Origin of the sequence: Bacillus sp. FSL R5-0712 (genome assembly GCF_038593285.1) — a bacterium.
Taxonomy (GTDB): Bacteria; Bacillota; Bacilli; order Bacillales; family Bacillaceae; genus Bacillus; species Bacillus safensis.
The window spans coordinates 3,562,661-3,678,003 of record NZ_CP151981.1; the positions used below are offsets into that span (position 1 = coordinate 3,562,661).

The 115,343-nt window shown below is 42.4% G+C and carries 118 protein-coding genes, 1 pseudogene and 3 riboswitches (1 of these 122 cut by a window edge); of the genes and pseudogenes, 26 read left to right on the forward strand and 93 right to left on the reverse strand.

Features of this window, described 5'->3' with window-relative positions; all coding sequences use genetic code 11:
* From qoxB to NSU11_RS18430, 6 genes are all read right to left on the reverse strand, one after another.
* Nucleotides 1-1,101 carry the 5' portion of a cytochrome aa3 quinol oxidase subunit I gene (qoxB, locus tag NSU11_RS18405; RefSeq protein ID WP_048237752.1) on the reverse strand. 858 nt of this gene lie to the left of the window's left edge, so 1,101 of the gene's 1,959 nt are visible here — the first part of the coding sequence; its start codon is at nucleotides 1,099-1,101; its stop codon lies beyond the left edge, outside the window.
* Nucleotides 1,102-1,128: 27 nt separating this feature from the next.
* Nucleotides 1,129-2,085: a cytochrome aa3 quinol oxidase subunit II gene (qoxA, locus tag NSU11_RS18410; protein WP_252058346.1), complete on the reverse strand. Its 957-nt coding sequence runs from the start codon at nucleotides 2,083-2,085 to the stop codon at nucleotides 1,129-1,131.
* Nucleotides 2,086-2,601: 516 nt separating this feature from the next.
* Nucleotides 2,602-3,684 carry an aminopeptidase P family protein gene (locus NSU11_RS18415; RefSeq protein WP_342493712.1) on the reverse strand — a complete coding sequence of 361 codons (1,083 nt, stop codon included), beginning with the start codon at nucleotides 3,682-3,684 and terminating at the stop codon, nucleotides 2,602-2,604.
* 12 nt (nucleotides 3,685-3,696) lie between these two features.
* A complete protein-coding gene (gene galT / locus NSU11_RS18420) occupies nucleotides 3,697-5,208 on the reverse strand; it encodes a UDP-glucose--hexose-1-phosphate uridylyltransferase (RefSeq protein ID WP_342493713.1) in 1,512 nt (503 codons plus the stop codon).
* A gap of 35 nt (nucleotides 5,209-5,243) precedes the next feature.
* Complete coding sequence (gene galE, locus NSU11_RS18425) at nucleotides 5,244-6,236, reverse strand: UDP-glucose 4-epimerase GalE (RefSeq protein ID WP_149126157.1); 993 nt, start codon at nucleotides 6,234-6,236, stop codon at nucleotides 5,244-5,246.
* Nucleotides 6,236-7,423, reverse strand: a complete 1,188-nt coding sequence (locus NSU11_RS18430) for a galactokinase (protein WP_149126156.1) — start codon at nucleotides 7,421-7,423, stop codon at nucleotides 6,236-6,238. The genes galE and NSU11_RS18430 overlap by 1 nt, the downstream gene beginning before the upstream one ends.
* 175 nt (nucleotides 7,424-7,598) lie before the next feature.
* Between NSU11_RS18430 and NSU11_RS18435 the strand changes: the two genes are divergently transcribed.
* Nucleotides 7,599-8,444, forward strand: a complete 846-nt coding sequence (locus NSU11_RS18435; protein ID WP_024423841.1) for an AraC family transcriptional regulator — start codon at nucleotides 7,599-7,601, stop codon at nucleotides 8,442-8,444.
* A gap of 34 nt (nucleotides 8,445-8,478) precedes the next feature.
* On the opposite strand, the gene NSU11_RS18440 is transcribed toward NSU11_RS18435, so the two are convergent.
* Both NSU11_RS18440 and NSU11_RS18445 read right to left on the reverse strand, forming a co-directional pair.
* Nucleotides 8,479-8,736, reverse strand: a complete 258-nt coding sequence (locus NSU11_RS18440; RefSeq protein ID WP_135031470.1) for a hypothetical protein — start codon at nucleotides 8,734-8,736, stop codon at nucleotides 8,479-8,481.
* A gap of 27 nt (nucleotides 8,737-8,763) precedes the next feature.
* On the reverse strand, nucleotides 8,764-9,147 hold the full coding sequence (locus tag NSU11_RS18445; RefSeq protein WP_024423843.1) for a GtrA family protein: 384 nt from the start codon (nucleotides 9,145-9,147) through the stop codon (nucleotides 8,764-8,766).
* A gap of 456 nt (nucleotides 9,148-9,603) precedes the next feature.
* Here NSU11_RS18445 and NSU11_RS18450 point away from each other — a divergent pair, with 456 nt between their 5' ends.
* From NSU11_RS18450 to NSU11_RS18470, 5 genes are all read left to right on the forward strand, one after another.
* Nucleotides 9,604-9,744, forward strand: a complete 141-nt coding sequence (locus tag NSU11_RS18450; RefSeq protein WP_008345506.1) for an anti-repressor SinI family protein — start codon at nucleotides 9,604-9,606, stop codon at nucleotides 9,742-9,744.
* 301 nt (nucleotides 9,745-10,045) lie between these two features.
* Nucleotides 10,046-10,735 carry a class I SAM-dependent methyltransferase gene (locus NSU11_RS18455; protein WP_342493714.1) on the forward strand — a complete coding sequence of 230 codons (690 nt, stop codon included), beginning with the start codon at nucleotides 10,046-10,048 and terminating at the stop codon, nucleotides 10,733-10,735.
* A complete protein-coding gene (locus NSU11_RS18460; protein WP_024423844.1) occupies nucleotides 10,728-11,396 on the forward strand; it encodes a glycosyltransferase family protein in 669 nt (222 codons plus the stop codon). The genes NSU11_RS18455 and NSU11_RS18460 overlap by 8 nt, the downstream gene beginning before the upstream one ends.
* 107 nt (nucleotides 11,397-11,503) lie before the next feature.
* The gene (locus NSU11_RS18465; RefSeq protein WP_024423845.1) at nucleotides 11,504-11,818 is read left to right on the forward strand and encodes a DUF485 domain-containing protein; all 315 of its coding nucleotides are present in this window, start codon (nucleotides 11,504-11,506) and stop codon (nucleotides 11,816-11,818) included.
* Nucleotides 11,815-13,356 (forward strand): cation acetate symporter, encoded by a 1,542-nt coding sequence (locus tag NSU11_RS18470; protein WP_342493715.1) that lies wholly within the window; start codon nucleotides 11,815-11,817, stop codon nucleotides 13,354-13,356. Before NSU11_RS18465 ends, NSU11_RS18470 begins: the two co-directional genes overlap by 4 nt.
* 27 nt (nucleotides 13,357-13,383) lie before the next feature.
* On the opposite strand, the gene NSU11_RS18475 is transcribed toward NSU11_RS18470, so the two are convergent.
* The 4 genes from NSU11_RS18475 to NSU11_RS18490 form a co-directional block, all read right to left on the reverse strand.
* Nucleotides 13,384-13,758 carry a nuclear transport factor 2 family protein gene (locus NSU11_RS18475; RefSeq protein ID WP_024423847.1) on the reverse strand — a complete coding sequence of 125 codons (375 nt, stop codon included), beginning with the start codon at nucleotides 13,756-13,758 and terminating at the stop codon, nucleotides 13,384-13,386.
* A gap of 134 nt (nucleotides 13,759-13,892) precedes the next feature.
* Nucleotides 13,893-14,561 (reverse strand): thiamine phosphate synthase, encoded by a 669-nt coding sequence (thiE, locus tag NSU11_RS18480; protein ID WP_024423848.1) that lies wholly within the window; start codon nucleotides 14,559-14,561, stop codon nucleotides 13,893-13,895.
* Complete coding sequence (thiM, locus tag NSU11_RS18485) at nucleotides 14,548-15,372, reverse strand: hydroxyethylthiazole kinase (RefSeq protein WP_342493716.1); 825 nt, start codon at nucleotides 15,370-15,372, stop codon at nucleotides 14,548-14,550. The genes thiE and thiM overlap by 14 nt, the downstream gene beginning before the upstream one ends.
* A gap of 17 nt (nucleotides 15,373-15,389) precedes the next feature.
* Complete coding sequence (locus NSU11_RS18490; protein WP_024423850.1) at nucleotides 15,390-16,277, reverse strand: LysR family transcriptional regulator; 888 nt, start codon at nucleotides 16,275-16,277, stop codon at nucleotides 15,390-15,392.
* A 165-nt stretch (nucleotides 16,278-16,442) separates the two neighbouring features.
* On the opposite strand from NSU11_RS18490, the gene NSU11_RS18495 reads away from it, so the two are divergent.
* Together NSU11_RS18495 and NSU11_RS18500 are read left to right on the forward strand one after the other, a co-directional pair.
* Nucleotides 16,443-16,826, forward strand: a complete 384-nt coding sequence (locus tag NSU11_RS18495) for a CidA/LrgA family holin-like protein (protein WP_024423851.1) — start codon at nucleotides 16,443-16,445, stop codon at nucleotides 16,824-16,826.
* Nucleotides 16,820-17,500 (forward strand): CidB/LrgB family autolysis modulator, encoded by a 681-nt coding sequence (locus NSU11_RS18500; protein ID WP_024423852.1) that lies wholly within the window; start codon nucleotides 16,820-16,822, stop codon nucleotides 17,498-17,500. Before NSU11_RS18495 ends, NSU11_RS18500 begins: the two co-directional genes overlap by 7 nt.
* Before the next feature lie 33 nt (nucleotides 17,501-17,533).
* Here NSU11_RS18500 and NSU11_RS18505 read toward each other — a convergent pair whose 3' ends face one another.
* Entirely contained in the window at nucleotides 17,534-18,715 is a 1,182-nt protein-coding gene (locus tag NSU11_RS18505) for a class I SAM-dependent rRNA methyltransferase (protein WP_171464781.1), read from the reverse strand.
* Between the two features lie 118 nt (nucleotides 18,716-18,833).
* Here NSU11_RS18505 and NSU11_RS18510 point away from each other — a divergent pair, with 118 nt between their 5' ends.
* Nucleotides 18,834-19,217: a VOC family protein gene (locus NSU11_RS18510; RefSeq protein WP_024423854.1), complete on the forward strand. Its 384-nt coding sequence runs from the start codon at nucleotides 18,834-18,836 to the stop codon at nucleotides 19,215-19,217.
* An 87-nt stretch (nucleotides 19,218-19,304) separates the two neighbouring features.
* Here NSU11_RS18510 and NSU11_RS18515 read toward each other — a convergent pair whose 3' ends face one another.
* The 3 genes from NSU11_RS18515 to NSU11_RS18525 all read right to left on the reverse strand — a co-directional run bounded on the left by NSU11_RS18515 (nucleotide 19,305) and on the right by NSU11_RS18525 (nucleotide 21,509).
* Nucleotides 19,305-20,033 carry an amino acid ABC transporter ATP-binding protein gene (locus tag NSU11_RS18515; RefSeq protein ID WP_024423855.1) on the reverse strand — a complete coding sequence of 243 codons (729 nt, stop codon included), beginning with the start codon at nucleotides 20,031-20,033 and terminating at the stop codon, nucleotides 19,305-19,307.
* On the reverse strand, nucleotides 20,030-20,674 hold the full coding sequence (locus NSU11_RS18520; protein WP_024423856.1) for an amino acid ABC transporter permease: 645 nt from the start codon (nucleotides 20,672-20,674) through the stop codon (nucleotides 20,030-20,032). The genes NSU11_RS18515 and NSU11_RS18520 overlap by 4 nt, the downstream gene beginning before the upstream one ends.
* Before the next feature lie 70 nt (nucleotides 20,675-20,744).
* Entirely contained in the window at nucleotides 20,745-21,509 is a 765-nt protein-coding gene (locus tag NSU11_RS18525) for a transporter substrate-binding domain-containing protein (RefSeq protein ID WP_025093811.1), read from the reverse strand.
* 519 nt (nucleotides 21,510-22,028) lie between these two features.
* On the opposite strand from NSU11_RS18525, the gene NSU11_RS18530 reads away from it, so the two are divergent.
* Together NSU11_RS18530 and NSU11_RS18535 are read left to right on the forward strand one after the other, a co-directional pair.
* Nucleotides 22,029-23,114 carry a Rap family tetratricopeptide repeat protein gene (locus tag NSU11_RS18530; RefSeq protein ID WP_025093810.1) on the forward strand — a complete coding sequence of 362 codons (1,086 nt, stop codon included), beginning with the start codon at nucleotides 22,029-22,031 and terminating at the stop codon, nucleotides 23,112-23,114.
* 16 nt (nucleotides 23,115-23,130) lie between these two features.
* Nucleotides 23,131-23,274, forward strand: a complete 144-nt coding sequence (locus NSU11_RS18535; protein WP_196797920.1) for a hypothetical protein — start codon at nucleotides 23,131-23,133, stop codon at nucleotides 23,272-23,274.
* Between the two features lie 45 nt (nucleotides 23,275-23,319).
* On the opposite strand, the gene NSU11_RS18540 is transcribed toward NSU11_RS18535, so the two are convergent.
* The 5 genes from NSU11_RS18540 to NSU11_RS18560 all read right to left on the reverse strand — a co-directional run bounded on the left by NSU11_RS18540 (nucleotide 23,320) and on the right by NSU11_RS18560 (nucleotide 29,546).
* On the reverse strand, nucleotides 23,320-23,952 hold the full coding sequence (locus NSU11_RS18540; protein ID WP_025093809.1) for a GTP pyrophosphokinase family protein: 633 nt from the start codon (nucleotides 23,950-23,952) through the stop codon (nucleotides 23,320-23,322).
* Between the two features lie 94 nt (nucleotides 23,953-24,046).
* Nucleotides 24,047-25,060: an ABC transporter permease gene (locus NSU11_RS18545; protein ID WP_073207876.1), complete on the reverse strand. Its 1,014-nt coding sequence runs from the start codon at nucleotides 25,058-25,060 to the stop codon at nucleotides 24,047-24,049.
* Complete coding sequence (locus NSU11_RS18550; RefSeq protein WP_073207879.1) at nucleotides 25,057-26,553, reverse strand: sugar ABC transporter ATP-binding protein; 1,497 nt, start codon at nucleotides 26,551-26,553, stop codon at nucleotides 25,057-25,059. The genes NSU11_RS18545 and NSU11_RS18550 overlap by 4 nt, the downstream gene beginning before the upstream one ends.
* A 69-nt stretch (nucleotides 26,554-26,622) precedes the next feature.
* Nucleotides 26,623-27,741, reverse strand: a complete 1,119-nt coding sequence (locus NSU11_RS18555; RefSeq protein WP_044331103.1) for a sugar ABC transporter substrate-binding protein — start codon at nucleotides 27,739-27,741, stop codon at nucleotides 26,623-26,625.
* A 170-nt stretch (nucleotides 27,742-27,911) separates the two neighbouring features.
* Nucleotides 27,912-28,021: riboswitch (SAM riboswitch) on the reverse strand.
* Between the two features lie 97 nt (nucleotides 28,022-28,118).
* The gene (locus tag NSU11_RS18560) at nucleotides 28,119-29,546 is read right to left on the reverse strand and encodes a right-handed parallel beta-helix repeat-containing protein (RefSeq protein ID WP_212047977.1); all 1,428 of its coding nucleotides are present in this window, start codon (nucleotides 29,544-29,546) and stop codon (nucleotides 28,119-28,121) included.
* 367 nt (nucleotides 29,547-29,913) lie between these two features.
* On the opposite strand from NSU11_RS18560, the gene NSU11_RS18565 reads away from it, so the two are divergent.
* On the forward strand, nucleotides 29,914-31,005 hold the full coding sequence (locus tag NSU11_RS18565; protein WP_024426445.1) for a branched-chain amino acid aminotransferase: 1,092 nt from the start codon (nucleotides 29,914-29,916) through the stop codon (nucleotides 31,003-31,005).
* 316 nt (nucleotides 31,006-31,321) lie between these two features.
* Here the strand turns inward: NSU11_RS18565 and NSU11_RS18570 are convergent, their stop codons facing one another.
* The 13 genes from NSU11_RS18570 to sigY form a co-directional block, all read right to left on the reverse strand.
* On the reverse strand, nucleotides 31,322-31,720 hold the full coding sequence (locus NSU11_RS18570) for a hypothetical protein (protein WP_024423865.1): 399 nt from the start codon (nucleotides 31,718-31,720) through the stop codon (nucleotides 31,322-31,324).
* 118 nt (nucleotides 31,721-31,838) lie between these two features.
* Nucleotides 31,839-33,167, reverse strand: a complete 1,329-nt coding sequence (locus NSU11_RS18575; RefSeq protein ID WP_234107446.1) for a 6-phospho-beta-glucosidase — start codon at nucleotides 33,165-33,167, stop codon at nucleotides 31,839-31,841.
* A complete protein-coding gene (locus NSU11_RS18580; RefSeq protein ID WP_025093804.1) occupies nucleotides 33,164-33,490 on the reverse strand; it encodes a PTS lactose/cellobiose transporter subunit IIA in 327 nt (108 codons plus the stop codon). The genes NSU11_RS18575 and NSU11_RS18580 overlap by 4 nt, the downstream gene beginning before the upstream one ends.
* Nucleotides 33,491-33,516: 26 nt before the next feature.
* A complete protein-coding gene (gene celB, locus NSU11_RS18585; protein WP_024423868.1) occupies nucleotides 33,517-34,866 on the reverse strand; it encodes a PTS cellobiose transporter subunit IIC in 1,350 nt (449 codons plus the stop codon).
* 14 nt (nucleotides 34,867-34,880) lie between these two features.
* Nucleotides 34,881-35,186, reverse strand: coding sequence for a PTS sugar transporter subunit IIB (locus NSU11_RS18590; protein ID WP_024423869.1), 306 nt, complete (start codon nucleotides 35,184-35,186; stop codon nucleotides 34,881-34,883).
* A 122-nt stretch (nucleotides 35,187-35,308) separates the two neighbouring features.
* Nucleotides 35,309-37,252 (reverse strand): BglG family transcription antiterminator, encoded by a 1,944-nt coding sequence (locus NSU11_RS18595; protein WP_135031494.1) that lies wholly within the window; start codon nucleotides 37,250-37,252, stop codon nucleotides 35,309-35,311.
* A gap of 237 nt (nucleotides 37,253-37,489) precedes the next feature.
* Complete coding sequence (locus tag NSU11_RS18600; protein ID WP_341082582.1) at nucleotides 37,490-38,104, reverse strand: class F sortase; 615 nt, start codon at nucleotides 38,102-38,104, stop codon at nucleotides 37,490-37,492.
* A gap of 59 nt (nucleotides 38,105-38,163) precedes the next feature.
* On the reverse strand, nucleotides 38,164-39,555 hold the full coding sequence (locus NSU11_RS18605) for a copper amine oxidase (protein WP_342493717.1): 1,392 nt from the start codon (nucleotides 39,553-39,555) through the stop codon (nucleotides 38,164-38,166).
* A 124-nt stretch (nucleotides 39,556-39,679) separates the two neighbouring features.
* Complete coding sequence (locus NSU11_RS18610) at nucleotides 39,680-39,793, reverse strand: hypothetical protein (protein WP_223251037.1); 114 nt, start codon at nucleotides 39,791-39,793, stop codon at nucleotides 39,680-39,682.
* A gap of 82 nt (nucleotides 39,794-39,875) precedes the next feature.
* The gene (gene gdhA / locus NSU11_RS18615; protein ID WP_024423873.1) at nucleotides 39,876-41,246 is read right to left on the reverse strand and encodes an NADP-specific glutamate dehydrogenase; all 1,371 of its coding nucleotides are present in this window, start codon (nucleotides 41,244-41,246) and stop codon (nucleotides 39,876-39,878) included.
* A gap of 311 nt (nucleotides 41,247-41,557) precedes the next feature.
* Complete coding sequence (locus NSU11_RS18620; RefSeq protein WP_024423874.1) at nucleotides 41,558-41,770, reverse strand: hypothetical protein; 213 nt, start codon at nucleotides 41,768-41,770, stop codon at nucleotides 41,558-41,560.
* Nucleotides 41,767-42,078 (reverse strand): YxlC family protein, encoded by a 312-nt coding sequence (locus NSU11_RS18625; RefSeq protein ID WP_198456649.1) that lies wholly within the window; start codon nucleotides 42,076-42,078, stop codon nucleotides 41,767-41,769. Before NSU11_RS18625 ends, NSU11_RS18620 begins: the two co-directional genes overlap by 4 nt.
* Nucleotides 42,075-42,608, reverse strand: a complete 534-nt coding sequence (gene sigY / locus NSU11_RS18630; RefSeq protein WP_024427501.1) for an RNA polymerase sigma factor SigY — start codon at nucleotides 42,606-42,608, stop codon at nucleotides 42,075-42,077. The genes NSU11_RS18625 and sigY overlap by 4 nt, the downstream gene beginning before the upstream one ends.
* Before the next feature lie 463 nt (nucleotides 42,609-43,071).
* On the opposite strand from sigY, the gene NSU11_RS18635 reads away from it, so the two are divergent.
* A complete protein-coding gene (locus NSU11_RS18635) occupies nucleotides 43,072-44,109 on the forward strand; it encodes a pectate lyase (RefSeq protein ID WP_064498828.1) in 1,038 nt (345 codons plus the stop codon).
* A 53-nt stretch (nucleotides 44,110-44,162) separates the two neighbouring features.
* Here NSU11_RS18635 and cydC read toward each other — a convergent pair whose 3' ends face one another.
* From cydC to NSU11_RS18710, 15 genes are all read right to left on the reverse strand, one after another.
* On the reverse strand, nucleotides 44,163-45,896 hold the full coding sequence (cydC, locus tag NSU11_RS18640; protein WP_342493718.1) for a thiol reductant ABC exporter subunit CydC: 1,734 nt from the start codon (nucleotides 45,894-45,896) through the stop codon (nucleotides 44,163-44,165).
* Entirely contained in the window at nucleotides 45,886-47,610 is a 1,725-nt protein-coding gene (cydD, locus tag NSU11_RS18645) for a thiol reductant ABC exporter subunit CydD (protein WP_342493719.1), read from the reverse strand. Before cydD ends, cydC begins: the two co-directional genes overlap by 11 nt.
* Nucleotides 47,610-48,626, reverse strand: a complete 1,017-nt coding sequence (cydB, locus tag NSU11_RS18650; protein WP_342493720.1) for a cytochrome d ubiquinol oxidase subunit II — start codon at nucleotides 48,624-48,626, stop codon at nucleotides 47,610-47,612. The genes cydD and cydB overlap by 1 nt, the downstream gene beginning before the upstream one ends.
* A complete protein-coding gene (locus NSU11_RS18655) occupies nucleotides 48,613-50,028 on the reverse strand; it encodes a cytochrome ubiquinol oxidase subunit I (RefSeq protein WP_039182485.1) in 1,416 nt (471 codons plus the stop codon). Before NSU11_RS18655 ends, cydB begins: the two co-directional genes overlap by 14 nt.
* Nucleotides 50,029-50,350: 322 nt before the next feature.
* Nucleotides 50,351-51,466: a heme oxygenase gene (gene isdG / locus NSU11_RS18660; protein WP_269433634.1), complete on the reverse strand. Its 1,116-nt coding sequence runs from the start codon at nucleotides 51,464-51,466 to the stop codon at nucleotides 50,351-50,353.
* A 7-nt stretch (nucleotides 51,467-51,473) separates the two neighbouring features.
* Nucleotides 51,474-52,487, reverse strand: a complete 1,014-nt coding sequence (locus NSU11_RS18665; protein ID WP_047202949.1) for an iron ABC transporter permease — start codon at nucleotides 52,485-52,487, stop codon at nucleotides 51,474-51,476.
* Complete coding sequence (locus NSU11_RS18670; RefSeq protein WP_342493721.1) at nucleotides 52,484-53,422, reverse strand: ABC transporter substrate-binding protein; 939 nt, start codon at nucleotides 53,420-53,422, stop codon at nucleotides 52,484-52,486. Before NSU11_RS18670 ends, NSU11_RS18665 begins: the two co-directional genes overlap by 4 nt.
* 18 nt (nucleotides 53,423-53,440) lie before the next feature.
* On the reverse strand, nucleotides 53,441-54,190 hold the full coding sequence (gene srtB, locus NSU11_RS18675) for a class B sortase (RefSeq protein ID WP_039182494.1): 750 nt from the start codon (nucleotides 54,188-54,190) through the stop codon (nucleotides 53,441-53,443).
* A 26-nt stretch (nucleotides 54,191-54,216) separates the two neighbouring features.
* Entirely contained in the window at nucleotides 54,217-54,987 is a 771-nt protein-coding gene (locus NSU11_RS18680; RefSeq protein WP_064498835.1) for an ABC transporter ATP-binding protein, read from the reverse strand.
* Entirely contained in the window at nucleotides 54,974-55,960 is a 987-nt protein-coding gene (locus NSU11_RS18685; protein ID WP_039182499.1) for an iron ABC transporter permease, read from the reverse strand. The genes NSU11_RS18680 and NSU11_RS18685 overlap by 14 nt, the downstream gene beginning before the upstream one ends.
* A gap of 34 nt (nucleotides 55,961-55,994) precedes the next feature.
* Nucleotides 55,995-56,888 (reverse strand): heme ABC transporter substrate-binding protein IsdE, encoded by an 894-nt coding sequence (gene isdE / locus NSU11_RS18690; RefSeq protein ID WP_342493722.1) that lies wholly within the window; start codon nucleotides 56,886-56,888, stop codon nucleotides 55,995-55,997.
* 76 nt (nucleotides 56,889-56,964) lie between these two features.
* A complete protein-coding gene (locus NSU11_RS18695; protein WP_342493723.1) occupies nucleotides 56,965-58,731 on the reverse strand; it encodes an NEAT domain-containing protein in 1,767 nt (588 codons plus the stop codon).
* A 19-nt stretch (nucleotides 58,732-58,750) separates the two neighbouring features.
* Nucleotides 58,751-59,404 (reverse strand): heme uptake protein IsdC, encoded by a 654-nt coding sequence (isdC, locus tag NSU11_RS18700; RefSeq protein WP_206534220.1) that lies wholly within the window; start codon nucleotides 59,402-59,404, stop codon nucleotides 58,751-58,753.
* Between the two features lie 20 nt (nucleotides 59,405-59,424).
* Complete coding sequence (locus NSU11_RS18705) at nucleotides 59,425-59,883, reverse strand: NEAT domain-containing protein (protein ID WP_025093789.1); 459 nt, start codon at nucleotides 59,881-59,883, stop codon at nucleotides 59,425-59,427.
* 369 nt (nucleotides 59,884-60,252) lie between these two features.
* On the reverse strand, nucleotides 60,253-60,585 hold the full coding sequence (locus NSU11_RS18710) for a helix-turn-helix domain-containing protein (RefSeq protein ID WP_025093788.1): 333 nt from the start codon (nucleotides 60,583-60,585) through the stop codon (nucleotides 60,253-60,255).
* Between the two features lie 177 nt (nucleotides 60,586-60,762).
* Between NSU11_RS18710 and NSU11_RS18715 the strand changes: the two genes are divergently transcribed.
* The 3 genes from NSU11_RS18715 to ribD are packed head-to-tail and all read left to right on the forward strand — an operon-like array spanning nucleotide 60,763 to nucleotide 63,473.
* The gene (locus NSU11_RS18715) at nucleotides 60,763-61,617 is read left to right on the forward strand and encodes a VOC family protein (RefSeq protein WP_044334348.1); all 855 of its coding nucleotides are present in this window, start codon (nucleotides 60,763-60,765) and stop codon (nucleotides 61,615-61,617) included.
* Nucleotides 61,618-61,633: 16 nt separating this feature from the next.
* The gene (locus NSU11_RS18720; RefSeq protein ID WP_024427515.1) at nucleotides 61,634-62,395 is read left to right on the forward strand and encodes a GTP cyclohydrolase II; all 762 of its coding nucleotides are present in this window, start codon (nucleotides 61,634-61,636) and stop codon (nucleotides 62,393-62,395) included.
* A complete protein-coding gene (gene ribD / locus NSU11_RS18725; protein WP_171464793.1) occupies nucleotides 62,382-63,473 on the forward strand; it encodes a bifunctional diaminohydroxyphosphoribosylaminopyrimidine deaminase/5-amino-6-(5-phosphoribosylamino)uracil reductase RibD in 1,092 nt (363 codons plus the stop codon). The genes NSU11_RS18720 and ribD overlap by 14 nt, the downstream gene beginning before the upstream one ends.
* Before the next feature lie 44 nt (nucleotides 63,474-63,517).
* Here the strand turns inward: ribD and NSU11_RS18730 are convergent, their stop codons facing one another.
* From NSU11_RS18730 to NSU11_RS18760, 7 genes are all read right to left on the reverse strand, one after another.
* Nucleotides 63,518-63,886 (reverse strand): VOC family protein, encoded by a 369-nt coding sequence (locus NSU11_RS18730; protein ID WP_024423896.1) that lies wholly within the window; start codon nucleotides 63,884-63,886, stop codon nucleotides 63,518-63,520.
* A gap of 312 nt (nucleotides 63,887-64,198) precedes the next feature.
* Nucleotides 64,199-65,047 carry a polysaccharide deacetylase family protein gene (locus tag NSU11_RS18735; RefSeq protein ID WP_171464794.1) on the reverse strand — a complete coding sequence of 283 codons (849 nt, stop codon included), beginning with the start codon at nucleotides 65,045-65,047 and terminating at the stop codon, nucleotides 64,199-64,201.
* 65 nt (nucleotides 65,048-65,112) lie between these two features.
* The gene (locus tag NSU11_RS18740; protein WP_024423898.1) at nucleotides 65,113-65,442 is read right to left on the reverse strand and encodes a PTS lactose/cellobiose transporter subunit IIA; all 330 of its coding nucleotides are present in this window, start codon (nucleotides 65,440-65,442) and stop codon (nucleotides 65,113-65,115) included.
* 19 nt (nucleotides 65,443-65,461) lie between these two features.
* Nucleotides 65,462-65,785, reverse strand: a complete 324-nt coding sequence (locus NSU11_RS18745) for a PTS sugar transporter subunit IIB (protein WP_024427519.1) — start codon at nucleotides 65,783-65,785, stop codon at nucleotides 65,462-65,464.
* 12 nt (nucleotides 65,786-65,797) lie between these two features.
* The gene (locus tag NSU11_RS18750; RefSeq protein WP_171464795.1) at nucleotides 65,798-67,231 is read right to left on the reverse strand and encodes a glycoside hydrolase family 1 protein; all 1,434 of its coding nucleotides are present in this window, start codon (nucleotides 67,229-67,231) and stop codon (nucleotides 65,798-65,800) included.
* 31 nt (nucleotides 67,232-67,262) lie between these two features.
* Nucleotides 67,263-68,573, reverse strand: a complete 1,311-nt coding sequence (locus NSU11_RS18755; RefSeq protein WP_024423901.1) for a PTS transporter subunit EIIC — start codon at nucleotides 68,571-68,573, stop codon at nucleotides 67,263-67,265.
* An 89-nt stretch (nucleotides 68,574-68,662) separates the two neighbouring features.
* Nucleotides 68,663-70,621, reverse strand: coding sequence for a BglG family transcription antiterminator (locus tag NSU11_RS18760; RefSeq protein WP_171464796.1), 1,959 nt, complete (start codon nucleotides 70,619-70,621; stop codon nucleotides 68,663-68,665).
* Nucleotides 70,622-70,758: 137 nt separating this feature from the next.
* Here NSU11_RS18760 and NSU11_RS18765 point away from each other — a divergent pair, with 137 nt between their 5' ends.
* Nucleotides 70,759-70,962 (forward strand): hypothetical protein, encoded by a 204-nt coding sequence (locus NSU11_RS18765; RefSeq protein ID WP_024427523.1) that lies wholly within the window; start codon nucleotides 70,759-70,761, stop codon nucleotides 70,960-70,962.
* Nucleotides 70,963-71,010: 48 nt separating this feature from the next.
* On the opposite strand, the gene NSU11_RS18770 is transcribed toward NSU11_RS18765, so the two are convergent.
* The 6 genes from NSU11_RS18770 to NSU11_RS18795 form a co-directional block, all read right to left on the reverse strand.
* Nucleotides 71,011-71,436: a DUF5082 family protein gene (locus tag NSU11_RS18770; RefSeq protein WP_024423904.1), complete on the reverse strand. Its 426-nt coding sequence runs from the start codon at nucleotides 71,434-71,436 to the stop codon at nucleotides 71,011-71,013.
* Nucleotides 71,437-71,723: 287 nt separating this feature from the next.
* Nucleotides 71,724-71,987 (reverse strand): YwqI/YxiC family protein, encoded by a 264-nt coding sequence (locus tag NSU11_RS18775; RefSeq protein WP_024423905.1) that lies wholly within the window; start codon nucleotides 71,985-71,987, stop codon nucleotides 71,724-71,726.
* A gap of 37 nt (nucleotides 71,988-72,024) precedes the next feature.
* Nucleotides 72,025-72,450: a DUF5082 family protein gene (locus NSU11_RS18780; RefSeq protein WP_024423906.1), complete on the reverse strand. Its 426-nt coding sequence runs from the start codon at nucleotides 72,448-72,450 to the stop codon at nucleotides 72,025-72,027.
* 295 nt (nucleotides 72,451-72,745) lie between these two features.
* Nucleotides 72,746-74,152 carry a Na+/H+ antiporter NhaC gene (gene nhaC, locus NSU11_RS18785; protein WP_034281362.1) on the reverse strand — a complete coding sequence of 469 codons (1,407 nt, stop codon included), beginning with the start codon at nucleotides 74,150-74,152 and terminating at the stop codon, nucleotides 72,746-72,748.
* 143 nt (nucleotides 74,153-74,295) lie between these two features.
* A complete protein-coding gene (gene aspA, locus NSU11_RS18790) occupies nucleotides 74,296-75,717 on the reverse strand; it encodes an aspartate ammonia-lyase (RefSeq protein ID WP_034624136.1) in 1,422 nt (473 codons plus the stop codon).
* Nucleotides 75,718-75,745: 28 nt separating this feature from the next.
* Nucleotides 75,746-76,735, reverse strand: a complete 990-nt coding sequence (locus NSU11_RS18795; protein ID WP_024427527.1) for an asparaginase — start codon at nucleotides 76,733-76,735, stop codon at nucleotides 75,746-75,748.
* 205 nt (nucleotides 76,736-76,940) lie between these two features.
* Between NSU11_RS18795 and NSU11_RS18800 the strand changes: the two genes are divergently transcribed.
* Nucleotides 76,941-77,288 (forward strand): helix-turn-helix transcriptional regulator, encoded by a 348-nt coding sequence (locus NSU11_RS18800; RefSeq protein ID WP_024427528.1) that lies wholly within the window; start codon nucleotides 76,941-76,943, stop codon nucleotides 77,286-77,288.
* A 54-nt stretch (nucleotides 77,289-77,342) separates the two neighbouring features.
* Here NSU11_RS18800 and NSU11_RS18805 read toward each other — a convergent pair whose 3' ends face one another.
* The 5 genes from NSU11_RS18805 to NSU11_RS18825 all read right to left on the reverse strand — a co-directional run bounded on the left by NSU11_RS18805 (nucleotide 77,343) and on the right by NSU11_RS18825 (nucleotide 80,751).
* Nucleotides 77,343-77,807 (reverse strand): helix-turn-helix transcriptional regulator, encoded by a 465-nt coding sequence (locus NSU11_RS18805; RefSeq protein WP_025093780.1) that lies wholly within the window; start codon nucleotides 77,805-77,807, stop codon nucleotides 77,343-77,345.
* A 99-nt stretch (nucleotides 77,808-77,906) separates the two neighbouring features.
* Nucleotides 77,907-78,434 (reverse strand): YfjD family protein, encoded by a 528-nt coding sequence (locus tag NSU11_RS18810; protein ID WP_061110270.1) that lies wholly within the window; start codon nucleotides 78,432-78,434, stop codon nucleotides 77,907-77,909.
* Nucleotides 78,435-78,455: 21 nt separating this feature from the next.
* A complete protein-coding gene (locus NSU11_RS18815) occupies nucleotides 78,456-79,214 on the reverse strand; it encodes a hypothetical protein (RefSeq protein WP_171464797.1) in 759 nt (252 codons plus the stop codon).
* 12 nt (nucleotides 79,215-79,226) lie between these two features.
* Nucleotides 79,227-80,423, reverse strand: coding sequence for a DUF6861 domain-containing protein (locus tag NSU11_RS18820; protein WP_171464798.1), 1,197 nt, complete (start codon nucleotides 80,421-80,423; stop codon nucleotides 79,227-79,229).
* A gap of 4 nt (nucleotides 80,424-80,427) precedes the next feature.
* A complete protein-coding gene (locus NSU11_RS18825; RefSeq protein ID WP_024427532.1) occupies nucleotides 80,428-80,751 on the reverse strand; it encodes a WXG100 family type VII secretion target in 324 nt (107 codons plus the stop codon).
* 226 nt (nucleotides 80,752-80,977) lie between these two features.
* Here NSU11_RS18825 and pepT point away from each other — a divergent pair, with 226 nt between their 5' ends.
* Nucleotides 80,978-82,210, forward strand: coding sequence for a peptidase T (gene pepT, locus NSU11_RS18830; protein ID WP_171464799.1), 1,233 nt, complete (start codon nucleotides 80,978-80,980; stop codon nucleotides 82,208-82,210).
* Between the two features lie 289 nt (nucleotides 82,211-82,499).
* Nucleotides 82,500-82,679: a hypothetical protein gene (locus NSU11_RS18835; RefSeq protein ID WP_008345664.1), complete on the forward strand. Its 180-nt coding sequence runs from the start codon at nucleotides 82,500-82,502 to the stop codon at nucleotides 82,677-82,679.
* A gap of 84 nt (nucleotides 82,680-82,763) precedes the next feature.
* On the opposite strand, the gene NSU11_RS18840 is transcribed toward NSU11_RS18835, so the two are convergent.
* On the reverse strand, nucleotides 82,764-83,441 hold the full coding sequence (locus tag NSU11_RS18840; RefSeq protein WP_025093777.1) for a DUF3298 and DUF4163 domain-containing protein: 678 nt from the start codon (nucleotides 83,439-83,441) through the stop codon (nucleotides 82,764-82,766).
* 161 nt (nucleotides 83,442-83,602) lie between these two features.
* On the opposite strand from NSU11_RS18840, the gene NSU11_RS18845 reads away from it, so the two are divergent.
* The 5 genes from NSU11_RS18845 (at nucleotide 83,603) to NSU11_RS18865 (ending at nucleotide 89,759) form a co-directional block, all read left to right on the forward strand.
* On the forward strand, nucleotides 83,603-84,460 hold the full coding sequence (locus tag NSU11_RS18845; RefSeq protein WP_171464800.1) for a MurR/RpiR family transcriptional regulator: 858 nt from the start codon (nucleotides 83,603-83,605) through the stop codon (nucleotides 84,458-84,460).
* A gap of 198 nt (nucleotides 84,461-84,658) precedes the next feature.
* A complete protein-coding gene (gene garR / locus NSU11_RS18850) occupies nucleotides 84,659-85,552 on the forward strand; it encodes a 2-hydroxy-3-oxopropionate reductase (RefSeq protein WP_034624128.1) in 894 nt (297 codons plus the stop codon).
* 7 nt (nucleotides 85,553-85,559) lie between these two features.
* Nucleotides 85,560-86,981, forward strand: coding sequence for a four-carbon acid sugar kinase family protein (locus NSU11_RS18855; RefSeq protein ID WP_285710718.1), 1,422 nt, complete (start codon nucleotides 85,560-85,562; stop codon nucleotides 86,979-86,981).
* Between the two features lie 50 nt (nucleotides 86,982-87,031).
* Nucleotides 87,032-88,351 carry a gluconate:H+ symporter gene (locus tag NSU11_RS18860; protein WP_024423918.1) on the forward strand — a complete coding sequence of 440 codons (1,320 nt, stop codon included), beginning with the start codon at nucleotides 87,032-87,034 and terminating at the stop codon, nucleotides 88,349-88,351.
* 82 nt (nucleotides 88,352-88,433) lie between these two features.
* Nucleotides 88,434-88,546: riboswitch (SAM riboswitch) on the forward strand.
* 88 nt (nucleotides 88,547-88,634) lie between these two features.
* On the forward strand, nucleotides 88,635-89,759 hold the full coding sequence (locus NSU11_RS18865) for a 5-methyltetrahydropteroyltriglutamate--homocysteine S-methyltransferase (RefSeq protein WP_034281370.1): 1,125 nt from the start codon (nucleotides 88,635-88,637) through the stop codon (nucleotides 89,757-89,759).
* Nucleotides 89,760-89,815: 56 nt separating this feature from the next.
* Here NSU11_RS18865 and NSU11_RS18870 read toward each other — a convergent pair whose 3' ends face one another.
* The 11 genes from NSU11_RS18870 to NSU11_RS18920 form a co-directional block, all read right to left on the reverse strand.
* Nucleotides 89,816-91,234 (reverse strand): glycoside hydrolase family 1 protein, encoded by a 1,419-nt coding sequence (locus NSU11_RS18870; RefSeq protein ID WP_034281371.1) that lies wholly within the window; start codon nucleotides 91,232-91,234, stop codon nucleotides 89,816-89,818.
* Complete coding sequence (locus NSU11_RS18875) at nucleotides 91,206-93,113, reverse strand: beta-glucoside-specific PTS transporter subunit IIABC (protein ID WP_044334936.1); 1,908 nt, start codon at nucleotides 93,111-93,113, stop codon at nucleotides 91,206-91,208. Before NSU11_RS18875 ends, NSU11_RS18870 begins: the two co-directional genes overlap by 29 nt.
* A gap of 327 nt (nucleotides 93,114-93,440) precedes the next feature.
* On the reverse strand, nucleotides 93,441-94,274 hold the full coding sequence (locus tag NSU11_RS18880) for a PRD domain-containing protein (RefSeq protein ID WP_024423922.1): 834 nt from the start codon (nucleotides 94,272-94,274) through the stop codon (nucleotides 93,441-93,443).
* 235 nt (nucleotides 94,275-94,509) lie between these two features.
* Nucleotides 94,510-95,325 (reverse strand): YwqG family protein, encoded by an 816-nt coding sequence (locus NSU11_RS18885; protein WP_151039952.1) that lies wholly within the window; start codon nucleotides 95,323-95,325, stop codon nucleotides 94,510-94,512.
* 169 nt (nucleotides 95,326-95,494) lie between these two features.
* Nucleotides 95,495-96,334 carry a methyl-accepting chemotaxis protein gene (locus NSU11_RS18890; protein WP_044334940.1) on the reverse strand — a complete coding sequence of 280 codons (840 nt, stop codon included), beginning with the start codon at nucleotides 96,332-96,334 and terminating at the stop codon, nucleotides 95,495-95,497.
* Nucleotides 96,335-96,484: 150 nt separating this feature from the next.
* Entirely contained in the window at nucleotides 96,485-97,219 is a 735-nt protein-coding gene (locus NSU11_RS18895; protein WP_044334942.1) for an energy-coupling factor transporter transmembrane component T, read from the reverse strand.
* Nucleotides 97,209-98,807, reverse strand: a complete 1,599-nt coding sequence (locus NSU11_RS18900; RefSeq protein ID WP_044334945.1) for an ABC transporter ATP-binding protein — start codon at nucleotides 98,805-98,807, stop codon at nucleotides 97,209-97,211. Before NSU11_RS18900 ends, NSU11_RS18895 begins: the two co-directional genes overlap by 11 nt.
* The gene (locus tag NSU11_RS18905; RefSeq protein ID WP_024423927.1) at nucleotides 98,782-99,381 is read right to left on the reverse strand and encodes an ECF transporter S component; all 600 of its coding nucleotides are present in this window, start codon (nucleotides 99,379-99,381) and stop codon (nucleotides 98,782-98,784) included. Before NSU11_RS18905 ends, NSU11_RS18900 begins: the two co-directional genes overlap by 26 nt.
* Entirely contained in the window at nucleotides 99,378-100,064 is a 687-nt protein-coding gene (gene tenA / locus NSU11_RS18910) for a thiaminase II (protein WP_025093767.1), read from the reverse strand. The genes NSU11_RS18905 and tenA overlap by 4 nt, the downstream gene beginning before the upstream one ends.
* Nucleotides 100,065-100,151: 87 nt before the next feature.
* Nucleotides 100,152-100,255, reverse strand: a riboswitch (TPP riboswitch).
* Nucleotides 100,256-100,311: 56 nt separating this feature from the next.
* Nucleotides 100,312-101,439, reverse strand: a complete 1,128-nt coding sequence (locus tag NSU11_RS18915) for a hypothetical protein (protein ID WP_044334947.1) — start codon at nucleotides 101,437-101,439, stop codon at nucleotides 100,312-100,314.
* A 140-nt stretch (nucleotides 101,440-101,579) separates the two neighbouring features.
* On the reverse strand, nucleotides 101,580-102,236 hold the full coding sequence (locus NSU11_RS18920) for a type 1 glutamine amidotransferase domain-containing protein (protein WP_024427546.1): 657 nt from the start codon (nucleotides 102,234-102,236) through the stop codon (nucleotides 101,580-101,582).
* A 254-nt stretch (nucleotides 102,237-102,490) separates the two neighbouring features.
* Here NSU11_RS18920 and NSU11_RS18925 point away from each other — a divergent pair, with 254 nt between their 5' ends.
* Nucleotides 102,491-102,655 (forward strand): hypothetical protein, encoded by a 165-nt coding sequence (locus NSU11_RS18925; protein WP_003214630.1) that lies wholly within the window; start codon nucleotides 102,491-102,493, stop codon nucleotides 102,653-102,655.
* Between the two features lie 34 nt (nucleotides 102,656-102,689).
* Here the strand turns inward: NSU11_RS18925 and NSU11_RS18930 are convergent, their stop codons facing one another.
* The 14 genes and pseudogenes from NSU11_RS18930 to NSU11_RS18995 form a co-directional block, all read right to left on the reverse strand.
* Entirely contained in the window at nucleotides 102,690-103,061 is a 372-nt protein-coding gene (locus tag NSU11_RS18930; protein ID WP_024423930.1) for a DUF1304 domain-containing protein, read from the reverse strand.
* A gap of 5 nt (nucleotides 103,062-103,066) precedes the next feature.
* Nucleotides 103,067-103,321: an ORF6C domain-containing protein gene (locus tag NSU11_RS18935; protein WP_024423931.1), complete on the reverse strand. Its 255-nt coding sequence runs from the start codon at nucleotides 103,319-103,321 to the stop codon at nucleotides 103,067-103,069.
* A 206-nt stretch (nucleotides 103,322-103,527) separates the two neighbouring features.
* Entirely contained in the window at nucleotides 103,528-105,909 is a 2,382-nt protein-coding gene (locus tag NSU11_RS18940) for an immune inhibitor A domain-containing protein (RefSeq protein WP_024423932.1), read from the reverse strand.
* A 189-nt stretch (nucleotides 105,910-106,098) separates the two neighbouring features.
* Nucleotides 106,099-106,392 carry a putative quinol monooxygenase gene (locus tag NSU11_RS18945; RefSeq protein WP_024423933.1) on the reverse strand — a complete coding sequence of 98 codons (294 nt, stop codon included), beginning with the start codon at nucleotides 106,390-106,392 and terminating at the stop codon, nucleotides 106,099-106,101.
* 25 nt (nucleotides 106,393-106,417) lie between these two features.
* Nucleotides 106,418-107,056 (reverse strand): nitroreductase family protein, encoded by a 639-nt coding sequence (locus NSU11_RS18950; RefSeq protein ID WP_024427550.1) that lies wholly within the window; start codon nucleotides 107,054-107,056, stop codon nucleotides 106,418-106,420.
* A gap of 13 nt (nucleotides 107,057-107,069) precedes the next feature.
* A pseudogene (locus NSU11_RS18955) lies at nucleotides 107,070-107,554 on the reverse strand (MarR family transcriptional regulator).
* A gap of 151 nt (nucleotides 107,555-107,705) precedes the next feature.
* Entirely contained in the window at nucleotides 107,706-109,007 is a 1,302-nt protein-coding gene (locus NSU11_RS18960) for a pyrimidine-nucleoside phosphorylase (RefSeq protein WP_024423936.1), read from the reverse strand.
* A gap of 25 nt (nucleotides 109,008-109,032) precedes the next feature.
* The gene (locus NSU11_RS18965) at nucleotides 109,033-110,214 is read right to left on the reverse strand and encodes a NupC/NupG family nucleoside CNT transporter (RefSeq protein WP_024423937.1); all 1,182 of its coding nucleotides are present in this window, start codon (nucleotides 110,212-110,214) and stop codon (nucleotides 109,033-109,035) included.
* A 166-nt stretch (nucleotides 110,215-110,380) separates the two neighbouring features.
* A complete protein-coding gene (deoC, locus tag NSU11_RS18970; RefSeq protein ID WP_024423938.1) occupies nucleotides 110,381-111,052 on the reverse strand; it encodes a deoxyribose-phosphate aldolase in 672 nt (223 codons plus the stop codon).
* 84 nt (nucleotides 111,053-111,136) lie between these two features.
* A complete protein-coding gene (locus tag NSU11_RS18975; protein WP_024423939.1) occupies nucleotides 111,137-112,081 on the reverse strand; it encodes a sugar-binding transcriptional regulator in 945 nt (314 codons plus the stop codon).
* Between the two features lie 60 nt (nucleotides 112,082-112,141).
* Nucleotides 112,142-113,017, reverse strand: a complete 876-nt coding sequence (locus NSU11_RS18980) for an aldose 1-epimerase family protein (protein ID WP_172881074.1) — start codon at nucleotides 113,015-113,017, stop codon at nucleotides 112,142-112,144.
* A 117-nt stretch (nucleotides 113,018-113,134) separates the two neighbouring features.
* Nucleotides 113,135-113,596, reverse strand: coding sequence for a hypothetical protein (locus tag NSU11_RS18985; RefSeq protein WP_024423941.1), 462 nt, complete (start codon nucleotides 113,594-113,596; stop codon nucleotides 113,135-113,137).
* A 25-nt stretch (nucleotides 113,597-113,621) separates the two neighbouring features.
* Nucleotides 113,622-114,413, reverse strand: coding sequence for an SAR2788 family putative toxin (locus NSU11_RS18990; RefSeq protein WP_024423942.1), 792 nt, complete (start codon nucleotides 114,411-114,413; stop codon nucleotides 113,622-113,624).
* 56 nt (nucleotides 114,414-114,469) lie between these two features.
* Nucleotides 114,470-115,333 carry a S8 family peptidase gene (locus NSU11_RS18995; RefSeq protein WP_024423943.1) on the reverse strand — a complete coding sequence of 288 codons (864 nt, stop codon included), beginning with the start codon at nucleotides 115,331-115,333 and terminating at the stop codon, nucleotides 114,470-114,472.
* Nucleotides 115,334-115,343 lie beyond the last annotated feature (10 nt).

Genomic DNA, 115,343 nt, shown 5'->3' on the forward strand with positions numbered 1-115,343 from the left:
ATACATCGTAAAGAGCCAGTTAAAGATTTTCACACCTGTTGGTACAGAAATCGCCATTGTTGTGATCGAGAAGAATGAGTTAACCGCTGCACTGTTCCCCATTGTAAAGAAGTGGTGAACCCACACAAGGAAACTAAGAACAGAGATTGCCACAATTGATACAACCATCGCTTTGTAACCAAACAACTGCTTTCTTGAGAACGTCGCAAAGATTTCTGAGAAAATACCGAAAGCCGGCAGGATAACAATATATACCTCAGGATGTCCCCAAATCCAGAAAAGGTTCGCCCAAAGCATCGGCATACCGCCTGCTTCGAGTGTAAAGAATGCAGAACCGAATAAACGATCAAATGTCATAAGTGCTAAAGCAACTGTTAGTACAGGGAATGCAAAAACGATGATGACAGACGTAATCAATGTTGTCCATGTAAACATTGGCATACGCATAAGTGTCATACCTTTTGTACGCATTTTTAAGATGGTCACCATGAAGTTAATACCTGTCATAAGTGTACCAATACCTGCAATTTGGAGCCCGAGCAAGTAGTAGTTCTGTCCAGGTCCTGGTGAGAAATCATTTCCGGCGAGCGGCATGTAACTCGTCCAGCCTGCACTTGGTGATCCTCCAATAACGAAGGAAATGTTGAACAGCATTGCTCCGACCATGAATGTCCAGAAGCTAAGGTTGTTCAAATAAGGGAATGCAACGTCACGTGCACCAATTTGAAGAGGAACAACGACGTTGATTAAACCAATTAAAAATGGCATCGCCATGAATAGAATCATGATCGTACCATGCGTTGTAAAGATTTCATTATAGTGGTTTGAATCTAAAAATGTATTATTAGGAAGCGCCAGCTGCGCGCGCATCATCAGTCCGTCTACCCCACCGCGGAAGAACATAATCACAGCAGCAAGGATATACATGATTCCAAGCTTTTTATGATCAACTGATGTCAGCCATTCTTTCCAAAGCCATTTCCACTTTTTAAAGTAGGTTAAAACAAACACAATGGCAATGGAAGTGAGAGCGATAGAAATTTGCGCACCAAGAATTAATGGGTCTCCAGTTACAAAAAACTCATCCCATTTTAAATGCATAACGGCCTCCTCCTTTCCTTAGTCAGTTTATTCTTTTTCTAGTTTACTTTTATAGTTCTTCACATTCTCGAAAGGATCTGTCTTGGAATGCGGAGAAACTGATTGATAACCTAAACGTTTGCGTGCTTGGAGTGCATATTCAGAATCCTCTCCATGCTTCGCAAAGGATAAATGTGTTGATGAGAATGTCTGCACATCTGCAGCATCAGGAAGCATCAAGTAGTCATACGTTTTCTTCGTTAACTTTGGTGCTTCTTTCTTCGTTTTGTTTACCCATTTATCATAGTCAGACTGCGTCATCGCATTGACTTTGAATTTTTGCTGAGCAAAGCCCGGGCCTGTGAAGTTGGCGTTTCTTCCTTGGTATGTGCCTACTTCATCAGCTTGAAGATATTGTTCCATTTCCATTCCAGCCATCGCGTACTTCTCCCCGCCTAGCTGAGGAATCCATAGTGATGCCATTGTATCAGCAGAAGTGATTTTAAATAAAACCGGCTGATCTTTTGGAATGTTTAAGTAGTTCACTGTCTCAATATTTTCCTCTGGATAACTGAAGATCCATTTCCAATCGACAGCTGTCGCATAAACGACAAGTGGATCTTTATGGCTTGTTGCTTGAGGTGCCTCTTCCAAAGAGTAAATTGTTTTTACAGTTGGAATCGAAAGGGCAGCAACGATTAATATTGGGATCACTGTCCAGATAACTTCTAGAAGCGTATTCCCGTGAATTTCTGGATTATAAGAGGCGTTTCCAACGTCCTTGCGCTCACGGTATTTAACCAAAATGATGGTAAAGAGAACAAATACCGCACCAACGATAAAGAGCATAAATCCGATAGATAAAAGGATTAAGTCTTTTTGCTGTGCTGCGACTGGCCCTTTAGGGTCTAAAACAGCGATATTGCTGCAACCTCCTAATACAAACACGCTCACGAGCATCGCTAATAAAAGCATAGGTTTAATGACTCTGAACAAGAAGATCACCATCCTTCCTTAAATAATGTATAAATTGCTGAATAATTGTGAAAAGCCATCTGCCTTCGAAAACTTTTCTTCCCTTTGTAATGCTATCAAAATCTGTTAGAGTTAGCTTCCCTTTTTTCAAAAGTTCATTTATTTTTCAACAGATTTCTTTTAAAATGTCATAAATTCGACATAAATTTATATTATTGCACACACAATAAATTTCTAGGATTTTGAAAAGTTGAGAGTTGAAGGCAAAGGACAAACAATCAAGAACTTTGTCAAATTTAGGTTTACCACAATAAAAAAGTTTGGTCAAATTTCAATTTAACTTACTGAAATTTTATCTAGGTAAACAATTTCAAAATAGGTATCCCCACATTTAACAAAAACCTTACTTATTTTAACGCAAGTTGATAAGAAAAGAAAGTACCGATCCTCTGACTATGCGCTGTAAGAATTGGTAATCATGATGAATTTGTGGAATCTCACTAATGACTTCCAGCAAAAAACCGGCTCAGCGCCGGCATTTTGCAGTTATTCATCTCTTACCAAAATATCAGGGCGTCTATAGATGTCCCCTTCATGTTCAATGTCAATGTATGTCCACTTGCCTGTATAGGTTAAAAAGCGGTTCCCCTCTTTCTCTACGACCATCGTATCCTCTGACTTCAATCCAGGCAATGAAGGATTCCAAGTAAACACTTGGTGCAGCTGAATTTCTTCCTTCGATGAAGGAACTGCAATGATTTCTCTAGATACAAAGCCCGTTTTTCCCCCTTGATGAAGCTTTTTCCAGCTATCAGGGAAGCCCTCTTTTTCATACTGAGCAATACCTGCTTTCAATACATCTCCCAATGTCTTACCAGGGCGCGTGGCGGCATTCATGACGGTGTCAATTCGTGCAAGCCGCTCTTTGTTCTCTTCAAGCTCCTTTGGAAGCTGACCGAAGTAAACAGACCTTGTGACATTCGCCACGAGTCCATGCCGTTCAGCACATAGGACAACAAGTGCATGCTTTTGAAGTGCTTTGTCTGTTGGAATTGGATGACGGTATTGATGAATTCGGTCATCTGTTGCCACAAGCAGTACCTCTATCGTCATTCCCTGCGCGATCGCTTTTTGAGCCGCAAGCGAAGCGATTTCGTGCTCCGTCTGTCCTGGAACGATTTCTTTACAGACACTTTCTACAATGACCGCTGTTTCATGACAAAGCATTTCATATTGGCGGAGCTGTGATGTGGAAAGAATGGATCGGACTTGCGACAAATCCGGCTCGACCCATTCAAATCCACCCATTTGAATGTCTGACCCGATTCGTTTGTCTTTTGTGAGTGTTTGAATGTGTGCCGTATCATCCTCAAACCAATCCATCGTCACCACTTGAAATGGGTGATCGATATACGCCATCTCTTCTTCAATGATCCGCTTTTCTTCCATTTGATTCACAATGAGGACGATGTCGTCTTTTAACACAAGCAGCTTGCACACGCCCTCTGGTGTATTTAACACAATGTGATTTCTTCTTCCTCCTGTCAGCCAGGAGAAGTTATTACGCTTTTGAATCAAGACACCGTCGAGCTGTTTTTCTTCCATTAATGTTCTTACTTGTTCAATCATCTAATCACCTGCCTATATGAGTGTATGAATGAAACGTTTAAAAGCTGTTTTCCCTTGCTCGGTTCTTTTAAACACGCCCGCCTGTGAGAGAATACGAGAAAAAATCATGCCGACTTCTTTTTGTAAAATGGCTTCTGTGTTGTCCTCTGTAAAGGTGTTCTCTTCAAGCAGACGCTTTGCCCATGTTTCGTGTTTCGTGATAGCAGGGCGGGCTTTGATTTCTTCAAGGGGTTTTTTGGATAGCAGTGCTTCTTTTAATTGGCTTAATTCCTCTGCTAATCTACCAGGAAGAACTGCAAGACCCATCACTTCAATTAATCCGATATTCTCTTTTTTAATATGATGGACTTCTTCATGCGGGTGGAAAATTCCATCCGGGTGCCGCTCGTTTGTACGATTATTACGCAGCACTAGATCTAATTCATAGTCATCTCCATGGCGGCGTGCAATTGGTGTAATGGTATTATGCGGCGTCTCTCCTGTATGAGCCAGCAGCTCCACTTCTTCATCTGAATACATTTTCCACTCGCTTAAGATAAAGTCTGCGGCGTCTGCAAGCGTCTGCCGGTCGCTGCTTCGAAGCCGGATGACAGACATCGGCCATTTCACAATGCCAGCCCTCACATTCGGAAAGGCATTCAGAGAAAAGACCTCTTCCACCTCCGCTTTCGCCATCGGAAATTCATGCGCACCGCCCTGAAAATGGTCATGACTTAATATACTGCCCCCGACAATCGGAAGGTCGGCGTTCGATCCGATGAAATAGTGCGGATATATATATATGAAAGAAAGCAGTCGTTCAAACGTCTTTTTGGTGATGCTCATCGGCTCATGTTCGCCTTTGAACACAATGCAGTGCTCGTTGTAATACACATAAGGTGAAAATTGTAGAAACCAAGATTCATCAGTGAGTGTCACAGGAATAATCCGGTGATTCTGTCTCGCTGGATGGTTGATCCGCCCCCCAAACCCAACGTTTTCTTTACAAAGGAGACAAAGAGGATATTGCTTTTGACTAAGCTTTTTGGCTTCAGCGATTGCTTTTGGGTCCTTTTCCGGCTTTGATAGATTAATTGTGATCTCCAGCACGCCATCATCTGTTGGTGTAAACCACTGCACATTTTTGGCGATTCTGCCTGTATGAATATAGTGTGCGTGCTGCTGCATTTCATAGAACCAGCTTGTAGCCGCCTCTGGCCCTTCATGCTGGCGTTTCTCTTCAAACTTTGCGTAGATGACACTTGGAGGCGCCACCAAGCATCCCATGATTTTCGCATCCAGTAAATCGCGATACGTATCCGTCCCCTCAGGGATAAGGCCAGTCTCAGCTGCCCAATCAAGCATCGGCATTAAGATGTCTTCAAGCTCCGCCTCCCCTGAGACTGTTCTTGGCTCAGCTTCATCCAGCCCAAGCACCTCAAGCAGCCGATTTCTCGTATAATCGATATCTAGTCGTGTGATCAGCTCATGATTGATCCCGTATTGAATCAGCTGTTCCAGTTTTTCAAAAATATCAACCGCCATTCTCTCTGTCCCCTCTCTTACCTGCCTGTTATGCGTTATTTACTCTGGTAGCCGTCTGGATGCTTCTGAAACCAATCCCACGCACTTTGAATGATGGTGTGAAGGTCAGCATATTGAGGTGTCCACCCTAATTCTTGCAGCGCTTTTTCAGAAGAAGCTATCAGCTTTGCTGGATCCCCCGCACGTCTGTCAGCCACCTGTGCTGGGATCGCATGCCCCGTGACGTTTCTAACAGCATCTACTACCTGCTTCACGGAGAAACCAGTGCCATTCCCTAAGTTATATGTTGCACTTTCTTTTCCAGCGCGCAGACGATCAACAGCTAAGATGTGCGCGTCTACTAAATCCATGACATGAATGTAATCCCTAATACACGTGCCATCCTCTGTCTCATAATCATCACCGTAAATCATGATCTGATCTCGTTTTCCTAAAGCCACTTGCAGAATAATCGGAATGAGATGTGTCTCAGGCTGATGATCCTCTCCGACAAGGCCTTCTATATGAGCGCCAGCTACATTAAAGTAGCGAAGCACAACGTATTTCATTCCATATGCCTGCTCAGACCACTTCAGCATTTTTTCAATGGCTAGTTTCGTTTCTCCATAAGGATTGGTTGGATTCGTCTCATCCGTTTCAACGATCGGCACTCGCTTTGGTTCACCATATGTGGCAGCGGTTGATGAGAAAACGATGTGTTTCACATCAAATTCATTCATCACCTGAAGTAAGGCTGTCGCTCCTCCAACGTTGTTGTCATAGTACTTTAGCGGGTCTGTTACACTCTCGCCGACAAGTGAATCTGCGGCAAAGTGCATCACCGCTTCTATTTGATGTGTTTTGAAAACCTGTCTTAAAAAATCTTGATCTCGTAAATCTCCCTCTTCTAAAACAGCTCCCTCCAAAACAGCTTCTTTGTGGCCTGTCTGCAAATTATCCACTACCACCACTTGTTCGCCTTTCGCTAAAAGAGCAGCTACCGCATGGCTGCCAATGTACCCTGCTCCCCCGCACACTAAAATTGTCATTACACTTCCTCCTTCGTGAGTTCTCTTGCGCCGCCTCCAATTCCAGCTGTGTAAAAAGAGGCTTGAATGCCTGTCTTCTCTTGATAAATCGCACCCGTTTCTTTTATAAATGATGCCAGCTGCTTTTCTTTCACAATACTGATCGTGCAGCCGCCAAAACCTGCACCCGTCATACGAGAGCCAATCGTTCCAGGATGGAGCCAAGCGGCTTCTGCAAGTGTATCTAGTTCAAATCCAGTCACTTCATAATCATTCTTTAAAGAGAGATGAGAAGACTTCATAAGCGCACCTATTTCATCCATTTTATCATCTTTCAGAAATTTGACCGCTTTTATGGTCCGCTCGTTTTCTGTCACTACGTGTCTTGCACGTTTGCGGCATGTTTCATCCTGAATCAAATGGGCATGTTCGGCAAATTCATCTGCCGTGAGCTCACATAAGTGGGCAAGATCGATTTCTTTTCGTAAATCGTTTAAAGCTGATTGACACTCTGACCGGCGTTCATTGTATTTGGAGTCTGCCAGTGTCCGCTTTTTGTTTGTATTGGCAATGACAAGCGCCAGCCCCTCTTGCCGAAACGGACTGTATTCAAAATCAAGGGTATCGCAATTAAGCAAAATGGCGTGATCTTCTTTTCCAAGAGCAATTGAAAACTGATCCATGATGCCGCAATTGACGCCAATAAAGTCATTTTCTGCACGCTGCGAAAGGAGGGCAAGACGGGCACTTGAAACGCCGAATGAATGCCATTCATTGATAAAGACAGCGGTGACAAGTTCGATGGAGGCAGAGGAAGACAGCCCTGCGCCATTGGGAATATTGCCGCCGTATACAATGTCAAAGCCTTCTTCTATCTTCATCCCTGCTTCGATAAACTGATGGAACACACCCTTCGGATAATTTGCCCAGCCGTCCGACTCCAAGTAAGCGATTTCAAAAAGGTCGAATTCTTTCACACCATCGCCATCAAAGTTCAAGGAATACATTCTCACGCGGCCATCTGACCGCTTTGCACATGCTGCATATGTACCGAGAGTGAGCGCACAAGGGAATACATGACCTCCATTGTAATCTGTATGTTCACCAATCAAGTTCACTCTTCCCGGGGCAAAAAAATAGCGAAGTTCTTCTTCTCTATCCCCAAATTGCTGGTGAAATGCCGTGCGTAACATATCGATCATATCCATTCCCCTTTTCTCTTCTGATACTCTTATTTTAGTTGCCTGAACTGCGTATGTTCAATGGTAAAAAAATCGTTAAAAAATACCCTTTTTTTGCTGTGAATGGTACGATGTGATATGAGGTGTACCATGATTCAAAATAGAAAAAGGTTGTTTTTTGCTGTGAAGGAGGTTTTCCAATTTGAAGAAGGAAGCATTTGCATTTCGTTTTCACCATTCTGATGTTACATTGCCGGCACAAATATGGTCTGTTGGCTGGGAGGTTCAATCATCTTCGTTATACAGCTGGAATGGCGTGGAGCGGAAGGATCAGGGCAAGTGCATCTTTCAGCTCACACTGTCTGGACACGGCATGATTGAAATCGGACAGAAGCGGTTCAAAGTCTTGCCGGGGCAGGCCTTTCTTGTGAAAAGTCCAAGTGCCTATCAATATTATTTTCCAGAGGACAGTGAGCATTGGGAATTTCTCTATTTGACGCTTTATGGGGAAGCCTGTGATCTTTGCTTTGACCAATTTATAGATCAAGGAAAGCAGGTCATGCGTTTTCATCCTCATTCCAAACCGATCCGCCTGCTGAAGAAAATTTATGATGAAGCCAGTGAAAGACGGATTACCAATCCATTTGAGGGGTCTAGCCTTGCTTATCAATTTGTCATGGAACTGTATTCATATTTGCCAAAGCTTGAGGGACAAATGGAGAAATGGCCTGAGCCCATCGTCCAAGCGGCCTTGTTTGCCAGCCATCATTTTCACGAGGAAATTGGCCCAGACGATATGGCAGCTGCGGCACGTTTATCCAAAAGTCATTTTACGAGAGAATTCAAAAAGGCCACTGGCTTCACACCTATTCACTACTTAACCAATATCCGGTTAGAAAAGGCGGAAACATTACTAAAAACAACGAAATACTCGATTGAAGAAATCGCCATACAGTGCGGCTACCGAAATGCGAATTACTTGAATAAAGTCTTTCGAAAGAAAATCGGCATGTCTCCAAAGCAACTGCGGGAAACAAGCGATGCATAATAAAAAGCAGCCGCTGCATCATTGGCTGCTTCTTTTACGCTTTTGACAGGTCAACATGAATTCTCCCTTGTCTTAAAACAATGGTCATTTGCGTATCAGGGGTCATTAAATTTTCTAAAATGTCCGCTGCCGTTTGAAGCGCAATGTCCATTCGGTTGATCTTTTCCTTTTCTTGTTCCGAAAACGCTTCTGGATGTGCGGTCATTTCTTTGACTAGCCTCAGCACTTGTTCATGCTGCTTTTCTGTTTGTTGATATATGGCATCATATAAGTCGTCTGGCCTGCTGCTCATTTCACATCACCTATCTTTTTTTATGTGTTAAATCGCATCTTCTTTTGTTTTCTTGAAGACGAACCACTTACTGGCGACATAATTGACCACCACAATCACAAAGTTGACGAGAATTTTTGCGACGGTTTCATTGAGCGCCATTTGGCTCACAAATAAAATCATCAGCCCCAGATCTACACCTAGAGACATGAGACGGACACTAAAAAATGAAGAAAGCTCACGCATGAGGCTTTTTATGTCACGAGCCTTTTGCTTGAAGACATACTTCTTATTGGTGATATAAGCAAAGAGAACAGCAAATACCCATGAAACAACCGTAGCTGTTTTGTAATCCATGGAAAACATCTCAACGAATAAATAGAAGCTGACGATATTGACAATGGTTGTACACACACCCATCACAAGATACATGACAACTTCTTGATACTTTTGAAAAAGGCTATACATGTCTTTCTTCATTCCTTCTTGGTGGTTTCTGTTTCTTTTAGAATACCATCTTGAGAAGAACTTCCCAAACGAACAATATGTATGTCCTGCAAAGATGAAATTTGTTCTACTCGATGGCAAATGTCAACGCAATTGGTTTATATGAGTCAAATGTTTTAGGTCTTTATCATTATTTTAATTTATAATCTTTCAACTGACTTTACAATTGTTTATTATTAGAAGTAAGATTTCAATATTTATGGGTTTTTTAGTCATTTTTTTAGGGACGTGGTAGGTGATAGATTTTACAAAATAGGTTAAATGTCATCATTTTTCGACAAAAATTTATTTTGCGCTGTTTTCAACCACACGTACAGTTACTAGACGGTTTGTTCAAGTCATTGGTTGCAGTGAATATGTCTTATTGAACTGGAGGATATTATGGATACGCAAGTGAAAAGAAGAGTTGACGAAGAGTGGGTTTATTTGATTCAGGAAGCGAAAAAAATTGGACTAGGCATCGAAGAAATACAAGCTTTTTTAACATCCAACGGTGATCAGAAGATGATAAACAAACCGTAAATCAACGCCGTTATCCTTTGTCTTTCAGACTGCTTTGGCTATAAGTTCTGACCTGTCAATTGACCTTTTGAAAATCCTTTCATGACGATACGCTACAATAATTGAACACCTCTCCATACCAATCCCTTCACTCAATGGGGTTCTGTCTTTCTATATTAGGAGGACAGTCCATTTCCTGTTCTTTATATGATCCCTTTTTAGCCGCCATTCATGAAAATTGTCCTTCTCTCGTTATAAAACCAAGCTGCTCACCCATATATTAAGCATGAAAACAACGAGAAAGCAGAAAGGTGGGTAGAGCGTGAGTTCAGATTCCCTTTCGTATTATCACCAAAAAAAGGATCAGTATTATCATGGGGTAAACCCGGTCATCGTCAGCCGTATTCGCGCGGAATGGACGTCTTTATTGGATATCGGATGCGGCACAGGCAAGCTTGGAAAAGTCCTGAAACAAAAGGGCCGGACCATTTATGGCATTGAGTCATTTGAAGATGCAGCAAAAGAGGCGGTACAAGAGCTGGATCATGTTCTCTGCGGAAACATTGAACAGATGGCTCTCCCTTATCAACATGAACAATTTGACTGCATTATTTTCGGAGACGTCCTCGAGCATTTATTGGACCCTTGGGCCGTTTTAAAAAAGGTGAAACCCTTCCTTAAAAAAGAGGGTGCCATCCTGTCATCTATTCCAAATATCGGCCACATTTCAACGGTTTTAGAATTACTAGCCGGCAGATTTACTTATACAGATGCAGGGTTAATGGATCAAACACATTTACGTTTCTTCACCCTTCATGAAATACATGCACTCTTTCATTCAGCGGGTTTTCGCATTCGCGAATTCGAGGCCATTCGCGTAAAGCATCCTTCCTATGCAAGCGTGTTGAATGATCTACATGAATTACTCATGAAACACGGCATTCGTTCTGATTTTCACGAGTCTGCTACAGCCTATCAATATGTGGTCGAGGCGGTTCCATTTCATGAGTAATCCGACGATTCTGTTTGTTTTATGTGTGAATGATGAATCGATGTTTCAAGCTTGCTTCCGGCAGCTCGCTTCACTTCCGGCTCCCCATGGATACCATGTGGAGGTCTTACCAATTAGACATGCATCAAGTATGACCTCTGCATACAATGAAGCCATCACTCATCCAGCTCAGTTTAAAATTTATCTTCATCAGGATACCTTGATTGTCAAACAGCATATGCTGCTTGAACTCATCCCGCTTTTTTTACAAAATCCATCACTTGGCATGGTTGGCGTGATTGGAGCAGAAAACGTGCCTGACAATGGAATTTGGTGGGAGAGTTCTGATTGCAGGGGAAAAGTCATTGAATATCGTCACGACACCTATCAGCTGCTTTCGTTTGAAAGAGACCGTCAGCAGCCCGAAGCGCAAGATTATATCAAAGCTGCGGCCATTGATGGTCTATTCATGGCAACACAATATGATGTGAGGTGGCGTGAGGACCTCTTTGACGGCTTTCATTTTTATGATGTCTCGCAGTCCTTTGAATTCACTCAGAAGGGCTATGAAGTTGGGATTGCAAAACAAGAAGAGCCTTGGTGTATTCATAAATGCGGAGATCATTTTGACGCAGAAACATATGAAAAAGCGAGACAAACATTTCTTGCAAATTATCGATAGAAAGCACCCTTTTCGGGTGCCTTTTTTATGATATACTGTCATAAACAGCCAGATCGTCTCATATGCATTGGAGTACCTTGTCCCTAATTCGTACAAAGGAGGAAACAATGGCAGACAAAAAAGTTCATTATAAGAAGGTTGCCGCTTCAGAGGATTTTCGAAAACTTCTTGAGGAAAAACGCAGATTTATCGTACCGATGACGATTTTCTTTTTTCTCTTTTACTTTTCACTTCCAGTTGCTACATCCTACTTCACCTTTTTGAACACGCCGGCAATTGGCGCGATCTCATGGGCTTGGTTATTCGCCCTCACACAATTTGTCATGACCTGGGTTTTATGTGGACTTTATGCGAAAAAAGCAGCTAAGTTCGACAATTATGTAAGCGCTTTAAAAACTGAATCAAGAGGTGATGACGAATGAGCATGACCGCTTTTATTTTGTTCGTAGCGATCGTAGGGCTCACATTGGTCATCACATATTTTGCTGCGAAAAAAACAAGCAATGCGAGTGATTTTTACACAGCAGGCGGGGGTCTGACTGGGTTTCAAAACGGCCTTGCCATTGCTGGAGACTATATGTCTGCTGCATCATTTTTAGGGATTGCTGGAATGATCGCGTTAAACGGATTTGACGGCTTTTTCTATAGCATTGGTTTTCTAGTAGCGTATCTTGTTGTTCTTTACGTTGTGGCTGAACCGCTTCGAAATCTGGGAAAATATACGATGGCCGATATGATCGCTGCACGTTTTAAACGCCCTGCCATCCGAGGGGTTGCCGCCTTTAATACCATTACAGTTTCCACTTTTTATATGATTGCACAGCTCGTTGGAGCAGGTGCATTAATCAAGCTGCTTCTTGGCATTGATTACTGGATCGCGGTGCTAATCGTAGGTGTCCTGATGACCATTTATGTCGTGTTTGGCGGCATGATTGCGACCAGCTGGGTACAGATCACAAAGGCTGTGCTTCTCATGCTTGGGACTTTAATTATTTCTCTGCTTGTGTTTGCAAAATTTGATTTTAGTCTGCTGAAGATGTTTGAACAGATGAAAACTGCAACCCCGCTCGGCGAATCGTTTCTTCACCCGGGAAATAAATATGATGTGCCTTTAGAAACCCTGTCTCTTAACCTCGCCTTAGTGCTTGGGACAGCAGGTTTGCCACATATTTTGATCCGTTTTTATACAGTAAAGGATGCGATTTCTGCGCGAAAATCGGTTCTTTCTGCTACTTGGATCATCGGGATCTTTTATTTAATGACGGTTTTCCTTGGCTTTGGCGCTGCTGCCTTTGTTGGAACAGAAGCGATCACGGCAGCAGATGCAGCAGGGAATATGGCCGCACCTCTTCTGGCACAAGCCCTTGGAGGAGATTTATTATTTGCCTTTGTTTCCGCTATCGCCTTTGCAACCATATTGGCAGTGGTGACTGGGCTTGTTTTATCCGCCGCATCTGCTTTTGCCCATGACTTTTATACTCAGATTATCCGCAAAGGAAAAGCGAGTGAGCGGGAGCAAGTGAAGGCGGCGCGCTTTGCTTCAATCGGCGTGGCGATCCTCTCTATCATTCTTGCATTATTTGCCCAGTCCTTAAACGTCGCTTTTCTTGTGTCTCTTGCCTTCGCAGTGGCGGCAAGTGCGAACTTACCTTTGATTATCTTCACTGTTTTTTGGAAACGATTTAACTCTACGGGTGCCATCGCAGGAAGCTTAACAGGCCTTCTGAGCGCACTGATCATTGTCTCGCTCAGCCCAAGCGTCTGGGACCCGTCAGGAGCAGCCATCTTCACAGGAGAGCCGCTCATCCCGCTGTCGAACCCTGGGATTATCTCGATTCCACTCGGATTCCTTGCCGCCTACTTAGGCACGATATTCTCTTCTGAAAAAGCAGATGAAGACACCTTTACAGAAATTCAAGTAAAGGCACATACAGGCATGCATATGGATACTGATTCATAAGGAAAAGCCGGCTGCTCAGCCGGCTTTTTAGTAGCGCTGGAATAACTCTGGGTTTTTCGGAACGTTTTCTAAATAAACGATCTTCCCTTGGTCGTCCAGCTCTGCGATATCAATTCCTTCTGCTGTATAGACACGGCCATCCGAAAGCTTTCCGCAAACGGCCCAGTTTGTTTCATACTTTCCGTCTTCTCTTTTCATCCACCCATCCCACATATGCTTAATGTCTTCATGCACGTGGAAAAATGTGTTCAAAAACTGTGTGAACGCTTGAATTCCAGGCTTTTGGGCGCCATTTAAGACAATCATGACATCGTCAGAAAACAATGCCAGCAATTCATCCAGCTGCTTCTTCCCTTTTCCTGCTTCATCATATCGGCGAAAATACGTATCGAGCACTTCCATGTTCATTCTCCTTTATTTACCTGTCATTTCGAAAATAATAAAACTAATGTGATTGTACACAATTGTTTCTCTCCTGTCTATTTTTCCAGACATAAGAAAAGACATGAATTGATCCAATCCATGTCTCCTTCAGGTTAAAGGGATGCTTTTTCTGTTTCAACAATTGATTTCAGCTCTTCTGCTGCTTTTTTTGGATCGGCGCTCTGGCTAATAGCACTAATGATGCTTATACCGTCTGCCCCAGCTTGTATCACTGGTGCAGCGTTATTGTATGTGATCCCTCCGATACCTACAATCGGAATTTGAAGGGCATGACGGCGGACTTCAGTGATCAAAGACACACCCTGGACACTGCGTGTATCCTTTTTCGTTTCCGTTGGATAGACTGGGCCCATCCCGACATAATCTGCTCCGTCCTTCATGGCTTGTTTCACTTCATTTAGGTTATGCGTCGACACGCCTAATATTTTATTCCCGATCCTTTCTCTGACGTCTTTTGCGTTTGTGTCTTCCTGTCCAACATGAACGCCATCTGCATCAAGATCAATCGCTAGCTGTACATCATCATTCACAATAAAAGGAACATTTGCTTCGTGGCAAAGCGCTTGAATTTGACGAGCCAATTGTTTCTTCTCTTTACCTTGCAAGGCTTTTTCACCCTTTTCACGAAATTGAAACATGGTGATTCCGCCTTGAATGGCCTCTTTCACAACATCAAGCGGCTGCCTCGTTGTATTCGTTGTGCCCATAATAAAATAAACCGATAATTGCTGTTTGATTAGCTGTTGATCAGCCTTTGTCATGTGAAACTCCCCCTAATTTCCCTAGTGTCAGCACATCTTCGCCGGTTGTGTGTGATAATGCATTTAACAATTCCATTTGAAAAGTTCCCGGTCCTTTATCCTTTGCGCTCAGAGCTGCCCTTTCAGCGGCGACACCATAAAACAGCAATGCAGCGGCCGACGCATGAAGCGGCTGTTCACCTACTGCACAAAATGCCCCAATGACAGACGTCAGCAAACAGCCGGTTCCCGTCACCTTGGTGAGCCATTCATGTCCATTATGAATGGACAGGACCTCATCTCCATCTGACACCACATCGACTTTCCCTGTGATTACCACTATTGTCTGAAGTGCAATGGACGCTTGTTTGGCTAATGCCGATACATCTCCATTCGCCGCTTTCGCATCAACACCTTTTGACTCCCAGCCATCCACTCCAAGTAAATGAGCCACTTCAGCAGCATTTCCTCTGACAACGGTCATTTTCACTTTCTCTATCAGCTGTTTAGCGGCATTCGCTCGAAACGTTGTCGCACCGACGCCGACAGGATCTAACAAAACAGGTACACCTTTTTCATTGGCGGCTTGTCCAGCGAGTATCATAGCTTCCACCGTCTCTCTAGTCAGTGTGCCAATATTAAGCACAAGTGCATCCGCTAATTGCGCCATTTCAGCCACTTCTTCTTTGGCGTTTGCCATGACTGGCGAAGCACCTAAAGCAAGCAGTCCATTCGCTGTAAAATTCGTCACGACTTGATTGGTGATATTATGAACGAGTGGATTTTTTTCTCGAACCTTCTCCAATAAATGAGACGCGCAGCTTGTTTTCATCCGTATCGTCCTCCCTTTTACTCTGCATCCCACACATAGGATTTCGTATGCTTTAACCATTCTCTTGCCGCAAACGACAAATAGCGGTCTTTACGCCAAATGACACCTAAATGCCACGGGATCGACGGGTTTAGAGAAATGACCTTTACCTTTTCAGGATCAAGATCACGGCAGATTCGTTCTGGCAGAAGTCCAATCCCTAAGTTTTCAGCTACCATTTCACTAATGAAATCCCACTGAGACGTTTCATAAATGACATTTGGCCGGAATCCCGCATTCATACATTCATTCAAAATCCGGCTGTGCAGAACAAAATCTTCTCTAAAGAAAATAAAAGACTCTTCCCTTAAATCAGCTAAATGTACCTCCTCACGACCAGCCATCGGATGAGATGGATGCGTCACGAGCTTCATGTTCTCTTTAATAATGGTGTACGTATGAAAAATTTTATCATTTGCAGGCAGAACAATGACACCAATATCAAGCGACCCATCCTCGACCCCTTCCTCTACTTTAATGGAGCCGTGCTCAACCAATTGAAATGTGACATCTGGATATTGCTGGCGGAATTCCCCCATGACATTCGGGAAGAAACTTGACCCAATCATCGGCGGCAGTCCGATTCGAATATGCCCTTTTTTCACATTCATTAAATCATTTAATTCGTTCGTTAAATTCTGAAATGACTGTGCGATTTCACTCGCCTGTGTATACATGGTTTGGCCAGCATCTGTCATTTCAACCTGCCGGCCATTACGGTAAAATAACTGCACCCCCAGCTCATCCTCCAGGTTTTTGACCATCTTGGAAATGGTCGGCTGCGATACGTAAAGGGACTGCGATGCTTTCGTGAAGCTCTTGAACCTTGCCACTTCTAAGAAATATGTTAAATGTCTGATGTCCACCTGATTCATCCTCCCTATAGACAAAAGGAATAATTACTATTCGATATATGTATTTTACCTATAACTGAACGTGCTGTACACTTTAAAGTAAGCTCATCACTTGGAACGTTGTCATGTTTTTGTGAAACACTGAACAATTTATATAGAAAAAGGAGTGAACAGAAAGTGAAATTGCTCAAAACGCCGCTGATTGCTGCCCTTCAGATTATGGCCTTGTTTATTTTTGCGAAATTCATGAATGTGCTGGCGGCCTTTTTGCATTTAAGAATTCCGGGCACGATCTTAGGCATTCTTGTCATTTTCTTATTACTTCATTTTAAGATCATTCAATTAAAATGGATAGAACTTGGCGCCGTATGGCTGCTCGGAGAACTGCTGCTTTTCTTTATTCCATCAGCAGTTGGTGTCATTGATTATGGAAAACTGCTTTCTCAATCTGGCACAAGTATTGTCCTTGTCGTCTTAATTAGTACGTTTGTGGTCATGCTCTCAACTGGTATCATGACGCAAATGATTGCGAAACGAAAGGAGCGGAAAAAACTATGTTAGTTGGCGGACTATTTCTGATTTTAACAGTTCTTTTATATCTCGGATCAAAAGCGGTGTACAAACGGCATCCGAAGGTCTATGTCTCCCCCTTACTTGTGACTCCGCTTGTCCTTGTCGTCTTGCTGTTAATCGTCAACATTCCTTACGATGCTTATAATCAAGGCGGGAAATGGCTCACAAATATGCTGCAGCCTGCGACTGTTGCTTTTGCCATTCCTTTATATAAGTATTTTCATATCCTGAAGAAGCATGCAGTAGAAATTATTTTGAATGTGGCTTGCGGCTCTGTTATTGCGATCTTATCAACGGCATTTATCGCCAAGTTGTTTCATCTGGACACAGGCCTTATTGAGAGCCTTGTCCCAAGATCGGTTACAACACCTGTAGCAATGAGTGTGTCAGAAATGATCGGCGGCATGCCGTCCGTTACGGCCGTGTTTGTCATTTTAACCGCACTGTTTGGGTCGATTATCGGTCCAATGGTGATCCGTTATTTCCGCATCGATAATGACATTGCCATGGGCGTCCTGCTTGGAACAGGTGCACACGGTGCAGGAACATCGAAGGCCTTTGAAATGAGCTCCGTCTCAGGGACGATCTCAAGTGTATCGATGATTATTTCAGCCATTATTACATTATGTGCAGCACCTATCCTTATGTCGTTTGCCTTATAAAAAAAGCCATTCCTTATCGGAAATGGCTTTTTCTTATGCTTGTATGAAGACAACCTTTAAATAGTTTCCTTCGGGATAATTCTTCGTTGTACGGAAATCCTCAGGAAGTGTATATTCTTCAAGTATCCGATAGGTTTGCCCTGATTCTTTAAAAGCCTGAGCAATAAACCCTTTAAATTTCTTCATGCCAAATGCACTGCTATTCGTTGATGCCACAATGACGCCGTTCTCAGCTGTAATTTGGATGGCTTCTTTTAATAGCTTCTTATAATCCTTCACCGCACTGAATGTGTGCTTTTTCGTTCGTGCAAAGGAAGGCGGGTCTAAGATGACGAGATCATAGGTCCAGCCTTTTTTCGCTGCAAACGGAAAATATTTAAAGACATCCATGACTTTGATATCCTGCCCGTCCACATCAATACCATTGACTTCAAACTGCTCAGATGTTTTTTTCAAGCTGCGGTTTGCAACATCCACACTTGTCGTACGGCTCGCTCCGCCAAGCGCAGCTGCTACTGAGAAAGCGCCTGTGTAAGAAAACGTATTGAGCACAGTCTTTCCTTTTGCATAACGGTCTCGGATCGCTTTTCTCACATGACGCTGATCAAGGAAAATACCCGTCATCGCGCCATCATTTAAGTAAACCGCCACGTTCATGCCGTTTTCTTTCACGATGAGAGGAAATTCACCTTTCTCTCCCTTCACAAAATCATCATCTTCTATGTACTGTCCAGATGTATCAAATCGTTTCTTTTCATAAATGCCTTTATAGTCTGGATATACGTGCTCAAGTGCAGCCAATACATCTTCCTTTAATGTATAGACTCCTTCGCTATACCATTGGATGAGATAGAATCCGTCATAATGATCAATTGTGACGCCGCCAATTCCATCACCTTCTCCGTTGAAGACGCGGAAAGCAGTCGTCTGTGCATCACGAAATAAATGCGTTCTGCTTTTCGCTGCCTGCTCAAGCCTAGAGACAAAGAAAGCTTGATCTATTTTTTCGTTCGCATCAAAGGTTAGTACCCAGCCGATTCCTTTATTTTGTACACCATAATACCCTTTTCCTAAAAAAGCGCCCCGCTCATCTACCCATTCAATGAGCTCGCCTTCCCGTACACCGTTCACATGCGATACTGCATCTTTGGAAATGAGCGGATATCCTTTTTTCACTTGTTCCGCAAATGTTTGTTTTAATGAGATTTTTTTCATTTGTGTCATCCTTATCCTAAATTGACTCTCTCTATCCTACCATATGAATGTATACGTTACTTCTATTATGATAAGATGAGGAGAAAAATATCAACATGACATAGAGGAGGCACTTCGTTTGACGACATTACGCTTAGATCATACAGGTATTATGGTTTCAAATATTGATCAGTCGATTGATTTTTATGAAAAAGTGGTGGGCATGAAATTAAAGGACCGCATCACTCATACAAATGGAGTGATTGAGCTTGCCTTTCTCGGTTTTAAAGATGAAACCGAAACGGAAATTGAACTCATCCAAGGCTACAGCAGTGACCTGCCATCTGAAGGGAAGGTCCATCATCTCGCTTTCACAACAGACAATATTCATGCTGAATTCAATCGTATTCAAAAGCTGCAAATTGAATTAATTGATGAAGAAATCACGACATTACCAAATGGATATTGCTACTTCTTTTTCAGAGGTCCAGACCAAGAATGGATCGAATTCTTCCAGCGCTAATATTTCCTAGGAAATGGGGCAGCTAAATCTATCTTCCACTTATTCATAAAGAAAAGAGTAAGAGCATATACATGCCCTTACTCTTTTTTATAACACCTTACTAAGAAATGATTTTGTACGCTCATGCTGCGGGTTCCCAAAGAGAGCTTCCGGTTTGTCTTCCTCGACAATATATCCGCCATCCATAAAGATGACACGATCTCCTACTTCTCTTGCAAAGCCCATTTCATGTGTGACCACAATCATTGTCATGCCTTCGACAGCTAATTGTTTCATTACAGCTAATACATCCCCCACAACCTCAGGATCAAGAGCCGATGTTGGCTCATCGAATAATAGTACTTTCGGGTCCATTGCCAAGGCTCTTGCAATGGCGACACGCTGTTTTTGTCCACCAGATAATTGATTAGGAAAGCTTTGAGCTTTGTCTTTTAAGCCGACTTTTTCAAGCAAGTCTAACGCTTTTTCGACTGCTGCCTTCTTCTCGATGCCTTTTACCTTGATCGGTGCAATCGTGATATTTTCTAAAACGGTTTTATGAGGGAATAAATTAAAATGCTGAAACACCATGCCTACTTCTTGTCGTACTTTATTGATATTCACTTTTGGGTCTGTAATCGTGTGTCCGTGGACAACGACTTCTCCAGCCGTGATATCTTCTAATTTATTGAGGCATCTTAGAAACGTGCTTTTCCCTGATCCAGAAGGACCAATGACACACACTACTTCCTTTTCCTCGATGACTGCATTAATATCCTTTAACACTTCGTGATCGCCAAAGGATTTCTTTAAGTTTTTCACCGTAATCATACTCATTTGATATCAAATCTCCTTTCTGCGTAGCTAGCCAGTAGAGAAAGTAAATAAATGATCACGAAATAAATGACACCGACAATGAGCCAGACATTCAATGGATCAAATGTAGCCGATGCTTGAACTTGTCCTCGCTGCATAATATCGGCAATCCCGATAATAGATAAGAGAGATGTATCCTTCAAGCTGATGATGGCTTGGTTTGTAATCGCTGGAAGCATGCGGCGGAATGCCTGCGGAAGGACGATAAAGCGCATGTTTTGCCCCCCTGTAAAGCCTAAAGAGCGCGCAGCTTCTGTTTGTCCTTTATCAATAGACTGAATCCCTGCACGAATAATTTCTGAGAAATAAGCTCCTGCATTAATCGCTACTGTAATAATTCCTGCAGGCACTCGATCAAGTGAAATGAATTCAAGTGTATTTAAACCAAAATAAATGAAGAATAGCTGTACGATAAATGGTGTACCTCGAATGGCATTCACAAAAACGAGTGCGATGAAATTTAAGATTTTAAATGGTGACAGACGGAATAATGCCACAATTAAACCGATGATAAACCCTAAAATGATGGCAACAACAAAGATATATAAAGTGGTTTGCAAACCATCCATTAAATACGGAAATGCATTAATAATAGTATCCATGTTTCTCCCTCCCTAATTCACATACGGCTGACACATAAAGAAAGCGCGCTCGGAGCGCGCCTCGCTTGTGTTATGACTTCAAATATTTATCAATAATTTTGTCATATTCACCGTTTTTCTTTAGGTTCTCAAGGCCTTTATTGATCTTCTTCAATAGGTCTTGGTTTTTCCCCTTCATGACAGAGATACCATACTGGTCTCCATTCAAGCGGTCTCCAACTGTTTTCAATTTTAAATCTTGTTGTGCGATCGCATACGTAATGACAGGATAATCCTCAATTAAGGCATCTGCATTTCCGTTTGATACTTCCTGGAACATAGATGGGCTGTCATTAAATTGAACGACTTCATACCCATATTTATCAGCGTTATCAGATGCGAATTTTGCACCAGTCGTCCCGTTTTTAACAGCTAGCTTTTTCCCCTTTAAATCATTAATAGATTTGATGCTGCTGTCCTTTTTCACAACAACTGTCAGTCCAGCGTCGAAGTAAGGATCTGAAAAATCTACTTTCTTCTTACGCTCATCTGTAATACTCATTCCGCCCATTCCAACATCAAGCTGTCCTGCCTGCATCGCTGGAATGATGCCTGAGAAGTCCATAGCTTCAAGCTTCACTTTGAAACCTTGGTCTTTCGCGATTGCATTAATTAAATCAACGTCTATCCCTTCATATTTACCGCCCTTTTCAAATTCAAATGGCGGATAAGTTGTATCTATCCCAATTTTATATGTGCCTTTGTCTTCTCCCGAACCACTGCCTGATTTTGATCCACAGGCTGCCATGACAAGCACAACAATTAGTCCCATGATCAATAACATTGATTTTTTCATAAAACACGACCCCCATTGTCAGTTTTGTCTAAATATTCGCAATAACAATAATACTATACCACGCTAAAGCTATAGTGTGTGATATTTTTTATCAATACCAAAGATCTATACAATTCTAGATCAATAGTCTCTTTAAATTTTACTTTTTTGCGAATAACTCATTTTATTCTAAAAGAAGAGTCATTCACAATTATGATGTAAGATAATCTCACAAAAAACGAGGCAGCGCCTTGATAAATGATGTTTCTCCCTTGCATACGAAGGCAAACTCAAATACTAGCTTCCTCTCTTTATTGATATTGTAATATATTTTTTTCAAAACCCTCTTTTTACCTAAAAATATGTAAGCGTATACAAAAAGAGCGCCGGCTCCCTATTTCTTTCACTACTGGTTGAATTTACATCAAAAAACATGTTTTACAAACTGCACGAGAGAGCTTAAAATATAAGAAGATACTGGAATATGGGAAGTTGATTCAGAAGAACGGTTACTGATAGATGAAGAAAGGAGGATATGAATTGGCAGAAGCAGGTGTTTTGTCGTCCGTTGATGTAGCGAATATGCTCAATGATTGGTATGTCATGATGAAAAAAAGAGAGATACAAGGTGCTATCCAGTTAAAAGAAGACATTCTTCAAGCGTTTGATCGAATGGAAGAAAATCAAGACGTCTTACTTTACTATCAACTGCTAGAGTACCGTTTTAAAGATCTAATAGAAGATACAGCTTCGTTAGATCATAGTCTTTTTGTTGATGAAAATGCCATCCGTACGGATGATATGCTCAGCTATTATTTCTATTTCTTTAAAGGGATGTATGAAATGCGCAGAGGCAATCAGGATACGGCATTTCACCATTTAAAATTGGCCGAGGATAAATTAGATCTCGTGCACGATGACATTGAAAAAGCCGAATTTCATTATAAAACAGGGTGTCTTTACTATAATATTAGGTCCACGCTTCTCTCCATCCACCACTTAAAGATGGCTTCATCTATTTACGACGCAGATCCATGTTATGTGAAAAAATCAATCAGCTGTCAAATGATGCTTGCTTTGAATTATGCGGATCAGTCGAAATATGATGAAGCAGAATCGCTGTTCGAAGAAGTCATTCATTCACTAGAACAGATGGATGATCCAGATTTACTTGGACATGCCTATTGCAATGCAGCCTTTATTAAAAGTCTAAGAAATGAATACAGTGAAGCTGTGCCACTCCTAGAAAAGGCTTTAATGATAGAATCATTCGAAACTTCTTCTCCAGGCGGCTATTTACTTGCCATGTACGCCTACACAAAAGCACTATTTAAGCTGAAAAAGCCAGGTTTGTTCCACTATTATGTACAGCTTTCACTTCAAAAAGCAGAAAATTTAAAACAACGAAACATTTCACTTAAATTATCCATTTTAGAAACACTTATGATTCAGCCAGACAACATGATTGAGCAAATCAAGGCTTATTGCGATCAATTAGAATCAATGAATTTCCTTGTTGACCTTGAAGCTATTTGTCAGGATGCAGCAGCTTACTTAACAGATCTTGGGCTTCATGAAGAATCCTCTTATTTTAGAAACAAGGCGTTGTCCTTGAAAACTTGTTAAGAAAATGGAGTGATGTATGATGAAGAAATGGCTCATCACAAGTGCGATTTTAACCCTCTTGATAACAGGTGTTTCTGTTGGTACTTCCATTCAAAAAGACAGTCAATCAGCACAATCTCAAGATATTATTCAAAAGAGAGACCGTGGAACCAACCCTTAATATGAAAAAAAGCAGCTGTGATCAAAACAGCTGCTTTTTGATGTGCTAATCAATTTCTCGTTTAATATTCTGCATTTTTTCATCTAAGTAATGGGCAATATCTGCGGCTTCCTTCAGTTCATCAGTCAGCTGATGAGGAACATCGTTTTGCAGTTTATAATAGATTTTATGCTCCAGACTCGCCCAAAAATCCATCGCAATGGTCCGCACCTGAATCTCAACCTTCACATGCTCCACACGATTTGTTAAGTAGACAGGTATCTCAACAATTAAATGAAGGCTTCTGTAGCCATTTGGTTTCGGATGTTGAATGTAGTCCTTCACTTCAAGGATCTTTAAATCCTCTCTTTGCCTCAATACATCCATAATGTTATAGATATCTTGAATAAAAGAACAGATGATGCGGACACCTGCGATATCATGGATATGCTCCTTGGCACATTGTGTCGTGATGTCGCATCCTTTTCTTGCTAGTTTATTCACTATGCTTTCAAAGGATTTAATTCGTGATTTTGTATGCTCTATTGGGTTGTGTCCATGGATTAAATTATACTCCTGGCTGATAATTGAAAACTTTGTATCCATTTCATCTAACGCAAATTTATATACTAATAGTTCATTTTTCCAGTCTTCCATGACATTTTTCAAATCTTCTACATGAGTTGCTGACATATTCATTTTCTTTTTGTCATCTCCTTTTGGAAACGGCAGCTGCACCGCTTTCCGTTTACTAGACGGAGAGGAGACTCGAATGGTTTTAAAAAATACGCAGTTAGCCTCGTTGTTTGTAATATGTCAGCGCCAGTGCAAGGGCCAGCACAGAACCTTTCACAATATCCATTGCATAATAAGGGACAGACATCATCACAAGCCCATTTTGTAAAATACCGATGAGTACCGCCCCGATAAAAGTGCCAAATGCGTTTGGCTTACCTGCTCCCATGACGGAAAAGCCGATAAAAGCAGCCGCTACTCCATCCATTAAATATGGTGCACCCGCATTAATTTCTGCTGTCATGACCCTTGAAGCCAGTACGATACCGCCGATCGCTGCAAATAAAGCAGAAAGCAGATAGGCCGCAATTTTGTATTTGTTCACATGTATGCCAGACAATCGAGCCGCTTCCTTATTCCCACCGATGATGTACATGAATCGGCCGTGCTTTGTGTAGGACATGAAAACATGCGCAAATAGTACAATGGCAGCCATAATCAGAATGATATATGGCACCTGTCCAATTTTACTGAAAAAGGCAGGAATCGTCCCCGTTGAGAACGTGCCATCGGGAAGCACCATATTTTCAGAAATAGTCGCCCCTTTCGTATACGTTTGAGCCAGCCCTTGAATGATAAACATCATGGCTAATGTCATGAGCATATCTGGAATTTTCATTTTGACGATCATCCATGCATTTAGCAAACCAACAATGATAGATGCCGCTAGTGCAGAGAAGATTGCAATTAGTGAGTTTTGCGAGAACCATACGAACATAGAAATGACAATCGCATTTGATAGCGTAGCGACTGATCCAACTGATAAATCAAAGCCGTTTACTGCCAATGAGATAGTTAAGCCCACCGCAATGATGGTCACTATCGAAATAGATCGTAGAATATTGATGATATTTCCTGATTGCAAAAACGCTGGATTCGATGCCGCAAATACCACAATCAACACGACAATGGTTAAGATTGTGCCATATCGATAAAAGAAATCAAACAGATGAAAGGATGGCCGCTGTTTTTTGATTTGCTGCACAGGGGCCGGAATTTGTTGTTCGCTCATGATTGTCCTCCTGTTGAATGATATAAAAGCTCCTCTTCAGTCGTCGGTGCGGTCATTTCCCGGGCAATGCTGCCATCATATAGCACGTATACTCGGTCTGCGATACCTGCAATCTCTGACAGCTCACTCGACGCATAAATGACAGATTTTCCGCGTGCGGCAAGCTCTGCAATCAAAGTGAAAATATCTTTTTTCGCTCCAACGTCTACACCTTTGGTTGGTTCGTCAAAGAGATACACATCTGCCTCAGCCAGCAGCCATTTTCCGATAGCAACCTTCTGCTGATTTCCACCAGATAGATGCTTCACCTTTGCTTCAAGAGACAGCGTTTTGACACCAAGCCGTTTGACGATGTCGCCTGCTTCCCGCTTTTCCTTCGAACGATGTAAGAAGCTGAATATCCGTGAAAATGAGTGAAGACTTGCAGCCGTTAAGTTCCACCCCACGCTCTCTTCGGTCAGAATCCCTTCTTTTCTCCGCTCTTCCGGCACAAGAGCCATTCCAGCTCTCACCGCTTGATGAGGCGATGTGATGCGAATGGTTTGACCATGAAGCTGCACGGTCCCCGTCTTTTTTTCTGAGGCACCGAAAAGGGCTTTGCACAATTCTGTTTTACCAGCACCGACAAGCCCTGCGATCCCGAGAATTTCTCCTTTTTTGACATAAAAGTGAATGTTGTTTAATTTATGTTGATCGTTTAGCTCTTTCACTTCAAGCACAATTGGTGCATCTTTCAGTGGCCTGCGAGACGGGAATTGCTCCTCTAATGGTGCACCTAGCATTTCTTCAATGACCTGCTGCGGATTTATGTCTTTGACAAGGTGAGCTGCGACATCCGTTCCATTTCGCATCACAGTCAGTTCATCACAGATGGTGAAAATTTCAGGCATACGGTGAGAAATAAACACGATCCCCGTCCCATTCTGTTTCAACCGATCAATCATTGAGAATAATTTGCTTGTTTCTGCATGACTAAGCGGAGCCGTTGGTTCATCTAAGATTAAAATGCTGCATTTAATGGAAACGGCCTTGGCAATGAGCACCATCTGTTTTTCGGCAAGGGTCAGATCGCTGACAAGTCGTTTTGTGGAAATGTCGATGTCCATTTCTTTTAATAGCTGAGCCGCTTTGCGATGCAGCTCTTTCCAGCTGACAAATGTTTTTTTCTCAATCTCATGCATCATCATATTCTCACCAACACTTAAGTAGGGAACAAGCGCCGTATCCACTTCTTGGTGGACCGTCTGCACACCATATGAGGATGCATCCTTTGGAGTTTGAATGGTTGCCGCCTGGCCATTGATGTGGATGGTCCCGTCGAAGTGGGAATGAGCGCCAGAAAGAACCTTCATTAACGTTGACTTCCCAGCACCATTTGCTCCAATCAGTGCATGGACCGTCCCTTTTTTTAATGTGAAATTCACTTGATCTAACGCTTTGACCCCTGGGAATTCAATTGAAATATTTTTCATACGAACAAGCGGCGCTGTCATAGGTGTCCTCCTTCTCTTGATATCATCTGAAAAACGAAACACCCTCTATGAAAAGAGAGTGCAAGTCGCTTATTTTGTATAATGCTTCTTCAGCGTCTTCATCCAATCTTCCTCAAAAGCAGTCGATGAACCGAATCCCTTCACTTCGTCTGCAAGATTGACCATGTTAATGGCTTTTCCTGCTTGCTGAAGCTGCTTTTGCGAGATGAGAGAGGCCTCAAGGTCATAGGAAGCTGGTGTTTTCTCACCGGCTATTTTCTTCGCAAGAATCCTCACGTCGACTGCACCGATGAGCTTCGGATCAACCGCTGCTGTATACTTCCACGGACTGTCCTTCGCCGTCATTTCTTGAAGATCCGCATTTGACACATCAATCCCATAAATCTTCACTTCTGTTCTCCCTGCTTCCTTTAACGCTCTTGCTGCCCCAATGGCAAAGGCATCCCATGTGGCAAAAATAGCGTCCAGCTTGCCCTTTGGATATTTATTCAGCATGGCTGCTACTGCATTTTGCGTTTGAACAGACGTATCAGAGGAGGCAATACCAAAGCGGTCAAGCTCCTTGATCCCTGAATGTTGTTTCAGCGTTTCTTGATAGACCTTATTTCGTCTCACCATTGGCGGGAATCCATCTACCCACAGGTATGCAATATTTGCTTTTCCTTTGAAATCAGACACGAGCGCGTCTAATGATTTTTTTGCTAATTGTTCGTCATCTTGAGACGTCACTGTGACCCCTTTGATGTCCTTCAGCTTAGGATTCGAATCAAATGCTACAACTGGAATGCCTTTCGCTGTGATCTTTTTCACATCAGCGACTGTCGCATCGTCGTCCCCGTGAGAGATGATAAAGCCATCATAATTTTCTTCAAGCGCCTGAGAAATGGCATCATGGAACTTCGCTGTATCTCCATTTGCGGTGTAGACATCCACCGTAAAGCCGAGTGCTTCCCCTTCTGCCTTGGTCCCAGCTAAAAATTGAGCTGTATGATCGTCTCCGCCAATTTTGCGGATGACTTTAATTTTTGCCCCCTGTCCCTTTGCAAATCGCTTCGGTACATTGTCAAAGGAAACCTTTTCGTTCGTATTTGCCTTTGAGCCTGCACTTGATCCGGTGCCGCAGCCTGTTAACAGGACGGTTAATGCCGTTAATAAGACAAGAAATGATGTAAAATGCTTACGCTTCATTGCTGTTCCTCCTCAAGTTGTTTTTATTTTTCACATCGGAAAACTAGGTAAAAAAGTGGAAATACGCCTGTAAAACAGGCATTTGATTCGAAAAAGAGACGAAAAAAAGCCTCTCTTGGAAAGAGAGGCTTGATCACCGTTGCATGAAACATGTATCGGGAAGTCTTCCTCTCTTATCTGTCAAAGCTGTAACAGCTTTGCAGGAATTAGCACCAATTTCTAAAATAGAAACGGTTGCTGGGCGTCATAGGGCCAGTCCCTCTGCCTCTCTTGATAAGAGATCCGTTATGAAATTTATTTTCGTTGAAATGTCTTCTTTACTTTAATGTGATGTCACATCAATGTCAATGACTTTTTTGAAAATTTCTAAAATAACATCAGCTTCCGATGATTTTCTTCGCAGGTGATGATTTCTTCAGACGGAAATCATATTTTTTCTCATTCACAAATTGCGGGTTGAGATGTGCTGATCCTTTATCTTGACCGCTTTTAGAGAGATACGTTTTGTAGCCTTCCATCCATTTTCCGCGCCAAACCCACTGTGATGCTTTCGCACCTTTGCGGTCATCATAAACGTTCTTCTGGAAGGTATTCTTTTGGTTCACTTGATAAAGATTCACGACCAAGTAATGCGAGGCACTAGCTGACATGATATTATTCGTGATTCGATTGTTCACTGCTTGATACTGCATCAGCAATTGACCGCCTTCTAAGCCGGCTGTGTCATTTTTGTACAAAATATTATGTGAAATCGTCGTATTGGTTGTACCGCCCCGCTTCTTATCATAGCCGCCAATAGAAATGCCTGTATAACGGTTTAAATATACTTGATTGTGTTCGATGCGGATGCGGTCTGCCATTTTTCCTTTATGTTCGCTTGTGACTTCAATCCCCAGATCATTGTGATGTGAAATGTTATGATCGATCACAATGTCTTTTCCGCCATCAACATAAATTCCGCCAGCGGAGATGTCGCTGCCATAGGCTGGGTTTCCTGCACTCGTAATTTCATATACTTTGTTTCTAGAGACGACCCCATTTCTCACTTGATCATACTTTTTGGAGGGTGCTACGTTCTCAAAACCAATTAAATCAATGCCAATATTATCAGTGTGCCGGACCGTGTTATGTGTCACACGGAACTTTTTGACGTTTCCATTTAGCACAAGCGCTTCACTGAAGCCAAGCTTTAATTTTTCAACGGTATTTCCTTTAATTTCAATGTCTTCAATCGCTGCAGGAGCTTTTGTCCCATAGACAGCAATTCCATGTGCATTTCCATTTTTATGTTTCGTCTGAATGTCATACACTCGGTTATTAAGCAGTTTGACGCCTTTACCGCTTCCTTTGATGAAAATACCAACTGGTGTCAAATCTTCTTGATTCGTCTTAAGATGTCCTACAGTCAGGCCTTTGAGGGTGATGTAGCTTTTTTGATCGATCGTGACAAGTCCTCCATCGGCTTGATTTCCTTTAAGGGAAGCCCCGCTAATTACAGGTTTTTCTTTTCCGTAAGCTTGAAAGACAACGGGCGCTTTCTTTGTTCCTGAATGGCGGACAATCAATTTTTCTTTGTATGTACCGCCTCTCATGTAAATGGTTGCCCCAGCCTTCGCCATACTTGCCGCTTTTTTCAGCGTACGGAAAGGTTTTTGCTTTGTTCCCGGGTTTTTGTCGCTTCCGTTTACCGCTACGTAATAGGCTGTGCTTTGCTTAGCGCCAGCCTCATCTGTCATCGCCTGACAGCCAAAGTTGATCACGGTCATGAATAAAATGAGTAAAATACCTGGTATCGCTCGTTTCATCTTGTTATTGCTCCTTTCTCTTCTCTTCTTCCTTTATCGGTTAAAAAAAAGAGGATTAAAATATGACGATGTCCCTTGCAATGTACTAGTCAAAAGGTGTATGGTTGAAAGAATATCTTACAGGAAAACCATTCGTTTTTAAATTGTCAGATTAATCAGTTAATAATGCATTTGGATTTTATTTCTTTTTTAAAAAGGGGTGACAGAAGTCAAACTGACAGCAGAGAGAAGGAAAGCGCTTTAACAGATTTTTCTTGTCTGAATTCCAGAAAACCTATTGCTAATATTTTGTGAAGGTATAGAATAGAATCATAATTATTTCATATTATTAGAATTTTCAAATAATCAAACAGCAAGGAGATTTACAATGCCAAAACAACCCATCCGCGTTGAACTTAGTTCAACAAAAAAACCAAAACCTCAATCTGATCAACTTGAATTCGGAAAAATCTTCACAGATCACATGTTTGTGATGGATTATTCAGTTGATAAAGGCTGGTACGATCCAAGAATTATCCCTTATCAGGCCATTCCAATGGACCCAGCTTCGATGGTCTACCATTATGGTCAATCTGTTTTTGAAGGCTTGAAGGCTTATGTTTCTGAGGATCAAAAAATTCTCTTATTCCGTCCGGAAAAAAACATGGAACGCTTAAACAGATCCAATGACCGCCTGTGTATTCCGCAAATTGATACAGAAACAGTATTAGAGGGCTTAAATGAACTCATTCGTATTGATAAGGATTGGGTACCTGATGCAGAGGGCACTTCCTTGTATATTCGTCCATTCATTATTTCCACTGAGCCATATTTAGGCGTTGCACCGTCTAGCACGTATAAGCTGCTCATTATCTTATCTCCAGTGGGATCATACTATAAAGAAGGCATTCATCCGGTCAAAATTGCCGTTGAAAATGAGTTTGTCCGTGCCGTTAAGGGTGGAACAGGAAATGCCAAAACAGCTGGAAACTACGCCTCAAGCCTTAAGGCACAGCAAGTTGCTGAAACGAAAGGATTTTCACAAGTTCTTTGGCTTGATGGGGTCGAGAAAAAGTACATTGAAGAAGTCGGCAGCATGAATATCTTCTTTAAAATCAACGGAGAAATCGTGACGCCTGAATTGAACGGCAGCATTTTAGAAGGCATCACACGTAACTCTGTACTTGAGCTGTTAAAGCATTGGGGAATTCCAGTAACAGAGCGCAAAATTTCAATTGATGAGTTAATTGAAGCACATCAATCTGGCGAGCTTGAAGAAATTTTCGGGACTGGAACGGCAGCTGTCATCTCTCCTGTAGGAGAATTAATTTATCATGATCAGCCATATGTGATCCAAAATGGTCAAACAGGCGAAGTATCGAAGAAATTGTACGAAGCCATTACTGGCATCCAAAAAGGGACACAGCCAGACATCTTCGGCTGGACAGTTGAAGTTGACTCAGTCGTCAAGCAAGCATAAGCATATAAAAGAACCTTTCAATCATGAAGGGTTCTTTTTTGTTTATTCACCTCTCCTTTATCCCTTATAATGGTAAATGCACATACATAAGGAGAGTGATGGTATGTTTTTTACTTATCTACTAGCGTTCTTTGGAATCTGCATCGGATCGATGATCGTCGCCACTGGTTTCGACGATTCACCGTTCCTCACTCGGTTTCTATTTAAGGCGCTTGGGATTTCTATCCTTGCTCTTTCCATTACTTTTGTGAAGGTCAGACGAAAGAAGTTTCAGAAAAAAAGGCGGAATAGACTTAGTTGACCCGTCCGCTTCCCATCAAATCGTGCACCAAAACAAGACCGACACCCCAACAATCGCCCCTGTGTATATCCACTGTTTCTTTTTGATGCTCCGCTTTTTTTCGATCAGTAAAAAGATCTCTGGCAAAAAGATGATCATGATTTCCAGGATAAAGACAAGATAATAAACAAGCGGCATTGGCTGGAAATCAAATTTTCTTGCATCTCCTCCAATCGTTGCAAAATACATCAACAGATTGGTCACCGGAATGGTAAAACAAACGAGCAGGCGGAGAACATAGATCCACACATATTCCTTATGCCGAATGAGGCCAACAAATGAAGCAATAAGACCATACAAAAACAAGATTACTGTACCATAACTCATGACAGGCTGTACGACAAACCCGTAAAACATTAAACCAATTGCAACCATATTCCAACAGTCCTTTCTTTGAAGCCATACATGCTGTTTTTTCTAATCATACACTTCTTTCTCCAGTTTCCATATGGGGCAATCATAAAAAATGACCCCATGAAGGGGCCATTATGTGTTAAGCATTGACGGATTTGAAGAATTGCGGTAAATGTTCACGATGCGCTTCGAGCATTTCGTCTAAAATTTGCTTTGCAATGTCGTCAGATGGGACGAGCGGGTTGATGGTCATCGCCACAAGAGCTGTCTCGTAATCTCCTGTCACAGCCGCTTCTGCTGCCACACGCTCGAATGATTTGATTTGTTGAACGAGTCCTCTTACAGCTACAGGCAGATCACCTATCGCGATTGGTTTTGGTCCATCCTTCGTAATGATACAGTTTACTTCAACCGCTGATTCAGCCGGAATGCTGGCAATCGCCCCTCTGTTCACTGTATTGACTGGTTGAACGTCGTGCTTATCATTATAGATGGAGCTGATTAAGTTACAGGCCGCATCGCTGTAATAGGCCCCGCCTCTTTTTTCGAGCTGCGGTGGTTTAATCGACAAATCAGGATCTTTATAAAGCTCAAATAATTCCTGCTCGACCTGCTGTACAACCTCTGCTCGTGTTCCTTTCTCTTGAGCCGCCTTTTGCTCTTCTTCCAGCATATCTTTCGTTTTATAGTAATAGCGGTGATACGGACATGGGATGACCCCTAATCCTTTCACAAAAGAAGGCTCCCAGTTTTTCGCTTCAATGTTTCTCATGGACCACTGGCTGTTCGGATTTCCTAGTTCATCAAGCACTTGATCCATAATGCTGACTCCGTCTAAATATACGTCTAATCCATAGACCATGTGGTTGAGACCGGCAAACTGTACCTCGATGCGTTCAACGTCTGCATCAAGCGCTTTGGCAATCCCCATTTTGATCCCAATCGGTACATTGCATAGACCGACCACTTTTTTTAGATTCGTGTAGCGTAAAACAGCTTCAGTGACCATGCCCGCTGGATTTGTAAAGTTCACAAGCCATGCGTCTGGGCAAAGCTCTTCCATATCCTTCACAATGTCTAGAATGACTGGGATGGTCCGAAGGCCTTTAAATAAACCGCCTGGTCCGTTCGTTTCCTGACCGATGACGCCGTATTTAAGCGGTATTCTCTCATCCTTTGCCCGTGCTTCCAGCAGTCCTACACGAAATTGTGTCGTCACAAAATCTGCATCCTTCAAGGCTTCCCGGCGGTCAAGAGTCAGGTGTACCTCAATCGGCAGACCCGCTTTTTCAACCATACGTTTCGCCAGAGCGCCTACGATGTTTAACTTTTCCTGACCTGCTTCAATATCCACAAGCCATAATTCCTTTACAGGTAATTCATGATATCGTTTAATAAACCCTTCGACGAGCTCAGGCGTATAGCTCGATCCACCGCCTATTGTGACAATTTTGATTCCTTCTTTCATGAATTGACACCTCCGAGTTGCTTCATTTTTTCATGGAGTTCGATGATTTCCGCTGCTAGCTCCTTGACGGTCATTGCGTTCATGAGATGATCCTGCGCATGAATCATTAAGAGGCTAATTTCCGTCTTTTCGCCCCTGATTTCTCCTTGGATCAGCTCTGTCTGTGCGTGATGCGCCTCATTTAACGCGTCTTGTGCGTCCTGCAATTTTTGCTTCGCCTCATCAAAGTTTCCTTGTTTTGCACATGTAATGGCCTCCATCGCGGAGCTTCTGCCATTTCCGCCGTGCAGGATGAGTTGAAACACAATTTGTTCCATTTCCATCGGCCGCATCCCCCTTGTTCCCTCTATTACATGCTGACGACATTTTCATCAGTTGATGCTTTTGTTTCTAGCTCACTTTCTTCTTTCAATTTCTGCTTATCCCACATTCTAAAGAATGGGTAGTATAGAGCAAATGACAGCGCAAGGTTAATCAGCTGCATGACAGCACCAGAGATTTTGCCTCCTGTGGCGAGATAGCCTGAAATGATTGGCGGCATGGTCCATGGGACAGCGATCCCGGCTGGTTTTGCCACAAGCCCTGTGCTCATTCCGATATATGTGGTGATGATCATCATGATTGGCGTAAGGATAAACGGAATGAGGAGCATTGGGTTCATGACAATCGGCATTCCAAAAATGATCGGTTCGTTGATGTTAAAGATGGCTGGCCCAATGGCAAGGCGGCCCAGCTGTTTCATTTGTTTACTTCTGGCGCGTAAGATCATGGTCAGCACCAAAGCAAGCGTTGCGCCGCTTCCGCCGACGTTGATGAAGATTTCAAAGAACTGCGCTGTGAAAATATTCGGCAGTACTTCTCCTGCTTGGAATGCAAGACGGTTCTCATCCATTGCACCAAGCCAAATTGGCCCCATGACGCCGCCGACAATGGTTGCTCCGTGAATACCACATGCCCAGAGGAGCATTTGCACACCCATCGCAACGATACTGCCGCCTAAGCTGCCACCAAGAATCGATAGCGGTGTGCCAATTAAGACCGTGATGATATTATGAATACTCTCAAAAGGTGTCATCTCAATCACAAGTCTAGCGACCCAGATCAGGGTGATGACCACAAAACCTGGAATAAGTGCAATAAACGATTTACTGACTGCTGGCGGTACACCATCAGGCATTTTGATCACAATGTTCCGCTGTACAATGAAGCGGTAAATTTCGGTTGAAAGCATGGCAATAATCATGGCAACGAATAAACCTTTACTGCCCATCAGTGTGACAGGAATTCCCCCGCCTACTAGGATAGCTTCTGTTGAGCCTTCAGGTGTGAAAGGTACTTGATATGGTGTAGCCAAAAGGAAAGCCGCAACAGCGATCGCACCTGATGATAGCGCATCAACGGCATACTTTTCAGCAAGCCTGTAAGCAATCCCGAAGGTCGCAACAAGTGCCATAATGTCAAAGGTTGCATTCACAGGATAGGATAGTTTCGTGGCCCATTCTGCTCCGAAGATACTTGCCATAAAATCGCTGTATCCTGGGATCGGAAGGTTGGCTAAAATGAGAAACAGTGAACCGACAATAATGAGAGGCATGGTTAAAACAATTCCGTCACGCAATGCTTGTAAATGTCTTTGAGCGGCAATCTTCCCTGCAAACGGCATGACCTTCTCTTCTAGAAATCGGTTGAATCCATTCATCCCCTCCGCCCCCTTTATCCGTTCACTAACTGTTCAGCAGATTTTAAAACCTCAGCGCCATTACATACGCCATAATGCACAGTATTAATCACGTCTACTGGGATTCCTTTTTCTTCTCCGAGCTTTTTCATTTGCGGTAATAAATATCGAACCTGAGGTCCTAATAAAAGCACATCGGCTTGATCAATATGATTTTTCGCAGAATCTCCTGATACTGCCCAAATACGATATTCTTTTCCTTGTTCTTGTGCGCTTTTCTCCATTTTTGTGACAAGTAAGCTTGTAGACATACCTGCTGCGCAAACCAATAAGATGTTCATGTGTAAACGCCCCCTTTTCAAAGTGTGAAGCTATTCTTTACACATTCATCATATTATGAAACCGCTTTCATAAACACCCATACTTTTTCCTTTAGGAAGCGGAAAAAGTTAGTATCACACAGTTAGTTCTTGTACGATGGAGCCTTTTTATACATGATATCAAGCATGTCTTCAAATGTATCACAGGCGATCAGATGCTGAATGAATTTCACATTATGCACAAGCTCCCCCAGCAGGCGGTACATGCCTTTTAAATCTTTGGCATTCTCTTTTTCGACACAAAGCAGGCAGACAAATTGAACCTTTTTCTCTCCCCAAATGATTGGTTTTTCTAATGTACATATCGCCCAAAACGTCTCATCTGTCAGCGGCGTCATCGGGTGCGGAATCGCTGTATAATGTCCGAAAGAGGTAGGGGCAGCCTCTTCTCTTTCCATGACAGATGGTGTGAGTTCAGCTGGCGCTAAGCCCATATCGATGACTTTTTGCGTTAAAAAGGTGATGACCTCTTCCTTTGTTTGAAAGGCGCGTTTTGTAAAAACCAATTCCTTTTTCATATATTGAGAGGCCAATGTCACCCTTGTTTCACTCGTCAGGGCTTCTTCAATTTTTAAAAAATCACCGCCTCCCAAAATGGTGTTCACTTGAATGACTGGAACCGGTAAATCCATATGAATTGGGATCGTTGTAATAATCAAATCCAAGGCATGCAAAGAGACATGCGGAAGCGAATATAGCTCTGCTGTTCCTAAAATGGTCAGCTTTGATCCAAATTGTGACCGCAAACGATCCTGCAGCAGCCTTGCACTCCCTGCACCAGACGCACAGACAATGAGACACCGCTTCGGCGGGATCTCCATTTTCCTCCGCTCTAAAGCCGCACCAAAATGAAGCGCCATATATCCGATTTCATTCTCATGAATACTCAGCCCTTCCTCTTCTTCAAGGACCCTGCTGGCGATAATCCCCGCTTCAAAAGCAAGGGGATACCCCGCTTTTATTTCATCAAGCATCGGATTTCTTAAGTTCATTCCATATTTACATCGGTTGATGGCAGGCTTTAAGTGCAGACTCAATCCAATCATTAGTTCCGTATCACCGGCTAAATCAAGCTGCAGTTTTTGATCAATAGCCTTCAGCATGAGCTGTACAAGCCGGCTCGTGTCATCATCTACTATTTGTTTTTGACCGCTCGAGGAAAAGGACTGTACCATTTTGGCTGTTCCTAGCAAATGAATGGTGATATAGACAATTTCCTCTTGTGGAAATGAGACATCCAGCAGCCCTTCAAGACGCTCCACCATTTTTTTAGCGACCTTATATTCCTTTGCCCGGGGAATTTCGCTGATTTCCTCTGGAAGAACAGATACATAGTTTCCGTGTCTAATTCGTTTGCAGGCAATGGCGACATGAACGATTAAATTATTCATGCAAATGTCTGATAGATTCATACCTTCCTCATTGATATAATTGATCATTGTTTTCTGAATCAATTCGAGTTCATGCTTTGGCAAAATGGTAACAGCTGTGTTCAGCATCGTTTGATAAGAACGACATTCATTGAATAAATATTCTGACATACAATAACGGATTTTCATCTCTGATCCCTTGATTCGGCAGCCTTTGCCCGGCTTCGCTTCCAGCTTCAGACCAAAGGGCTCCAGCTTACGTTTGACCGATTTCACATCGTTGCTCATCGTTGATTTACTAATAAACAGCTGCTCCTGTAAATCCTCCAGCTTCACATAGGATTCTGCCAAAAGAAGCCTTTTTAAAATAAACCGAACACGCTCCTCTGGCAGCACAGCAAGCGGCTCTTCCTGCTCGACCTCCTCCTTCATAAAACGGCGAAAGGCATTCTCATCGTTGATCAACAGCTCATAGCCGGCTCCTCTAACAGCTGTTACAGCTGCTTGATAAGGGGCAAGGCGGTCGTTCAGTTCTTTGATGTCTGTACGAATGGTGCGGCTTGTCACTTGTAAACTGGCAGAAAGTGCAGCGCTTGTGAGCGGGGTCTCAGCTGCCATGAGCTGACTTAAGATGTGCGCCAGTCTTTTACTCAGCATCAGATCGGCCTCCTTATGTAGGGGTGGAGAATCTGCCTTGTCTGGACAGGTTGTATACGCTTGCAGTTCTCTTCATTACTCATATTCTACTGAAAAGAAATAAAAATTGCCAACTCATATATATGACAAATGCCCCTATTTATACAACTAACCATATCTAATGTCCTATGAATCTTTTTGAAAGATACTTGCGAAAACCACGAAAAAAAGGCGTACACCATCGTGTACCCGCCTTCTTTATGAAGAAATCAGCTGGGTAAAGACAACCAATCTTTTTTCATGCGTACCTGCTGCATGATCAAATGTCCCTGTACAAGTGATTAAATTGAGATTCCGTGTAAAGGCATATCCAAAAAACGCATTAGGCTTCTCTTCACGCGGATAGCCTCTTACTTTTATGACTTCAAAGGTTCGCTTTTTTCCTGATGAAGACGTGACGATCACCTTGTCTCCCTTTTTTAGCTCCTTTAATCGATAAAAAACCGATGGACCCCATTTATTATCTACATGGCCGTTCATGACGGCATTCCCTTTATCTCCCGGCTTTGGACCATCTTCAAACCAAGCCGTGTTGTCTGTTTCCTGAGGGACACCCATACTGCCATCCTTTGATAAAGCTGTTTTCTCCACTTTTGCTTTGACATCAATCGCGGGAATGGCGATTTCTGCTGGTACAATACCAGACGGCTCGTCTTTTAATGTATCGTGTGAGTGGTTCTTTTTCTCAGCTTGATGTGTGGTCATTTCCTTAGAAGCTGATATGTTTTTTGAGGATGACGATTCATTCATTGACTGTGATGAACAGCCTGTGATGATGAGAAGCGAAAGAATACTGAGCAGCCAATTCTTCATCTAAGCCGGCCTCCTTTTGAAGAAAGGAACGGCACGATTATGCACGTTCCCACCTGTCTTTATGAGTTAGAATTTGATGCCTTACGGCGAATGAGGAAAAATGCACCGGCTGCACCGCCTGCTAGGATTAAACTTGCGATCATTCCCGCAAATGCTTCATAGGACATGCCTAAAGGACCTGCTGTGCCTCCCATGCCTGTTTTCGGCATTTCATTAGGCATGTTGGATTTGAACAGCTCAGGATGCTGATCAACAATCGCTGCTGCGACATCCTGACCAACCATGAACATATGACCATAAGCCTCTCTCACTGTCGGATAAAGCTGATCATATTCGCCATTATGGTAAGACGTATATGTTTTGATCAGCTCATCAATATGTGTTTTCAAACCAGCCTCAAGATCAGCTGCCTTTAAACGTCCATCTGTCGCTTGATCTAGGAATTTCGCTTGCTTCATTCGATACGCATCTAAATCTTTGACAGCCTTTTCTTCTGCTTGTTGATCCCCTGATGCATCCGCTTTGACATAATCAACTAAATAGCCGATATGGCTTGACCAAATGTCTTTGAATTGTTTGCCTGCATCCTTACCATAAACAGATGCAATCGCAGCAGATAAATCATTTGTGTTTTCATTTAAAGCTGCTGCAGCCTGCTCAAAGTCCTTGCTGCCATCATTTCCTTTTTGCATGGCAACTACCGCGAGTGCCAAATGCTCTGAAAACAAGTAGTTTAAATCTTCACGAAGATCCGCTGCTGGTGTATCCACTGACTTTTGATCAAATTTCCCAGGAAATTGATCTGTGATGGCCCATGACACGCCTTTTCCTACCTCAAACATATGATGAATGGATTTTCTAACCGTTTCATAGGTCGTATCAAAATCCTTTTCAGTATAGCTGTCAAACGCTTTTAACAGTTCATTCACATGCATCTTCAAGCCTTCTTCAAGCTCACTTGCTTTCAGTCTGCCGTCTGTTGCTTGATCGAGCATATCGGCTTGTTTCATTCGATATTGATCAAGCTGCTTCATCGCTTTCTTTTTACCTGCATCGTCTTTTTTCGCTGTGGCTTGTACATAGTCAACAAAGTAGCCGATATGACTTGACCAAATGTCCTTGAATTGTTTGCCTGCTTTTTTTCCATACACAGAGGCAATTGCATCTGATAAGTCATTCGTGTTTTCATTTAAAGCCGCCGCTGCTTGATTGAAGTCTTTACTGCCGTCAATTCCTTTTTGCATCGTGATCACTGCTAAATAGGCATGCTCTGAAAACAGCTGATCTAGTGCTGCTCGAAGATCTGTGGCTTTATTTGACACCTCTTGTGACGAAGACGTCTTCTTCGCCTCCCCATGCATATGTCCTTCGTGTGCACTTGCGATATGAGCCGCTGGGAATAATAATGCTGCGCTCAGTGGAATGGTTAACATTGCTTTCTTCATGTTCATCTTTTATTTCCTCCTCTTTCCGTTTGTTATGTACTTAACGGAGAGAGGGAGAAAATAGATCATTCGATTCTATTATTTTTTTCTTACAACACAGGCTCTGTATGTTTGCATAAAAAAAGCCGGATTATCCGGCTGATACGTTACGACGTTTAGATGCTTTTCGCTCTTTATATATTTTTCTCACCAATGGATAAATCACAGGTGCCCATTTGACAATTTGTTTCAGCCATTTTTTCATTTCTCCCGCGCCTCCTTATTGTCATTCTTAAAGGACGATTCCCCATCTTGTCATGAAATAAACAGGTGCGGGAGAGCAGGAGTTAAATCACGCCTTGTGCGATCATGGCATCTGCCACTTTACGAAATCCTGCAATATTTGCTCCAACCATGATGTTCCCTGAGTGTCCATATTCGTCTGCTGTCTCTGTACACTGACGATAAATAGACTGCATCATTTGTTTCAGCTGAGCATCTACTTCTTCAAATGTCCAAGATATTCTTGCACTGTTTTGTGCCATTTCCAGTGCTGATACACCTACTCCTCCAGCATTGGCCGCTTTTGCTGGCGCAAACAAAATACGATTCTCTTCAAATACTTTGACCGCCTTAAGAGTGGATGGCATATTGGCTCCCTCTCCTACAGCGATGACACCATTTGCCACAAGCTGCTGTGCATGCGCCTCTGATATTTCATTTTGTGTTGCACATGGCAGCGCAATATCACAAGGAACGGACCAAATTTGTTCGCAATCTTCAATTAATTCAGCATGCGGGTGTATGTCTATGTATGCCCCAATCCGCTGATTCTCGACTTCCTTGAGCTGCTTGATGGTCTCGAGTGAAATTCCTTGAGGATCATAAATCGCTCCGCTTGAATCACTGCAAGCCACAACCTTACCGCCTAATTCGATTACCTTTTCCATTGCATAAATAGACACATTTCCTGAGCCCGACACAACAACGGAACGTCCTTCAAATTGAAGCCCATGTGCTTTCAGCATTTCCTCCATGAAGTACACCAGTCCGTAGCCTGTTGCCTCTTTTCTCGCTAAGCTGCCTCCGAATCCAGGGCTTTTCCCCGTGAGTACACCCGCTTCATAAGCACCGCGCATTTTCTTGTACTGTCCGAACATATAGCCAATTTCGCGTGCTCCTACACCAATATCACCTGCTGGCACATCTTGATCAGGTCCAATATATCGGCCGAGTTCACTCATAAAGCTTTGAACGAAACGCATGATTTCCCCATCAGACTTCCCTTTAGGGTCAAAATCCGATCCGCCTTTCCCTCCGCCAATCGGCATACCAGTCAGTGCATTTTTAAAGATTTGTTCAAATCCTAAAAATTTGATAATGCTTGCATTAACGGTTGGATGAAAGCGAATGCCTCCTTTATAAGGACCGATGGCACTATTGAATTGAACCCTAAATCCTCGATTGACTTGTACTTTGCCCTCATCGTCTACCCATGGCACTCGAAATACCACAAGCCGCTCAGGCTCAATGAGCCGTTCTAAAATGCCTTGTTTTTCATACTCTGGATGCTTTGCAAAAACTGGGACGAGTGATTCCAGAATTTCTTTTACGGCTTGCTGGAATTCCTCTTCTCCGGGATTTCGTTTTTCCACCTCTTCTAACACACGGTGGATGTAGCTTTGTGCTGTTTGTGCTGCTCGATCTAAGGTCAACATGTCGCATCTGCCTCCTTGTAGATATCTTCACACATTTAATTGTTAGATTTTCTAACGCATATTGAGACTAATTTAACACCAATTGTAAAATCTGATCAATATTGATAACAGATGAAAATGATGCCGAATTGAGATAGATCAAGCAGCCGCAGCGATTGTCATTAAAAATAAGCGCTCAAGGAATGACTAATGTGCTAGAAACGAACAAGCGGATTTTTCTCGTCCCGTTTTCTTTGACAAATACATGAATCATGATGAATTTCTAGCTCGTTTTCCAACGAAAAAAGGGTCAAAAGTTTGATCGAATGCACTCAATCTTTTCGGGGCTTCCCGCCTCTTTTTCGATCAGGTAACACGACACAAAGCCAATACAAAATAGAAGACGATGGAAAGTTAATGAGACCGACAATGCCCCAGAACCACTTGTAACGCCCTCTTTTCTTTGCATCCATAAATAAAAGAAAGCCCTGTGCAAACAATAACGGCAAGACGCACAATAAGATGATCATTTCCGTCTGACTCATAAGGAAGACCCTCCTTTGATATGTTGATATTCCTTGTAGCCAACAACAAAGCAGATGGGGACGCTCACTATTTGGAGAACAATGAAGATGATAGGCAAATGGGTAATGGCAGCTGCAAAGAGTGCCAGAATGGTCAAACTGATCAGAATGTATGCCAGCACTTCTTGTTTAAAACGCCTTTTCTCTTGTTCCTTCGCCTGTTTCAGCATCATCATGACAGCCAGCTCACTTGGCTTTTCCACTTCAATTTGTTCGTCTAGCTGCTTAAGCTCTTCTTTTAAACGTTCGGTCAAACGATCTTCCTTCATAAATCCCACTCCTTTCGAATTTTCTTTAATCCATGATGGACCCTCGATTTCACAGTGCCTTCTCTCATTCCGAGCATTAAAGCTATTTCTGGGTAGGTAAATCCATAATAATAGTGGAGAATAATCGGGGCTCTCTCCTGAGCCTTTAATTCATTTAAAGCATCCCACATGTCATGCCATGTGTTCCCCTTTTGCTGAACGTCCCATTTAAAGCGGCGTATGGCTTCCTGATTCGCTTTACCTTCTCTCATTTGTTCACGTTTTCTTTTCTTCTGGTGATCTAAAAATTGCCTAGATGCAATCGAAATGAGCCAGGTTGAAAATAAGGCATCTCCTCTAAATGAAGAAAGTTTCATATACGCTTTCAGCATCGTTTCTTGCATGATTTCCTCTGCGAGCTCTTGTTGAAGGGTGAGCTTCAACATATATCGGTAAAGAAAGGAATAATGATGCCGATAAAGGGCTGTAAACGCGGCATCATCTCCCTGTTTTGCCCGCTGAATCAATAATGTCTCTTCTGTCTGCTCCAAACACGCCCCTCCTTCCTTTTCTTCTCTTACTCATGAGACGACACGGATGACAATATCGTTTAAAATGAACCTTATTTTTTAGCATATCCTCTATGATTCTCGTTTTATATCCAATTTTTTCTTATGTAATGATTATGGCATTCCTTCTTCTCTAACAAAATGATGCGTTCGTAATCATCTTGATTTTCTACGAAATGGAGAGCCTCCTCTCCATAATCAAGATGTCATCCTCATACCTATCGACAATGGTCCTTATCTCATGAAGATGAAAATGAAATAATCATTGGCTTAGCTTCCTAGAAAATCATGGAATACGCTGCGCCTATCCTTAGCCGATGATACCTTTTTGCATGCTATGCTCTTCCTACATTCCAAATGAGGCGATGCTTGTGAAGGAAGGAGGATTGGGTGAATCACAGCTTATTTTGGAAACGTTTTCATTAAAACAAAATAAAGAATGGAGATGTTGACTTTGAAGAGAAAAGTTCCAATGTTAGCCGGTGTATTAGCTGTTGGTCTCGTCACTTCATTATTTGCACCAAACGGGGAGGCAAAGGCAGCAGCCAAATACCCAGAAAGCCCTTCTATTATGGCCAACTTTAATCAACAAGGCTTCTCCACATTAAATGGCGGCACAACAGGCGGTGAGGGCGGTAAAACCGTCACAGTCAAGACTGGAAATGAATTATTGGCTGCCCTCAAAAACAAAGGAACAAACGAAAAATTAAAAATTGTAGTAGACGGGACGATTACCCCTTCTAATACATCAGCCAATAAAATCGATGTGAAAGATACAAATAATGTTTCGATCGTCGGTAAAGGGACGAACGGCGAATTTAATGGGATTGGCATTAAAGTATGGCGTGCCAATAACATCATCATCCGCAACTTGAAAATCCACCACAGCAAAATCGGTGACAAAGATGCAATCGGGATCGAAGGCGGTTCTAAAAACATATGGGTCGACCATAATGAACTGTACAACACATTGAATTCTGGGAAGGATGACTACGATGGTTTATTTGATGTCAAAAATGACTCTGACTATATTACCTTCTCGTGGAACTATGTACATGACAGCTGGAAAACAATGCTCATGGGCAGCTCCGATAACGATAACTATAATCGAAAAATTACGTTCCACAACAACCGTTTTGAAAACCTGAACTCTCGTGTACCGTCTATGCGCTTCGGGGAAGGCCATGTCTATAACAACTATTATAAAGGCATCTTGGCAACAGCGATTAACTCACGTATGGGCGCAAAGATGAGAATAGAACACAACGTATTTGAAAACACCAATAATGCCATTGGAAGCTGGGACAGCCGTCAAGTTGGAACATGGCATGTCATCAACAACTCTTATATTAACAGCACAGGCAGTCTGCCAACATCTTCAACAGGTACGTATAACCCTCCTTATAACTACTCTTTGCTTAACGTGAACAATGTGAAATCAGAAGTGATCTCAAATGCAGGTGTTGGTAAAGTAAACCCTTAAACCACAAAACGTTCGGGCAGAGATTTCCTGTCCGAACGTTTTTGTCATTTCATTTAGATTGTAGAAAAAGGACGATCCATTTCATACAACTTTTGATAACGCTTGTTTTCTTTTAGTAAAACCTGATGCTGACCCTGCATCTCAATGCGTCCGTCTTCAATAAACATGATGCGGTCACACGCCTCACAGCCAGTCAGATGATGGGTTATCCAAATAACTGTTTTCCCTTTTAACACACGGAAGATGGTTTCAAGCAATTCACGCTCTGTCCGTGGATCAAGCCCGACGGTCGGTTCATCTAATACAACAACCGGCGTGTCCTGCAGCAAAATCCGAGCTAATGCCATACGCTGTCTTTCTCCACCTGAAAATCGAACCCCTGTCTCCTGAACACCTGTGTGATAACCTTCTGGCAAAGACTCGATGTAATCATGCAGCTGCACTTGTCTAGCTGCTTCTTTTACCTGCTCTTCTGTCGCCTCTGGAGATCCTAAACGGATATTGTTTAAAACAGACGTATCAAATAAATAAGGCTGTTGATTGAGCACAGACACATAGGCAGACACATTCTCTTGAATGCTTTGAACCGGTTTTCCTTGAATGCTGACAGCTCCTTGATTTGGAACGACTGCCCCTTCTAACAATTTTAAAATGGTCGATTTGCCTGCACCGCTTTTTCCTAATAGTGCGAGTGATTCCCCTTGCTTCAGAGAAAAGGACAGGTCTTGAAGTACATATTGATGCGTGTCATACCGAAAGGACACCTGATTGAAACAGACCGCTTCATCGTGAGAAAGGGTTGACTGATCCACTGCCTCGCTCTCAGTTTCTCCTTCATATGACTGCTTTTCATAATGATGTAATCTGCTGACAGCATGCTGATAGACAGGGATATCACCTGCTGCATCTGACAGCGGAAGAAAGGCTTCTGTTAATGGAAACAGCACAAGTACAAAGGCTGCAATCAGGGTGTGGGACATGGATCCTGACTGAACGACCGAGCCGCTCCAATACACGACAAGCACGACAGCTCCTCCAATGATGAGCTGTGCAAAAAATTGGCGCAGGCGGATAAACCGGTGCTTTGCTGATTCAAGCGCTAACAGCTGCGCTTCTTTTTGTTCATAACCATCAACAAAATCTTTCTGCCTGCCGCTGAACAGCCAGTCACTAACGCCCATGACTGCATCTGTTAAATGGCTGTACAGTTCATTTCTGCCTTTTTTCATTTGAATTTGTCTTGCCCGGTTCACAAGCACTGTGACGTATGGGAAGACGAAGACGAGAAGTGCCATATAAAGCAGCATCAGTCCAGCAAAAGGCCATGAGAAAAGGCCAAGTGCTCCAATGGATGCGGCATATAAAAGCAGTGCACCGATGGATGGAAAGATGGTTTTTAAATAGGCATCCTGCAGTCTCTCCACATCATCTGACAAGAGGCCAAGCATTTCACCTGTCCCCAGCTTTGTCTGTTTGGCAATTCGTTCAGCCATGTCGTACAGACGCACACGCATTTTTTCAATCATTGTCAAAATGAGCTGATGGCTCGCCAGCCTTTCTGCATAGCGGGCAGCAGAGCGCGAAATACCAAAGGTACGTACAGCCACGATTGGGACGTAGACCATGAGTATATTCTCAGGTCTTGTCGCGGCTTTTGAAATGAGAAAGCCCGACGTGTACATCAGCATAGAAGCAGAGAATACCGCAATGGCTCCTAAAAATAAAACCAAGGCAAACAGCTTTCGATTCTCCTTGATATAAGGTATAAACCAGCCTTTACTGATCATGTGTGACCGCCCCCATTTGCTCCTGTACCAATTGATAATACACGCCTTTTCTTTGCATTAATGATTCATGTGTCCCCATTTCTGCGACGGTTCCTTGATCCATGACAATGATTTCATCCATGTCCGGCATCCAATGGAGTCTGTGTGTCGCTAAGAACACAAGTTTATGTTCAAACAGTGGAAGCATTGTTTTCTTCAATTCGTACTCTGTTTCAATATCGAGATGCGCCGTTGGTTCATCTAGCAGTATAATCGACCGCTGACCCAGCACAGTTCGAGCAAGGGCAATTCTTTGCGCCTGTCCGCCGCTTAGCCCTCTTCCCTGTTCTCCAATGACCTCATCCAGACCATTTGGCAGCTGCGTGACAAGCTGAGTTAAACCAGCCTCATGCACAGCTCTTTCCACTTCTTCATCTGTTGCATTCGGTTCATAAAAACGAATGTTTTCTCTTAATGTCATGTGAAATAAATAGGGATGCTGCGGCATATAGACAACTTCCTTTTGCCATTCCTTCATCTGTAAATGAACAAGCGGCTGGCCGTTTAGCGTGATTTCACCCGAAGACGGTTCAACAAAGCCGCCAAGGACATCGGTTAACGTCGATTTCCCTGAACCACTGGCACCAATAATGCCGATTTTTTTCTTCCCTTTGACAGTGAGATCTACATCCTGAATGGAATAAGGGGCATGTTCATCATGCTGGACACAAACATCTTGCAGCGTGAGCACGGATTGTGCATCCCACTTGTCCAGCTGCACAGATTGTGTCTCCTGCGTGCGAAAGCCCTTTTCTTCTAAAATGACCTGCATAGCTTCATTCGCTTCTTTTCCATTTAACGTCGCATGATAATCATTTCCTACTTCACGTACCGGCAGGAAATACTCTGGCGCCGTCAAAGCCGGCAATAAGAGAAGCTCTCCTTCAATTAATCGCAAGCCAAGAAAAACAGCGACGGTTGCAATTGATAGCATGGAAAAGAAATCGAGTGCAAACGATGATAGAAAGGCGACCTTCAGTGTGCTCATGGTCGCTTTTCGATATCGCTTTGACACCTCCGCAATATTACGGGAGTGCTTTTTGCTGATCCCTAAGTAACGAAGCGTCTCAAGGCCGCGGAGAGAGTCAGTAAAATGATTGGATAATTTCTCATACGATCTCCATTGTTTGGCCGCTTTACGCTGAGCAACAAGGCCTAGCAAAATCATAAAAATAATTAAAATAGGCAGCGTCACAATTAAAATGACGGCCGATGTTTCATCTAATGTCCACACATAGATAAGGACCATTGCCGGAATCACTGCCATGTTCACCATTTTCGGCAAAAACAGCTGTAAATACTGACGGTATTGAGCAATTCCTTCCATTGCTAATGTGACAAGCTTTCCTGTCCCTTTTTTCTTTGCGAAGGCAGGCCCTAATCGAAAAAGTTGGTCTAGCAGCTGCTTTCTGACGTCTGCTCCAATTCGGGAAGAGTACGTAAACATGACCTTCTCCCGAATCAAGGTGAGACCGTGCCGCACAAGAAAGGCAGCAAGAAATAGCAGGACATATGGCGTTGCCTGCGAGAGGCTTTTCCCGTCAAACAGCGTTGTAATGGCATGTGCCAGCCACTGTGCTTGGAAAATAATACTTGCTCCTTGGATGAGTGACACAATACCTAAGAGGGCAAGAAGCCCTCTCATTCCTTTTAGTTGAAGCAAACGTTTATCCATTAGTAGGTCATTGGCTCCTTACCGCTTACACGTTTACGGAAGACGTAATAGCTCCAAATTTGATACCCAAGCACAAAGGGCAGCAAAGAAATGGCCACAATCGTCATGACCGTCAGTGAATAAGATCCAGATGCAGCGTTTTGAATCGTGAGATCAAATGAATGGCTGATTGAACTAATCATGACGCGCGGGAACAATGCAGTGAACAGCATGGACACCGTCACCATGATGCCTGCGCCTGTGAATAAGAATGTCCAGCCATCACGTTCTTTTCTCATCAAAACAAGAGCAGCTATATAACAAGCCACAATCAGCACAGTTAACGGAATGGTGATGATCGGGCGTACGGTATAAATGTCTGTTTCTATGATGGACACACCGACAAAAATAACAAGAACAGGGAGTGCAATAAGCAGGACACGCTGGCCCAGTTTTCTTGCACGATCTCTTAATTCACCCTCTGTACGAAGTGTGACGAAAATCAAGCCATGCAGCAGGCACAGAACTGTCACAGCTACCCCGCCGATCACTGAATAAAGATTCACAAAGTCCGTAAAACCAGCGTACATGTTCATGTCTTGATCAATTGGCATCCCGCGTAAAATACTCGTGAATAATACACCTAGTAAAAATGGCGGAAGCAGACTGCCAAAGAAGATGACCCAGTCCCACACCTTGATCCAAGAGGCTTTCTCAACCTTCCCTCGGAATTCAAAGGCGACCCCGCGCCCAATGAGCGCTAAGAGGAGAACCGCAAACGGAATATAGTATCCGCTGAACATCGTGGCATACCAGTTAGGAAATGCAGCGAAAATAGCGCCGCCAGCTGTAATCAGCCAGACCTCATTCGCATCCCAGAAAGGACCAATCGTATTGATTAAAATGCGGCGCTCGTGCGCGTCCTTTCCAAGCAGCTGCATGGACATCCCGACACCAAAATCAAATCCTTCTAAGAAGAAAAATCCAACAAACAATACTGCGACAAGAATAAACCAAATCTCGTTAAGATATGCCATGATATGCGCCTCCATCAAATGGATCTGTAGACAGGTCCGTTTCATCCTTTTGATCTGTATCTTCTTCAGAATGTGCACCTTTTTTAATTTCTCGAATGAATAAGTAAGCGAGCACAATAGCAAGAATCAGATACATCGCCGTGAAGCTAATGACTGAGAATAACAGCATGCCATACGATACGTTCGGTGAAATCGATTGAGCCGTCGTCATCATGCCAAAGACGGTCCACGGCTGACGCCCGATCTCAGTCATGATCCAGCCGGCTGAGTTCGCAATAAACGGGAACGCAATCATCCATACCATGAAGCGTAAATACCATTTGTTTGTTTCAAGTTTCTTTCTAAAGCTTAAGTACAAGCCAATCATACTAGCAAAAATCATCAGCATTCCTGCACCGACCATGATTCTAAAGCTCCAGAATGTTGTTTTCACTGGCGGAATATAGTCCCCGGGACCAAACTTGGCTTCATATTCTTTTTGAAGTGTCAGCATACCTGGAACGTCTCCGCTGAACTTCGAATAAGCCAAATAACTTAAGGCAAACGGAATATTGATCTCCGCAGAGTTTTCTTTTTTATCTGTGTCAATGTTGGCAAATAGTGTCCAAGCCGCTGGATCTCCACTATCCTTCCAAAGGGCTTCACTTGCTGCCATTTTCATTGGCTGTGATTTCATTAAATGCTTCGCTTGATCATGTCCAGAGAACGCCACACCTAAGCCGGAAATTAAAGCGAGGACCATCGCAATCTGGAATGACTTTTTGAAAAAGGCGATTTCTTGTTTTTTAATCATTTTATAGGCACTAACTCCTGCAATAAAGAAAGCTCCTGTTGCCAGTGCACCAAACAGAACGTGCGGGAACTCAACCCAAAGCTGCGGGTTCGTCACAAGAGCGCCAAAATCATTCATTTCTGCACGGCCATTTTTAATGGCAAATCCAACTGGCTCCTGCATAAATGAGTTGGCGAGTAAAATCCAAAACGCCGAAAAGATCGTACCAAGGGAAACAAGCCAAATGCACAATAAATGAATTTTCTTCGGCAGACGATCCCAGCCGAATATCCAAAGTCCAATAAATGTAGATTCAAGGAAAAAGGCCAAAAGCGCTTCAATGGCAAGCGGTGCACCAAAGACATCACCGACAAACCTTGAATAATCTGACCAGTTCATCCCAAACTGAAATTCCTGCAGAATCCCTGTTACCACACCTACTGCAAAGTTAAGTAAGAACAGGTGACCCCAAAACTTCGCCATCTTTTTATAGATGTCTTTTTTCTTGACGACATAAAGGGTCTGCATCAATGCGACGATAAACACCAAACCTATTGACATAGGAACAAAAATAAAATGAAATAATGTCGTTGAAGCAAATTGAAATCTTGCTAAAAACAGCTCACTCACAGCCTTACATCCTCCCTTACTTTCACATGCCGAACGATTCATGCTCACCATTTCACAAAATGTTCACTATTTGTTCAATGTTTCACAAATAAAAGCCCATTTGAAATGGTTCACTCGGTGAAATTTTACTCTTGATTTTCATTCGGTTAGTTATTTATACCTGTACTTTACACCCATACGCTTCAAAAATAAAGTAAATTTTACCTAAAAATTGGATGGTATTGTGTCAGTTATTTGAATACTTTGTCAACAATATGTGACGGAAAATAAAAAACCGCAAAAAAAGAGCGCTGCATGTGGGCCGCAGCGCTGTGTTTCTATTTTAAGCTTTTTTCTGTAAAGCAGGTCTTGTCACTTGTACTTCATAGTACGTAATTTTGTTTTTTAATAGCCCTTCAGGTTTCGCTTTTCCGTGAGCGTGTGCATCTCCAAATGCCTGAGATTTTGTCCAGTTCACAAAATCTTCTTTTCGATTCCAGCGGGTATGAATGGTCACTTCATCGTAATCAGTTGTCTGCTGTGTGACCCAGACTTCCATGCCTAAAAATCCTTCCATGAATTCTACTTGTCCCTGCTTGTTAAAACGCTTGACGAGGTGGTCTGCACTGCCTTTTTCTACTCTAACCTGGTTGTTTACAATGATCATGTTTGATTCATCTCCCTTTTGTTGTTGGATCGAAGCGATTGGGATAATGAGCGGATGCTCTCCATCTAAGTGAACCTCTGCCTGAATCCCAAAGACTTCTTTGAAAAAGTTTTCTGTTAATACTTCGTTTGGTGTCCCTATTTGGTAAACCTGACCACGCTTCATCGCAATCAGGCGGTCACAATATTTTGCTGCCTGCTGCAGGTCATGAAGAACCATTAAAATGGTGATCCCATGCGTTTCATTCAGCTGTTTGAGCAGCTCTAGTAAATCAAGCTGGTGCGCAATATCTAAGTAAGTGGTAGGCTCATCCAGAATAATCGTCTCTGTCTTCTGAGCCAGTGCCATTGCAATATACGCCTTCTGCCTTTCTCCGCCTGACAATGTATGCAGCATCCTGTTTTCATTCACGCGGCTATTGGTCACATCAAGCGCCCACTCTATCGCTTCCTGATCTGTCTGCGAGCTCTTTTTCCAGATCGAACGATGCGGACTGCGTCCAAGTGCAACCAGCTCACGTACTGTCATCGATGGGATGGCAGTTCTCGTCTGCATCAGAACGGCAATTTCCTGTGCAATCTCCTGTGCTGTCATTTCTTTTTGCGGGATATTGTGAATATAAATCATGCCGCTTTCGATCGACGTAAGGCGTGCGGCCGCTTTAATAAACGTCGACTTCCCTGACCCATTCGGTCCAATAATTCCTGTTACACTCCCTTTAGGCACAGCTGCTGAAATAGACGACAGCCGAAAGCCTCCTTGACTGAGGCTCACGTCATCCATCGCAATCACATCCAACTTAACCCCTCCCTTTCTTTTTTAATAAATAGAGGAAGAAAGGTGCACCAATACAGGCAAGCAGAATACCAACAGGCAGTTCAACCGGTGTAAACCATACCCGTGCTGCTGTATCAGCAAAGACCACAAGTACGCCGCCGCCCAGCATTGAGATCGGAAGCAGGTACCGGTAGTCATCTCCAATTAAAAGGCGGATAAAATGAGGAACGACAAGACCGACAAATCCAATTAAACCGCTCACGCTTACCGCTGCACCCGCCAAAAGCGCCGCCAGTGCAATTAAGAAAAAACGGGTTCGCTCGACTCTAAGGCCAAGCAGCTGCGCTGACTCATCACCAAGTAAAAGAAGATTTGCGGGCTTGATCGCAAAAAAACAAAGACACAAACCGGCAAGCGCATAGGGTGACACAAAGCTCAGATGATGCCAGCTCCGTCCATTTAACCCTCCTGATAAAAAAGGCAGAACAGCCTGTACACGCTCACTATAAAGCACCATCAACCCATTCATGACCGCACCAAGCAGGGCATTGACTGCCACTCCCGCCAGAATCAATTTCAGTGGCGAAACCCCTTGGTCAAATGACAGGATATACACAACGAGTGCCGCTAATAAAGCGCCAAGGAAGGCAGCCGCTGGAAGCAGATACGTGAATTGTGGAAACACAATCATGCTGAGTACAGCAGCTAATCCACCGCCGGCGGTCACTCCGATGATGCCAGGGTCAGCGAGTGGATTTCGGACGACTCCTTGTAAAATCGCTCCTGATGCTGCGAGACAGGCCCCGACGATGAAGCCTATGAGAACGCGCGGCAGGCGTAAATCCATGACGATTTTTTCATGGACAGGCTGGCCTGATCCCGTCAAAGCAGCGATCAAATCTGGCAGCGATAATTGAACAGAACCTAATGCAAGCCCTAGACATATGCCCACACCTAGCGAAAGAAGCAGTCCTGGTATCAGCCACCTTCGTCTTGACTGTCTTTTTTGAAAATCTAACTCTGCATTCACCTTCATGATGACAATCGCTTCAATCTCTTCTCTAGTTCATCAATCGCCTTGATGACGTCTGCGCCTGGATTTGTCCCGAATAAATCACTAGGCAGAATCTCCACGCGGCCATTTTTGACAGCTGATACGTCGTGCCATGCTGCATTCTGTTTCATTTCACTCATAAAGCCCGCTTTCACATCTTCAGGATTGCTGTGTGTCATGAGCAGAATGAGATCAGGATCGGCTTCGATCACCATTTCTGCATTGATTTGGGCGTATTGAGGGAATTTTTCGAGTGCTGGTTCATTCTCAGCAATGTTTGCACCCCCAGCGATATGCAGTAAATCTCCGCTTAAGGATTGAGGAAGCGCCGCCATATATGTGCCGGGTGCACCGTACACAACGAGTGTTTTTACTTTTTTCTTAGGCTGCTTGACCTGCTTTTTCCGCTCAACAATTTGATCATTGAGTGCTTTAGCCTTTTGCTGCTTCCCAAGCAACTCCCCAAATAACGAAATTTGGCGCTGGATGTCCTTCACTGAATTGGCGCTTGTCAAAAGAAGCTGTGAACCAATTCCTTCTATTGTAGAGATGTCCTTGCTGTTTAATTGTTCATTTCCAAGCACAACATCAGGGTTTAAGCTTGTGATCAGCTCTACATCAAATTGATGCGTTGTGCCAATCGTTTGTACGGACTTTGCCTTTTGTAAGCTGTCTGGTAACTCGGCAGTTGGCCTGCCGACCGCCTCACCGCCTAAAGCATATAGAATGCTCAAGTCCCCGGTCGATAAGGCAACGATACGCTGAGGGGATTCATCAAATGACAGCGTTCTTCCGGTAAAATCCTTTATCTTCAGCGCTCCTGCCACGCTTTCTTTCTCTACAGGTGCTGCCTGACTGCATCCGCCGAGGAGAAGCATCAAGACGAGTCCCGCCAAGATCACATGTGAAAATTTCAACCGTCTGTCTCTCCTTTTCTAGTAAACTTTCTTTAGCTTTGCCTGTACCACAAGACGCCCGTTTTTAGGTGCAAGTACATGATCACAGGTCGATAAGGTGAGGATGAGGTCATCTGTGGACACGTCTGTCTTCGTTTGATAGATTGATTTCTTCCGCACAGCTTGCAAGTAATGGGCATATTCGCCAAGATCCTGAAAATCGGTTTGAATATAATCGAAGTCAACCGTCGTTTCATACACGGCAAAAATCTCCGCTTCATAGCTTTGATACAGCGTATCGTACTGAAATGTCCGGTGCTCATGGAAGAAATCTTTTTTTAGATAGTTTGTGAGTCCAGCAAACATGGATCCATCCCTCATCCGATGGCCGTACACCACTGTATTTGGGCTTTCATGCAGGACATCATTACGATAATCCATAAAGATACTGCCTGCCCGGGTGTCGTTTTTTAAATAATTACGAGTTAAGTAGAACGCATTATCGCGAGATTGAACGATCGGATACTGAATCATCGTATCCTCCATATTGATCCAGCCGACAATGTCCTCATTCACCTTCCGCAACTCATCAAATGACGAACGGATATTTCCCGACTCCCGTTTTTCATTCATTTCTTCATGTCCATACATCGTCTGGGCCTTTGCAAGCACCTGGCGATTTTGATAATAACCGAAAAGCTCGAAGCCGATAGCTGTACCGCTATAAATAAATACGCCTAAACAAACAATCGTCAGCATCCGCTGCCAGAGCTTTTTTCCTCGTTTCACACTGTCTCACCTGCTTTTTGCCCAGCTTATATGCCAACAGGCACGATGTACATTCCTGTTTCTGCATCCTGTCTAATAGTCACGGACACATCATAAATGTGCCGCACGTTTTCCTCTGTTAACACATCGTTTGGCTGTCCTTCACTGATAATCTGTCCATCCTTCATCGCTATGATGATATCGCTGTAGCGGACAGCCTGATTCATATCGTGGAGCACCATGACAATGGTTAATCCATGCCTGGCATTCAGCTCACGAATCAGCTCAAGAATGTCAAATTGATAGTAGATATCCAAATAAGTTGTCGGTTCATCTAAGAAAAGGATCGGTGTTTTTTGCGCAAGTGCCATCGCAATCCATACACGCTGCCGCTCTCCACCTGACAGTGAGGCGAGCGGCACCTTTCGTTTGTCCGTTAGCTTTGTACTGGACAGCGCCCACTCTATCGCTCTCTCATCCTCTTCCTTGTCTCCTCCGCGCATTGTCTGGTACGGCGTTCTGCCGAATGCCACGACCCGTTCGATCGTTAAATCAAGAGGTGCTTCATTTTGCTGATGGACGACAGCCAGCTTTTTTGCCAGCTCCTTTGGCTTGAACGCATTCAGCGCTTGCCCGTCTAAGTGAATCTGCCCTTTATTTGGACAATGATTATTTGCCATTAAGGAAAGCAGTGTGGATTTTCCCGATCCATTTGGACCGATAATGGTTGTGATTTTCCCCTTTTCAATCTGTGTTGTGACCGATTGAACGATGTCCTTCTGCTGGTCATATGAGAATGACACCTCACGAATGTCCATGGAGACGGTCCCCCCTTCTTAATAAAAAGATCAGAAACGGCCCGCCAATCACGGCCATGATCGTAGAAGCAGGAATCTCATTTGGCGCCACAAGCGTCCTGCCAAGCGTATCAGCCGTCAAAATAAGCAAAGCCCCGCTTAACGCAGAAAATGGAATCAGTACTCGGTGATCCGAGCCGACAAGCCTTCTTGAAATGTGCGGAATGAGCAAGCCGACAAAGGCTATTACGCCCGCTACTGCTGCTGTCACTGCCGCAAGTAAAACGGCTGTGATGGAAATCAAAAGGCGCATTCTGGTCACACGCAAGCCTAAGTTTTTCGCTGTCTTGTCTTGAAGAGCCAACAGGTTACACCATCTGCTGAAGAAAAGTGCCACGACAAGGCCAACGACACCATAAACACCGATTAAACGGACATCTCCCCACGTTTTCATCGTGAGATTCGACTGTCCTGACTGATTAATTGTGATATTGAAATAGCTGCAAATGGTCACAAAAGCTTCAGCCATCCCAGTAAACATGGCATTGATGGCAATCCCAACTAAGATCATGCGGATCGGGCTTAAACCACCCTTCCAAGACAGAACGTACACGAGGAAACACGCAATCGCCCCGCCTAATACCGAAAATAAAGGTGAGTAGAAATAAAATTGAGGAAGCGCTGTAATCGCCATTAATGAAAAGAAGCTGGCTCCTGATGAAATCCCAATGACGCCGGCATCAGCTAACGGATTTCTCATGACCGACTGCAGCAGTACACCGGAGACAGATAAGGCGGCCCCTGTAAACATCGCGATGAGCACGCGGGGGATTCTCAAATCTTTAATGATTTCTACCTGTGCATGTTGACCGGTGATGAGCCCTTCTAATAATTCAATTGGGGTCACATGAATGCTCCCAGTAATGGCTGAATAAATAAACACGCAGACCAGTAAGAGACTGACTATCAAAAATAAAAATCCTGTTTTTTTCATCTTGAACGTCCTTTTATCATTAAGATTCGCAAACTTATGACGGATACAACATACGAGTCAATTCATCTAATGCCTCTGCTGCCTTTAAATTGCCTGTTGTCCCGAATAAGCTTTCTTCGAGGTCATACACCCGGTCTTGTTTGACCGCATTAAAATGTTTCCAGATGTCATTTGTTTTAAATTCTTGATCAAACATTTTGACGACTTCATCCGGCATCCCATGTGCGGCTCGGAGAATGATATCTGGATTGGCTTTTTGTAAATACTCCGTATTGGATTCCAAATACTCCATTTTCTCGCCTTCCACAATGTTCTTTCCTCCTGCGATACGTACAAGATCACCAATATATGAATTTTCTGTCGCCACCAAATAACTGCCTGGCACACCAAGCAAAATCAGAACGGACGGCTTGCGTTTTCCTTTTGTCTTCTCTTGTATGTCTTTCTTTTTTTGCTCAAACGCAGACACAATGCGCTCAGCCTGCTTCTTCCTGTCATACTTATCCCCAAGCTTCGTGATGGCCTTCTCCATGTTGGACATGCTCTCAAGATTTAAGTATGTAGCAGGGACACCTGCTTGCTGAAAGGGTGTCTCTAAATCATATTGAAGGGTTGTGACAGACAGGACATCTGTCGGTTGAAGTGATTGGATGATTTCCATGTCCGGGCTCATTGGGTTGCCGACTTCCGGCAGTCCTTTGTAACGAGCTGGCAAGGATTTTTGACTTGTTGGCACCCCGACAAGATCCACCTCTAAAGCATCCATGATCTCCGCAGCAGCTACAGTCGTTGCCACAATGCGCTCACTTGATTCAGCACTTTTTTTGCCTTTTGCTGAGCTTTCAGCTGACTGTGAGCAGCCCGATAAGATCATGCACACACTGAAGGTGAAGGCAGCGATCAAGGTACATAATATTCGATACTTCAAAAACAGAAGCCCCCTTTCGAAAAAAGAGAGTGGATGCGCCGAGGTAAAAGGCGCATCTCACTTAAAATAAAACGAACTATCTTGTCCGTGTTTGATATTTTCTAACGAGTACGAATAACGAAGCGCCGAATAAAAGAATATACACCCAAAGAAGAGAGGTATCTCCCGTTTTCGGATTCAGCTGTCCAGACTCAGATTTGGTTTGATCATCTGATGGCGTAAATGTCATCTGCTCCGCACCCGTTTCCTCAGGTGCTGCATTCTCAAGTTGATTTGTTTGAGAATCGTGATCATTTGGATTTTTGACAAAGCCGATGCTCTCATCGTCTCCAATGACTGTTGAAATTCCGCTTCCCTCACCAGGAGCGATTCCTTTTGTATTATAGACAAGTTTGACATCGTACTGCTCATGGTAGTTTGCAGCTGGAATATCAATCTTTACGCGTGCAGCCTGAGCTCCACTTAAACTTTTTGCTTCATATTGAATGACACGTGTATCTGCTTTTTGATCTGTTTTCGCGACAAGTGTCTCTTCAAACTTTCCGCCTGTTCCTACTTGGAATGACGTGATGGCTGAGCTGTTCTTCACTGTATATGAAACGAAATGGCGGCCATTTTTTACAACCAGTGTCGCAGGACTCACAACGTAATCGTTCATGCGAGAAAGCTCATCCTTATCTGCTTTCTTCATTGAGAAAGGAAGCTTGTATACACCATCTTTTAGCTGAGCCGTCTCTTGATTTGCTCCGCCGTTATTTGTTTCTGTTGTTGGTGTGTTTGGTTTTGGTGTTTCTGGTGCAGCTGGTTTTTCTTCCTCTACCACCTGCCCGTCCTTCACTGGAGCGATACTCTTTGAATCAAATTGAAAACGAATATCGTAGGTTTGGTCATAGTTAGCGGCTGCTACTACAATGTGTACTTTTCCTTTGACCTCGTTTTTCAAATCATCTACATCAAATGAAACCACTCTTGTATTCTTTGCTTCATCCTTGCTGACTGTTTTGGCTTCTTGATAAGAACCGTTTTTCTCTGTTTTTAAAGAAGCGACAGACTTATGGTCCTTCACCGTAAAGGAAATGGTTTGCTTTCCATTTTTGACAGTTAAGGATGCAGGGTGTGAGAAGTAATCACTCATTCGAGATGCCTCATCCGTATCCCCTTTTAGCACACTGTAATTAATACGATATACGCCATCTTTTAATTGATTTTGCGCAGAATCATCTGGTTTTGTGCCATTGTTATTGCCTGGTGTTGTCGATTGATCGTCTGGTTTTGTACCGTTTTGGTCATCTGGTTTTGTTTCGTTACCATCTGGCTTTGTACTGTTTTGGTCATCTGGCTTTGTTTCATTATCGTCTGGTTTTGCAGGCGTAACGAGTGTTAGGCTGCTTTGATCAAATGCAAGCTGTACGTCATATGCTTCGTCATAAATAAAGCCGCCTAAATCCCAGTAAATTTTCACCCAGCCGTTTAATTTCGCTGATAAGTCGTCGACAGTAAATTTGATCACGCGTGTATTGGCTGCTTCGTCCTCACTGACCGTTTCAGTGGTAACGAGAGCACCATTTTGTTCGACCTTGAAATCTGTTATTTCTTTGCTTTGCTTCAGTGTGACATAGGCTGTTTTCTTGCCATTTTCCACAATCAGCTTAGCTGGCTTTTCTGTATAGGTATCCATCATGGACGCTTCTGTGCTGCCGTTTTTTAAAATGGTGAATCCGACTGTGTATTCACCATCAACAAATGATGCCGCTTGAGCTGTTCCTTGAGGAATCTGAAACGCAGTCAACAAACTGAATAAAACGAGCAGAATGGCTGCCTTTAGATGAAAAAGACGTTTCAAATGGTGACACTTCCTTCCGTTAATGCTTGATGATCCACTTTCTTGCTAAAAACCCGCCTGAACATAAGACAAGCACAAGGAGCCACCCTATTTGGCTTGTATCACCAGTTTGAGGATTTTCTTCTTGTTTCGTTGTGGATGAATCAGCTTTGTTCGTTGATTCTTTTGATGGCTGCTGACTTTCTGCTGCACCCGCTGATTGCTTTGCACTGTTAGACGAAAGTGACTTGATGCTGCTTTCATCAAATTTCAGCTGAATGGTGTAATCATGATCATAATCAGCAGATTTCACAGTGACATGAATTTTTGACGTGATTGGTTTAGACAAGCTTTGAGCCTGGAACTGAACTAGCCTTGTATTGGCTTTTTTATTTGTTGAGAGAACGGTTGTATCGACATAGCCGCCATTTCCTGGTACTTTAAATTCCGTTACCCAGCTGCTATTTTTAATCGTCATTTGCACTGTCAGGTTCCCATTTTTCACTATCACTTTTGCTGGCTTCAGCCAGTAATCATTTGCCATTGAGACCGCATTTCCTTCAGCTTTCAGCACTGTATAATTGACGGAGTATGTACCATCCTTTAATGCGGCAGCCTGTGCGTTTGAAAAAGGCAGCATAAGTGCCAGTAAAAAAACCGCCATGAAGACTGACAGCCTCATTCTTTTTTTCATCAAGCGAATTTCCTCCCTTTTTATTGAACAGATGCCGCATCAAACTTGAGACGAATGTCGTAATTGCCTGTATATCCGATAGCCGGTACAGTCACACTCACTTTTGCTGGTACGACCTCAGTCAGGCTGTTCACATTGAATTCTACTGTCCTCTTATTCGCAGCTGTATTTGTACTAATCACCTTCGCATCTTTGTAGACACCTTGATCGAACGTTTTAAAGCTTGTGATCCAAGAGCTATTCGTTAACGTGACTTGCGCTTTGATTTTTCCATCCTTGACGACAAGCTTGGCTGGTTTTTCGAAATACGTATTCGCTGTTGAAGTCGAATCGCTATCAGCCTTCCATACCACATATTGCGCTGAATATTGACCATCTGCTAAGCCAGCTGCTGAGGCTGAGCTAACAGGAGCTAGAGCAAATAATAGAACAAAACTAAGGAATAATAATACGGGTGATGTTGAACGAATGACTTTCATATGAGCCCTCCTAAATGATATTGATAATTATTCTCAATAGACAATAAAAAAAATAACCTTCATAAGTGCTGGAACACACCTATAGATGATTATGATAATCATTATCAATTGAGTTAAAAAAATAAATCTTTGCTTCCTAAAGTCAAAGATGTCTGCTTCTAAATGATGGATTGATAAGAGTTTTAGGCAATCTGTCCCATTCATAATACCATGGCATAACCTCCATTCCATTACAGGGAAAAGAACCCTCTTCTCCTTGATATTATATAATGGGTGAAATAATTGTCAATATCATTTTTCATACTATTGTCTTAGTTTTCTGGAAAATCACACAAAAAAATTTCGATCAGACACACTGATCGAAATGGATTAAGAAGGAACATGTTCCTCCATTTTGCTGTTTTTACGCTCTAAAGACCAAGCATACATTTCACGAATAATCGGTTCAATTTTCTTCCCTTGCACCGTTAATTCGTATTCAATCCGCACTGGAATGTCGGGATATACTTTTTTCTCAACAAGTCCCTCAGCTTCTAAATCCTTCAGCCTTTCTGATAGTAATCTTCCGCTGATGTTCATTTCATTTTCAAGCTGACAAAAACGCTTAGGCCCTGTCAGAAGCTGATTGATGATGAGAATGACCCATTTCTTGCCTAGAATCTCCATGGCATCTGTAATTGGGCAGCCATCTACTTGTGCCATATCTTACTCCCTCCTGCTTTTTTCTCTTTTTTTCATTATAACATAATTAATTACTTGAAATAAGTCACTAACTATTATATAGTTTAGTTACTAAAAGTAACAAGGTATTTATTTTTTATAGATTTTCAAAAACATTTGAACATGCCGATGCATATATCATGAAGGAGATGACCGAGCTTGAAGACAATTGAGCAGCTAAGGCTGGGTGTGACAGAATTACATGTGTCCAGCTTTGATCGTTCTTTACCTTTTTATACAGACATTTTAGGATTTTCTATATTAGAAAAAACAGATTCCACGGTGACACTTGGCAGCAATGCAAAGGAACCGATTCTTTTGTTAAAAGAAGATGCACAGCTCAAAGAGAAGCCTGATCATGAGCCAGGACTTTATCATTTTGCTGTTTTATTACCTACCAGAAAAAACCTGGGCACATGGCTGGCACATGTGATCAAAAAAGGCTATCCTTTAATTGGAGCAAGCGATCACTTTTTCAGTGAAGCCATTTATTTAAGTGATCCTGACGGCATTGGCGTAGAAATTTATGCGGACCGTCCTCAGGACATTTGGGTAGGTGAGCATGGAGAACTGAAAGGTGGCGGAAATTCACCGCTTGATGGAGATGGACTCCTGCAGGAAGCCGCTGATACCACATGGGAAGGACTCCCTGCGGGCACAGTGATGGGACACTTGCATTTCCATCTCAACCCAGAAGAAGCAGATCCTTTTTATGTCCATACGCTCGGTTTTCATATCCGAATGGCTCCACCAGCAAGCCTATTTATCGCCGCTGGTGTATACCACCACCACCTTGCCTTTAATGCATGGGGACGCGGACGAAAAGGAGCCATTGATCCACGTTTCTCAGGAATTAGAAGCTATACACTGGTTTTCCCAGAAGAAGCAGACAGACAATCCGTCATCGAACGCCTGACAAAAGCAGGCACTCAAGTCAACACGACAGGAAAAAGCAGCGAATTTGTTGATCCATTTGGCGTTCTCGTTCGTTTACAGATTGAAGAAACAGACTAAAAAGAAGGTGCAGAATATGGACAAACACACAGAGCTTAAAACAGCCATATTAAAAGATAAAATCAAACGAGTACAGCAAGAAGACGGGTATATATATATCACTGGACCCATTAAACTCCCAGTGAATTTAGACGGCAGAACCGTCATGTTTAACTGGTATTCATGGTTAAAAGATGATGGAAAAGAGCCATTGTCGGATGAAGCTTTAATTGAAAGCCTCTCGTCCCGCCAGCTTGCTGATCATCAGCAGTCAAGCGTTCTTGTATATGGGGATTTTGAGCACGCTGACGAAGCTCTTATCCGCATGCATTCCATTTGCCACACTGGCGATATTTTCGGAAGCAAGCGCTGTGACTGTGGATTCCAATTGAAGCAGTCTATGCGAATGATTGAGGACAATGGAGCGGGAGCCCTGTTTTACTTAGCCAATCATGAAGGCCGCGGCATTGGTCTTTTCAGTAAAGCCATGGCTTATATTCTTCAAGAAAACGGCTACGATACAGTAGAAGCGAACGAAGCACTTGGTTTTGAAGATGACACACGTCAATACGAAGAAGCCATTGCCGTTCTTCAAACACTTCGTACAAAGCCGGTCAGACTCATTACCAATAACCCGAAAAAGACAGATGCGATCAGCCATGCAGGTTTATCACTTTCTGGACGCATTCCGCTTTGGGGAGATGTCTCTGAATTTAACGAAAAATACTTGCAGACAAAAATCAACCGCTCAGGTCACATGAAGGCGGAGCAAGAGGTGCGTACGATTGCCACATCATGAGCGATATATGAAGCTAGCCCTTGATAATGCATGGGCAATGAAAGGTCAGACATCTCCGAATCCGCTCGTCGGGGCTGTGATTGTGCGAGAGAATGAAATTGTTGGAGTCGGTGCTCATATGAAAGCCGGTGAACCGCATGCTGAAATTCATGCACTTAACATGGCCGGGGACAAGGCAAAAGGAGCCACGATTTATGTGACCCTTGAGCCTTGCTCCCACCATGGACGTACAGGCCCTTGTGCGGAAGCGCTTGTGAAAGCCGGCGTCGAAACCGTTGTCGTGGCGGCACTTGATCCAAACCCGCTTGTCGCTGGCCGCGGGATTGCCATTTTACAAGACGCGGGTATCCAAGTCATCACGGGCGTACTTGAACAGGAATCCATTTTGATGAATGAAGTATTTAATCACTTTATTACGAAAAAAACACCTTTTGTGACGCTCAAAGCGGGCATTACCTTAGATGGGAAAATCGCCTCTTCCACGTCTGACAGCAAGTGGATTACATCTGAGACATCCCGTTATGATGCTCACCATATCCGCAGTATCAATGATGCGATTTTGGTCGGTGCTCAAACCGTCATTCACGATGACCCTTCATTAACTGCGCGGATTCCAAATGGAAACAATCCGATTCGAATTGTCTTAGACTCAAAGCTGTCAACACCACTGACAGCAAAGATCGTCACCGATCAGATGGCACCTACATGGATTTTTACAACAAAGCAAGCCGATGAGGAAAAACGAGCGGCCTTAGAAGAAGCTGGCGTTCGTGTCTTCATGACAGACAGCGACACGCGGGTGCCCCTGCAAGAAGTGCTTCAAGTGCTGGGAGAAAAAAATATCTCCTCTCTCATGATTGAAGGCGGCGGCCAGATTAACGCCTCGTTCTTAGAACAGCAGCTTGTAGATAAATTGGTCATCTATATGGCGCCTAAGCTCATTGGCGGACGACTTTCCCCTTCCTTTTTCGGAGGCGAAGGCATACGCCTCATGAGTGATGCCATTGAACTGGATCAACTCACCGTGGAACCACTTGGAAAAGATATTAAAATAACGGGCTATCCCGTTTATCAATAACAAGTAGGCTGTCGAGGAAATCTCGACAGCCTTATTTTTGTCTTCTAGTCTCTTCTCTCTAAAAACTCAATTCGATTCCCAAAAGGATCTTCTACATAAAACCGATTGGCTCCCTCCAATGGCTCATCTTCTTTTATACTAATCTGATGCTTCAATAATACCTCTTTTAATTCCGATAGGCTCTTTACAAGAAAAGCTGGATGAGCTTTCTTTGCAGCTTGAAAATGTTCCTGAATGCCAATATGAAGCTGATGATGACCGCATTGGAACCAGACACCTCCTCGTTTAGCTAAATTACTAGGCTTAGGTATTTCTTTCATCCCTAAAATTTCACCAAAAAACAAACGAGCTTTCTCTTCACTGCCTTTTGGGGCAGCTAGTTGAACATGGTCGATTCCAAAAAAGTTTGACATATTCCCTCTCCCTTTCTTTTCTCAATTGGTTTTTCTATGTAGGGTTTCTTAAGTTTTGCGTTGCTGAGCAATATTTGATTGTTACTTCATTGGCGGGCTTGATACTTTGAGTCTTTCATTGAGGGGTTTCTTACGATGTAGGGTTTGAATGACAATTTTAAAAAACAGAACTCCCCTGGTAATGAAAGTTCTGTCTATCTAAGTGTCTCTTATAATAACAGTTGAAACCAAGACATATCATGTCAAGGTGTATGGGCGGTGATTCATTTTGGTGAAACTTGTCGTAAAATGTTTCATGTGAAACATTGATCGTTACTTCCCTTCGACCAGCCTGCCAAAGCTTTCTGGTGAAAGTCCCGGTGAAATGCGGACGCGGTGCAAGGACATCATGCCTTGTTCCTTCTTCGCATGTCCTGGTTCAGTGGTGACAGCCATTTGATATCCAGCTTCCTTCGCCAGCTTCAACGTCTCTTCATTATAGCGCCCGACAGGATAGCTGACCATTCTCGTACGCTGAGAAAACCGCTGATCGAAGAATGTCTTTGATCCTTTTAACTCTTCTTCCTGCTGCTGCTTTGATAATCGATTGAGCTCTAAATGATGAATCGTATGACTCTCAATCGATATCCCATGTGCCATCATCTCATCCATTTGCTCATCCGTTAAGTGATTTGGACGGCCAATGGATTGCTCAATCATGAAAATCGTTGCTTTCATTCCATACTGCTTTAAAATTGGAAATGCCTTTGTATAGTTATCCGTATATCCATCATCAAATGTAATGAGGACACTCTTCTTACTTGGCATCGAATTTGTTGTAAAAACGCGGTACGCCTCTTCTGGCGACAGTGTGACATAGTCATTGTCCTTCAGCCATTTCATATGAGATGCAAATTCGCTCTTTGGCACACGTAACAAGTTGCCGCTTGAGATACTATGATACATCAAAATCGGGAGCTCGACCGGCTCCTTTTGCTTCATCCAGGCTTTTGTCTCTATCACTGCCGTTTCTTTTTTCTGCTGAATCTCTTTTGTTTGTAATGGACCCTTTTCCTCTTTGACGACTTGCTGGCTTCCTTCCGCCTGCTCCTTCATTCCCATACAGCCCGAAATGAGCAGCAGCATAAAACCAATCGTCATCAGCCTACATGTTTTCTTCATTCACCAATCCTGCTTTCTCTTTATCTACCGAATGATTATAACAGAAATTGGTTATTCATTGACAACTATTTTGACAGGGTATTCATTTTTTTACACATTTCGATCATTTCGATGGCGAGCAGATGAATGGTCTCTGTTGTGAGCATTTGATCTTCTGCGTGTATCAGCAGTAAAGAAAACGGAAGCTGTTCACCTGCCGCTTCTTTTTGAATCAGCGACAAGTGCAGGTTGTGGATGCTTCGAAACGCTTCCTCCCCTTTTTCGATCAACTGCTGCGCTTTTTCAAAATCATCAGCTCTTGCTAGACGAATCGCTTCTACATAATGACTTCTTGCCTCGCCTGCATGGGCAATGATTTGAAAGGCTGCTCCCTGCATTTCCTCTAATACCGTCATCTGCTTCTCCTCCAATTATTCAAGATTCATTTGCTAGTGTCAGTGCATGCTCTAGAATTTTTTCTCCGTTTGCTGTTCCGTATAATCTCACATTGACGACATCGACAGGGATTTGATAGGGTGCCGCCGTTTTTTCAGCTGCTTTTTTCATAAAACTAACTTGCGGTCCAAGTAAAATCGCCTGTACATCCTCTCCATGCTCTTCTAGTTCATCCGCAATGGCTCCTTCAGGTATAGCATAAATATAGTAATCCAGCCCTTTAGCTTCTGCGGCAGCCTTCATTTTGGACACCACAATGGACGTTGACATTCCTGCTGCACAAGCGAGAATGATTCGTTTCATTTCTCATCACTCCTATTGATAAATGACTTCTGTTTCAACTGTCAGTTCCCTAGTTTTGATTAATGTCTGATACCAATACGCAGATGCTTTCAGCTGACGATTTCGTTCATTCTCCAGCTGGATTTCGACTAATCCGTAGCGGTTTTTAAAAGCATTCATCGGTGAGACATTGTCTGTAAATGCCCAAAGCATATAGCCTGTGCAATTTGATCCTTCTGCTTTCGCTTGAAGTGCCCGCTTCAAATGCTGGCTGATAAATGAAATGCGATACTGATCATCAATGATACCGTCTTCTGTTTTAAACCGTTCTTCCTTTTCGACACCCATGCCATTTTCGGCCACAAACCACTCAATATTTCCGTATTCTTCTTTTATTCTCATCCCCATATCATAGACAATCTTCGGGTAGATTTCCCAGCCTCTGAAAGGATTCATTTTTCTCCCTGGAAGCTCAAACATATCGTAATAATAGGATGGATGAAAAGGTGTTCCTTCGTTCCAAGCCTTACTCGGTGCCTTGACACGATGCGGATAGTACAAGTTAAGCCCAACGACATCCACCGTATGATTCTTGATGATCTGAAGCTCTTCCTCTGTCGAGTCGAAAAGAATATCATGCTTTTTCAACACATCGATCAGTTCCTCTGGATACTCCCCTTTGATGGAAGGATCTAAGAACACTCGATTAAAAAACAAGTCATACATACGTGCCGCTTCTTGGTCATGCGGGGCAGACGATCTTGCATACGTCATTTCTGGATTGAGAATCACACCGATTTTGGCTCCTGCCGATTCCTTCAACCCCATCTCCTGAAACAGCTTCACCACTTTTGCTGTTGCCAGAGCTTTATGATAGTTCCACTGCATCCATTTCTTCGTATTTTGCTCAAACGGATATCGTATCGCATCTAGATAAACACGTGTCTGGACAACAATCGGTTCATTAAAACTAAACCAATGCTTGACCCGGTCTCCGTAGCGCTCAAACACCTTTTCTGCATAAAGTACAAACAGCTCGACGACATGCTTTGATGACCATCCGCCGTACTTCTCAAACAAAACGGCAGGAAGCTCATAGTGCTCTAAGCAAAACATTGGTTCTACACCTGCTGCGATTAATTCATTGATCAGATCATCAATGTAACGAGCATAGGCCTCATCTACTATCCCATTCTCGTAATCTATGAGAAACCTCGACCAATTGATCGATGTCCTGTAATGTGTCAGCCCAATCTCTTTCATTAAGGCTACATCTTCAGGGTAGCGCTCGTAAAAGTTTGTCGCACCAGCAGGACCATAGCCTTCGTGCCACACGTGATATCCTTCCTTATACCATAAGTCGATGTAAGAGTCCTGATGCGCCCGCTTTCCCTTCCATCCCTCGGTCTGCCAAGCAGAAGCCGCAGCACCTAGGATAAAATCACTTGGAATCTCAATTCTGTTCATGTCGCCGCCTCCCTTTTCTTCGTCTGAATATTTATTCTGAATCTGGTGCCGCTTCTGGCTTGCGGTTAGACAAGAGTACAAACGGTAAATAGATGAAAACAGCAACCACAATACAGATAAGCTGTGTAATGACAGCTCCCATACTGCCAGCGGTGGAAAGCCATGCATTCACAAGCGGCGGTGTCGTCCACGGCACCATCACGACCGCTTTTCCAGCGAATCCTGTAGCCGTCGCAATATAACCAATCGTACCTGTCACAAGCGGTGTGACGATAAATGGAATCGCCATCACAGGGTTTAGCATCACAGGTAATCCAAAAATAACGGGTTCATTGATGTTGAACAGTCCGGGTCCAGATGAGAGCTTGGCAATACTTCGCATCTCTTCCCTTCTCCCAGCAATAAAAATCGCAACCAAAAGACCAATGGTCACACCTGAACCACCGATGCTCATATACACATCCCAAAACGGCATTGTGATGATATTCGGGATTTCTTTCCCCTCTTGAAATGCTGTCATATTCACTGCAATCGATCCTAATAAGAGCGGCTCCCGGATCGGCTTAATCATCTGGTTGCCATGGATGCCGATCACCCAGAAAAATTGCGCCACAAACATCAACGTTAAAATCCCAGGCAGCCCCTGTACAACACTTTCTAACGGACGCTGCACCACGTTATACACTGCTTCATGCAAATAAATGCCTGTCACACGATGAAATGCAAAGCCGAATGAACTAATGATTGTAATTGTAATGATCGATGGGAAAAGTGACGAAAAAGATGTTGCCACATTCGACGGAACCGAATCCGGCATCTTGATTTGCAGCCATTTCACCTCGGTCAGCTTACAAAAAATCTCCACAGATACGATCGCAATGATCATCCCTAAAAATAAGCTTTTTGGATCAGAAAATTGTCTTGCCAACACGTCAACAACCTCACGCATCGATCCATCGACTTCAAGAAGAAGTGTCGTTGGAATAACAGATATAAATGAAATCAATGCCATCAATCCTGGGAACAGAGACTTGTGACCGTTGATTTTCCCAAGCTCAATCCCAATGAGGAACACAGCCCCAATGGTTAAAAAGTTCAGCGTGGCATAATTGATTGCCTTCATAATAGGCTGAAGCTCTGCTAAAAACCTGAATATCTCAAAATGCGCAAGCCCTGTCTCCGGGCTCATGATCATATTCGCCACCAGTACAGCAAAAGCTCCTGTAATGATGATCGGCATCAGTGTGACAAATGCCTGTTTAATCGCCATAATATATTTCTGGTTGGTGATGCGATAAGCCACATGCCCCATGACATCTGCCGCTTTCTCCTTGAAGCTCATGATCCGTCTCCCCCTTTGCAAAAACTCGTGATCATCCTCCTTTTTGATGTTATTTTAAAAGCGCTTTCATTAACATCTAATCTTTTTCCTCACAGATGCGGAAATGGGTGCCGCGTTTTTTCATTTGGATGCTCCAATACTTGAAGCGCAGCTGTCAGTTCTTCAAATGAAGCGGCTTTGATGAGCTGTTCCACCACTTCCTTCCGTTCTGTCAGCCGCACAAGAAATTGATAAAGCGACTGTAATTCTTTTTGATACGTCTTCTGGATGCTTAACAAGCATACGACTTGTACTCGATCTTCTCCCCACAGCACCGGCTTTTTCAACGTACAGATCGCACAAAACGTGTCATCTGTTGCCGGTTTAATTGGATGAGGAATCGCAACCAAATGACCGAAAGATGTGGGTGATACTTGCTCTCTTTCTAGCAATAATTGTTCAAACTCTTCTGGGATTCGATGCTGCTCCTTTAGCACGTTCACAAAAAATTGAAGAACCTCTTCCCTTGATTGGAGATCTTGCTGAAAAAATGTCAGCGCCGGACTCACATACCGCAAAACTCCTGTATCCTGTGAATTCTGCACAAATCGTTTCAGCCGCACAATATCATCGTCACTTAGAATCGTATGTACATCAATGACTGGCACCGGCAATGTATTCTGAAGCGGAATGGTACTAATAATAAAATCAATGCTTCTTAAATCATACAAAGGAAGTTCCCCGACACTTGCAGTTCCAGCGATCTCCAGCCTTCCGTTAAAAGCTGCCGTGAGTTTATGAAGAAGAAGCTGGCTGCTGGCGACACCCGTCGCACACACAATAAGACATGTCTTTCTTACATGCTGTGATTTTGTCCGCTCGATTGCAGCCCCAATATGAAGTGCCAAATATCCGATTTCATCCTCAGGAATCTCAACACCCTCTTTTTCCTTCAGCCATCTGCCCATATAAACACCCGCCTCAAACGCAATGGGATAATGCCTTTTAATGTCTGGTAAATAAGGATTTCGGATGTTCATATCGTATCTAAAGCGATGAATGGCAGAACGCAAATGAAGACTTAAACCAACGATCAGCTCCTTATCAAACTGAATATCAAGTGACATGTGCTCCTCTACATAAGCAAGCAATTGGTGAGTGAAACGAAAATGGTCTTCGTCCAGCAGATGAAATAGCGTATGGCCAGCCTCTCCATATGCCATCATCTTTGCTCCCATTAAGTGAATCGCAATGTACGCCATTTCAGATAACGGAAAATCAATCGCTAATACGCGGCGAATATCTTCTGCCATTTGTTGAGCTACCTGAAAAACTGGCTGCACTTGAATTTCTTTCAATTCCGCTTCTGGCATCTTGACCAGCTTTTTTTCTTCAATTCGTTTGCATGCGATGGCAATGTGGGTCACTAAATTACTTAAACCGATTTCTGATAGATGAAGTCCGGTAGCTTTTGTACGTGAACGCACGATGTCCTGAATCAATTGATACGTTTCTTCAGGTAACAGTGCAGCATTCGCATGCTCCTGCTGAAACACATGCTCTGCCATACAATATCTTAATTTCATTTCATCGCCTGTCAGACGAAGGCCATATTTAGGCCGGTGCGATATAGAAAGTCCATGCAATGAAAACAAGTGCCTGACAGCTTTCAAATCATTTTTCACTGTAGATTCACTCACAAATAATTCCTCTGCCAATCCCTCTAATTTGATATAGTCTTCTGATAGAAGCAGCCTTTTTAATAGATAAGCCACACGGTCCTCAGGCTGATTGGGAATGGACGGTTCCTTTTTCTCATTCCTTTCTCTCAGTGAGGTTTTCAAAAATGTACGAAATGCTCCATAATCTTCAACGCTCAATGTATACCCTGCCCCGCGTTTAATATGCAGTGCGGCACCATGTACTTCTAAGATCACTTTAAGCGCTTTCATATCTGTGCGGATGGTTCGTGATGTGACTCCGATCACACGGGCAATTTCTTCACTTGTCAGTTCCTGCTCCGCTTGCATCAATCGTTTCAGAAGCTCCTCCTGACGTAGAGATAGCATGGGCTCTCCTCCCTTGGCATTTACTTTTGCCTATCATCATAAACGAAAATAGAACTCTTTGCCCAGTATTTCTTTCAAATCGGGAACCTAGATATGGCTCATTCGTATGAATATGAAACTAGAGGAGGGATGCTTTTATGTTTGTTGTCATTATCATATTAGCTTTTTTAGGAGCCATCATTGCCAGCTTGTTCGCATCAAATGATAAACGTGCATCTGCTAAGCGTTCAGCACATCATAGCTCAACGACAAGCACATATACTGATTCGTATACCCATCACGCTTCTGAAGCCTCCTGCGGGAGTGATTCAGGCGACAGCGGCGGTGGTGGATGTGACTAAACAAAAAAACAGCCGCCCTTTTATAAGACGGCTGTTTCGTTTATGGTTTTAAAGAGCTTTCCAGCCCCGTTCAATCAAATGTTTAACATCCTTTGCAAAATCCTCGCCCTTTTCCATCACGTCCTGAGCTCTTCCTGCAAAATTACTGGCAACAGCCAGCTCCATTTTTTTCAATTCAAAGTGTAAGATTTTTTGATCAATCTCTGTTATATATTTTTCATATTCATTGTTGACGACGTCGTGCATCACGCTGTAAGCATCTTTCCGGTGGCGATGAAAGTCGGTTCCTCTCTCGCCTTTCCATGACGAATCTAGTGCAGGCTTCTTAATTTCTTTGATATCTGACTGGGCAAGATCTTGTTCTGTTCGAATATTACTTTTGGCTGTCTTTAACCGAGAGATCATTTCGTCAAATTCTGCACGTTTGTTCTCAATTCCCATATGCAGATGGTGCAGCATCTCGGATAAACTCATGTCATCCACCTCTATCTGACCTCATACGAAAGCACGGCGTGAGCGCCTTTGGAAACCATCGACTCACTTGATTTTTCCAATCCTGACATTTCTATCGTTCTGCTTTCATTAAGTATAGTATAAGGCGAAAAGCCTCAGGCTTAAATAGGGAAAAGGTGTCCTTTTAGTGACGCATTTGGAAATAAAACGGAATAATACAAGGTCTTACACCCTGAATTTTATATGAGACTTTAATACCACAATCACATTATGTCAATGGTACCCATAAATAAAAGCGATTGTGCTGATTATTTTGCAGCAATCGCTTCGTCTTGTTCTTTTAATGTTTTCACGTTAGAGCGTGTATCCTGAACATTTTTAATTAAGGCTTCTTTAAAGCTTGAGACCATTTCGCTCACTTCTGCTTCACGTGCCGTCCACTTGGTTACAAATTCAAGGCTGTTTTCACCCGCTTTATCTGCTGCTTTTTTCATCGCTAAAGCTTCGACGGCTTGGGAGACTTCATCTAGTTTATCCATGACTGTTTGGTAGTTTAACTTAATTTGTCCCATTGTGATATCCTCCAGATTTGTTCAGCATGAAACTCGTTTACAAGCTGCTCCATGCTTTTGAGATCAAGCGTTTTGCATCCTCTACTGCGTCTTCTCCTTTTTCAGCAAGACGTGCGGCGTCTCCAGCTAAGGAACTGGCAAAGGATAAAGCAGCTTGTTCTGCTTCTAATGTACTGATTTTGAATTCGATACGGCTCACGTAGCGTGGGTATTGATCGTTCACGATCGTTTGCAGCGCATCATGTGCTTCATTTCGGTCTGTTTTGAAATCCTGGCTTCGCTCACCTTTCCAAGAGGTCCCAAGCTTTGGCTGCTTGATTTGCTTTAAATCTGTTTCTGCCGCATCTTGTTCACGTTCAACCTTGCTTTTCGCCTTTTTGAGCCGAGCGATTTTCTCTTCAATTTCTGCTTTTTTATTTGAAATGCCACCGTTAAGGGCAGACAGCATATCCGATAAGCTCATATGGGTTCCTCCTCCTGTCAAAAAATAAAAACGCTGCTTAGAGTCTCTCTAAACGAGCGCAAGGTGAATAGCACTTTTTCCAATATTGTTATTATAAGGTTCAAAGACTCATGTTTGAATAGGGATTTGTGCCCTTTTTATGGGATAAATATGCTTTCATTCTGCTTCACACCACCCCTTTCGACCTCATTTATAGGAGGTCTAAACTCCTGTTCGTTTGCTATATGTCACATATAGTCTCACGGTCCTAGGACAAACAAAGCCGCCCCGTTCAGGAGCGGCTTTTGCAAACGGCTTATGAGGCCGATTCTTCTCTTTCTTGTTGATCTTTCACGTACCAAATGAATTTACCTGTATATCCGTAAATGATTGCAAGACCAATGGCAACAAAACTCAACCACATAAATGGTAAATAAGAGAATGTCGATACGCCGAGAATTCCTGCCATGTAAATACCGTTATCTGACCATGGAACCATACCAGACGTAAGCGTACCACCGACCTCAGAGTTTCTGGATAAAACTCGTCTGTCTAACTTTAATTTATCGTAGCTCTTTTCCATAATTTTTGGTGTAAGGATTAACGATACATACATCGCACAGCCAAAGATATTGGCGAAGAACGCAACAACGAGTGTAGACAGCGTTACATTCCCTGCATTATGTAATTTTTTCTCAAATGTCGCGACGATGACTTTTAATACGCCTAAATATTCTAGTACTCCACCGAAACCAAGTCCCAGGATAATCACCACTAGAGACCCTAACATATTAACGATACCACCGCGGTTTAACAATGTATTTAAGAATTCTACATCTGAATTAATAGAGAAACCATTATAAGCTGTACCAAGTGCATCGGCTGGATTCATTCCTTGGAATGCCATTGCCCAAACTGCGCCAAGAAGCGCACCAATCGCAATAACAGGCATTGAAGGCTTTTTCAAGACAAGTAATAGCACAACAATAAGCGCCGGAATGATCATCCAAATATTAATCGTGAATGTATCTTGCAGTGCTTGTTTCAAAAACTCTACTTTTCCTTGATCAATATTTTTTCCGCCATACATAAACCCGGTAATTGTAAACATAATAGCAGTTATGACAAATGCAGGTATGGATAAGACCATCATTGCTCTAACATGTGCGAGCACGTCCACTTTTGAAAGTGAGGAAGCAAGCACAGTACTATCAGATAAAGGAGATAACTTATCGCCAAAATAAGCTCCAGATAAAACAGCACCAGCCACGATAGGTAATGGAATTCCCAAACCTTCACCAATCGCAATCATGGCAATACCTGCGGTTCCAACTGTCCCCCATGATGTTCCTGTAGCAACAGACATAATGGAACAGATAATCAGTGTAGCTAGTAAGAAAATATTAGGATGAATAAATTCCAGTCCATAATAAATTAATGTGGGTACCACTCCGCCGGCAATCCATGTTCCAACAAGTGCACCTACAGCAATTAAAATCAAAACAGCCTCTAAACCATTCGATATCCCTTTTGTAATGGCATTTTGAAGATCTTTGTATGAATGCCCCAATCGAATACCTAAAGCAATAACCATAAACCATGAGATAAACAATGCTAGCTGAATATCTAATTTGAAGTAAAGAGTAAATGATAAAACAATCGCTAAAAACAAGCCAAGTACAGCTACGACTTCTAAAATAGATGGTAGACGTGGTGATTTCATTGTGTTTCCTCCCTTTGTGCGTGCGTTAAGCGTTTTCAAAATATTGTGAAAAAAGTGTGTCAATTCGAAAGAAAGTGAATTGCCTGTTTTTCTCTTTTTCACAGGCAATTCCACATATTAATAAAATAAAATTTTTGATATTATTATCGCTCTAGGAGCTCTGCACCCGCAATACCAGGCTTTGTCATCTCGTATGGATTTAAGATAATATCAAGTTCTTCTTCCGTTAAAACATCGTACTGCAAGCAAAGATCTCTGATCGATTGTCCTGTTAAAATGGCTTCTCTTGCAATTCTAGCGGCTGCTTCATAGCCTAAGTGAGGGTTCACGGCAGTGATCACGCCTGCACTTTTTTCTACATATTCTTTCAAACGTATTTCATTTGCTTCAATGTCCGCTAAGCAATGATCTGTGAATGAGCGGAATCCGTTATTCATTATACTAATAGATTGAAGCAAGTTAAAGACCAGAACAGGCTCCATCACATTTAACTCAAGCTGGCCTGCTTCAGAAGCAAGACAGATCGTGTGGTCGTTCCCAATGACTTGGAATGCGATTTGGTTAATGAGCTCTGCCATGACTGGATTGACTTTCCCAGGCATGATGGATGATCCAGGCTGGCGGGCCGGCAATGCGATTTCAGCAAGACCTGCGCGCGGACCAGATGCCATTAAACGAAGGTCATTGGCAATCTTAGACATGTTCATCATGCATACTTTTAAAGCGGCGGATACTTCTGTGTAAGCATCTGTATTTTGCGTTGCATCCACGAGATGCTCTGCGCCTACAAGAGGAAGACCAGATATATCAGCGAGCTTCTTCACCACGATCTCAATATAACGAGGATCTGCGTTTAAGCCTGTCCCAACAGCTGTTGCACCCATATTGACTTCATATAAATGCTGCTTTGATTGGTTGATCCGCTTAATATCACGGCTCAGCACACGGCTGTAAGCTTCAAATTCCTGTCCCAAACGGATGGGAACAGCATCTTGAAGGTGCGTACGTCCCATTTTGATCACATGATCGAATTCTTTCGCTTTCTTTTGAAAGACGTCCTGCATGACTTGCATCGTTTCAAGCAGAATGTCTAACTGCTTGAGCACAGCAATGTGGATCGCCGTTGGGAATGAGTCATTCGTTGATTGCGACATGTTCACATGTGTGTTTGGGCTTAAATGGATGTATTCACCCTTTTGATGTCCCATGATTTCTAGTGCTCTGTTTCCAATCACTTCATTGGCATTCATATTCATGGACGTTCCTGCGCCGCCTTGAATTGGATCGACAATAAAGTACTCGTGCAGCTTGCCTTCAATGACTTCATCAGACGCTTGAACGATGGCATTTCCAATTCCCTCATATAAACGTCCAACTTCCATATTGGCTTGAGCTGCTGCTTTTTTCACGATGGCAAAGGCTCTAATTAGTTCCTCGTGCATCCGATATCCTGTAATCGGGAAATTCTCTTTTGCACGAAGGGTTTGAACCCCATAATACACGTCTGCTGGAATTTCTTTTTCACCAAGAAAATCCTTCTCATAGCGATAAGTTGCTTGAACCATCTCTTATGACCTGCTTTCTATAGAATAGTTAAATCACTAAATCTTCTGCGATTGGTGTTTCCATAATCTTTTTGACTTCTCTTGGATCTGTTGTTTTGCCTAGTGCCCACATCAGTTTCGGCACGATAGCTTCTGTATTCATATTTCTTGAACGTGCCACCAATTCTTGATTGATCTTGCGTCCTACCTCATACACACTCATGTCTTCTCCTTCTTCCAGACACTGAGTGGTGATGACAACAGAAATGCCTTCTTCCAGCAATTCGTTGATCTTTTCTAAAAGGTTTCTTCCTTCGAAAGGAATTCCGCCGCTGCCGTAGCTTTCAATGACAACGCCTTTGTACATGCTTTTGACTGCATCTAAAAACTCAGGCTTCAGGCCTGGGTGCAATTTTAACAGACACACATCTGTGTTCAAGGATGCATCTAATTTAAGCGGTTTCATTGGTGTTCTTTTTACTTTGCTATTGTATTCAATTTGATGGTTTTCAATTGATGCAATATATGGGTAGTTAATGCTTTCAAATGCATCGTAGCTTTTCGTTCTTAGTTTGATCGCACGTGTTCCTTGGATGACCCTGCCATCAAACACGACATACACGCCGCCAACACCGTCACATGCAAAGCGAATGGCATCTGTGATGTTTTTCTTCGCATCTGTTTTCTTAAAAGTAATCGGAATTTGTGAACCTGTAATCACGATCGGCTTATCAGGGTTTTGCAGCATATAAGACAGCGCTGCTGATGTATAGGCCATTGTATCGGTTCCGTGAGTAACGACAAACCCGTCATACTGATCATAATTCTCATAAATGGCTGTTGCGATATCAACCCAGTATTCAGGCTGCATATTTGTACTATCTATACTCATTAGGGACTTTGTGTCCATTGTATATTCTGCATTAATTTCGTTTAAATAGCTCAAAAGATCCTCAGCTTTAACACCTGGAGCTAAACCATTTTCACTCTCTACAGATGCAATCGTCCCACCAGTCGTTAAAAGCAATAATTTCTTCAACAGGTCCACCTCTTTCGTAAAATTACTTCGTTTGTCACACATATTATAAGCTAGCTTGTGCTATTCTATAATATACGCTTTACGCGTACCTTCATTGCCATTATAGTCACATAACGCGAATTAATCAAGAAATTGTTACGCATAACGCGTACATTCTATGTCAAAATATGATATACTGTTGTTGTAAATAAAGGAGCGTTCATGTATGATACTCGATCGTTTAACCACCCTTAGAAAAAAGAAAAAATGGTCTCTCCAGCATACGGCAGATCGCCTAGGTATCGCCAAAAGCACCTATGCCGGTTACGAATCTGGGTACCGACGACCTTCGCTTGAAGCAGTGAAGCTGCTGGCTGATTTGTATGATACGTCCATTGATTTTTTACTTGGTAGAACGGACGAGCCAGAGATACAACGCAAAATCTCTGATATCAAAATTGAACTGACGGAAGCAAAAGAAGGAACCATTTATGTAGACGGCGTTCCCCTAAATGATGAAGAAATCAAACAGCTTGTTGCCTTTATTCGGGCGAAAAACACTCTAAAAGTATAAACACAGAAAAGAGAGGCACCTTATAAACAGGTGCCTCTCTTTCCTTTTCCAATCTCAATATGGAGAAGACAGCTGGCTTAATTCCTCTAGCCGCCGCTTCGCTTCTTCTTTATTAAACGAACTATAATAGCGATAATTCTCCTCATCTAAGATGCGGTAATGCTGACTAAGTACATTTTGCTGAAGGCGAAACGTGCCTTTTTTGACAGACGTCCTCCACCAAACCTTGCCGCCAATCGTACGCTCTACTGATAGATGTAATTCATCATGTGCCACAACTTCCAAAATCTCGAGCGGGTCATCCCCTAGGGTTCCTTTCAAAATGTCACTATCTCTGAATAATGCACATACGGCCGCGGATTGCGTCCAGTTGAGACGCAGCCTGTTTTTTTCAACCTGCTGCAGATGCCGTTTCGATAGACCAAGTACCTCCGCCATACGATCCTGCGTATAATTCTTTTCTCTTCGAATCCGTGCCATTTGTTCTGTGACGAGGTCGATTACCATCTCTTTATCCATCTCTCATCGCCTCTTTCGAGTGTTCAGTCTTTACTGACATCATACACGATTTCTTCGAAAAAGTGGCGCCTCATCCTATAGAATTCTGACAAAAACAGCTTAGTCGGTCTTCTCTTCTCCTTGGCCATGCTGCTGTCTCCAATTTTCTTGGGCTGTCTGATGTAAATATGGATAGATCTCCTGTTTGACGGTCTGTTCAAATACTTCTTCATCTAAAATGCTGTACGCTGGAATTTTGATCAATTTCCCATCTACTTTCCGAATGAGCACATCCATGAAAAGAAATCCTCTTATACTGTAACGATGCCTGCGCATGTCAATTGATTGAATATCTTGAAAAGGAATCATTCGCTCCCGGTGCAGCACAGCGCCATTCTCTCCGCGCTGAATGCGAAAAATCACATTTCCCCTCTTCGTAAAAGCAGGCAAAATCATCAAAAAGGAGATCCAGCCATAGACAATACCTAATAGTCCGCCTAAAAATAAAAACAATGTATAGTTCGATTCAAATGTAAGGGCTTCTGAAAATAACCAAATACCGATAATACCGAAGCCGCCCGTTGCTAAGAATGCCCATACTCTTAAAAAAGGTCTGCTCCTTACTTCTATTACTTCACTTGGATTCAAGCGTCATTCTCCTTTTCTCCATTAGAATATAGAACGTAACCCGTCTAGATGAGCCGTCTCAATGCGAAATTCATTTTCTTTTATTCCTGATACAAGCCACGATTGGTTCTCACCTGGAATCACAAATATCATGGACTCCACTTCCGGCGTATTATTTTTGTCATAGACGACCTTCATGAGGGAGTCCATCTTTCCTTTTCTCGTCTGTACATCAGAAACAAATGCCTTCACGAGCTCTTGATTCTCTGCTTTATTCAGAAAGGATGGCCACTCATTTTTCGCTTCGCTTGCTTGCTCTAACAGCATTTCAAATTCCTCTGCCTGCAGGCTGATGACAGGTTCAGGGTGATCATTCATCTGTAGGTTGAAAAAGGCTGTCACTTGCTCCTCTGCCTGCTGATCGCCGTCCAGTTTGCGAATCTGATGTACTTGTTGATCATAAAGCGTATGATGCGCATATACACCGGCCTGTGTTGTGTGAAAAGAGGTGCTGACTTCTTCGTCTGTGTCTCCAAATTTAGATGCCTTGATCGTGTGAGAGGCATCATTCATCGCCTGAATGAAATGGCGGTATTCTGCTTTATAACGGTATTGTCTGTTTCGAAATTCCAGTACACCTTTTGCAAGCAAAGAGCGGCACGCAATTTCAAATAAAAACCCAAGGCGCTCGTCCTCTACTTCAGGATAATAGGCCTCCTTTAAGGACATGCCTTGTTCAAAATAGCCTTCACTGTAAAAACTAAAGATGAGTTCCTCAATACTTAGACTTAGCTGATCCAACTTGATCTCTCCTTATCCAAAAGAAAATGCACCCTTAAAGAAATCGCCTGCACCCTTTATGAGCGAATCTGCGGTTTCTTTTGTTTTTTCTATCCCTTTATGTATCGCCTGATTTGCCTGATCAATGGTATCATTCACTGCTTTCACACCTTGACCCGCCAGTTCGAATGCTTTTTTCCCTTTATCCACGACTGCATGAATCGGGTCCTTTAATTTCACTGCCATCTGTTCAGCAAAACCGGATGTCAGCTTGGCGACTTTTTCTCCAATAAATCCACCTACTGCTGAACCAATGGCGCCGCCAACAACGGTTCCAATCGGACCTGCAAAGCTGCCAAGAGCACCGCCGACAACGGCACCTGCGACAGAACCGCCAGCGATAAAGACCGTATTGTTCACTGCATTTCCAACAGCCTTTGCATTTTCACGCTTAAGAACTTCGGGTTGATCTCCGAATTCTGCATAGTTCTCGGCAATTTTCAATCCACAGCCAACCGTTTCTGTTGCACCAGTGACAACTGTTGCAATAATGGCATTTCCTTTCGCAAATCTTGCACCATTTTTCAGAACAGACTTAATCGCAGCCGTGTCCTTCCAATTAATACTTCCTTTTGTAAAATCACGAACACTGTTTGTGAACGCAACTGTATCGTCAGGATAAAATTTTGTGAATTTCTTATGGACCAAGTCAGCCATCGGCCAGTTCGATCGTTTTAATAATTCTTTTTTACTCAGCCAAATCCTTGCTAACCGGTCAAATCTCGTTCCTTCTACCCGGCTGGTCAGATCAAGCAGCAGCTTTGAATGCTGCGCTGCATATCGGCCATTCTCTTTAATGAAAGTCGTCATCCCAAGCCCGTAATATTTCGCCTGCATCATCACGATACCAGCTAAGTTCGTGAGTGTACCATATTGATCATAGATACTGTACAATTTCCGCAATATATCATCTGCTTCGACCATTTTATCCGTTGCATGACGAATGGCAATATCATCACTGCTCAATTTGCTGATTAATGCCTGTCCTGCTCCCCATGCATCCCCGACACCAGAAAAACAGCTTCTATACCGAGGATCGCAGCCTAAAATCAGCCCGTCCAGTTCACTATGTAAATCGCGGTGCTTCGTTTCAATGGCTGACAGCTCGCCTACAAAATCATTCGCCAGCCCTGTCAGCTGATCTGGATCAACCACAATGTCACGTGCCATCACATCATCTCCCTTCTCGGTTTCTTTCTCTCCGTTCTTCTCGTCTCTTTCGCTCAAGCTCTTCCATTCTGGCAATTTCAGCTTTACGCTCCTCAATTTTGACCGCTGCATCCCGCAGTTCCTGACTTGTTTCAAGCAAATCTTTTTCAAATTGATCGTAGCGTGCCGTTGTTTCTTCAAAGCTTTGATCAAATTTATCCCTTGCTTCTCCCTGCCAGCCTGATCCTACTGCCTTCAGCCGATTTTCCAGCAGCTGCTTGGACTGCCGAATCTCATCAGCCGCTTCCTGAAACTTTTGAGCGAGTGCCAGCGTTTGACTAGAATCCAACTTTCGCACCCCTTTCTCCCAATTTAACGTACAAATGGATGATTTTATATGTCCTCATTATAAATAAAAAGACACCCAAAAAAATCACCCTAAAGAACCATTCAGCACATTACCTAATGAAAGTAGGCCTTTTTCCTCTCTAATTGCCAGAGAAAGCCTTTCTTGTTATGAAGCGCATTCAAGACGTGATAAAATGGACGTATTCTACAAAAGGAGTGACGTATAGATGAAAGAGGAAATGATTCAGCGTTTCACAAGTTATGTGAAGGTAGATACGCAGTCAGATGCAGAAAAGGAAAGCTGCCCATCTACTGAAGGACAATTGAACCTGGCGAGACAGCTTGTTGAAGAGATGAAATCCATCGGGATTCAAGAAGTGACTATGGATGAAAACGGCTATGTCATGGGAACAATCCCATCTAACACAGACAAAGACGTGCCGACCATTGGCTTCCTGGCTCATATCGACACAGCCACTGACTTCACCGGCAAAAATGTAAAACCGCAGCTTCATGAGAACTATCAAGGCGGCGACATTACCTTAAATGAAGATCTACATATCGTTTTATCTCCACAACAGTTTCCAAATTTACAAAAGTACCAAGGACATACGCTGATTACAACAGATGGCACAACCCTGCTTGGTGCAGATAACAAAGCTGGTATCGCAGAAATTATGACAGCAATGCATTACCTCATCAAGCACCCAGAAATCAAGCATGGAAAAATCCGCGTCGCTTTTACGCCAGATGAAGAGATTGGCAGAGGGCCGCACAAGTTTGATGTTGATGCCTTTGGCGCTTCCTATGCGTACACAATTGACGGCGGACCGCTTGGCGAGCTGCAATATGAAAGCTTCAACGCAGCAGGCGCGAAAGTATCCATTAAAGGAAACAACGTCCACCCAGGAACAGCAAAGGACAAAATGGTCAGCGCTGCGAAAATTGGGATGCTCTTTCACAACAAACTGCCTTCTGAAGAATCTCCAGAATATACAGAAGGCTACGAAGGCTTTTTCCACCTGACGAAATTTGTAGGGGAAGTAGAAGAGGCTGAGCTGCAATATATTATCCGTGATTTTGATAAAGAGAAATTCAACAATCGCAAGGCACTGTTTGAAAAAATAGCAAATGACTTAAAAGCCACATACGGAGAAAACAGCATCACTCTCAGCATTCAGGATCAATATTATAATATGAGAGAAAAAATTGAGCCGGTGAAACATATTGTGGACATTGCTCATGAAGCCATGGAAAATCGCTCAGTAACACCGGTCATTGAACCAATTCGCGGCGGCACAGACGGCTCCCAGCTTTCATATAAAGGTCTCCCAACGCCAAACATCTTTACTGGCGGGGAAAACTTCCACGGTAAATATGAATTTATTTCCGTTGAAAACATGGTGAAAGCAACCGAGGTTATCGTTGAAATTGCCCGTTTATTTGAAGAAAAAGCATAAACATGTTTACAACCGTTCCTGTTCGGGAACGGTTTTTTAATAAAAGTTTACAATTTTCTGAAACTTTTATGACACTTATTCGTACTAATAGAGACAACCCCAGAAAAAATTCTTCTTGACGAGTGAAATAACTGGAAATATAATAGTTAAAAACAACCAGTATTTTAGACCTAAAATAGCAGATTGAATGAACCTTAAGAACTAAACCAACTCTGCTGCTTATTTTCAGTTATAAACATCACTCACCCTGTCTACACTTAAAGAATAGGATGAATTGGAGGAATGTCATATGATGATTTTATTGATTATCGCTTCACTTTGCTGCTACTTACTATTCTCTTTCAAAAAAGATAACCGCACCCAAAAAAGAAAAAGCGCAGAGCTTTCGGAGTTTGAAATCTTTCGTATGCGCCGCCACTACAACGGAAAACGCCGTCACCCACTAAACGATGCACCTAAACAAGTATAAATCCAAATAAAAGAGCCTCATGAGGGGGCTCTTTTTGTTGAATAAACAGCAAAAAACGACCACTGAATCTGGTCGTTTTTCTTTTTATTTATATACCTTCGCAGGCACTTGAATCATAGGAATTCCAACATAGTAAGGTGAAATTTCATATGGCTGGAAGACAACAGCAATTCCCTTTTTCGTGAAGTAATACTGCGTGTTGTAGTTGATTTCAATGTCGCTTTTTTTCAGGTTCGCGTAGAATTTGCTTTTATGTTTCTTTGTGTAGTTATAAATATAATCTCTTACTTTCGTACGCTTTTTCTTTGTTTTCACAACGTCTGTCAAGAACAGCTGCTTTGTTTTTTTCTTTGTTAACACATAGTTCATGCTGGAAACCATTGTGTCTCCGTGCGCTCCACCGTTATACATGTAATCATAGTTTAAGATACTCAGTTTCTTACCATTGTTAAATTTCGTTTTATACGTTCTCTCATACGTGACCTTCCCGTAGCCTTCCTTTTTCGCTTCGTCCTTTAAGTACAAGTAAGTAGAATAAGAGAAGGCGATATCTTCTTTTAAATCACGATTGATGGTTTTCATATGCGTCTTGCTTAGATTTTTCACCTGTGCATATTTGAACGTTTTTTTCTTCTTATAATAGTGTGTGCTTACTTTTGCTTTTTTTGCTTGTTTGGCATCAGCAGATCCAACTGGTGCAAACAAGGAAACAATCAGTGAGAAAATGAGCAGGCTGATCGTTAGGCCTTTTTTCATTGTCATAGTAAAAACCCCCATTTTTGTCTATTACCAAATGAGTATACCATGACAAAAGAACCAAAAGAAGTATTTTTTCCATATTATTCTTCATTTTTCCACATCGGGTTTGTTTACCGTTTTCATAAGTTCCTGTATGCTTAATGTAGAATGCTAGATGAAGTGTGGTGTTTATCATAGAAGAGAATATTTTTAGTCACATTCGGACAACGTTTCATAGTTTGTCCCCAACCCAGAAAAAGATTGCCAATTACATTTTACAAAACCCTCAGAAAGTTGTGCTTCATTCTATAAGTGCACTCGCTGCTGAATGCAGCACAAGTGAAACGACGATCTTTCGGTTTCTAAGGAAAATTGGCTATGAATCGTATCAAGTGTTTCGTGTCCATGTCGCACAGGATATCGCGACCAATACACCTCAATCCATATACGGTGAGATCGAGGCAACCGATAGTGTAGCTGACATTAAACATAAGGTCATAGAGTTAACAACAAACTCTATACAAGATATGAAGCATATTTTAGAAGATCATGCCGTCACACAATTCATTGAACACATGAAACAGGCACATAAAACCGTCTTTTTTGGAGCAGGCGCGTCCAGCTTTATTGCTGGGGATGCTTATCATAAGTTCCTGCAGCTTGGTTTTGAAGTGAGCCTATGCAGTGATCCGCATATGATGAATATGATTGCAACACACGCCACGGAACACGATTTTATCGTCGCAATCTCCCATTCAGGAGAGAGCAGAGAAATTCTTGACGCCGTACAGTTTGCAAAAGAAAAAGGGGCAAAGGTTGCTTCTATCACCAGCTATCCGAAATCTGAGCTCGCAAAGCGGTCTGACTTTCATCTGCTTAGTTCTTCAAGAGAGACAACCTATCGATCAGACTCCATGATCTCCCGTATCAACCAGCTTGTGATCATTGATGTACTATACGTCTCCGCTGTTTTAGAGCTAGGATCAAATGCCATTGAAAACGTGAAACGATCTCGATTAGCCGTAGCTAAAAATAAAACATAAACACAAAAGACCGGAGCTGATTCCGGTCTTTTTTTGTGACTTTTTTCATATTTTCCGTTGACACGTTCCTATCACGTCATGTACATTAAATGAACAATAGTTTATTTCCTACTATTAAATTTAAAAGATAGTATATATACTAACACAATGAAAAGAAAGCGCTTTTTGTAAGGGTTTTCTATATAGGGGGCGGACAACGTGACAAAGAAGATTGGATTCATTGGACTAGGTATTATGGGAAAACCTATGGCACTCAATCTATTAAAAGCTGGTCATGCTTTGACAGTTTTTGACCTAAATGAGGAAGCGATTCGATCGTTACAAGAAGCCGGAGCAAAAGGTGCTGTTTCAGCAGCTGAGGCAGCTTCTGAAAGCGATATCATCATCACAATGCTTCCTAAAGGAGAGCATGTAGAGGCAGTCGTTTCAGGTGATCAAGGCATTTTAACGACAGCTGCACCTGGCACTGTCATCGTAGATATGAGCTCAATTTCTCCTGTCACCTCCAGGGCTTTAGCTGCTCTTGCCAAACAGCATCAGGTGGAATTTATCGATGCACCTGTCAGCGGCGGAGAACCGAAGGCAATAGACGGAACACTTGCCATCATGGCTGGCGGCGAAGAATCCATCTTTGAGCAAGTGAAGGATGTCCTGCTTTCAATGGGCACTGAAGTCGTATTAGTTGGGGCAAATGGCAGCGGGACAACAGCGAAGCTTGCCAATCAAATCATCGTCAACTTAAATATTGCGGCCATGTCCGAGGCGCTCGTTCTAGCTGCTAAATCAGGCATTGCCATTGATAAGATGTATGAAGCCATCCGCGGCGGACTGGCAGGAAGTGCCGTGCTCGATGCAAAAGTTCCTCTCATCTTAGAACGAAATTTTGAACCTGGCGGACGCATCGACATCAACTTGAAGGATTTAACCAATGTCATGGAAACTGCTCACGATATCGGTGTTCCTCTTCCGCTTTCTAGTCAGCTGCTTGAAATCTTCCACGCCCTCAAAGCGGACGGAAAATCCGGGCTTGATCATGGCGGCATCGTTCAATATTACGAAAAAATGGCTCATGTCGAAGTAAAGAAAGGATGAGATGGTCATGAAACAAAGCACTGACATACTGAATGCCATTCCGAAAGCAGATTCAAAGGCCATTCAATCAGCATACGAACAAGCACTGAGCAGCTTTCAGCATAAAGTTATTGTATTAGACGATGATCCAACAGGGATTCAAACCGTACATGGCGTCTCTGTTTTCACCGATTGGTCAGAGGAAAGCATTGAAGCTGGTTTTCTTGAAGATAGCCGCATGTTCTTTATTTTGACCAATTCTCGCAGTATGACAGAGAAAGAAACTGCCGCTGTGCACGAAACAATCGCTGCAACCATTGTAAAGGTGGCTAAACGGCTTAATCAGGACTTCGTCATTGTCAGCAGAGGGGATTCTACTCTTCGCGGGCACTTTCCGCTTGAAACTGAAGTACTCAAAACGACCATTGAACAGCAAAGCTCCCGCCATTTCGATGGTGAAATCCTTCTTCCTTTTTTCCAAGAAGGTGGACGCTTTACGATCGACAATATTCATTACGTACAGGAAGGACATGAATTAATTCCTGCTGGTGACACAGAATTTGCAAGAGACCGCACATTCGGCTTTCAATCATCTCATCTTGGAGAATGGATTGAAGAAAAGTCAGAAGGAATGTTCACAAAAGAGAACACGACCTACATTTCGTTAGCTGATCTGCGGGCTTTACGCATTGATCAAATCAAACATCAGCTCATGAGTGTGAAGGATTTCAAAAAGGTGGTTGTAAACGCGGTGGATTATGATGATGTCAAAGTCTTTGTCACCGCTCTCATTGAAGCCATTCAAGCAGGACAGCAGCTGATGTTCAGAAGTGCGGCGGCGCTCACAAAAGTACTTGGCGGTATAGGGGATCAAGCCTTACTAACAAAAGATGCCTTGATACAAGAAGAAAGCCCGCATGGTGGTCTCATTATGATCGGTTCTCATGTGAAAAAAACAACAGAACAATTAAAAGCGCTTGAGCAAAATAAAGAGATGGCTTTTATTGAATTTAATACCCACCTCGTGTTAAAGCCTGATGCCTTTCGCGAAGAAATTGACCGCGTCATTCAGCAAACTGAAACACTGTTGGCAGCTGGTCAATCTGTGGCTGTTTATACAAGAAGAGAACGGCTTGATCTTGGGGATGATCGCCAAGAGGAAGAACTAAAGCTCTCTGTACAGATTAGTGATGCTGTGACAAGTATTGTCCAGCGTCTCACCATTCGTCCTAAGTATCTTATTGCCAAAGGTGGAATTACCTCCAGCGATATTGGGACAAGAGGACTTAGCGTGAAACGTGCAACCGTGGCAGGTCAAATCAAACCAGGGATCCCTGTTTGGCAAACAGGAGAAGAAAGTAAATTCCCTTTCATGTCTTATGTGATTTTCCCGGGAAATGTTGGGGCAAAGGATACGTTAAAAGAAGCTGTAGACATACTTGAAGGATAAGGCATAGGGGGTGTTTGCACCCCCTTATGCACCACAAAGGAGGAAAGATCATGTCATTAGTGTTTATTGGACTTGGCGTTTTGTTATTGCTGTTACTCATGGTTGTCTTTAAGTTAAACGCTTTCATTTCTTTGATTATTGTCTCTTTAATTGTTGCTGTGTTAGAAGGGATGACACCACTAGAAGCGATCGCTTCCGTCGAAAAAGGACTTGGCAGTACGCTCGGACATCTGGCACTCGTTCTCGGTTTTGGAGCGATGCTTGGGAAATTGATGGCTGATTCTGGCGGAGCTCAGCGGATCGCGATGACACTTATTGATCGATTTGGTATCGGAAAAATCCAATGGGCGACGATGCTGACTGGGTTTGTGATTGGAATTGCTCTATTTTATGAAACCGGATTCATTATCTTAATTCCATTAGTCTTTACGATCGCTCAGGCTGCAAGACTTCCTGTGCTGTATGTGGGTATGCCGCTCGTCGCTGCACTCATCACCACACATGGCTTCCTCCCTCCTCACCCAGGACCGACTGCCATTGCGAATGTCTTTCAGGCAAACATGGGACAAACCTTATTGGTTGGGATTATTTTAGCGATTCCTGCTGTTTTAGTAGGCGGACTTCTGTTTACGAAACTATTTAAAAAAGATCAGTTGCACGCACATATCCCAAAGAACTTATTTAATCCAAAGGAATTCACAGAAGAAGAAATGCCTAGCTTCGGCATTAGCATTTTCACTGCTGTTTTGCCTGTATTACTTATGACATTCAGAGCATTTCTAGAAATTTTCTTCCCATCCTCCCCATTGCTGCCAACCGCTGAGTTTTTAGGCGAACCGGCGATTGCACTATTAATCTCAGTGCTGCTTGCCATCTACACGTTTGGGCTTGGAAGAGGAAAGAGCATGCAGGATGTGATGAAGTCCATCACGGATTCTATCGGCTCTATTGCTATGATTCTATTAATTATTGCAGGCGGCGGCGCCTTTAAACAAGTGCTCATTGATAGCGGCGTCGATCAATATATTGCTGGAATCATGCAAGGAAGCACACTTTCTCCCCTGCTTTTGACTTGGCTCATTGCTGCTGTCCTTCGTGTCTCTTTAGGATCAGCCACTGTCGCCGGTCTCACGGCGGCTGGCATTTCTGCACCACTGATTGGCCTGACGGGTGTCAGCCCTGAATTAATGGTGATCGCAACAGGTGCCGGCAGTATTACGTTCTCTCATGTGAATGATGCGGGTTTCTGGATTTATAAAGAATACTTTAACCTATCAATGGCTCAAACCTTTAAAACGTGGACATTGATGGTCACCGTGCTTTCACTTGTCGGACTTGCTGGTGTTCTTGTCGCTGATTTGTTCATGTAGGAAATTAAATTGTAAAAACCATTGACTTTTCCCTGAAAACGTTGAATAATTGTGTTTATTAAGAAAATTGAATCAAAAGGTAACCTTATTAAGAGTGGTGGAGGGACTGGCCCTGTGAAACCCGGCAACCGCTGTTCCTAGGAACAGAATGGTGCTAATTCCTTAAGCAAGCAAATGCTTGTTTGAAGATAAGGCAGAGTTCTCACAGTATATGATGCTCTTCCTTATCTAAGGAAGAGCTTTTTTATTTGATTTTTTAACCTGAAGAAAGAAGGGATTCAGCATGACACAAGTACAAACCATTGGAAAGAAAACAACGAAACCGCCATTCCGCGCAGATCAAGTAGGAAGCTTACTTCGTTCAGAGCGCATCAAGGAAGCACGCAAGCAAAAAGCAGACGGTACGCTGACAGCAGAGCAGCTCCGACAAATTGAAAACGAAGAAATTACACGTATTGTAGAGAAGCAAAAAGAAATTGGGTTAGAGGTTGTCACAGATGGTGAATTCAGACGTGCATGGTGGCATTTTGACTTTCTTGAAGGACTCGATGGAGTTGAAGGATTTGAAGCTGATCAAGGCATTCAATTCCATAACACAACGACAAAAGCTAGAGGTATCAAGGTAACAGGCAAGATCGATTTTACAGATCATCCAATGCTGGAGGATTATCGTTTCCTTCACAGCATCGCTGGTGATCATACGGCTAAAATGACGATTCCAAGTCCGAATATGCTCTTTTTCCGTGGAAAACTTGAAGAAGGGGTGTATGACAGCTTAGAGGAATTCCACCATGATGTGGCACAGGCATATAAGAAAGCAATCCGTGCTTTTTATGATGCAGGCTGCCGCTACTTGCAGCTGGATGATACGGCATGGGCAGTGTTCTTTTCTGAAAAAGGCCATGAACAAATCAAAGCCTTTGGCCGTGAAGAAGATGAACTTCGTGAATCGTTTGCGAAGACAATCAATGAAGCTGTTGCCGACCGCCCAGAGGATTTAGTGATTACGATGCACATTTGCCGCGGTAACTTTAAATCAACTTGGGCAGCTGAAGGTGGTTACGAAGCAGCGGCAGAAACAATTTTTGCCGGCTTAGATCTTGATGGTCTCTTTTTAGAGTTTGACGACGATCGTTCTGGCGGATTTGAGCCCCTTCGATATGTGAAGAACCCAAACCTTCAAATCGTACTAGGCCTTGTCACTTCAAAATATGGAGAGCTTGAGCCAGTTGAACAGATTAAAAAACGCATTGAGGAAGCGGCTCAATATGTAGACATTAACCAAATCTGTTTGAGCCCACAATGCGGATTCGCCTCAACAGAGGAAGGCAACCTGTTAACAGAAGAGCAGCAATGGGAAAAGCTGCGTCATGTGATTGAGATTGCTGATCAAGTGTGGACTTCTTAGTCCCTCAAAGACGAAAAAAAGACAAACCGCAGTATGAGCGGTTTGTCTTTTTATTTTTATGCATCCAAATGTTCACCATTTGTCGCAATCACTTGTTTATACCAATCGAAGCTTTTCTTTTTCTTTCTATCTAATGTACCGTTTCCTTCATTATCACGGTCAACATAAATGAAGCCGTAGCGTTTTTTCATTTCCGCCGTTGATGCGCTGACAAGGTCAATTGGGCCCCAGCTTGTATAACCGATCAGGTCAACTCCGTCTGCGATCGCTTCTCTCGCCTCTAGCAAATGGCTTCTGAGGTAATCAATTCGGTAATCGTCTTGAATTGATCCGTCTTCTTCTACTTGATCGACAGCACCCAATCCATTTTCTACGATAAACAATGGCTTTTGGTAGCGGTCATACAGCTGATTCAGTGTTGTACGAAGTCCTTTCGGATCAATTTGCCAGCCCCAATCACTTGCTTCTAGATAAGGGTTTTTCACACCTTCAAATAAGTTACCGCCAGTCACTTGTCCAAGAATCTCTGGATCTGTACTTGTCACAAAGCTCATATAATAGCTGAAGCCAATATAGTCCACTGTATGGTTTCTTAAAATGTCTTCGTCCCCTTCTTGGAACTCGATGTTGATGTCATTTTCAAGGAAATAACGTTTCATGTAACCTGGGTAATAACCTCTTGCCTGTACATCTGAGAAGAATAATGTTTTACGGTCTTGCTCAATTGCAGCAAACATATCTTCTGGTCTTGAGCTGTACGGATAAGTTGTCATCGCTGCAATCATACAGCCGATTTTCGCATCAGGAATGATTTCGTGTCCTGCTTTGACAGCCAAAGCACTTGCAACAAATTGGTGATGCGCTGCTTGATATTGAATGCTTTTCTCGTCATCACCCTCTTCAAATACAAGTCCGCCGCCAGTGAAAGGCGCATGTAACACGACATTGATTTCATTGAATGTCATCCAATATTTCACTTTGTCTTTAAAGCGAGTGAACAATGTTTTAGCGTATGTTTCATAAAGATCCACAAGCTTGCGGTTTCTCCATCCGCCGTAGTTTTTCACAAGTGCGAGCGGCATTTCATAGTGAGAGATGGTGACAACTGGCTCAATTCCGTGCTTATGCAGTTCATCAAATACTTTTTCATAAAAAGCGAGGCCTGCTTCATTCGGTTCCGCATCGTCGCCATTTGGGAAGATACGCGGCCAAGAAATGGATAGTCTGAAGCACTTGAATCCCATTTCTGCAAAGAGTGCAATATCTTCTTTATAGCGATGGTAGAAATCGATTGCATCATGATATAAGTTAAGGTCTTTCATTGATTCATCGAATGGGTGCATAATACCATTTGGTGATACATCAGCTGTCGATAAGCCTTTTCCATCTTGATTATATGCGCCTTCAACTTGGTTGGCTGCAACAGCGCCGCCCCATAAGAAACCTTTAGGAAATGTTTTTTCTAACTTGTTCATGTTGAATACCCTCCTCTTTTTCTTCTACACTGACTGTAAGCAGTGTCTCTTTCACTGTAATCGTTCCATCTGTTTTCGCATCAACTTGTGCAAAATCGTTTGTGTTGGTGACAATAACAGGTGTGGTGACATCATAGCCTTCTTGCTGAATGCCCTCGATATCAAAATCAATGAGTACATCTCCTGCTTGAATCAGATCACCTGACTGCACATGACTTGTGAAATACTTTCCGCCAAGTTTTACCGTGTCAATCCCGACATGAATGAGAAGTTCTGTACCTTGTTCACTCTTCAAGCCAATGGCGTGTTTTGTGTGGAAAATGGTTTCAACCTTGCCGTTGAACGGTGCTACAACACGCCCAGCTGTTGGTACAATGGCTGCACCTTTACCCATAATTTCATTAGAAAATGTTGCATCATTTACTTGATTGAGTGGCTTTAGTTGACCTTCAAGCGGGCTTTGTACCACTTCATTTTGAAGTGCTGCTGTATCTTTCTTTTCTTCTGGTTTGTCTGCTTTTGTATCATCTTTCACTGGTACATCTTTGAATCCTAGAACAAGTGTCATGATCGTTGCTACAACAAATCCGATGACTAAACCGATGATTGAGTAGACAAATGTTGGTCCAATGAATGTTGGGAGACCTGGAAGGCCTGCTGATCCAGATATCACATATGATTTTACTTTAAAGATTGACATGAACACGCCGCCTGCTGCTGCACCAATAAGGGCTGCAAGGAACGGTTTTTTCAATCGCATGTTCACACCATACATAGCAGGTTCAGTAATACCCATTAAGGCTGTGATACTTGTAGACATCGCCAATGATTTGAATGTTTTGTTTTTTGATCTTAAGAAGACACCGAATGCTGCGCCTGCTTGTGCCATATTCGCTACAAACATCATTGGAAGAATGTAGTCAAAACCGTTTAACGTAATGTTGTTGATCATGATTGGAAGCAGTGCATAGTGCATGCCCGTAATGATCAATGGTGACATGAATCCGCCGATCAAGAGTCCTGCCAAAAGACCTGCATGTTTGAACAATAAATCAATTCCACCTGAAAGGCCACTTCCGATAATCCCGCCAAGCGGTCCAACCGCGATGAGCATAACTGGTACAACGACTAGAAGTGTGACTGTTGGAACAAGGATGATCTTTAATGATTTCGGACTATATTTTTCTGCGAATCTTTCAACATATGAACCAAGCCAGATGGTGAGTAGAATTGGAATCACCGATGAAGAGTACACAACGGCAACCACTGGCAAGCCTAGAAATTCTGTATTTCCCGCGCCCAGTAAAGCGGTTAACTGCGGGTGCAGTGCTGCTGCTGCAATGGCAGCCGCGATATACTGATTTGTGCCAATTTTTTTGGCTACGCTTACAGCAAGCAGAATCGGTAAGAAGTAAAAGGCTCCATCTCCGATGGCTGTTAAAATCGCATACGTACTGCTTTTATCTGATATCCACTGGAATGTGAGCATCAGTGCCAAAATCCCTTTGATCATACCGGCCCCAGCGATGGCTGGAAGAATCGGTGTGAAGACACCAGAGATAAAATCGAAAAGCTTTGATATCACATTTTGTTTTGACGCTTCTTCTGTACCGCCTGACTTTACATCAGATGATAGACCTGAATCAGCGACCATCGCTTGATAGACATTTGAGACATCATTGCCGATAATGACATGATATTGGCCTCCGCTTTGATTCACGCCCATGACGCCGTCTGTTGATTGCAGCTTCTCTTTATCTGCCTTGCTTTCATCGTATAAGTTGAAGCGAAGTCTTGTCATACAATGCGTGACGTGTTTAACATTCTTTTCACCGCCGACAAGTTCTAGCACTTCTTTTGCTGTTTGTTTGTGGTTCATTGTGTTACCCTCCAATCGTTGATTTCATCTTGATATAGAAAAAACCTAAACATCCATTAATGTCCGAGAAATAGAGATTCAGACATTAATCGATATTTAGGTTTTGCCTGCTTAACCAGTAACAATCCTTCATAGCGATTGATCGTTATTTAATTTTTATAAGTCTTTAGATATAAAAAAACCTAAATCACGCCTTATCAAAGATAGGGACAATGATTTAGGTTTTGCCTGCTTGACCAGTAACAATCCTAAAAGATTGTGGGTTATTTAGTTTATAGTTATAAATTATCATGTTAATTTTGTGATGTCAACGCTTTCTTTTTGAATTTATTTTCTTTTTATTACTCTGTCTATATGCAAAGTTAAATATAGCATTTCATCTTCTATGAGACTTCGGTTGTATTCTTTTTGAACATACTCGTTAATTTTTTCTGCGCATTGAAAAGCTGCGGTGTTTTTCTCTTTTACCACTTCATACAGGAACTCATTTTGATTTTCCATTTGTGTTTCGTTAAACAGACGCTGACCAAAAAACTTCAAATGCGTCACAAAACGGAAATAATTTAATGATTCTTCGTCCAAATCAATTTGAAAGTGATACTTAACGATGTTTAAAATGTCTTGAATGAGTTTGGTGATTTGAATCACGTTTGGCATTTCTTCATTGAGCTCTGCATTGACAATATGCATGGCAATAAAGCCTGCTTCATCCTCAGGAAGATGGATGCTCAGCTTGTCCTCAATGATCCGAATAGCTTCTAAACCGCATCTGAACTCATCTTTATACAGCCGTTTGATTTCCCAGAGCAAGGCATTTTTGATGTCCATTCCTTTTTGATGACGTTCAATGGCGAAGGTGATATGATCCGTCAGCGTCACATAGATGCTGTCATTTAAATTTTTGTTAAGGGTTGTTCTCGCATGCTCAATAATCGCCTCACACACTTGCATATACTCGATTGGAATATCATAAAGCAGGGTTTTGAATTTTTCTGATATATCTTTATTTTGAATAGAAAATACTTTTTCGATTCGTTCTTCGTCAATCGGGTCTCCGCTTTTCTTTTGAAACGCGATCCCTCTGCCCATAATGACCAGCTCATGCTGCTCGTCATCATACGCACTGACAACATTATTATTGATTACTTTAGAAATGATCAATTGATACCCCCCAGTACATTCCGCTTTTTCGAGCATTTTATCTTTGATTGATATGTCATGTTATTATTATTTTCAAAAAAGAGGACTTTAAGATGATTTTACATTTTTTTTTGATCCGGTCAACTAGAAAGAATGACATATTACCTCTCAAAAATGACGAAATAGGGGCAAAAAAGTCTAAAAACATACACAAAAACACTCTATAAAGAGTGTTTAAAGTGTGTTTTTTACAAAATCAGGAGCAATCCCAATTATAGACGACATTCTCGAAATTTTTTCGTTTAAGGTCTTCTGGTTTGATAAAGAAGTTGGCAATACCGCAATCTCCCCACATCAAATCTACTTCATCATCTGAGTCAATTTGTAATAACAGAACGGTATGTTCTTGATCTACATAGGTACGCGGATCTTCTTGTGTAAACCCCGGATACCCGCCCAATTTGTGACCAAAGCCACTCGCTGTTTCATAAAATTCATCCAGCAGGGCATCTGCTTCATCGCCATTAACACCATCTGCATCTTCGAATAGATCCCAGCTGTTCTTTCCTGTGACTTTTTCAAAGCGGAAATCTCCTACACTGATCGTTTCGCTTGCTAATTCACCTGTAATTGCGCCTTCCTTCGTTACAGGAAAATAAAAATCGTCTGGAATTTTCACAAAAGAAAAATCAGTCATTAACTCTTCTTCTGCCAAGAAAGGTTCCTCAATAAATTTGATGCGAAAATCTTTTTGCTCTGTTTTATGGTCAATATTCATCCCAAAAAGATCATCATGCACAGAAATAAAAACTTGCAAAAGTCCTGTTTCTGGATAATCCTTCAGCTTGGGTAGCTGGCCGAAATTAATTTGTGCCAAAAGTTTCATAGGATGTCCTTCGCCGTCAACTGGATATTCGTCGTTTTTTGGGAAGTAAGGATCACTAGCTATTTTGCTGTCGTATGGTCCAGTTTTTCCTTGTTTCATCTGCAATTGAATCATTGGTTTTTCCGTTTCATCTAACAACGGACGGTAGGGTGCAAGTATTTCTTTCAGCTTCGCTGATTGTGTCACGATGATCTTCCTCCTTATGAATAGGTCTAATGACAAAACTAGTCTCTCTTTTTCTATCATACAGAAGTGTATCCTGCCTGTCAGCGATAAAACGGTCATAATCCTAACAAGTTTCTCACCTTGAAATGATAAAAAAACCTCCGATTCAGCTGGAGGTTTTGTCGTTCTTTTATTTCACTTGATAGTTTACTAAGTCGTTTGCTAATGCTTTCATCGTTTCGTTTGTTTCGTGAAGACCTTCAATAATTTTCGTAAAAGTGCCTACTAGCTCTGCTTGATGCTCAGAGGAAGCGACAATTTGCGCAATTTCTTCTTCCATTCCTTTGATCGACCCCTGCACATCTTTTAGGGCTGTTTCAATATCAGTCGTCGCCTGTTTCGCATGAGTTGACAGCTTTCTCACTTCTGTTGCGACCACTCCAAAGCCTGCTCCTGCTTCCCCTACTCTTGCAGCTTCTATTGATGCATTGAGTCCAAGTAAGTTCGTTTGATCAGAGATACCTTTGATGAGATTGGACACTTGATTGATTTTAGAGGAATTTTCGACAGTGGTTTTCGTATTTTGTAGAATTTGTTCACTTGTCGCTTGTAGTTCCTCTGAATGTGCGGCAACCTGTTGTACCATTGCGACTAGTTTTTCGGAAGCTTCGTTGCTCTCCGTCATGATGTGCTCTAATCGTTGTTGATTTGTTTGGTCATATGCCACACAGAAGGCAGCAACCACTTGACCTGATTCATCTTTAATTGGAACGGCTACGATATCCATTGGAATCCCGTATACTTCTTTCGGAATTTGGATAAACGATGGTTCTCTTCCATTTTTCAGCATGGCAAAGTTTTGGAATCCAGCATCTACTGTATCACCAGCTTTAAATCCTAAATCAATATTCCCATGCTGCTGATAATAAAGAACCTTCTCTTTCCCTAAGACAGAAAAGGTTAGCTGCTCTCTCATAGCAAGTCCAATGATTGGTAAAGCGTCTATTATGTTATCAATTCTCTGTGACATTCGCTTACGTTCATCCTCTCTTTTTCTCAGTACACCTTCTTTATCGGTTCGTTATATGATCTATTACAGCCTGTAATGTGTACTAATATCAATCAAATGACCTAAGACATATAAAAAGCCCACATTCTATCAAGAGAATGTGGGTGTTTTTTAAACAAAGTAAATGCACATGAAGACACTGATACCGATGAGAAAAAGATACATATAGTCAATCCATGAGGTGCTGATGATATGATAATACGTTCGCTCTCTCGTCCCTGTGAAGCCCCTGGCTTCCATTGCAATCGCTAAGCGTTCTGATTTTCGTACGCCTTGCGTAAAAAGGGGCAATGCATAACGCATAAAGGCTTTCCAGCTGTTTTTTTGCTTGTAGCCTCTGATTTTGTGTGCAGCTTTCATTTGTTTTAATTCACTTTGAAATAACGGAATAAACCGGAAACCGGCAAGCATGCCATACGCCCATTTTGGGGACATTCGGCATTGATGAATCAGACTCATCATAAATGCCGTCAAATCTGTTGTGGACGTAAAAAGGAGACCAAATGTCACAAATCCCAGCATTCTAAAAGCGATGGTAAGCCCATTTCTTAAACTCTCCTCTGTGATATGAAACCACGCCCACTTCCAAACGGTATGATCCCCCTTGCCGAAGGCCGCCATCATCCAAAACACCAGAATAAAAAAGAGCAGATAAGGGACAAGCCTTGTAACGAGATACTTCATATTCCATCCACCTAAAACAACTCCAATGCTGAGAGCAAACAGCCAAATGATAAAGGTAGTTTTAGGGTCAGAAATCGCCATGAGACAGCACATCGCAAGCAGATGAGCGAGTAATTTCATGACTGGATTCACAGTAGAAAGAAAGGAGTGATTACTTTGCAATCGTCAGCACGTCCTTTCTTTCTGCCACATAGCGATAATGTAAAGGAGCTCTCAGCTGATAAGCATCGACAAGTTCTTGATTTGAAAATAAATCATAAGGGGTGCCATCATACACATGCCTCCCTTGATGAAACAGAAGCACTTGATCGGCACACTCATCGACAAGCTCCATATCATGTGTGACCATCACAATGGTCGTGCCTTGGCGCTGACGCTGTTTTAAACGCCTCATCAATTCCTTCGCCGTTTTTTCATCCTGCCCGAAAGTCGGCTCATCTAACAGCAATACATCTTGATCAAAAAGGAGCATTGTGGCAACACTTAACCTTCTTTTTTGCCCTAAACTTAAGGTGAAGGGATGTGCTTTTGCATGCTTCTCTAAACCGAACTCTTTCAGCAGCTGAACCGTTTTTTCTTGTACGACTGATTCTGGCCAGTTTCGCTGTCTGCCGCCAAAGGCAATTTCATCGAATACTGTGTCTTGTATAAATTGAAGCTCCGGATTTTGAAACACAAAGCCTGCTTTTTCATATAGTTCTCGGTCTGACCACTTTTTTAGGAGTGTATCTTTTAAGAAAATGTGGCCTTTTTTCGTTGGCTCTAAACGAACCAAATGTTTGAGAAGTGTGCTTTTTCCACTTCCATTTTCCCCAATGATCGCCACCCAATCCCCTGATTTGATATCAAGCTGGAGATCACTCATAATCCTTTTTTTCCCGTAGCTTAATTGAAGATTTTCTGTACGAATCATTGTCTTTCGTTCGATTGATGGCACCTTTTCATGCTGCTCTTTTCGTGCTTTAAAGGTTTGCATAAAGGTTTGACTCAGTGGATGAAATGGATCTTGAATGATCGTGGACCATTTCTCGGGAAATAATTTGGGCCGCCAAATTCCAGCCTCTTTCATTTCTTCCTCATATGCCGTGAGCACATCTTTTGGAGCTCCATCTGCTAAAATGCTGCCTTGATCATCTAATAAAATCACCCGGTCCATCCATTCGATGACACCGTCAAGCACATGCTCTACAAAAATCATGGTCTGCTGCTGATCGGCTGCAAGCTGCTGCAGCAGTTGAAATATGTCCATTCTACCTGCCGGATCAAGCTGTGCGGTTGGTTCATCAAAGAATAGAACATCCGGCTGTAATGCGAGTAAACAAGCAAGTGCCAATCGCTGCTTCATGCCGCCAGATAAAGTGTGAATCTCTGTATGCGGATCGACATCCAGTTGGACTTTTTGCATGAGCTGCTGAATGATGTCATCCATCTCTTCACGAGGGACGGAACGGTTCTCTAAGCTAAAGGCAATTTCTTCATTGACGCGGTGCATACAAAACTGAGAGTCTGGATCTTGAAACATGACGCCTGTATGTCTTTGCAGCACCACTTCCCCCTGCATGTCTGCTTCCACATGCTCTGGAATGATTCCAGCCAGAACCGAAATGAGCGTAGATTTCCCGCTTCCGCTCGGTCCTAAAATAAGCACCTTTTCCCCTTTTTGAATCGTAAGGGAGATTTGATGCAAAACGGGCTTAGGCTGTTCATAAAAACGGACAGAGAGTTCATTGCACGCGAGAAATGAATTCATGCTGTTCACCTTTGTTTCGTTTTTCTTTCATGATGGCATATTGATTCAGTACACCTGTTTTGGATAGTGCGTCTACCACCACTTTCGCAAGGCAGCCGCCAAGTATCATTCCACTGATCATTTGAGTCACAAGGGTCATAAGTAAAACTTGAGGCGTGTAATAACCAAAGCCATTTGCCACGAGACTGTACGCCATCGCTCCGATAGCGGCAAAGGCACCAGAGAGCATCAGTGTCCACATGCGATATCGTTTATAACCAAAAAGAGCGAAGGCGATTTCTGCTCCGAGTCCTTGGCATACACCAATTAGCAGAGCTGAAAGTCCAAAGTGGCTTCCTGTCAATAATTCCACAGCCGCGGCAGCTGTTTCTGCAATCAGAGCAGCCCCCGGCTTTTGAATGATATATGCAACGATTGGACTTGCAATGACCCATATTCCAAACATGATGTTGCCTCCTGCTGGGCCAACAAGTGCTGTAATCGGTAAGTATAGCGTGGACCATCCTAAATAGATCACACCGCACGCAACGGATAAAATCACCGCAAGGACGACTTCTTTCATCTTCCATGTCATGATGAATGCACCTCCAGTTGAACTGGCCACTCTTCAACAGTGAAGGCCATTTCCCAAAACTTGTACTCGAGCTGGCAGCTTAAGATAAAGTGCTGTTTCATTTTTTCCTTTTCCTTCTCACTTGCTGCTTCCGCCAACTGATCGAGCCGCTTGCAAAGCTCACCTGTAACAGAATCAGTTAATCCTCCATAAAACGTGATCCACTCATAAAACGGATGTGAAGGGTCTGGCTGCACATCTGTGAGCATTCGTTTCCCTATCTCCCAATATGTCCAAGGACATGGAAGCAGGACAGCGATGATTTCACCAAGCGTGCCTTCTTGCGCAACTTGCAGCATGTGATGAATATAGTGGTGAGCACTCGGAGCCAAAGAAGCACCTTGGAGCTCATCATATGCGACCCCTGCCACTCGGCAAAGGTTTTGATGAGGGTGCGTCTCACTATCTAGTACAAACGCAATCTGCTGATGGAAAAACGCAATATCCTCCCTGTCTGTACATCTGCTGAGCGCTGCTGCATAAATTTTAATGAATGCTTGTAAGTATTCTGCATCTTGTTTGACGTAATGAATGATTTGTTCCTTTTCCAGCTTTCCTGCTGCCAGGCCTCTGACGAACGGATGCTGATAAATGGCTTCAAATAACGGTTCTGCTTCTTTCCTTAATTGCGTAGAAAATGTCATAAAAAAAGCCTCCTCTTCTTCAGTTGAATAAATGAAAAAGCCACCCCAAATGGAGCGGCCTTCTTATCGATTCAATCATGAATAAGACAAGGTCCAGCTCCACTTCCCTCCGCTAGTACGAACTAGATCAGGTTCAAAGGGTCCAAGATTTTCTCTTGTCTCAGTCATACATGACTCCCCTAGTGGACTTTTGTCATTTAATTATCTTTACTCTACACATGTGGCGATTTGATGTCAACCGCCTTTCTTAATTCAACGTTCTGATTGTTGGCAGCTTCTCGATCCCTGCAGCATAGTAGAAATTCAGCACACTGAAGAAATCAATCGGCTTTCCTGTTTTTAAATCTACAGCTAAAATATGATCACCGTAATTTGTCATATCATCAATATCTAAGCGTCTTGGTGTTGTCTTCCCGAGTGTATCAACAAAGCTACTATGGTAGTACTGCCCGCTAGCAAACGATGATTCATGATACATAAATAAAGTCTCCACATCTAAGTAGACGAGAATGGCCTCAGAGGAACTTGCATATGGAGCGGAGTACGACACTGGTGCTGAAATACTTTTCACTTTTACACTGTCAACAGAATGAGTTCTCTGTTCATATTTTCCATCATATGAGAAGTAAAACACACGCTCCCATTTATAATCGGCGGTCTTTGTTTGCTTATTGTACACTTTTGTACCATTTGCAAATACATCACCGTTTGCATACTCAGCTACAAAATATTGCAAGGTGGACGAAAGGGATACAGCCCCCGTGAAATTGGGCGGGTTTTTTGCATTCACTTGTATCGTGTAGGAGTCTCCAAATTCTCCGCCGCTTGTAATACCGAATGCATAATCACCTGCTGGTAAATTGGTCAATCCAAGCAGGCTGCCTGCCGGTTGAATTAAATCTGTCGGGTAGGCTTGTCCTGTTTCATAATCAACAACAAATAATTGAACAAAATAATCAGGGTTTGAAGAGGTAATTCGGCTGATGAGTGCCTGAGGTGAAGATGTGCTTAAAAACCATAAATCAACTGGATCGTCCTCTGTTAAGACAGCCGATTGATTAATAGCTAGTCCATCAATGGAGCGAACGGCAGACGTGCGCATTTTGCCTTCTTTAGCAGCTTTTCGTTTGATATTAATTCCTTTCTTCTTATTCACTTTAAATGATTTTTTCACTTGCTTCTGTTGAATAGCGGTTCCTTCATCCTGCTTCAAAAACGACTCTTGGACTTGCTGAATCGCTTTTTCCGTCAGTGGTGATATTTTCCCTTCTGATTTCGGTGCTTCTTCTGCTTTTAATGCTGGTGAAAACAAACCTGTTGCGACGAGTAAAACAGACAGTAAAGCTGCGGTGATTTTGACATAAAATGCTCTCACAGGAACATCCCCTTTTTCCTCATTTGGGTTTTTTACCCTGTGATTATTTTACCATTATTCTCATTATTGTTTTGGTCTTTTTTGGGACATTTTTATAACAAAAAAACCAGCCGCATGAGTTACGACTGGTTTTGATCGTTTTATGCAATGGTTTTGACAAACAAGCGTGCTGTTTCTGCACTTGATCCCGGGTTTTGTCCAGTGATGATTTGTCCGTCAACAACAGCAAATGGCGCAAAGGCATCTCCTTTTTCAAACGCTGCCCCCTGCTCACGAAGTTTTGTTTCCAATAAAAATGGAACTTTTGATGTCAGCTGAACGGCTTCCTCTTCTTCGTTTGTGAAGCCTGTGATTTTTTTGCCTTCGATAAATGATTTGCCATTTTGGTCCTTCACATCAACGAATGCTGAAACACCATGACAAACGGCTCCGATCGCACCATTTTTATCTGATACCGCTAAGATCGCATCCGCTACCAGTTGATTAGACGCAAAGTCGATCATAGGCCCGTGCCCTCCAGCAAAGAAAATTCCGTCATAATCAGCGGGATTCACATCTGTAAGCGCCTTTGTGTCTTGAAGTAATTCATATACATCTTGATATTGCGCTGGGACACCTTCAGGAATTGAATTTTTGTCAATTGGTACAGTGCCACCTTGAATAGAAACAATTTGTACTTCTAGTTCATTTTCTTTAAAAATATGAAATGGCTCTGCTAACTCTTCTAGCCATAAACCTGTTGGATGTCCATTCATTTCCGGGCTGCTTGTCGATACTAATAACACTTTCTTACTCATCTTGATCATCCTTTCGATTTATCCTGTGGCTATTTTATATTTCGCACAATTAAATATCAAGCAATATGACTTTAGGCCGGATTATTATGTTATACCCGATTTTCTAAAAAATATGGTATGACTCCAAATCTAATCAATATGTCACATTCTATTGGTAGGGAATTTCATGTAAAATTGTCATTGAGTGATATAATATGAGGAAAGATTGACAGTTCTCTCGTCACATGAGGGATTTTTAAAGGAGTGGAAAAGAGATGAAAACCTATTCGATTGTGATGATCATCATCACGCTCTGTATTATATTGGCCGTCTTTTTGATGAACCTAACGGGGGTCATGTACGGAAAAATCATTTTGGCCGTTGCCGTAGCCCTTTGTCTAACATCCATTATTCGTTTGATGGGTCTTCGAAAAAGATAAAAGCCGCCCTCACTAGGGGCGGCTTTATTTAAGATTAGATCGCCAGCATCAGTGCAATGAGTGCAAGCAGTGCTGGTACTCCTTGTTTGATGATAATTGATTTATTGGATGTTACACCGCCAAATACTGCTGCGATGAGCACACAAAGAATGAAAAACAGCTGAATCATATATCCAACGGTATTCGATCCAAGAATGAGCCCCCAAATGAGTCCTGCAGCTAAAAACCCGTTATAAAGCCCCTGATTGGCAAACATCACTTTGACATTTGGATCTTTTTGCAAGTGTTCTGGCAGCTTAAAAGACCGCTTCGCCATCTTTGATTCCATAAAAAACATTTCTAATAACATGATGACAATGTGTTCTAAAGCGACAATTCCTACTAAAATCATTGCTAAAATATTCAATTTAGTTAATTCCTTTCTGGTAGACGTTCACGAATCTCTATTTTGTCCGTGTATAAATCAAAGTCTTGTATCAATTCTAGCGCTTCTGTAAAGCGACTTTGTGGAATGTCTTTCATTTTTCTCACGCCGAATTCCTTTTTAATAAAAGCCATGATGGTATTGATATGAAGCTTACCGTGGCCAGCATACTCCAAATGGCTGCAAAAAGTCTGCATCGTCCCTCGAATCACCTTTAATTGCTTGGCAGTGACACAACTCATTGGTAACGCTCATCCTTTCCTTTGTTTTAACAGCTAAAAAGAATCATGGTTGAAAGAAAAACCTTCCAGTGTCTATTATATAATGGTTTCATTCGGATATCAAAATAAAAAAGAACAGACATTCGATTTAAAAAACAATCGTGCCCTCACAATCCTTTTCTCACATATCAAAAAGCCGGATTCAATGGTAGAATCCGGCTTTCTATTTAGTTACTTTTCGAAATTAACACCTTTCCAACAGAACGATCCTTACTTTGTCCAACGACTTTAAAGGATAACCCATATGTCGGTACATCGCGTCCTGCATCTGGGTTGTTTGGATTCACATAGTTCTTTTTATCACTAAATGTACGAGCCGGGCGAATGTAGCGATCTTGCAAAGTTAAGCCCGTTGTTGCTGTATAATCTATATTCAGCTTCGTACTTGGATTCAAAGAGAATGCTGCATCATGTACTTGGAACCCTGTTGCGGCAATGGAACCGTCACTCCATTTTAATACTTGCTGATCTGCATCTACTACGCCAAGGAAGCCGTTCCCCGGATGTTTTCCTACCCAGTTATCACTGTATGATTGATCGACATACCACACGACCAATCCGTTATTATAGCTCATCAGACTTGCCCCGCGTTTAATATGCTTTAAGCCTTTATCGACATCAGCATAAGAGCGCCACTCTAGTAAATAGTATTGTGCTGCATATTGTTTTCCATTAGATTTTGAGAATCCATTAAAGGTAAAAGTAGGCGTGTCCTCGGCATCATCTGACCATACTTTCGTTCCATCTGCCGTGATGTTCAGGTCATCTACGAATAAGCCTGGAAGTGAATAGCCTGCATCAGTTGTGTAACGGAATTGCAGGTCGATTTTCTTCCCTGCATAAGCAGACAGGTCAAAGGCTGCATCTACCCAGCCGTCTGATTTTCCGTCGATGCCATTGCCTTCGTTTGCACCTGCTTCATTTCGATCATTCGTGATGTTACCCGCGATGGTCTTCCATTGATCAGTTCCTGTTTCACGCACTTCGACATACGCATAATCATAATCTTCTTCAATATCGTACCATGCTTTAAATGTCAGCTCTGCTTTGCTTCCTTTTGACAAATCAATACCTGTTGTCGTCATGGTTGCATTCAAATTGTCACCCGTTCCGCTGAAATACGAATATTTCCCTTGAGCAGGTGTCGTAACGACAATCTCTTTATCTGGTAAATCGACTCGAACGGCATCATGGTTCGTTCCTTTTGTTGCTGCTTCATCAATTAATACTGTTTTGCTTTTCTTTAATGTTTTACCATCGATGGTTTGTCCAGAAAGCCAGTTGCCTCCATGCAGATTTTGAAGCATTTCTTTCGCATATGGGCTAAAGCCTGTTGGTTCCGTACCAGGAACTTTACCTGCCCAGCTTCCGCTTGACATGATCGACCAGTAAGAAACGGGCTCTCCTCTGCCTGTGTACTGTGTATCGTACTCGTCAGGAAGACCAAGATCATGTCCGAATTCATGTGTGAACACACCTGCTGCGCCATCCTCAGGCTCGATGGTGTAATCCAATGCGCCTAATTTCCCGCCTTGACCAACTTCCGATTCAGTATCCGGAATTTCAAATACATCACCAAGTGACCAGCGGTGTGACCAAATCGCATCAGCGCCAAGTTGTCCGCCGCCTGCTTCTTCACCTACGCCGGCGTGAACGACCATCAGATGGTCAATGATGCCGTCTGGCTCGTTATAAACACCGTCGCCATCAATATCATAGCGGTCCCATTGATCATACTCGCTTAGATCAATATTCGGATCTTTTGCTGCTGCTTCGAGTGCTTCTTTCACCAATTCGCGCGGTCTGCCGTCACTGCCTGAATCGTCAGGTACGTTCCCGCCGTAATAAGCTGCTTCATGCTTCGCTGTATACCATCCTGCAACTGTTCCACTGACTGTGTAACTCCCGCCGGACTGCTTTTCATAGTATTGCTTCATGGATACTTTCCGTTTCCCATCAGGACCGATGTAGCCATTTTTTCCGAAAAGCATATCTTGATAGTGCTGTTGATCGTACTTGTCATAGTACATATCAGTCTCTTCTTTTTTAATACTATTATGCTTATAATCTTTAAAATCTACTAATAAAACCAATACTTTATCATTGCGGACGTCACCTTTATACTTTTCCTTTTTGACCGGTTTTACTTGATTGCTTTCTTTTCCTTTATGCTTCTTTAATTTTTTCTTTTTGGCAAGTTTGTTATGTACCTCTTGTTTGTATTCTTTCAGGAATTCAGGCTCTTCTGTTAAGGTGCTGGCACTTTGTTTCATTGCTGATTCTTCTTTTTTCTTTAGATAGTTCTTTAATGCTTTTTGGGTTTCTGCCTCATTGGCATTCTTTTTGATCTTTCCTTGTTTTTTCAAGGCTTTGACAAGACGGTCTTCATTCACGACACTTGAGTCAAATGGAATACCTGAATAATGACCGCCATCAGAGGATGTTGATTTTTCTGTGGTGTGGGCAGATAGAGGGGTGCTGAAAGCTGTCAATGTGCCTAAACTTAGGACAGCGGTTAGTGCAATTTTCGTCCATTTCCCTTTTTTCATATTGGTTCCTCCCTATTTTGGTAATAAATAATATCTAATTCTAGCATATTCCAATATAGTTAAGTCGAAAAACATTTTATTTTCAGAAATTTTGTGGAAAATGCACAATACGTGAATGAAAGGGGTGGAACCATTTGTCGAAAATAAAAGAACCCTAGGCGTTAACCGCCTAGGGTGTTTGTTGTTTTTCTATGAAAGCTGCTGGCCTTGAAATGCAACCACGTCAAGTGGAGCGGCTAAGAATTCTTTTGCCTTCGCGACGAAAGCCTGGAAATGAGCACTTGCATTATGGCTCTGAACCGCAGCGTCATCTTTCCACACTTCTACCATTAAAAAGGTATTTTCCTTTTCTGTATCCTTGAACAGCTTGTAGGAAACATTGCCTTCTTCAGCCTGTGAAGCTTTCATTAACTCATTGATTTCTTCTAAAAATACGTTTTCTTTTTCTGGATGAATGGTCATCCCTGCATGAATAATAATCATTTGATCGTCTCCTTTTGAAAAGATATTATTTCCACTCAGCAATACGATCAACCGGTAAGCGGTAAGATGCATAGCCTTCGTCGGCTGCTTTCCCAATTGATAGCAGCATGACTGGTACATAACGTTCTTTATCCCATCCAAATGTTTCAGCGATGACTTCTTTATCATATCCGCCAATTGGATTTGTATCATAACCGTGTGCACGTGCAGCAAGCATAAGCTGCATAGACACAATCCCACCGTCAATTAAGATGGTTTCGCGGTTCACTTGCTCCGGAAGAACCTCAAAGTGTGCAGTTAATGCAGCAATTTGTCTTTCTTTCACTTCTTGCGGCATGTAGCCATGCTCTACTGCTTTTGAATAAATTTCTTCTAAGTATTCATTGCTTTTCATATCTGCAAATACTGCAATGACAGCTGCTGATGTTGACACTTGAGTTTGGTTGAATTTTGCAAGTGGTGCAAGCTTTTCTTTTCCTTCTGGGCTGTCAATAACCATGAAGCGCCAAGGCTGTGCATTTACTGATGATGGTGCAGTTGTTGCTTCTTCTAAAATCTCTGTCATTTCTTCTTTGCTGATTTTCACAGATGGATCATAGTTACGAATAGAGCGGCGCCCTTTCATAATTTCCATAAAATCGTTTGTTTTTAATGTTGTAGCCATGTGTAACACTCCTTTAGGTTGTTTGAATCTTTTCGATGTTTTGTTGTATACGGATGAGCACATCAGTGAGAAGCCTTCGTTCTTCTTCACTTACGTTTTCAAGCATTTCTGAGATAAATCGTTCTTTTTCTATTTTAGAAGCTTCGATTCTTGTTCTGCCTTCGTCTGTTAAGCGGACAAGTGTGACTCGATTGTCTTCTGGTTTTCTTCTGCGTGTGACCATTCCTTTTGTTTCTAACTGTTTCAAGTGACGCGTCACAGCTGCACTATCAATATTTACTTTTTTCTGCAAATCTGATTGGCTGATTTCATCGGCTTGGAATAACAGCGATAGCAACTCAAGTCTTGATTGGCTGATGCCCGTGCATGCTTCGAACTTCACGCCCATCATACGGTTCACGCACTGCAAACGATATAATACCTCTGCCTCTTCAGAGCAAAATGCAGTCAATGCCATCCCCTCTTTTCTATTCAGAAATCAATTACTTGATATATCAATCATTGACTCGTCAATTAATATACACCCATTGTTTGATGATTGCAAGAGGTTTGTTTCATAAAGTGAATTTTTTTATTTCAATAGAAAAAGACGAGCCTAAAATGACCATAAAAAAAGACAAAAGCGACGAATCACTTTTGTCCTTTTTCTTTATTCAGTAATGACTGTGTGGATCAATGTTGGTGCATCGGCATGATCAGCAATGCGGATGTTGTCATAAATTTTCTCCATGACATTTGCAACATCTTCACGATTCGCATGCAGAGTCACAAGTGAATCTCCTTTTTCAACACGATCGCCCACTTTTTTGTTCAGCATGATGCCGACAGATAGGTCGATATCGTCCTCTTTTGTTGCGCGTCCTGCTCCAAGGATCATCGCTGCAACACCGATTTCGTCCGCGACGATTTCAGCTACGACACCTGATTCTTTTGCAGGTACTTCGATTTTGTAAGGTGCTTGCGGCAGTTTTTCAGGCTGATCCACAATTGAGCTGTCTCCACCTTGGTTTTCTAAGAATTCCTTGAATTTCTCAAGTGCTTTGCCGTTTTTCATCACTTCAATCAGCTTTTCTCTTGCTTCATCAAGTGTGTCTGCTTTTTTCGCAAGAACGACCATTTGACTTCCTAATGTGAGCACAAGCTCGTTTAAGTCTTCAGGACCTTCGCCTCGGAGTGTGTCAATCGCTTCTTTCACTTCAAGGGAATTTCCAATCGCTAATCCTAGCGGCTGAGACATGTCAGAGATGACCGCCATCGTTTGTCTGCCAACGTTGTTTCCGATGCGAACCATTGCTTTTGCAAGCTTTTCTGAGTCTTCTGGTGTTTTCATGAAAGCACCTGCGCCTGTTTTCACATCAAGTACAATCGCATCTGCACCAGCAGCAATTTTCTTACTCATAATGGAGCTTGCAATAAGCGGAATTGAGTTAACAGTTCCTGTTACATCACGAAGAGCATACAGCTTTTTATCAGCTGGTGTCAGGTTGCCTGATTGGCCAATAACGGCTACTTTATGACGGTTCACGAGCTCGATGAATTCGTCTTTTGTAATTTCTACGTGGAAGCCTTTGACCGCTTCAAGCTTGTCCACTGTACCGCCTGTATGCCCAAGACCGCGCCCTGACATTTTCGCGACAGGTACATCTAGTGCCGCAACAAGAGGAGCGAGTACAAGCGTTGTTGTATCGCCTACACCGCCTGTTGAGTGCTTGTCTACTTTAATACCTTCAATGGCAGACAGGTCAATTGTATCTCCTGAGTTCGCCATAGCGAGTGTTAAGTCTGCACGTTCTTGATCCGTCATATCTTGGAAGAAAATCGCCATAGCCAAGGCACTTGCTTGGTAGTCAGGAATTGTTCCGTCCGTATAACCTTTGACAAAGAAAGAAATTTCCTCTGAAGTTAATTCTTTTCCGTCACGTTTTTTCGCAATGATATCTACCATTCTCATTGTTTTCACCATTCCTTTTTTTAAATTAGTAAATCAAACCGACAACGCCTGCTGTTAAGAAGCTGACAAGAGTTGCACCGAATAACAGCTTTAATCCAAAGCGTGCGACTACGTTTCCTTGCTTTTCGTTTAAGCCTTTAACTGCTCCAGCAATGATGCCGATAGAAGAGAAGTTCGCAAATGATACAAGGAATACAGAAATAATCGCTTCTGTACGAGCACTGAATTGGAAAGCATCACCGGATAGAATTTGCATTGCAACAAATTCGTTAGATACCATTTTGGTCGCCATAATGCTTCCTGCTTGTACCGCTTCGCTCCAAGGAACACCAACAATGAACGCAAATGGAGCAAAGACGTATCCAAGTACATCTTGGAAAGAAACACCGATGGCAGCTGTAAAGATACCGTTAATCATCGCAATTAATGCAACAAATCCAATCAACATTGCAGCAACAACAATCGCTACTTTGAAACCATCCATAATGTATTCGCCAAGCATTTCGAAGAAGGATTGTCTTTCTTCCTCAACGACTTCAAGCATGTCTTCGTCCTTAGATACTTCATATGGATTGATGATCGATGCGATAATAAATCCACCAAATAGGTTCAGCACAAGTGCTGTAACCACGTACTCTGGCTTAATCATTTGCATGTACGCACCAACAATCGACATCGATACTGTCGACATTGCAGATGCACACAATGTATAAAGACGCTGCTGAGGTAATAATCCAAGCTGTTTCTTAATAGAAATAAAGACTTCTGATTGACCTAAAATCGCAGACGCTACTGCATTGTAAGATTCTAGTTTCCCCATACCGTTTACTTTACTAAGCAAATATCCGATTCCGCGTACGATAAGCGGAAGAATACGCCAATGCTGCAGAATACCGATTAACGCCGAGATAAAGACGATCGGCAGTAAAACATTGATGAAGAAAGTGGACGCATTATCATTCATTAACCCGCCAAATACAAAGTTGATTCCTTCGCCGGCATAGCCTAGAAGCATTTGGAATCCTTTTGCAAAGCCTCCGACTAGAAAGTTTCCAACACCTGTATTGAGCAGAATATAACCTAAAATAAATTGCAGTACAATCATGACAATTACTGGACGGAATTTCACTCGTTTTTTTCCATTACTAGCCAGCCATGCAATGGCGAGAATCACTAGCAAACCGATGATACCAATCACGTATTTCATGTTTTTCCTCCTTGAATGAATTCGTTTACATTAATGCGCTTGTATGGAACAAACCCTATTTCGCAAACAAAACGCGGAAGAAATTCCCAGAAGTGAGTTCCTTCCGCATATGACTTTTTCATCATTTATGAGTCATGAATGTTATCCTACCATAGGATCGTATGAATTAATAGTCTTTCGAAGGAGCTGATTGATCCCCTTTGATAATGGAAACGCCTGCACTTGCGCCAATACGGGTAGCACCTGCAGCTGTCATTGCCTCAACGTCTTCTTTTGTTCTCACGCCGCCTGATGCTTTCACACCGATGTCAGGTCCTACTGTTTTACGCATTAATGCAATGTCCTCAGCCGTTGCACCGCCCGTACTAAATCCAGTCGATGTTTTCACAAAATCTGCGCCCGCTTTCACTGAAAGCTCACAAGCTTTGACTTTTTCTTCATCAGTAAGTAAACATGTTTCAATAATGACTTTCACTAATGCTTTGCCTTTTGCTGCGTCTACAACTGCACGAATATCTTGTTCAACCACATCATATTCGCCGTCTTTCAATGCCGCAACATTGATGACCATGTCCACTTCTGTTGCACCGTTTTCAATGGCATCCTTTGTTTCGAATGCTTTCACTGCTGTTGTGTTTGCGCCTAACGGGAAACCGATGACTGTACATACATCAACACCTGTTCCGGCTAGTTCTTTCGACGCTAGAGATACCCAAGTTGGGTTTACGCAAACAGATGCAAATTGATGAGTCTTTGCTTCTTCAAGTAACTGCATAATTGCAGCTCTAGTTGTATCTGGTTTTAGTGCTGTATGATCAATGAGCTTTGCTATCGTCATGCTTCACACTTCCTTTTAATTATGATACTTTCATCATATATGACGAATGAACAATTGTAAACATGGTTATGAAATTTTGTTCATCTATTTTGTGACATTTAAAAGAGCCCTCGCTGTGTGCTGATCGATGATCAATACATTGGCATATTTCCCTCTTAGTGCACCGTGTATAGAAGCCACCTTTCGATGACCGCCAGCGACAAGAATGGATCGTTCTTTTGTCCTTAAATCATCTAGCTCCACGCCAATTGTGCGGTTGTTAATGGCTTCACTGCAAATGCGTCCATCTTGATCATAAAAACGTGAGCAAATGTCTCCGACACTGGATTCCTTGAGGAGCACTTTTTCTTCTTCACGGAAATAACCTAGTCTAAACAAAAGTGCTTCATCTCTTACCGTTCCAACAGTAAACACAGCGATATTCGCCTGCTTGCCCATTTCAATAATTCGCTGAATATGTCTGTCCTGCTCCACCATTTCCTTGACAGCAGCACTATCAAATACAACAGGAAGCGGCAAATAGCGCGGTGCTGTTTGAAAGGCCTCAGCAAACAGCTGGATGGTTTCCGCCGAATATGTATTCACATGAGAGTGGCTGATTCCGCCCTTGAGCTGGACAACCTCTACACCTTTTACCTGTTTAGGTTGCATCTTTTGTGCAATTTGATACATAGTCGTTCCCCAGCTCACGCCAACGATATCGCCGTCTTTCACTGTCTCTTGCAAGTAATCTGCACCAAATCGGCTCAAATAATCGGTGATGGTTGGATAGTCGTCCTTTGGCGAAAACACCACATGAGCTTCGAGCAGGTCATATTTTTCCTTGAGCAGTGAAGAAAGCTCATTTAAATCCTCAAACGGATCCATCACCGTAATCTGGACGTACCCCTTCTCTTTCGCATATTGAAGCAGCCGAGATACAGTCGGCCTCGACAGGTCGAGCTGTTTGGCAATTTCCTGCTGGCTGTAATCAGACAAATAGTAAAGCCTTGCCGCTTCAATACTCAGCTGTTGTTTCTCTCGATCCATTCATACGCCCCCTTTTTTCTTCTATCATAACAAATCGTTCACCTCATCATGCACAAATGTTCATTTAAAGAAAATTGTATAAGCGGCATGAAAGGTCTCATTCTTTTCTAATGTTTGAATGCCAAACTTCTCTTTATACTGTCCATTCGTCCCTTCCCTATCGGCGATGCCATACCACGGCTCAATACAAACAAAAGGAGCCATCGTTCCTTTTTCTTGATCATAAGGCGACCAAATGCCAACGAACGGAAAACCAGTGAGATCGACCTCAACTCCGTGACCTGCCCTAGAAGTCAAAGACACTCGATTGATATGGCTAAAGATCATCGCATCATGCTGAAAAAGCTCTGGGCGAAGCTGGATCGGCTCAAGCTGAATGCCTTTTTCTTTCTCCCTGACAAGTGAATTCCGCAGTTCATATTGCACAGGGAGATGTTCAGTGGAAGGTGTCAATGTGAGTGAATAATCTGGTGTTTGCTCACCTTCAACAAGCGGAATACGAAATGCTGGGTGTCCTCCAATGGAGAAATACATCGTATCCTCTCCGTCATGATCAATTTCCCAGGAAATCTTCAGTCCATTTTCCAATAGTTCATAACGAATTCGCGCTGTAAATTCATACGGGTATTGCTTCACGTGCCGGCCTCTTGATTCATATTGAAAGGTCACCGTATGCTCCGTTTCTTCATATAAATCAAAATTGACATCACGTAAAAACCCATGCTGTGTGAGCTCAAAGGTTTGATCGTCAATCTTGTATTGATCATTCATTAATCGCCCAACAATCGGAAACAAGACAGGCGACACCCTGCCCCAATAAGCTGGATCACCAGACCACATATAGTGACGCCCGCTTTCCTTGTCAAGCACCTCCCTGACTTCCGCTCCTTTTTCATGAATCTGAACCAATAACTGATCATTTTCAATCGTTTTCATTCAATACATCCCCTTTCCTTCTACTTTTATTATGACAGGGATTTTGGTTTTGAGTATAAAAGAGTTCGTTAGAATAAAAAAGACTTCTCCCTTCTAGGGAAAAGCCGTTAAAATTACTTATTCATCATCTTCTTGTATAGTCCATCTAAGGCCTTTGATTTGTTTTAAACTCTCAATTTCTTCTTCGTTTTCAGGAAAAATATAGCTCTCCTCTTCATGTGAGCTTGAAACCAGCCACTCTTTCCCATTTTTGAAGAATGATAAATCCTCCAGTAAATTAGGGTGAATCCACCCGTATAGAGAGTTCGAAAGTTCTTTCAACAGATTTTTTGTGTGTTCATTGGCATAATAATAATAAACATATGCTGTTTGACCATCTCCTAGAATCGTGGTAGCCCATTCAGACTCTTCCTTCATTTCTTTAAGAGATGGAGAAAGTTTATCTAGAATTTCACGATAATCAGCAAAATCAGCAAAATCTTTTCTAAAAACTAATTGGAACTCATCACATACTTCACAACATAAATCGATGAGCGCATTGTATTCCTTCTTTTTTGGTTGACGATTAAGGACAATCATCGAAAACCTCCTCTATCTGGACTTCTTATCTAGGAGCGCCAAAAAAAGCATGTGCTCCAGTTCTTTCATATTTACCTTTTAATTTATAAACTGGATGATAGTGATAGTGTTTATTTTTTCCTTTTTTGTCAATTTCCGCACCTATTACTTTTCCAATCGGACTGGCTGCTTTAGCAATAGATTGTGCATTGCTTTTGGAAGTAGACCATGTATCTTTTTTCTGAGCTAATCTTTTTACAGCGTTTGCACGACTTACACCTTTTCCAATAAATAAATGAGGTTTATCTTTGTCTCGATAAGCAATAAAGTGATTATGTTTATTGTCTTTCCTTTTTATAAATTCAGAATAAGCAATATAGGTAACACCTACTACTGTTACTGCAAGTCCCAAAGCTAATAAATGTTCTAATAGAACTGCCCCAATAGCAATACCAATAGGAATAACAAATGCAAAAGATGCTTGAATATCTTCAGAATTCACTTCATATTTCTTATCATCTTTTGTATCTTTAAACGTAACATCTAAATTATCATTTAAAAGTGTCTGCAAGTCAACTTCATAATCCTTTGAAACCTTTTCACCTTCACTACCAATTTCTTCAGTTTGATAACTGATTTCTGCTGTTTTTTTATTTAGAGTTAGAATACCAGTTACTCCCTCTTGCTCCTGTGAAATTACATATTTTTCATTGCTATCTTCTAAAACATGAAAATCTTTTGTGGTAACAGCCTCTGTTTTATTTGGAAATTGGAAAAACAAAGTTATAACCAGCGATAGACATATAACAATTGAGATTAACTTACTTATTTTATTCATCCTAAACTATACCTCCGAGTTTCCTGTTTTAAAAAACAATTTTATTTAAATAATCTTCAATACCATTTTTTTAAGATTTTATATATTTGTTGGTTTAAACTTTCTTCAGAATTAATATTAAAACGTTCCCGGTACTGTAAAATTAAGCTTACTACACCTGTAATATGGGCACTCGCTAAAGAGGTGCCACTTTCAATTGCATAATTGTTATGAGGCCTAAGAACTGGTATATCTACACCCGGAGCAGCAAAATCGTAATTTCCTTTAGATGAAAATTCAGCTACCTTCTTATGCTTATCCACAGCGGTTACAGAAAAAACATTCTCATAAGCAGCTGGGTAATCCATTTTTCTTCCATACTTATTACCAACAGCAGCTACTATAATTATGTTTTTTTGTATTGCTTTGTCTATAATCTTCTTAACAGCTGGATCATCTTTCATTAATCCAAAACTAGCATTGATAACATCAATTTTATTATCAATACACCATTGAACAGCTTTGACAAAATTTTTTATTGAACCCTTGCCTGTTGAATCTAGAATTTTAACAGGATATAACTCTACATTCTGCGTTATACCCACAAGTCCAATTTCATTATCATTAGCTGTGATTATTCCAGCTACAGCAGTACCGTGCCCTAAACTGTCCTCTTGTTCTCCTCCTGTGCCAATTGTGTTTAGTCCTTTTTTAACTTTACCTACCAAATCAGGATGTGTCCCATCTATCCCACTATCAATTATTGCTATTCGTACACTTTCTCCTCCTCTATTATTTTCCACATATTTTTTTGTTAACTTTGTGCCCCATGGAATCTGTTGATGAATATTAATAGTGAAGTTTAAATTTTTTGAGTGCAATTCAAAACACTTAAAATAAATTAAAAGAACTATTAATATTATCAAAAATCTTTTTATCAAACTATTGATT

Excerpts from the sequence above, each read along its gene's own strand:
- NSU11_RS18415 (WP_342493712.1), bottom strand. The coding sequence starts at position 3,684 with ATGATTGAACAAGTAAGAACATTAATGGAAGAAAAACAGCTCGACGGT.
- galT (WP_342493713.1), bottom strand. The coding sequence starts at position 5,208 with ATGGCGGTTGATATTTTTGAAAAACTGGAACAGCTGATTCAATACGGG.
- galE (WP_149126157.1), bottom strand. The coding sequence starts at position 6,236 with ATGACAATTTTAGTGTGCGGGGGAGCAGGGTACATTGGCAGCCATGCG.
- NSU11_RS18430 (WP_149126156.1), bottom strand. The coding sequence starts at position 7,423 with ATGGATATGATCGATATGTTACGCACGGCATTTCACCAGCAATTTGGG.
- NSU11_RS18440 (WP_135031470.1), bottom strand. The coding sequence starts at position 8,736 with ATGAGCAGCAGGCCAGACGACTTATATGATGCCATATATCAACAAACA.
- NSU11_RS18445 (WP_024423843.1), bottom strand. The coding sequence starts at position 9,147 with ATGTATCTTGTGATGGGTGTGTGTACAACCATTGTCAATATCGTCAGC.
- NSU11_RS18450 (WP_008345506.1), top strand. The coding sequence starts at position 9,604 with ATGGATACGCAAGTGAAAAGAAGAGTTGACGAAGAGTGGGTTTATTTG.
- NSU11_RS18460 (WP_024423844.1), top strand. The coding sequence starts at position 10,728 with ATGAGTAATCCGACGATTCTGTTTGTTTTATGTGTGAATGATGAATCG.
- NSU11_RS18465 (WP_024423845.1), top strand. The coding sequence starts at position 11,504 with ATGGCAGACAAAAAAGTTCATTATAAGAAGGTTGCCGCTTCAGAGGAT.
- NSU11_RS18470 (WP_342493715.1), top strand. The coding sequence starts at position 11,815 with ATGAGCATGACCGCTTTTATTTTGTTCGTAGCGATCGTAGGGCTCACA.
- NSU11_RS18475 (WP_024423847.1), bottom strand. The coding sequence starts at position 13,758 with ATGGAAGTGCTCGATACGTATTTTCGCCGATATGATGAAGCAGGAAAA.
- thiE (WP_024423848.1), bottom strand. The coding sequence starts at position 14,561 with ATGACAAAGGCTGATCAACAGCTAATCAAACAGCAATTATCGGTTTAT.
- thiM (WP_342493716.1), bottom strand. The coding sequence starts at position 15,372 with ATGAAAACAAGCTGCGCGTCTCATTTATTGGAGAAGGTTCGAGAAAAA.
- NSU11_RS18500 (WP_024423852.1), top strand. The coding sequence starts at position 16,820 with ATGTTAGTTGGCGGACTATTTCTGATTTTAACAGTTCTTTTATATCTC.
- NSU11_RS18505 (WP_171464781.1), bottom strand. The coding sequence starts at position 18,715 with ATGAAAAAAATCTCATTAAAACAAACATTTGCGGAACAAGTGAAAAAA.
- NSU11_RS18515 (WP_024423855.1), bottom strand. The coding sequence starts at position 20,033 with ATGAGTATGATTACGGTGAAAAACTTAAAGAAATCCTTTGGCGATCAC.
- NSU11_RS18520 (WP_024423856.1), bottom strand. The coding sequence starts at position 20,674 with ATGGATACTATTATTAATGCATTTCCGTATTTAATGGATGGTTTGCAA.
- NSU11_RS18525 (WP_025093811.1), bottom strand. The coding sequence starts at position 21,509 with ATGAAAAAATCAATGTTATTGATCATGGGACTAATTGTTGTGCTTGTC.
- NSU11_RS18535 (WP_196797920.1), top strand. The coding sequence starts at position 23,131 with ATGATGAAGAAATGGCTCATCACAAGTGCGATTTTAACCCTCTTGATA.
- NSU11_RS18540 (WP_025093809.1), bottom strand. The coding sequence starts at position 23,952 with ATGAATATGTCAGCAACTCATGTAGAAGATTTGAAAAATGTCATGGAA.
- NSU11_RS18545 (WP_073207876.1), bottom strand. The coding sequence starts at position 25,060 with ATGAGCGAACAACAAATTCCGGCCCCTGTGCAGCAAATCAAAAAACAG.
- NSU11_RS18550 (WP_073207879.1), bottom strand. The coding sequence starts at position 26,553 with ATGACAGCGCCGCTTGTTCGTATGAAAAATATTTCAATTGAATTCCCA.
- NSU11_RS18555 (WP_044331103.1), bottom strand. The coding sequence starts at position 27,741 with ATGAAGCGTAAGCATTTTACATCATTTCTTGTCTTATTAACGGCATTA.
- NSU11_RS18560 (WP_212047977.1), bottom strand. The coding sequence starts at position 29,546 with ATGAAACGAGCGATACCAGGTATTTTACTCATTTTATTCATGACCGTG.
- NSU11_RS18565 (WP_024426445.1), top strand. The coding sequence starts at position 29,914 with ATGCCAAAACAACCCATCCGCGTTGAACTTAGTTCAACAAAAAAACCA.
- NSU11_RS18570 (WP_024423865.1), bottom strand. The coding sequence starts at position 31,720 with ATGGTTGCAATTGGTTTAATGTTTTACGGGTTTGTCGTACAGCCTGTC.
- NSU11_RS18575 (WP_234107446.1), bottom strand. The coding sequence starts at position 33,167 with ATGAAAGAAGGAATCAAAATTGTCACAATAGGCGGTGGATCGAGCTAT.
- NSU11_RS18580 (WP_025093804.1), bottom strand. The coding sequence starts at position 33,490 with ATGGAAATGGAACAAATTGTGTTTCAACTCATCCTGCACGGCGGAAAT.
- celB (WP_024423868.1), bottom strand. The coding sequence starts at position 34,866 with ATGAATGGATTCAACCGATTTCTAGAAGAGAAGGTCATGCCGTTTGCA.
- NSU11_RS18590 (WP_024423869.1), bottom strand. The coding sequence starts at position 35,186 with ATGAACATCTTATTGGTTTGCGCAGCAGGTATGTCTACAAGCTTACTT.
- NSU11_RS18595 (WP_135031494.1), bottom strand. The coding sequence starts at position 37,252 with ATGCTGAGTAAAAGACTGGCGCACATCTTAAGTCAGCTCATGGCAGCT.
- NSU11_RS18600 (WP_341082582.1), bottom strand. The coding sequence starts at position 38,104 with ATGAAGAATTGGCTGCTCAGTATTCTTTCGCTTCTCATCATCACAGGC.
- NSU11_RS18605 (WP_342493717.1), bottom strand. The coding sequence starts at position 39,555 with ATGAACATGAAGAAAGCAATGTTAACCATTCCACTGAGCGCAGCATTA.
- NSU11_RS18610 (WP_223251037.1), bottom strand. The coding sequence starts at position 39,793 with ATGAAAAAATGGCTGAAACAAATTGTCAAATGGGCACCTGTGATTTAT.
- gdhA (WP_024423873.1), bottom strand. The coding sequence starts at position 41,246 with ATGTTGACCTTAGATCGAGCAGCACAAACAGCACAAAGCTACATCCAC.
- NSU11_RS18620 (WP_024423874.1), bottom strand. The coding sequence starts at position 41,770 with ATGAGTCAGACGGAAATGATCATCTTATTGTGCGTCTTGCCGTTATTG.
- NSU11_RS18625 (WP_198456649.1), bottom strand. The coding sequence starts at position 42,078 with ATGAAGGAAGATCGTTTGACCGAACGTTTAAAAGAAGAGCTTAAGCAG.
- NSU11_RS18635 (WP_064498828.1), top strand. The coding sequence starts at position 43,072 with ATGTTGACTTTGAAGAGAAAAGTTCCAATGTTAGCCGGTGTATTAGCT.
- cydC (WP_342493718.1), bottom strand. The coding sequence starts at position 45,896 with ATGATCAGTAAAGGCTGGTTTATACCTTATATCAAGGAGAATCGAAAG.
- cydD (WP_342493719.1), bottom strand. The coding sequence starts at position 47,610 with ATGGATAAACGTTTGCTTCAACTAAAAGGAATGAGAGGGCTTCTTGCC.
- cydB (WP_342493720.1), bottom strand. The coding sequence starts at position 48,626 with ATGGCATATCTTAACGAGATTTGGTTTATTCTTGTCGCAGTATTGTTT.
- NSU11_RS18665 (WP_047202949.1), bottom strand. The coding sequence starts at position 52,487 with ATGAAGGTGAATGCAGAGTTAGATTTTCAAAAAAGACAGTCAAGACGA.
- NSU11_RS18680 (WP_064498835.1), bottom strand. The coding sequence starts at position 54,987 with ATGGACATTCGTGAGGTGTCATTCTCATATGACCAGCAGAAGGACATC.
- NSU11_RS18685 (WP_039182499.1), bottom strand. The coding sequence starts at position 55,960 with ATGAAAAAAACAGGATTTTTATTTTTGATAGTCAGTCTCTTACTGGTC.
- isdC (WP_206534220.1), bottom strand. The coding sequence starts at position 59,404 with ATGAAAAAAAGAATGAGGCTGTCAGTCTTCATGGCGGTTTTTTTACTG.
- NSU11_RS18705 (WP_025093789.1), bottom strand. The coding sequence starts at position 59,883 with ATGAAAGTCATTCGTTCAACATCACCCGTATTATTATTCCTTAGTTTT.
- NSU11_RS18710 (WP_025093788.1), bottom strand. The coding sequence starts at position 60,585 with ATGGCACAAGTAGATGGCTGCCCAATTACAGATGCCATGGAGATTCTA.
- NSU11_RS18720 (WP_024427515.1), top strand. The coding sequence starts at position 61,634 with ATGGACAAACACACAGAGCTTAAAACAGCCATATTAAAAGATAAAATC.
- NSU11_RS18730 (WP_024423896.1), bottom strand. The coding sequence starts at position 63,886 with ATGTCAAACTTTTTTGGAATCGACCATGTTCAACTAGCTGCCCCAAAA.
- NSU11_RS18735 (WP_171464794.1), bottom strand. The coding sequence starts at position 65,047 with ATGAAGAAAACATGTAGGCTGATGACGATTGGTTTTATGCTGCTGCTC.
- NSU11_RS18740 (WP_024423898.1), bottom strand. The coding sequence starts at position 65,442 with ATGACGGTATTAGAGGAAATGCAGGGAGCAGCCTTTCAAATCATTGCC.
- NSU11_RS18745 (WP_024427519.1), bottom strand. The coding sequence starts at position 65,785 with ATGAAACGAATCATTCTCGCTTGTGCAGCAGGAATGTCAACGTCCATT.
- NSU11_RS18750 (WP_171464795.1), bottom strand. The coding sequence starts at position 67,231 with ATGAACAGAATTGAGATTCCAAGTGATTTTATCCTAGGTGCTGCGGCT.
- NSU11_RS18755 (WP_024423901.1), bottom strand. The coding sequence starts at position 68,573 with ATGAGCTTCAAGGAGAAAGCGGCAGATGTCATGGGGCATGTGGCTTAT.
- NSU11_RS18760 (WP_171464796.1), bottom strand. The coding sequence starts at position 70,621 with ATGCTATCTCTACGTCAGGAGGAGCTTCTGAAACGATTGATGCAAGCG.
- NSU11_RS18765 (WP_024427523.1), top strand. The coding sequence starts at position 70,759 with ATGTTTGTTGTCATTATCATATTAGCTTTTTTAGGAGCCATCATTGCC.
- NSU11_RS18770 (WP_024423904.1), bottom strand. The coding sequence starts at position 71,436 with ATGAGTTTATCCGAGATGCTGCACCATCTGCATATGGGAATTGAGAAC.
- NSU11_RS18775 (WP_024423905.1), bottom strand. The coding sequence starts at position 71,987 with ATGGGACAAATTAAGTTAAACTACCAAACAGTCATGGATAAACTAGAT.
- NSU11_RS18780 (WP_024423906.1), bottom strand. The coding sequence starts at position 72,450 with ATGAGCTTATCGGATATGCTGTCTGCCCTTAACGGTGGCATTTCAAAT.
- nhaC (WP_034281362.1), bottom strand. The coding sequence starts at position 74,152 with ATGAAATCACCACGTCTACCATCTATTTTAGAAGTCGTAGCTGTACTT.
- aspA (WP_034624136.1), bottom strand. The coding sequence starts at position 75,717 with ATGGTTCAAGCAACTTATCGCTATGAGAAGGATTTTCTTGGTGAAAAA.
- NSU11_RS18800 (WP_024427528.1), top strand. The coding sequence starts at position 76,941 with ATGATACTCGATCGTTTAACCACCCTTAGAAAAAAGAAAAAATGGTCT.
- NSU11_RS18805 (WP_025093780.1), bottom strand. The coding sequence starts at position 77,807 with ATGGATAAAGAGATGGTAATCGACCTCGTCACAGAACAAATGGCACGG.
- NSU11_RS18820 (WP_171464798.1), bottom strand. The coding sequence starts at position 80,423 with ATGGCACGTGACATTGTGGTTGATCCAGATCAGCTGACAGGGCTGGCG.
- pepT (WP_171464799.1), top strand. The coding sequence starts at position 80,978 with ATGAAAGAGGAAATGATTCAGCGTTTCACAAGTTATGTGAAGGTAGAT.
- NSU11_RS18835 (WP_008345664.1), top strand. The coding sequence starts at position 82,500 with ATGATGATTTTATTGATTATCGCTTCACTTTGCTGCTACTTACTATTC.
- NSU11_RS18840 (WP_025093777.1), bottom strand. The coding sequence starts at position 83,441 with ATGACAATGAAAAAAGGCCTAACGATCAGCCTGCTCATTTTCTCACTG.
- NSU11_RS18855 (WP_285710718.1), top strand. The coding sequence starts at position 85,560 with ATGAAACAAAGCACTGACATACTGAATGCCATTCCGAAAGCAGATTCA.
- NSU11_RS18860 (WP_024423918.1), top strand. The coding sequence starts at position 87,032 with ATGTCATTAGTGTTTATTGGACTTGGCGTTTTGTTATTGCTGTTACTC.
- NSU11_RS18865 (WP_034281370.1), top strand. The coding sequence starts at position 88,635 with ATGACACAAGTACAAACCATTGGAAAGAAAACAACGAAACCGCCATTC.
- NSU11_RS18870 (WP_034281371.1), bottom strand. The coding sequence starts at position 91,234 with ATGAACAAGTTAGAAAAAACATTTCCTAAAGGTTTCTTATGGGGCGGC.
- NSU11_RS18875 (WP_044334936.1), bottom strand. The coding sequence starts at position 93,113 with ATGAACCACAAACAAACAGCAAAAGAAGTGCTAGAACTTGTCGGCGGT.
- NSU11_RS18890 (WP_044334940.1), bottom strand. The coding sequence starts at position 96,334 with ATGTCACAGAGAATTGATAACATAATAGACGCTTTACCAATCATTGGA.
- NSU11_RS18900 (WP_044334945.1), bottom strand. The coding sequence starts at position 98,807 with ATGAATTCATTTCTCGCGTGCAATGAACTCTCTGTCCGTTTTTATGAA.
- NSU11_RS18905 (WP_024423927.1), bottom strand. The coding sequence starts at position 99,381 with ATGACATGGAAGATGAAAGAAGTCGTCCTTGCGGTGATTTTATCCGTT.
- tenA (WP_025093767.1), bottom strand. The coding sequence starts at position 100,064 with ATGACATTTTCTACGCAATTAAGGAAAGAAGCAGAACCGTTATTTGAA.
- NSU11_RS18920 (WP_024427546.1), bottom strand. The coding sequence starts at position 102,236 with ATGAGTAAGAAAGTGTTATTAGTATCGACAAGCAGCCCGGAAATGAAT.
- NSU11_RS18925 (WP_003214630.1), top strand. The coding sequence starts at position 102,491 with ATGAAAACCTATTCGATTGTGATGATCATCATCACGCTCTGTATTATA.
- NSU11_RS18935 (WP_024423931.1), bottom strand. The coding sequence starts at position 103,321 with ATGAGTTGTGTCACTGCCAAGCAATTAAAGGTGATTCGAGGGACGATG.
- NSU11_RS18940 (WP_024423932.1), bottom strand. The coding sequence starts at position 105,909 with ATGAAAAAAGGGAAATGGACGAAAATTGCACTAACCGCTGTCCTAAGT.
- NSU11_RS18945 (WP_024423933.1), bottom strand. The coding sequence starts at position 106,392 with ATGATTATTATTCATGCAGGGATGACCATTCATCCAGAAAAAGAAAAC.
- NSU11_RS18950 (WP_024427550.1), bottom strand. The coding sequence starts at position 107,056 with ATGGCTACAACATTAAAAACAAACGATTTTATGGAAATTATGAAAGGG.
- NSU11_RS18960 (WP_024423936.1), bottom strand. The coding sequence starts at position 109,007 with ATGAGAATGGTAGATATCATTGCGAAAAAACGTGACGGAAAAGAATTA.
- NSU11_RS18965 (WP_024423937.1), bottom strand. The coding sequence starts at position 110,214 with ATGAAATACGTGATTGGTATCATCGGTTTGCTAGTGATTCTCGCCATT.
- deoC (WP_024423938.1), bottom strand. The coding sequence starts at position 111,052 with ATGACGATAGCAAAGCTCATTGATCATACAGCACTAAAACCAGATACA.
- NSU11_RS18975 (WP_024423939.1), bottom strand. The coding sequence starts at position 112,081 with ATGGATCGAGAGAAACAACAGCTGAGTATTGAAGCGGCAAGGCTTTAC.
- NSU11_RS18980 (WP_172881074.1), bottom strand. The coding sequence starts at position 113,017 with ATGAAAACGATTGAAAATGATCAGTTATTGGTTCAGATTCATGAAAAA.
- NSU11_RS18985 (WP_024423941.1), bottom strand. The coding sequence starts at position 113,596 with ATGATTGTCCTTAATCGTCAACCAAAAAAGAAGGAATACAATGCGCTC.
- NSU11_RS18990 (WP_024423942.1), bottom strand. The coding sequence starts at position 114,413 with ATGAATAAAATAAGTAAGTTAATCTCAATTGTTATATGTCTATCGCTG.